This window comes from Nocardia sp. MH4, assembly GCF_019266065.1.
Classification (GTDB): Bacteria; Actinomycetota; Actinomycetes; order Mycobacteriales; family Mycobacteriaceae; genus Nocardia; species Nocardia canadensis.
On record NZ_LPNR01000118.1, the window covers coordinates 3,085 to 107,613 of the forward strand.

A 104,529-nucleotide genomic window follows, 5' to 3' on the forward strand; every position below is an offset into this window, starting at 1 on the left:
CTGCCACGGGCGCCCCGGCGAACGGTCCCGCGGTGATCTCGGCGTAGACCTCCGAAGAGCTGCGGATCCGCGGCAGCAGCGACATCGGGATGTCGAACTCGGCGCAGATCGCCGAATCCCATTGCAGCGTACGCAGATCCATCAGCATGGTGCGCGAGGCATTGGTGACGTCGGTGAGGTGCTCGCCGGTCAGCTTCCACAGCACCCAGCTGTCCATGGTGCCGAAACAGAGATCACCGGCCTCGGCGCGGGCGCGGACACCGGCGACGTTGTCGAGGATCCAGCGCAGCTTCGGACCGGCGAAATAGGTCGACAGCGGCAGGCCGGTGCGTTCGGCGTAGCGCTGCGGGCCCTGATCACCGGCGAGTTCGGCGCACAGCTGATCGGTGCGGGTGTCCTGCCAGACGATGGCGTTGTAGACCGGTGCGCCGGTGGCGCGATCCCAGACGACGGTGGTCTCGCGCTGGTTGGTGATGCCGATGGCGGCCAGGTCACCGGCCGAGCAGCCGGCGTTGCCCAGCGCCGCGCCGAGCACCCATTCGGTATTGCGCCACACCTCCGCCGGATCGTGTTCGACCCACCCCGGCTTCGGGAAGATCTGGCGATGCTCCCGCTGCGCGGTCCCGACGATCCGACCCTGCCGGTCGAAGACGATGCAGCGACTCGAAGTCGTGCCCTGATCGATGGCGGCCACATAGCGACGCATTGATGCAGGCTACCGAACCTCGGACCGGCGACGCTGCCGCTTCGTCGCGAAGACACCGCCGCGCGCTCCCGGCTGTTTTCCGCGCCGAATTCGCTGCCACACCCCCGCGGTGAACGTCCCGCGCGCCGCGAAGGCACTACGTTTAGCCTGTACGCAGCGGCGCCGGGACCGTGCACGGCGTCGACCCACTGTCGGGAGATTCCGACCGTCCTCGGTCGGCGGCGAGGAGTCGAGCATGTCGCAGACACCGGAGTTTCCGTTCCTGCGCCCGGGCGAACTGGTCGCGGGCGGTCAGCGGCTCGGACCCGGTCAGCTCGGCCCCGACCAGCGTCGCGCCGCCTGGGAACGACTCGGCAAGGACCAGTTCGACGTGCTGGTCGTCGGCGGCGGCGTGGTCGGCGCCGGTATCGCGCTCGACGCCGCGACCCGTGGCCTGTCGGTCGCGCTCGTCGAGGCCCGCGATCTGGCCTCGGGGACGTCGAGCCGGTCGTCGAAGATGTTCCACGGCGGCCTGCGCTATCTCGAACAGCTCGAGTTCGGTCTGGTCCGGGAGGCGCTGAAGGAACGCGAGCTGGCGCTGTCGACCCTGGCGCCGCATCTGGTGAAGCCGCTGCGGTTCCTGTACCCGCTGACCCGCCGGGTGTGGGAGCGGCCGTACGTGGCCGCGGGCCTGACCCTCTACGACACCATGGGCGGCGCCAAATCGGTTCCGGGACAGCGTCACCTGACCAGGCACGGCGCGATGCGGCTGGCTCCGGGATTGCGCCGGGACGCGCTGATCGGCGGTGTCACCTACTACGACACCGTCGTCGACGATGCCAGGCACACCATGACCGTGGCCCGCACCGCCGCCCACTACGGCGCGGTCATCCGCACCTCCACCCAGGTCGTCGGATTCCTGCGGGAGGCCGACCGGGTCGTCGGGGTGAAGCTGCGCGACACCGAGGACGGGCGCACCGGGGAGGCGCGCGCGAACGTGGTGATCAACGCGACCGGCGTGTGGACCGACGAGGTGCAGGGCCTGTCGCGGCAACGCGGCCGATTCCATGTGCGCGCGTCCAAGGGCGTGCACATCGTGGTGCCGCGCGACCGCATCGTCAGCGACGCCGCGATCATCCTGCGCACCACCACCTCGGTGCTGTTCGTCATCCCGTGGGGCGCGCACTGGATCGTCGGCACCACCGACACCGACTGGAAACTCGACCTCGCCCACCCCGCCGCCACCAAGGCCGATATCGACTATCTGCTCGACCGGGTGAACGAGGTGCTGGTGACCCCGCTCACCCACGCCGACATCGACGGCGTCTACGCGGGCCTGCGGCCGCTGCTGGCCGGGGAGAGCGACGAGACCTCCAAACTGTCGCGCGAACACGCGGTGGCCCGCGTCGCGCCCGGCCTGGTGAGCATCGCCGGCGGCAAGTACACCACCTACCGGGTGATGGCCGCCGACGCGATGGACGAAGCGGCGCAAGACATTCCGGCCCGGGTGTCGCCGTCGATCACCGAGAAGGTCGCGCTGATCGGGGCCGACGGCTACTTCGCATTGGTGAACCAGACCGTGCAGCTGGCCGAGCACTACGGCGTGCACCCGTACCGGATGACGCACCTGCTCGACCGTTACGGCTCGGTGGTCGACGAGGTGCTGTCCCTGGCGGCGGGCAGACCCGAACTGCTGCAACCGATCACCGACGCGCCCGCCTACCTCCAGGTCGAGGCGGTGTACGCGGCCGCCGCCGAGGGCGCGCTGCATCTCGACGACATCCTGGCCCGTCGCACCCGCATCTCGATCGAGTACGCCGATCGCGGCGCGCACTGCGCCGAGCAGGTCGCGCACCTGGTCGCGCCCGTAGTGGGCTGGGACGCCGACGATATCGACCGCGAGGTGACCATGTATCAGGCGCGGGTGCGGGCCGAGATCGAATCACAGACCCAGCCCGACGACATCTCCGCCGACGCGCTGCGGGCGGCGGCGCCGGAACCGCGCCCGCAGCTGCTCGAGCCGGTACCGCAGGAGCGGTGACCGCTAGACGGTGGCCTTCTGCAACGCGCGCAGTTCGACCGCGTTGTGCGCGCAGAACACCTCGACGTCGTCGCCGTGCCCACGCAGCAGTTCGCGCAGCCGCTCCTGATTGTCGATCCGGTCGGACCCGACGGTCTGCACCAGGCGCTCGAACAGCGCGGCGCCGGGTGGCTGGTGCGGGTGCTCGAGATCGAGCTGACCGGGATGGAAGTACGCGTCACCGACCGCGAACTTCCAGCCGACGCCGGTGTCGATCGCGATGCCCGCGTGGCCGCGGGTGTGCCCGGCCAGCGGGATGATGAGCAGTTCGGCCGGCAGGCCGCGCAATTGGCGCACCGCGCCGAAGCCGAACCACGGCTCACCGAGTTCGTCGTAGCTCGCCCAGCGCGGCTTGTGCTCGAATTGCGCCGTGCGATAACGGAATTTCTCGCGCGGACCGAAATGGCCCTCGAGCGCGCGCAGTTCCTCGCCGTAGACGTGCACGGTGGCCTGGGGGAATTCGGCGAGACCGCCCGCGTGGTCGAGATCGAGGTGGGTGAGCACGATGTCGGTGACGTCCTCGCGGCGGAAGCCCAATGCCTCGATCCGGCGCGCGATGGTGCCCTCGAGCTCGAGGACGGGACGGGTCAGCCGGATGAAGCGGCGGCCGAGCCAGGCGTCGGGACGGCGCACCGCGCCTTCGCCGATGCCGGTCTCGATCAGTACCAGCCGGTCGTCGAGTTCGACGAGGACGCAGTGGCAGACCATTTCGGCTCGGCGGGCGAGGCCGCCGACGCCGTCGAGCAGACGGCCGCCGAAAGGACGCATGGTGCCGCCGTCGAGGTGGTGCAGACGCATCAGGAGAGCTCCTGTTCGAGGGTGGCGCGCAGGTGGTCGGCCACCGCGCGCAGAGGGGTGAGGTCACGTCGGGTGCGGGCGAGCAGGAGTGCGCCTTCGAGCATGGCCAGGGCCACCGTGGACAGCTGGTCGGCGCGGTCGTCGGGAATTCCCTTGGCGCGCAGGAACTCGTCGATGGCGGTGCGCCAGGAGTCGAAGCCGGTGACGCAGGCTTCGCGGATCGGTTCGCTGTCGACGCCCGCGTCGAGGGCGATGGTGGCGATCGGGCAACCGCGCTGGAAGTCCGAGTCGGTCAGCATCGTGGCGAGGGCGGCGAAGACGCCGTCGATATCGCCGGCCGCGAGCGCGTCGGTGAGCAGCGTCCGCAGCGTGTCGGACGACTGGGCGATGGCCTCGGCGGCGAGCTGTTCCTTGCCGCCGGGGAAGTGGAAGTAGAACGAGCCCTTGGGCGCGCCGCCCGCGCTGACCAGCTGATTGACACCGGTGGCGTGGTAGCCCTGGGTGTGGAACAGGTCGGCGGCGGCGTCGAGGAAACGCTGCCGGGAGTCCGTGCGTGGGGTCACCGGCTCAGCGTAGCTCGAGTATGACGACCGGTCTAGTTAGTTGGTTCGGGTTGGCAGCGAGGACAGAAGTAGATGCCGCGTTCACGCCGGGTGATGCGATCGGCGGGGTCGTCCTCGCCGAGCAGCCGCGAAACGATCGCGGTGCCGCAGCGCGGGCAGGGGCGGCGGGTGCGTCCGTAGGCCATCGCGCGCCAGGGCGGCTGGTGCGCGGCCTTGCCGAGCACGCGGTGGGACTCGTCGACCAGGGCGGGCAGGTCGCCGATGTCACCGACCGGGGTCGCGGGGTGAACGCGGCGCAGGAAGCAGATCTCGCTGCGGTAGATGTTGCCGATGCCCGCCAGGTTGCGCTGATCGAGCAGGGCCAGGCCGATGGGGCGGCGGGGATACTCGCTGATCCTGCGCAGGGCCTCGGCGGCGTCCCAGTTCGGGCCGAGCAGGTCGGGACCTAGGTGATCGATGACGGTGTGTTCCTCGGCCCGCGGCAGCACCTGTACCTTGCCGAGTTCGAAGCCGACCGCCTCGAACTCGTCGTTGGCCAGCACCAGCCGGGCGGTGACCGGCGGTTTCGTCCAGCGCTGGCCGTGGTGGAAGATCCGCCAGACACCCTCCATCTTCAGATGGGTGTGGATGCTCACGCGGTCGGTGCGGATGAACAGGTGCTTGCCGTAGCTGCCGACCTCGGTGACCAGGTCGCCGACCAGGTCGACCGTCGCGTATCGGGGCACCCGGAAGTCGCTGCGGGTGAGGGTGCGCCCGGCCAGCGCGGTCCGCAGGCGCTCGGCGGCGCGGAAGACGGTATCGCCCTCGGGCATCCGGCTACACCTGCCTGCGCAGCCGCAGGCCGCGCGGGGTCATCGAGAACCCGGACTCGACCAGGACATCGGCGAAGGTGTTGCCGTGCACGGTCTCTCCGTTGATCTTGTCGATCACCAGGCCGTCGACCCGGCGATCGTGCACCAGCCCGGCCAGCGCGGTCGCGGCCAGCCGCCGCAGTCCGGGGTCCTCGGTGAAGCTGAGCAGGGTCTTGCCGCCGCGCTCCACGTACAGCACCAGCTCGCCGCCGACCAGCACCACCAGGGCGCCCGCCTTGCGGCCGGGCCGGTGGCCGCCCTCGGCGTCGCCCTTCGGCCACGGCAGCGCGGCGCCGTACGGGTTGGCCGGATCGCAGGAGGCCAGGGCCACCGCGACGCCGGGCTGGGTGGCGGTGCGGTCGGTGTCGAAGGAGCGCAGCCGGTCGACGGTGTCGGTGGTGGAGAACTGCGCGCCGCCGAGCGTGTCGACGAAATAGCCACGGCGGCAACGACCGCGGTCCTCGAACTCGGTGAGCACTCGATACATCAGCGCGAAACCGCCGGGCACGCCCTCGTTCTGGACCGACCCCCGGGTCAGCACGCCGTAGCGTTCGAGGAGTTGATCGGCGGTGGCGTGGGCGCGCAAGGTGTTGTCCTGCACCCGTTCCGGCAGGATCGACCAGCGCCCGGCCAGGGTCGGCGGACCGCTGCGGGTCGGCATCGCCGGGCGCGGCAGGTAGGCGCGGCCGCGGGGAGCCCGGCGCGGGGTGCGATGGGCGGTGGTGCTGCGCGCGGTGCCGGAGAGCAGAGCGCGCACGGGGGCGAAGGTGTCGCCGGAGACGTAACCGGCCCACACCAGCTGCCACAGCGCCTCGCCGACGGCCTTGTCGTCGAGCAGGCCGGTGGCGTCGGAGAGCTGGCGGAAGAAGTAGGCGCCGCCGCCGTGCAGGGTGGGCGGTAGGCGGCGCGGGGAGTCCGGGCTCGCGGGCACGGCGGCCGGATCGCCTGCGTCCGCGCGGGGCGTGCGGTCGCCATGGGTGGTGAGGTGGGCGGTGGGCGGATCGGTCGGCCCGGCACCGGATCCGGCGGGCCCGGAGGCCGCCGGTGCGTTCAGGTCGACCGTGGGTGGTTGCGCGGCGCGCGGTGGCCACGGCTCCAGCGGTGCGCCCAACGCCGCCAGGAGGCCGAGCTGGAGGTCGGTGGGATCGATGTCGTCGGGCGGCGGCAGGGTGAACGGGGCCTGGTCGGCCAGGTGCAGCGCGATCCAGCCGTCGCGGGCGGTGATCGCGCCGTGCCCGGACCAGATCACCTCCCCGCTGGCCATCAACTCGTCCAGCATGGCGGGGGAGTAGTCGCGCACGCGCATCGGCAGAATCAGCGATTCCCAGGCCGACGCCGGAATCGGCACGCCCGCGAGCTGTTCCACCACCGTGGCGACCCCGTCGATTCCGCGCAGCTCACCGGAACCGACGTGCTGCCAGGCAGGGAGGAAGCGGCCGAGCGCGGTGGTCGACACCGGCTCGACTTCGTGCCGTGCGGCAGCCAGCGAGCGGCGGCGCAACCGGCGCAGCACCTGCGCGTCGCACCATTCGGTGCCTGCCGTCGCGGGTGTGAATTCGCCCTCCACCACCCGTTTCTCGGCCAGCAACCGATGCAGCGCGGTGGCCGCGACCGCCGAGCCGAGGCCGAAGCGCGCCGCGACATCGGCGGTGCTGAACGGTGCGTGGGTGCGGGCGTAGCGGCCGACCAGGTCGCCGAGCGGGTCCGGGACGGGTTCGATGAACGCGGCGGGCACCCCGATCGGCAGCGGCACCCCGAGCGCGTCACGCAGGCGGGCGGCGTCCTCGATCGCCACCCACCAGGTGCGGCCCGCGAAGGAAACCTCCAGCGCGCGATGGGCGTGCCGGAGTTCCGCGAACCAGGTCGGCGCGTCGGAGTCGGCGAGCACGTCGGTGTGCGCGGCGGCCGAGTCAGCGGCCTCGGCGATCGGCAAGGCGAGGTCCGCGGCCGCATCGGGCCGGCCTGCCTCGACGGACGGGCTTTCGAGCGCGGAAGCTGGTGTGTCACCGCGCCGCACGCAGCGGGCGGCGGCTTCGGCGGGGGTGAGCGGGCCGAGCAGGCGCAGCAGGTCGGCCAGGCCCTCGGCGTCCCGGGCCCAGCGTTCGGGGGTGAGCCGCTGGAGTTCGCGTTCGGTGAGGGTGATGACGGCGGGGTCGAGCAGTTCGCGCAGTTCGACGCGGCCGAGGAGTTCGGCCAGCAGGCTCGAGTCCAGTGCCAGGGCGGCGGCGCGGCGCTCGGCGAGCGGGCTGTCGCCGTCGTAGAGGAACTGGCCGATGTAGGAGAACAGCAGGGCGTTGGCGAACGGGGACGGGCTGGCGGTCTCGACATCGATCAGCCGCACCTCGCGGCGGGCGAGCTTGGTCAGCAGCTCGCGCAGGGACGGCAGGTCGTAGACATCGCGCAGGCATTCGCGCACGGTTTCCAGCAGGATCGGGAAATCCGGGAATTTGCGTGCCACATCCAGCAATTGGGCCGAGCGCTGCCGCTGCTGCCACAGCGGTGCGCGCTTGCCCGGGTCGCGGCGCGGCAGCAGCAGCGCCCTGGCCGCGCACTCGCGGAAGCGGGAGGCGAACAGCGCGGAGCCGCCGACTTGCTCGGTGACGATGTCGTCGATCTCGTCAGGTTCGAAGGCGAACAGTTCGGCGCCGGGCGGGTCGTCGGTGGTGTCGGGCAGGCGCACCACGATGCCGTCGTCGGACGCGGTCGGCGCCGCGTCGATGCCGAAGCGTTCCTGGAGCCGGGCCCCGACGGCCAGTGCCCACGGTGCGTGCACCGGGGTGCCGTAGGGGGAGTGCAAGACCAGTCGCCAGTCCCCGAGCTCGTCGCGGAAGCGCTCCACGATCAGGGTGCGGTCGGTGGGGAGCTGGCCGGTGGCGGCGCGCTGCTCCTCGAGCAGGCCGACCATGTTCGCCGTCGCGTTCTGGTCCAGGCCCGCGGTGCGGACCAGCTGTTCCAGCCGGGCGGAGGCGGCGTCGGGGGTCTGCGCGCGCTTCGTCGAACGCGCGCGGGCGGACTTCTGCACGCCGCCGTTCGCCGCGGGCTCGGCGAGCGCGGAGGACGACATCGAATTGTCCTGTGACGCAGCAGATCCGGGCGGCCGGATGCCCATGTCCGCGACGATCCGGGACAGGTCGTCGGCCGACACCTGACCCGCCGTCCGCACGAATTCGCCCAGGGCGGTGCCCAATTCGGCCGGACGACCCAAACTGTCGCCGTGCCAGAACGGCAGCCGGCCGGGCAGTCCGAAGGCGGGCGAGACCAGCACCCGGTCGAAGGTGATCTCCTCGATCCGCCAGCTGGTCGCGCCGAGCGCGAAGACGTCGCCCACGCGCGACTCGTAGACCATCTCCTCGTCGAGTTCGCCCACCCGGGAAGCCTTCTCGCCCACCATGAACACCGCGAACATGCCGCGATCGGGGATGGCGCCGCCGGAGGTGACGGCGAGGCGTTGCGCGCCGGGACGGCCGGTGAGGGTGCCCGCGTCGCGGTCCCAGACCACGCGCGGTCGCAGTTCGGCGAACTCGTCGGACGGGTAGCGGCCCGCCAGCAGGTCGAGCACGGATTCGTAGGCCGAGCGGGGCAGGTTCGCGTAACTGCCGGTGGCGCGGACGATATCGAACCAGCCGTCGACATCGATCGGTTCGAGCGCGCAGGCGGCCACCGTCTGCTGGGCCAGGATATCGAGTGGATGCGCGGGGATCTGCAGCATCTCGATCTCACCGGCCAGCATCCGCTGGGCCGCGACGGTGCAGTGGATGACATCGGTGCGGTGCTTCGGGAACAGCACGCCGCGCGAGACCTCGCCGACCTGGTGCCCGGCGCGGCCCACTCGCTGCAGCCCGCTGGCCACCGACGGCGGCGCCTCCACCTGCACCACCAGATCGACCGCGCCCATGTCGATGCCGAGCTCGAGGCTGCTGGTGGCCACCACGCAGCGCAGTCGGCCGCTCTTGAGGTCGTCCTCGATGAGCGCGCGCTGCTCCTTGCTGACCGAGCCGTGGTGGGCCCTGGCCAGCAGCTGGTCGGCGCCGTGGATCACCTCGGTGGACGGGCCGAGCTGGGCGGGTGGCGCGTGCTCGGTGTCCACCGGCTCGCCCAGCCGGGCCGCGTAGGCCTCGTTGAGCCGCGCGGTCAGCCGTTCGGCGAGCCTGCGCGAGTTCGCGAACACGATCGAGGACCGGTGCTCGAGCACCAGGTCGACAATGGCCTCGTCGACGTGCGGCCAGATCGACCCCGGCTGCTCGGAATCGCCCGGATCGGTCATGTCGGCCACCGGGACGCGCACCGACAGGTCGAAGGTCTTCGGCGCGGGCGGGCGCACGATGGTGATCGGCGCCGAGCCCACCAGGAATCGGCCGACCTCCTCGGGCGGGCGCACCGTCGCCGACAGGCCGATCCGCTGGGCCGGCCGCTCGGTCAGCTGATCCAGCCGGGCCAGCGACAGGGCCAGGTGCGCGCCGCGCTTGGTGCCCGCGATGGCGTGCACCTCGTCGACGATCACCGTGCCGACCTGGGCCAGGCTCTCCCTGGCCGCCGAGGTGAGCAGCAGGAACAGCGACTCCGGCGTGGTGATGAGGATGTCGGGCGGCGTCCGCTGCATCGCCCGCCGCTGCGCAGGCGTGGTGTCGCCGGAGCGCACCCCCACCGAGATCTCCGGCGGGTCCAGCCCCAGTCGCTTCGCGGTCTGCGTGACCCCCACCAGTGGCGCCCGCAGATTCCGCTCGACATCCACCGCCAGCGCCTTGAGCGGCGAGACGTACAGCACCGACGTCCCGCGCGGCGTCCCCGGTTCCGGTGCGGGCCGGGTCGCCAGCCGATCGATGGCCCACAGGAACGCGGACAGCGTCTTCCCCGACCCGGTGGGCGCGACGACCAGCGTGTGCTCCCCGTCGGCGATCGCCTGCCACGCCCCGAGCTGGGCCGACGTGGGCCCGGCGAAGGCCCCGTCGAACCACTGCGCGGTAGCGGGCGAGAACCGATCCATAGCGTTCAGTGTGCACCGCCCCACCGACAAGCCCCTGGACGCTAGCAGCGCGGTCACGTTTGCCGTCTGTAGCCGACGGGATTACCGTTCCCCGGGGATGGACGGGTGACCGGAACCCGTCACCGGGGACATTCGACGGAGGATTCGATGGCTGGGGGCGATCCTTCGACGGTTTCGGTCGAGCCCGAAGAAGTCAGAGCGCTGGGGCGGGTGGCCTATCAGGTGGCGCAGGAATGCCAGGCCGGGTACGCCTCGTTGGTGACCGATTTGCGGGCCACGATCGAGACCTGGACCGGGAACAACGCCGGTGTGTTCACCGCGGGGTGGGAGGAGTTCCATCTCGGTGCCGATCAGGTGTGGGACGCGTTGTTCGAACTGGCCGAGAAGCTGGGGATCACCGCGGAAACCCTCGCGCAGGTCGACGAGTCCAATGCCGCGGCGACCTACACGCTGAATCTGTGAGTGCGGAGCCGACCTCTGATGACGACTGAACCTCCCGCGTTCTCGGTCGATCTCGACCAGCTCGAACAGTTGACCGCGCGGATGCGTGGGTACATGTCCGCTGTCGCCGATGTGCTGACCGCGCTCGATGCCAAGGCCAAGGAGGTCGAGGGCGTGTGGTCCGGTGCGGCGGCCACGGCCTACAGCGAGGCGCATACGGAGTGGCGGGCCGGGGTCACCGATATGCAGGAGGGCCTGGCGGCGTTGGAAGCGGCGGCGAAGACCGCACACCAGAGCTATACCGACGCGGCGTCGGCGACGTTGAAGATCCTGGGCGTATGACGCCGACGGTCACCAAGCTCGACGTCGATCCCAAGGTCTACTACCAGGCTGCCACCAATTGCTTCGATGCCGCCGCGTCTCTGTTCGACAGCTTCACCTACGTTTTCGGTGAGCTCAACGGCTACGGGATGATGGCGGGCCGCGACGAAGACGGCCGAGCGTGGGCGGCGTCCTACGACCAGTCCGCGCGGGATGCCGTCGCGTTCTACGGGCAGACGTATTCGACCTTGCGTGCCTACGGCACGGCGCTCAACGACATCGGTTTCGAACACGCGAAGTCCGACGCCGCGATCAAGGGCACAGAACAACCGACGAGGCCCGCAGATTCGGCGTCGACCGCCACGTTCGGGCCCTACGCGCTGCCCGCGTCGGCGGCGGGCGGGACACCGCAGGGTCTGGCGCAGACGGCCATCGACGTTCTCGATGCGATCAACTGTCCACTTCCGGACGGTAATACCGACACGCTCACCAAAGCGGCGGAGGCGTGGGACCGGCTCGGCACGATCTACCAGAACACGAACGCCAAGGACAAGATCACGATCGCCGCCGGGCTGTTCGACGGGGTCACCTCCACCGACGCGATGCAGGTCCGGGAAGACCTGAAGAAGATCGAGAAATCGATCGGGGCGTTGCTCACCACGTGCACGCAGATCAGTACGTCGTGTCTCGACTACCGAGGCGCGATCCAGGAACTTCGCGAGGAGATCAAGGGGTTCATCGAGGCGATCATCACCGACGCCGCCATCGACGCTGCCGTCACGGTGATCGCCACCTGCCTGACCGGCGTCGGCGGCCTGATCGCCGGCGCCAAGGCGGTGGAGTCGGCTCGTCGATGGTCGGTGACGATCAAAGCCGCGGTGACGGCATGGCGAGCCCGCAAAGCGTTGCAGCTGAAAGGTCTGGCCGACGATGCCGCGGCCGCCATGTCGAAGGCCAAACAGGAGATCACCGAACTCTTCGAACGGTTGCGAGGCAAGGGTGACGGGGTCACGACACCGAAGGCGGCAAGCCTGAGCGACGATGATCGCCGCGCACTGCTCCAGGGCCCGAGTGACCTTCGGGGCCGATCGCTGACCGATATCCTGCGCTCCGGGGAAACACCGACCGCCGACCAGCAGCGCCAGATCGACGCGCTCAACGAGGCGCTCGGAAAGATGCCCGCCCACGAGGGCCTGGTCAGCCGGCATACCAACCTGACCCCCGAACAGCTTGCCCGGTACCAACAGGACCAGCCCGTCACCGAGCTGGGATTCACTTCGGCCAGTACCAATCCGAAGGGCGTCAACGAACTCACCGTGCAGAACTCGGAGGTCGAGTTCCAGATCGTCAGCAAGACCGGCCGCGACTACAGCGAGTACGGGACGCCCGACGAGGTGCTGTTCGCGTCCGGGACCAACTTCTTCGTCCACAGCAAGACGGTCGACCCGGCGACCGGCCGGATACTCATCAAGATGACGGAAATGTAGGAGGACCCCGATGCCCGAGAAGTTCGGCGGCAAGATCTTCTATTCGGCGGAGGAAGCCGAGCGACTGGGGTTGCGACCGTCCGCGGAGGACATCGCGCGCAGCGAGCGCATGTTCGCCGAGTTCGAGGAGCAGCGGCGACTGCTCGGTCCGGCGCCCGCGGGCACCAGCCCCGGGTTCGGCGGCCGGTTCTCCGATGATCTGGGCGGCACCGAGTTCGAGGGCTGGACACGTCATCCCAGCACCGGTGCGTGGCTCGACAAGGAAGGTCGACCGGCCTACGACGACGACGGCCGAAGGATCGACTACGACGGATAGACCCTGCTGCGGACCGGCTCCGGAAGTTGGCCGATGACCTGCGTCACACTGCCGAGTGAGCCGACGCTACGCTGGGCTCTCGTGCAAACGGTGCTCAGAGTCGACCTCGTCGGTCACGGCCTGACCGAGGCGGTACGGAAGGCGCGATTTCCTGTCGACGAACCACTCGACGAGTCGGGGCGGGGTGCGCTGCGGGCGTACTCGGTGCCCGAGGGTGCGCAGGTGCGGACCGGGCCGGAACGGCGGGCTCGGGAGACGGCCGAGACGCTCGGGGTGGTCGGGGAACTGGACGCGCGATTGCGGGATCTCGACGCGGGGTCGTGGCGTGGGACCGAGATGAGCTCGCTGGCCCAGGATCAGCTGTTCGCCTGGCTCACCGATCCCGAATTCCGCGGGCACGGCGGCGAGTCGGTGACCGACCTGGTCGACCGGGTGCGGTTCTGGCTGGCCGAGATCGCCTCGGCGGGGCGCGACACGGTGGCGGTGACCCATCCGGCGGTGGTCAGAGCGGTGCTGCTGGTAGTGCTCGACTCGCCGCCGAAATCGTTCTGGCGCATGGATGTTCCGCCCGCGAGCGTGACCCGGCTGCACTACCGCGGCAACTGGACGCTGCGCCTGGGCGGTTCCTAGCAGCGACGAACCCCCCGGACTCGCGGTCGATTCCGGGGGTCGTCGGTGGCCGTGGTCAGGTGTGGGCGGCGCCGTCGATGCGGATTTCGGTACCGCTGATGAAACGGCCGTCGTCGGAGACGAGCATGGCGATGACGCCGGCGACATTCTCGGGACCGGCCAGCTCCGCCGGGTTGTCCTGCGGGACAACGGCGACCAGGCGGCTGAACAGCGACCAGTCGGAATCCTGGGGCAGGTAGCCGGGGGTGGCGTCGGTGAGGCCGGACTTGATGCCGCCGGGGGCGACGCTGACCGCGCGCAGGCCCTGCTTGGCGTACTCGAGGGCCAGCACATGGGTGAGCGATTGGATGCCGCCCTTGCTGGCGGAATAGGCGGCCATGTACGGATGGGCGAAGGTCGCCGACGTGGAGCTGAAGTTCACGATCGTGCTGCTGGGGTTGGCGAGCAGGGCGGGCAGGGCCTCGCGGATCACCAGGAACGTGCCGGTGAGGTTGACGTTGATGATCTGGTTCCAGAGATCCAGGGACGTCTCGTGGGTATGGGCGGCGCGCAGAATGCCCGCGGCGTTGACGAGGGCGTCCAGGCCGCCGAGTGACGCCACGGCGCTGCGGACCCCGGCGATGACGTCGGACTCGTCGCCGATGTTCATCTCCAGCGTGGTGAACCGCGCATCGGTGCCCGCCTCGGCGGCGCGGGCCCGGGTCGCCCGCAGGCCTTCGGCGTTGACGTCGGCGCCGACGACGACCGCGCCTTCGGACAGCAGGCGGAGGGCGGTGGCCTGGCCGATGCCGGATCCGGCTCCGGTGACCAGGATGCGGCGCTGTTCGAGACGGTTCATGTGATTCTTCCTCGTCGTTGAGAGTGTTTCTGACACGATATGCCATAAATGGCAGGACGTGCAGAGAATCTTGGCGAGGTGGGTATAGTGCGGCCGTGACCAGGCAACCGAAGCGCGCGGCGCCCAGCCCTGGGCGGCCGGCGCTCAGCGAGATCCGCCGTGCGGCCACCCGCAAGGAGGTGGCCATGGTCGCCGCTCGGCTCTTTGCCGAAAACGGGTATTCCGCGACGACTGTCGAGGACATCGCCGCGTCCGCGGGGATGGGGTTGCGGACCTTCTATCGGTACTTCGCAGGCAAGGAAGACGTCGTCGCCCCACTGCTGGCCATCGGCACCCAGGCCTGGGCGGACGAACTCGCCGCTTGTCCGCCGGAGCTCCCGCTGCGCGAGGCGCTGAGTCGCTCCTACCGCACCGCGACCGCCGCCACCCTGGCCGACGGCGGCATCGCCGGCGAGCTCCTGCATCCCCTGCTTCGCGCTGTCACCGAACTGCCCGCCCTGCGGGCGACCTGGCTGCGTGTCCAGCAGGATTGCGAACTCAGCCTGATTCCCATCATCGCGGCGCGCACCGGCCGCTCGCCCGACGACCTGGATGTCGCGCTCGCCGCCGCCATGGCCAACGCGGCGGTGCGGCTGGGTACCGAAAGATGGGCCGCCGAAGCGGAATCCGACTCGGCCGCCGTTGTCGTCGACGCCTGCCTGGCCCGCCTCGCCGCGCACACACTCCTGTAGCCGGGATCGCGGGGCCGTCGAATCGGTGCCGGAAAACGACGAAAGCCCCGGAGTCGAAACTCCAGGGCTTTCGTCTAGTAGCGGGAACAGGATTTGAACCTGCGACCTCTGGGTTATGAGCCCAGCGAGCTACCGAGCTGCTCCATCCCGCGTCGTAAATACCACTGTACACGGCGCGGCACGGAAGACGAAATCGGTTCCTGATCAGCCGAAATGTATGCCCTGGGCCAGCGGCAGCTCGGCGGAGTAGTTGATGGTGTTGGTGGCCCTGCGCATGTAGGCCTTCCACGAGTCGGAGCCGGATTCGCGACCGCCGCCGGTGTTCTTCTCGCCGCCGAACGCGCCGCCGATCTCCGCGCCCGAGGTGCCGATGTTGACATTGGCGATGCCGCAGTCCGATCCGGCGAGGAACCGCTCGGCCTCGCGCTGGTCGAGGGTGAAGATCGACGAGGAAAGACCCTGTGGCACAGCGTTGTTGAGGGCGATGGCGTCGTCGATCGCGTCGTAGACGAGCACGTAGAGGATCGGCGCGAAGGTCTCCTCGCGCACCAGCTCGGTCTGCGCGGGCATGCGCACGATGGCGGGGCGCACGTAGTAGGCGTCCGGGCCGACGAGGTCGATTCGCTCACCGCCGCAAACGATCTCGCCGCCGGTGTCCTCGGCCTGCAGCAGTGCCTTCTGCATCGAGATGAAGGCGCGCTCGTTGATCAGCGGGCCGACCAGCACGCCGTCGTCGAGCGGATTGCCCACGGGCAGTTGGCGATACGCGGCGACGAGCCGCTCGACGAGCTGATCGGCGATGGATCGGTGCACGATCAGCCTGCGCAGCGTGGTGCAGCGCTGCCCCGCCGTGCCCGCCGCGGAGAAGACGATGCCGCGCACCGCCAGCTCCAGATCCGCGCTCGGCGCGACGATCGCGGCGTTGTTGCCGCCCAGCTCCAGCAGACAGCGGCCGAACCGGGCGGCCACGCGCGGGGCGACGGCGGCGCCCATCCGCACCGAACCGGTGGCGCTGAGCAGCGCGACCCTCGGGTCGTCGACCAGTGCCTCGCCGACCGCCGCGTCGCCCTGGATCAGCTGGTGCGCCGCGGGATCGGCGCCGACGTCGACGGCGGCGCGGCGCAGCAGGGTGTGACAGGCCAGTGCGGTCAGCGGGGTGGTCTCCGAGGGCTTCCACACCACGGTGTCCCCGCAGACCAGCGCGATCGCGGTGTTCCACGCCCACACCGCGACCGGGAAGTTGAACGCCGAGATCACCCCGACGACGCCGAGCGGATGCCAGGTCTCCATGAGCCGGTGCCCGGGCCGCTCGGAAGGCATCGTGGCGCCGTAGAGCTGGCGGGACAGCCCGATCGCGAACTCGCAGACGTCGATCATCTCCTGCACTTCGCCCAGGGCCTCGGGGCCGATCTTGCCCGCCTCCAGCGTGACCAGCTCGGCCAGCTCGCCCTGGTGGGCGACCAGCAGCTCGGCCAGCCGGCGCACCAGCCCTGCGCGCACCGGCGCGGGCACGGTGCGCCAGCTCAGGAACGCGGTGGCGGCCCGCTCGATCGCGGCGTCGACGTCGTCGGTGGTGTCGGTGGTGACCGGCGGCAGGGCGCCACCGGAGATGGGGGTGCGGGCGAGCAGGTCACCGGACTCGGGGAGCTCGGCGCCGAGTCCGTGCAGCAGCGCCCTGGCTCGCAGCGCCAGCTGCTCGGAGAAGTGCTCGGTCACGCTGTGGGTCATCGCTGCTCACCTTCTGCTGTTTGGTACGGCTCACGGAAAAGTTCGGTGGAATTCGGTGGGGGAACAGAAAGAAGTTTTCCCCGCGCGACCCCCGTGCTGCGTTAGCCTTCGCTGATGGCGGATACACCGGCTAGACCCCAGCTCGACGACATCGACCGACTATTGATCAAAGAACTGATGAGCGATGGTCGCGCCACGTTGTCGAACCTGGCGGAGAAGGCCAGCCTCTCGGTCTCGGCAGTGCAGTCGCGGGTGCGCAGGCTCGAAGCGCGTGGAGTGATCCGCGGGTACGCGGCGCATGTCGATCCCGAAGCGCTCGGGCACCTGTTGTCGGCGTTCGTCGCGATCACTCCTCTCGACCCGTCCCAGCCCGATGACGCGCCCGCATTGTTGCAACACATCCCCGGCATCGAGGCGTGCCACTCGGTGGCGGGCGAAGAGAGCTACGTCCTGCTGGTTCGGGTCGCCTCCCCGCGGCACCTGGAACAGCTGCTGCAGGAGATCAGAGCCACCGCCAATGTGCGGACGCGCAGCACCATCATCCTGCAGACATTCTACGACAGGTAACGATTCTTCGTAATTGTTCCGCGATTCCGTAGAGGTTCCGTAAATATTTGCGTACCCTCGGCGTTGTGACCATCGAACTGGAGCGCCCCGGCGCGGCGGTCACCCCCGCCAACCGGGTCCACGAAATCCTGTCCTCGCACATCCTCGCGGACGGCTTCGAGCTTGTGCTCGACCTGCACAAGTCGCACGGCCGGACACTGATCGACGAACGTGACGGCACCGCCTACCTCGACATGTTCGGCTTCTTCGCCTCCAACGCGCTCGGGATGAACCATCCGGCGCTGGCGGGCGACGAACGCTTCCGCGCCGAGCTGGCCACCGCCGCGCTGAACAAACCGAGCAACTCCGACATCTACACCGTCGAGATGGCCCGCTTCGTCGAGGCCTTCGTCCGCGTCGTCGGCGACCCCCGCCTCCCGCATCTGTTCTTCGTCGACGGCGGTGCGCTGGCGGTGGAGAACGCGCTCAAGGTCGCGTTCGACTGGAAGAGCAGGCACAACGAATCGCACGGTCGTCCACCGGAACTCGGCACCCAGGTGCTGCACCTGACCGGGGCGTTCCACGGCCGCAGCGGCTACACGATGTCGCTGACCAACACCGACCCGGTCAAGACCGCGCGGTTCCCGAAGTTCGCCTGGCCGCGCATCGAGACCCCGCACACGTTCGCGGGCCCGGACATCGCCGCGCTGGAGGCCCGCGCCATCGCGCAGGCCGCGCAGGCCTTCGCCGACCATCCGCACGACATCGCCTGCTTCATCGCCGAGCCCATCCAGGGCGAGGGCGGCGACCGGCACCTGCGGCCGCAGTTCCTCGGCGCGATGCAGCGCCTGTGTCACGACAACGACGCGCTGTTCGTCCTCGACGAGGTGCAGACCGGCGTCGGGATGACCGGAACCACCTGGGCCTACCAGCAATTGGGTGTCGAGCCCGATGTGGTCGCGTTCGGCAAGAAGACCCAGGTCTGCGGCATCATGGCCGGCGGACGCGTCGACGAGGTGCCCGACAACGTCTTCCAGGTGAGCTCGCGGCTGAACTCCACCTGGGGCGGCAACCTCACCGACATGGTGCGCACCCGGCGCATTCTCGAAGTGCTGGAACAGGATCGGCTGATCGCGAAGTCGGTGCCGCTGGGCGCCTACCTGCTCGACCAGCTCGGCCAGCTCGCCGCCGCGCACCCGGACAAGGTGAGCGAACCCCGCGGGCGCGGTCTGATGTGCGCGGTCACGCTGGCCACCCCGGACCTGCGGGACCGGGTGGTGACGGCGCTGCGGGAGCGTCAGCACGTGCTGCTGCTCGGCACCGGGACCAGTGGCCTCCGTTTCCGGCCGCCGCTGACGGTCACCGAGGAAGAGCTGGAGCGGGCGGTCGATGCCTTGGACGCGGTGCTGACGCGAGAGCGCCTGTAGCGCAACAGGTGCCGCTCATGGCCTTGCGGCGCGTGTCCATCGACGCGCCGGGGCTGTGAGCGGCGCGCTGTCCGAATTGCTGGATTTTCGCTGGTGCTGCTTCTAGGCTTCGCACCCATGTCACTCGGAAGTCACCCTGACATGGAACGGTGCAGCGCGTGAACCGCCTCACCGAGCGAATCGGACAAATTGCTGTCACCTTGCTGCTCGCCGTCACGGCGGGCTGTTCGAACAGTGAGGCCGTGACGGTCGAGACGCCGACCGCGCCGCCCGCCTCGACGACCTCGCCGACCGCGATGCCGCCCCACATGACCGATCTGCTGCCCGGCATGCCGCCGCCGCTGTCGCCCACCGACATCTACGCCGCCAACCGGGAACTGAGTCCGTCGGTCGCCGATCACCGGCCGCTGGTCTACGTGCCCAACAGTAAGTCCGACACCGTGACGGTGATCGACCAGAACACCTTCCAGGTGCTCGGCACCTTCTCCTCCGGCGGCACCGAGCCACAGCACGTGGTGCCGTCCTACGACTTGCAGACCCTCTACGCCACCAACGATCTGCCGATCGGCGGCGGCAGCCTGCTGCCCATCGACCCGCGCACCGGAGCGCCCGCGGGCCCGGCGTTCCCGGTCCGCGACCCGTACAACATGTATTACACGCCCGATGGCGAGTTCGCCCTGGTCGTCGCCGAAGCGGACAAGTCGCTGGACTTCTACGACCCGGTGACCTGGCAGAAGCTGCACGCGCTCGCGGTGCCCGAGTGCGCCGGGGTCGATCACATGGACTTCACCGCCGACGGCCGCTTCGCCGTGGCCAGCTGCGAATTCATCGGGCGGATGGCCGTTTTCGACGTCGCGCGGCGCACGCTGATCAAGATGATCGACCTGCCGGGCGGGCGCGGTGGCATGCCCCAGGACGTGAAGCTCTCGCCCGACGGGCACGTCTTCTTCGTCGCCGACATGATGGCCGACGGCATCTACACCATCGACGCGCACACCTTCGACAACACCGGGTTCATCCCCACCGGCAAAGGGACGCACGGGCTCTACGTCACCCGCGACTCCACCCAGATGCTGATCACCAACCGGCACGAGGGCAGCATCTCGGTGTGGGATTTCGCCGCGGGCGGGTTGGTGCACAAGTGGTTCATCCCCGGCGGTGGCAGTCCCGACATGGGCAACATCTCCGCCGACGGGCGGGTGTTCTGGGTGTCGGGGCGGCACAACAACGAGGTGTACGCCGTCGACATCGTGAACTGGAACCTGCTGGCGCGCATCCCCGTCGGCCACGGGCCACACGGGTTGACGGTGTGGCCGCAGCCAGGGCGCTACTCCACCGGGCACACGGGGGTCATGCGGTAGATCGCACGGTCGAGGCGACAACGGCGCGGTCGGTCGATCCGCGGGCCGCGTCGGTTCGGGTCACCGACGCGGCGTGGGCCGGCCGATTCCGTCAGGCGGGGACGGCGGTCAGTCCCAATGCGCCCGCGACGAACCGGTGGACCGACGCGAGACCCGCCGCCAGCGCCTCGTCCTCGCCGGGACGGGCCCAGCCGGTGACGGTGGCGGTGTCGTCGGGGCCCGGCGTCACGCCGATCTCGGCGACCAGCTCGGCGGTCGTCGGGACGCAGACGGCCCAGGAGAAGTGGGATTCGTCGGCCCACTGCGCGGCGCGGGTGGCCACATAGCCGGGATCGGTGATGCCGCCGTCGGCCAGCGCGGGGCGGTCGTCGATGCGCTCGTCGGCCCGCAGGGCACGCAGGTACCAGGCGCCCGCGTTGATCTCGATCGGTTCCACGTCCGCAGTGTAGGGGGAGCGCGGGTGCGCTCATGCGGTCAGGCCGGGCGGGGCTGGGCGCCGAGCACCGCGTGGACGGCGGCGCGGCCGATGTCGAGGGCCCGGGTGAGCAGATCGGTGTCGCGAGCCGCGCTGTCGACGGCGGGGGCGTCGGCGGGCGGGTGCACCTGCAGGACGCGCTCGCCCAGGGCGGCGAGGAAGTCGTCCTCGACCGCCTGCTGACCGGGGCGCTGGGACCACGCGCGGAAGGCGCCGGGGGCGATGGCGCGCATGTAGCCGCCGCCGACGACGCGGTGCAGCAGGGGCGCGGGCGGGCGGACCTCGTCGCAGCGGCGGGTGCGCAGCACCAGGGCATGGGTGGTGCCCGCGGCGACGGCGGTGCGGATCGGGACCGTCTCGGAGAGGCCGCCGTCGAAGTAGCTGCGGCCGCCGAGGTCGACCGGGGGACCTGCCAGCAGGGGCAAGCCCGCGGAGGCCCGTAGCGCGGTCATCAGGGTGGTTTTATCGACGATGTGAGGTCCCAGGTCCACCGACTGGCCGGTGCGGACATCGGTGGCGATGGGGTGGAACGTGGTGGGGTTGGCCAGGATCGCCGGGAAGTCCATCGGCTCGATGCCGTCGTAGACCTGGTGCACCAGGTAGCGCAGATCGAAGACCGGACGACCGCGCAGGATGCGGACCGGGTCGACCACGCGGCGCATGATCGTCGCGTCGGTCCAGGACCGCATGCCCGTCGCCGCGCGTCCGCACAGCAGCCACGCGCCGTTGATCGCGCCCGCCGACGTGCCGTACACGGCGTCGAACACCGCGGACAGGCCGAGTTCCTCGAGTGCCTGCACCATGCCGCTGGAGTAGACCCCGCGGCTGCCGCCACCCTCGATCACCAGCGCGAGGCGATGGCCGTCGGCTCGGCTTCCGGCTTGCCTGCGGGACTCGATCACCTCGGTGACCGTGGCCGGACCCGGCGTTGCCGAGGAGTCCTGATCGGTGCGCGCACTGCTGGTCACCCGATCCACGATACGACAGGTGCCCGGGGTGCGGCCCGGCCCGAAGCCCGATCTTCGCCGCCCGTTCACCCGGACCGCGGTGATCGTTCCCGCGGTGTCGGAAACGACGACGGGCGCCGGTCGCGATCGACCGGCGCCCGTCTACGACGTGGGAGCTACTTGATCTCCGCCAGGACGGTGCCCTGGGTGATCGCCGCGCCCGCCTCGACGGCGAGGCCGGTGACGACACCCGCCTTGTGCGCGTTGACCGGGTTCTCCATCTTCATGGCCTCGAGCACCACGATCAGGTCGCCCGCCTCGACGGTCTGGCCCTCTTCGACCGCGACCTTGACGACGGTGCCCTGCATGGGCGCGGTGACCGCGTCACCGGAGGCCGCACCGGCACCCGCGCCGCCACGCTTGCGCGCCTTCGGCTTCTTGCGGATGACACCGACACCGTTACCGGCCGAACCGGCGGCGCCACCACCGAGGGTGAACTGCCCGGGCAGCGACACCTCGACGCGACGGCCACCGACCTCGACGACGACCTTCTGCCGGGGCAGATCCTCGTCCTCGTCGTCGGCGGGAGCACCGGCCGTGTACGGCTCGACGGTGTTCTTCCACTCGGTTTCGATCCACTTGGTGTAGACGTCGAACTTCTCGCCGTCACCGATGAACGCCGGGTCCTCGACGATCGCGCGGTGGAACGGGATGACCGTCGCCAGGCCGTCGACCTCGAACTCGGCCAGCGCGCGGCGGGCACGCTGCAGCGCCTGGTCGCGGTTCTCGCCGGTGACGATCAGCTTGGCCAGCATGGAGTCGAACTGACCGCCGATGACGCTGCCGGCGACGACGCCGGAGTCGACGCGCACACCGGGGCCGGTGGGCTCGCGGTAGACGTTGACCGGGCCGGGGGCGGGCAGGAAGCCGCGACCGGCGTCCTCACCGTTGATCCGGAACTCGAAGGAGTGGCCGCGCGGGGTGGGGTCTTCCTTGATCGACAGTTCCTCGCCGTTGGCGATGGCGAACTGCTGACGCACGAGGTCGATGCCCGCGGTCTCCTCGGTGACCGGGTGCTCGACCTGCAGGCGGGTGTTCACCTCGAGGAAGGACACGGTCTCGCCTTGCACCAGGTACTCCACGGTGCCCGCGCCGTAGTAGCCCGCCTCGCGGCAGATGCGCTTGGCCGAGTCGTGGATCTTGGCGCGGACGTCGTCGGACAGGAACGGCGCGGGCGCCTCCTCGACGAGCTTCTGGAACCGGCGCTGCAGCGAGCAGTCGCGGGTACCGGCGACGACGACGTTGCCGTGCTGGTCGGCGATGACCTGGGCCTCGACGTGGCGGGCCTTGTCCAGGTACTGCTCGACGAAGCACTCGCCGCGACCGAAGGCGGCGATGGCCTCACGGGTCGCCGACTCGAACAGCTCGGGGATCTCCTCGATGGTGTGGGCGACCTTCATGCCGCGGCCACCGCCACCGAAGGCGGCCTTGATGGCCACCGGGACGCCGTACTCCTTGGCGAACGCGACGACCTCGTCGGCGTTCTTGACCGGGTCCTTGGTGCCCGCGGCCATCGGCGCCTTGGCGCGCTCGGCGATGTGGCGCGCGGTGACCTTGTCGCCCAGGTCGCGGATGGACTGCGGCGAGGGGCCGATCCAGATGAGCCCGGCGTCGAGGACGGCCTGGGCGAAGTCGGCGTTCTCGGAGAGGAAGCCGTAACCCGGGTGGATCGCGTCGGCGCCGGACTTGGCGGCGGCGTCGAGGATCTTGTCGAACACGAGGTACGACTCGGCCGAGGTCTGACCGCCGAGGGCGAACGCCTCGTCGGCGAGCTTCACGAAGGGAGCGTCGGCATCGGGCTCGGCGTACACCGCGACGCTGGTGATCCCCGCGTCCTTGGCAGCCCGGATCACGCGGACCGCGATCTCGCCGCGGTTAGCTACGAGTACCTTCGTGATCCGTGCGCTGGCATGGCTGGGCACTGAGCCTCCTGTGTGCAATCTTTGGTCGCTTCGGGGGACGGGTCGCCGTATAGGCCCCGTGCCCGGTATCGACAACTTTCGTCTCGGGCGAGTGTAGGCAGTCTGCCAATTGGGCCCGAACTCGGCTAGCCCTACTGTCGAGTAGGTCGCAGGTCACAGTACTCGGCACGCTGTGATGTGAATACGTTTCAATTGATCCCGGTCGCGTGGCCCGGGTCGGTGCCCCGGCTGATCGGCAGCCGTACCGAGTTGCCCCACTCGATCCAGGAACCGTCGTAATTGCGCACCGACCTGCGGCCGAGCAGGAAGGTCAGGACGAACCAGGTGTGGCTGGAACGCTCGCCGACCCGGCTGTAGACGACCAGATCCTCGGTGGGCAGCGCCCCGTAGACCGTGTCCAGCTCGGCCCTGGACCGGAATCGGCCGTCGGTGGTGCAGGCCTGCGTCCACGGGATGTTCACCGCGGTCGGCACGTGGCCGCCGCGCAGCGTCGCGTACTCCTGGTCGAGCGGCTTGTCCTCGACCTCCCCGGAGTACTCCTGGGCCGAACGCACGTCGACCAGCGGGCTGCCCAGACGGGTCAGCACCTCGTCGCGGAAGGCGCGGGCGGTGGTGTCGTCGCGCTCGACGTGGGGGTAGTCGGTGGGGGTGGGGGAGGGCAGGTCGAAGGTGGTGTCGCGTTCCTCGGAGATCCAGGCGTCGCGGCCGCCGTCGAGCAGGCGCACGTCCTCGTGGCCGAACAGGGTGAAGATCCAGGCGGTGTGCGCGGCCTGGGCGTTGTCGCGGTCGCCGTAGATCACCACGGTGTCCTCGCGCCGGATGCCCTTGGCCCGCATCAGCTCGGTGAACCGGGCGCCGTCGACGTAATCGCGGGTCACCGGGTCGCTCAGGTCACCACGCCAATCGATTTTGACCGCGCCGGGCACATGGCCGATGTCGTAGAGGAGGATGTCATCGTTCGACTCGATGATCTTCAAACCGGGTACGCCGATGTTTGCGGACAGCCATTCTGTGGTTACCAATCGGTGCGGGACTGCGTAGGAACCGAAGGCGGGGTGCGGATCCGGGGCGACGGGCACGGTGTGGTCCTTCACGCGAGAGTATGGGCGGATGCGACAGTGTGATGGGGTCGCAGCCGATGGTATGTCTGTGTTGGCACATCACGAATCGACACAATGGTCGAATAAAGCGCAGAGCCGTCCGATAAAGTCTCTGGAGAGGAGGGGTGAGCTATGTCCGATTCTTGGCCGCGACGGCGACTGCTCGCGATCCTACGTGGCGCCACCGAGCCCCTCGACGCCCAGGAACTGGCCAGGATCACCGGACAGCATGTCACCACGGTCCGATTCCATCTCGATGTGCTCACCCGCGAATCCCTCGTCCGGCAGTTCCAGCAGCCGCCCCGCGGTCGCGGCCGTCCCCGGATCGGCTACCGCGCCGTGCAGCGCTCGGTCGGCTATCAGGAACTCGCCCAGGTCCTCGCCGATCATCTGGGACCCGATCCGGTCACCCGCTCGGCCGCCGCGGTCGCCGCGGGCCGCGCCTGGGGCGCCCGGATGGACATCGGCACCCACCCGGTGGAAACCCTCGCCGACGCCAGGGACATCACCATGTCGCTGATGTCGGAACTCGGCTTCGCGCCGGAGAAGGACCCGGTCGGCGAGACGCCCGAGCACGTCCAGATCAATCTCACCGCCTGCCCGCTGCGGGAACTGGCCCGCTCGCACGCCGAAGTGGTGTGCGGGGTGCACATGGGGCTCATGCGCGAGGTGCTGGAACGCAACGGCGCGCGCGGTCGTGTCGACGTGCAGCTGCACCCGTTCGTCGAGCCGGAGCTGTGTACGGCCCGGCTGGAACTCACCCTGGGCGCGGAGAACTCCGCACCGGTGACGGCCGGACCGGCCGCGAGCGGGGAGAAGCCGGTGATCGCGCCGTCAGGCCCGCGCGTCCCGCCACAGCTGCGTGACACCGACGCCGACGTCTTCGAGCAGCCTGCGCAACAGCGGTAGCCCGATCCCGATGACGCTGGACGGGTCGCCCTCGATCCGGTCCACGAACCAGCCGCCCAGCCCGTCGAGGGTGAACGCGCCCGCGACCTGCAGCGGTTCGCCCGAGGCGATATAGGCGTCGAGCTCGTCGGGGGCCGGCTTCGCGAAATGCACCGTAGTGCTGCTGCACTCCGCCGATTCGGCGACGACCGCGCCGTCGCGCAGCCGCAGCACACAGTGCCCGGTGATCAGATCGGCGCTGCGACCGGCCATTCCGGCCCAGCGGGCACGCGCCACCTCGGGCGTGTGCGGTTTGCCTTGCAGCTGCCCGTCGACGAGCAGCATCGAATCGCAGCCGACGACGACACAGTCGGCGGCGAGTTCGGGAATCGACGCGGCGACGTCGACCGCCTTGGCGCGGGCCAGGGCGACGACGACGTCGTGCGAGGAGGTGTCAGGGGGGAGCGCGGCCGACACCGCGTCCTCGTCCACGCCCGAGACGCGCACGACGGGATCGATGCCCGCCGTGCGCAGGATCCCGAGACGGGCGGGGGACGCGGAGGCCAGAACCAGCCGGGTCACCCGCGTCAGCGCAGGTGCGACAGCAGCGGGTACGCGTACGGCGAAAACGGGGACGTGCCCCGGTGCATCAGCGTCGCCCTGCCCCAGTTGTCGTTCGGGCCGGTCGGGCCGGTGGCGGGGGCGCTCGCGGCGGCCGCGCTCAGCACGGCGACCAGCGCCGCGATGTCCTCATCGGTCGGCGAGCCCTTGACGATGCGGAACATCGGCTCCCCGAGGCTCTCCGCGGGCTCGACGGCAACCGCGCTAGCGGACGGCTCGACCTCGTCGACGAGTGGTTCGACGGCGAGCTCCAGCTCGGCGGCGGTCAACACGTCTTCTTCTGCCACAGTTGTCACAGTGCCAGATCCTTCCTGCCTCGTCCGGGAGATCTGCCCCGGTGGCGAAGCTGTGGTACTCCGATGTCCTACAGCGCGGTTGACGCGATCATTCCCGGTAGGGACGCGACGATCAACAGTTGCGTCATAGCAACAAGTGTGCGCGGCCTACCGGGGATATCGCGCTTTCACAGCGGAATGTTGCCGTGTTTCTTCGGCGGCAGGGTCACCATCTTGCGCTCGAGCAGTCGCAGCGCCGACACGATCTGGCCGCGGGTGTGCGAGGGCGGGATGACCGCGTCGACATAACCGCGCTCGGCCGCGACGTACGGGTTCACGAGGGTGTCCTCGTACTCGTTCTGCAGCTCGAGGCGCAGAGCGTCCACGTCGGCGCCGTTCTTGGCGGCCTCCTGCAGCTGCTTGCGGTAGACGAACCCGACGGCGCCGGAAGCACCCATCACGGCGATCTGCGCGGTCGGCCACGCCAGGTTCACATCGGCGCCCATGTGCTTGGAACCCATGACGTCGTAGGCGCCGCCGTAGGCCTTGCGAGTGATGATCGTGATCTTGCCCACAGTGGCCTCGCCGTAGGCATAGAGCAGCTTCGCGCCGCGGCGGATGATGCCGTTGTATTCCTGGCCGGTGCCGGGCAGGAAGCCGGGAACGTCGACCAGGGTGATGATCGGGATGTTGAAGGCGTCACAGGTGCGCACGAAGCGCGCGGCCTTCTCCGAGGCGTCGATGTCGAGGCAGCCGGCGAACTGGGTCGGCTGGTTGGCGACGATGCCGACGCTGCGGCCGTCGACGCGACCGAAACCGCAGATGATGTTCATCGCGCGCTCGGCCTGGACCTCGAGGAACTCGTCGTCGTCGAGCAGCCGGGTGATGACCTCGTGCATGTCGTACGGCTGGTTCGGCGAGTCCGGGATGATCGTGTCGAGCTCGAGGTCCTCGTCGGTGAGCGATTCCTCGATCGCGCCGTTGATCGGGTCGGTCGGCGCGTGCCGGGGCGCCTCGGCACGGTTGTTGCTCGGCAGGTAGCTGAGCAGGTCCTTGACGTAGTCCAGGGCGTCCTGCTCGCCGGAGGCCACGTAGTGGGCCACGCCGGACTTGGTCATGTGGGTGTGCGCGCCACCCAGGTCCTCCATGGTGACCTCTTCACCGGTGACGGTCTTGATCACGTCGGGACCGGTGACGAACATCTGCGAGGTCTGGTCGACCATCACCACGAAGTCGGTGAGCGCGGGGGAGTACACGTGGCCACCGGCCGCGGCGCCCATGATCAGCGAGATCTGCGGGATCACGCCGGAGGCCTGCACGTTGCGGTGGAAGATCTCGCCGTAGAGGCCCAGGGAGACGACGCCCTCCTGGATGCGCGCGCCGGCGCCCTCGTTGATGCCGACCAGCGGACGGCCGGTCTTGATGGCCAGGTCCATGACCTTGACGATCTTCTCGCCGTAGACCTCGCCGAGCGAGCCACCGAACACGGTGACGTCCTGCGAGAACAGGCACACGTCGCGGCCGTCGATGGTGCCGTAACCGGTCACCACGCCGTCGCCGAGCGGACGGTTGTTCTCCAGGCCGAAATTCACGCTGCGGTGCTTGGCGAGGGCGTCGAGTTCGACGAAGGAGCCCTCGTCGACCAGGGCCAGGATGCGCTCGCGCGCGGTCATCTTGCCCTTGGCGTGCACCTTGTCGACCGCGGCCTCACCCATCGGGTGTTGCGCTTCTTCCAGCCGATTCCGCAGGTCAGCCAGCTTCCCGGCGGTCGTGTGGATATCGGGGGTGCCCGCCGAATCCGATGCGGGCTGCTGCTGGACACTCGTCATGGGTTGCGAGTGTAACCAGTGACACCACGTCGCACTACGGCAGTCTCGCCTACCGGCCAGTACAGAAACCCCAGCTAGGCGCGGCCACAAAGTTGCCCCCATCCGGGCGAGTAGCGTTCCCGGAATGAACAGGGCACCGATCGATGCGCCTCGTCTGCGCAGCTCCCTCGCCACTCCGGCACCGACGTTCTACGACCGGATCGACGTGGTCGAATCGACCGGTTCGACCAATGCCGACCTGGTGGCCAGGGCCGCGGATCCGTCCGCCGACCGGCAGGCGCTGCTGGCCGAGGAGCAGGTGCGGGGCCGCGGCAGGCACGCCCGCGCCTGGGTGAGCCCGCCGCGCGCGCAGATCTCGCTGTCGATCCTGGTCCGCCTGCCCGGGATCGACCCCGGCGCGCTGGGCTGGCTGCCCCTGCTGACCGGGATCGCGGTCGTCGACGCGGTGCGCGGCACGGCCGGGGTCGCGCCGGAACTGAAGTGGCCCAACGACGTCCTGCTCGACGGCCGCAAGCTCTCCGGCATCCTGGCCGAGGTGGCGGCGACCGGCATCGCGCCCGCCGTGGTGGTCGGCATCGGTCTCAATGTCGACCTCGACGAGGCGGAACTGCCGGTCCCGCACGCGACGTCGCTCGCGCTGGCCGGCGCGCGCGACCTGGACCGGACCGCGCTGGTCGCGGCGATTCTCACCGAGTTCGCCCGCCGGTTCACCGCGTGGGAGCGGGCGGGCTGGGCCGTCGAGGAGCTCGCCGCCGCCTATCGCGAGCGCTGCGCCACCCTCGGCATCGAGGTGCGGGCCGAACTGCCGGGCGGCCGGGTCGTCACCGGCGTCGCGACCGGCATCGACGACACCGGCCGGCTGCTGATCGGCGACGAGGCGGTCTCCGCCGGCGACGTGAGCCACCTGCGCGGCCAGTACTGACGCGAGCGGTCCCGGTGCCCCGGGACCGCTCGGCACCGGGTCAGCGCGCCGCGACGGCGTTGCGCTCGGCCACTTCGCGCTCGCGCGCCAGCAGCCGGTCGCGCTGCTCCTCGAAGCGCAGCACGTCCTTTTCCAGCTTGTCGACGAACTGCGCCAGGTCGTCGCGCGCCGCCTCGCCGGCCGCGCCGAAGTCGGTGCGGTCGAAGATGTTCCACTGCTTGAGCACCGGCAGCACCACCTCGTCGAGGTGCTGGCGCAGGTCGTAGATGCCGTGCTTGGCCATCAGCACGCCGTTGCGCCGCCAGTTCGGCATGCCCGCGCCGGGCATCTGGAAGTTGGTGAGCACCTTGGTGATCGCGGGCATCGCCTGGTCGGGGACCAGGTCCAGCGCCGCGCCGCAGAGGTTGCGGTAGAAGATCATGTGCAGGTTCTCGTCGGTGGCGACGCGGGCCAGCATGCGGTCGGCGACCGGATCGTCACAGACGCGGCCGGTATTGCGGTGGCTGACCCGAGTAGCCAGCTCCTGGAACGTCACGTACGCGACGTTGACCAGGAATCCGCCCCAGTTGGCCGGCGCGTGCGCGCCCTGGGTCATGTGGATCATCCTGGCCTCTTCCAGGGCGACCGGGTCGACGCCACGGGTGACGACCAGATAGTCGCGGATCACGATGCCGTGCCGGTTCTCCTCGGCGGTCCAGCGACCGACCCAGGTGCCCCAGGCGCCGTCCTGGGAGAAGTTCTCGGCGATTTCCCGGTGGTAGGACGGGAGATTGTCCTCGGTGAGCAGATTGGTGATCATCGCCGCCTTGGCGACCTCGGAGAGCCTGGATTGTTCCGGCTCCCAATCGATTCCGCCCATCGCGGCGAAATTGCGGCCTTCGTCCCACGGGACGTAGTCGTGCGGATTCCAGTCCTTGGCGATCGAGAGGTGCCGATTGAGATTCTGTTCGGCCACCGGTTCCAGGGCCGTCAGGATTTCGAGCTGAGTCAGAGCTTTGGTCACGCGTGCCTCCACTGTCGGGTGTCGAGCAAGCAGATATGGGCAAAACCTGGCATCTAGCGTGGAAACCACAGTATCGCCTCGGCCGTGGCATCGGGAAATGCACCGTCCCAACGGGGTATCGTTCGGCCATGGGGTACCCGGAGGACGTTCTCGCGCCCGACGAACAGCTGATCCTGCACCGCCATCCGCACTGGAAGATGCTGGTGTGGCCGGTCGTCACACTCATCGCCGGGACCGCCGTGGCGGGCTTCCTCGGCGGCCTCGCCTGGCGCAACACCGAGGGGCACGTGCGCACGGTGCTGCTGCTGCTCATCGGGCTGATCTGGCTCGGGCTCATCCTGTGGCGCTGCGTCGGCAAGGTGATCGCCTGGAAGTCCACCCATTTCATCATCACCGACCGGCGGGTGCTGGTGCGTCAGGGCGTGCTCACCCACACCGGCATCGACATCCCGCTCAGCCGCATCTCCAGCGTGCAGTTCCAGCATGGGGTGTTCGACCGGATGCTGGGCACCGGCACGCTGATCATCGGCTCGTCGTCGGAGGAGCCGCTCGAATACGACGACATCCCGCAGGTCCAGCAGGTGCACGCGCTGCTCTACCACGAGGTGTTCGAGGCGGGCAGCGCTCGCCGGGACCAGACCTGGGGCGGTTATCGGTGAGCTCCCGGCCCACCCCGACCGGTATCCGTAATCTGAGCACATGACCGCCGTACTGCTCGCCGAAGACGACGAGGCGATCGCCGCGCCGCTGTCGCGCGCTCTCGGCCGCGAGGGCTACACCGTCACCGTCGAACGGTTCGGTCCCGCGGTGCTGCGCCGCGCGCTCGAGGGCGACCACGATCTGCTGATCCTCGATCTCGGCCTGCCCGGCATGGACGGGCTGGAGGTGTGCAGGCAGGTCAGGGCCAGCGGCGCCGATCTGGCGGTGCTGATGCTCACCGCCCGCACCGACGAGGTCGACTTCGTCGTCGGGCTGGACGCGGGCGCCGACGACTACGTCGGCAAGCCGTTCCGGCTGGCCGAGCTGCTGGCCCGGGTGCGCGCGCTGCTGCGGCGCAGCGGCATCGGCGACGACGCGGTGGAGGTCGGCGGGATCCGGCTCGAACCGGCCGCGCGCCGGGTGCTGGTCAACGGCGCCGAGGTGAACCTGGCCAACAAGGAGTACGAACTGCTCAAGGTGCTCATCGACCGGGCCGGTCAGGTGGTGCCGCGCGAGACCATCCTGCGCGAGGTCTGGGGCGACGCGGACCTGCGCGGTTCCAAGACCCTGGACATGCACATGTCCTGGTTGCGCCGCAAGATCGGCGACGAGGGGCCGATGGCGGAGCGGCGCATCGTCACGGTGCGCGGGGTCGGTTTCCGGCTCAACACCGACGGGCCGTCGAGCCAGGGCCGAGGCTGATCAGGGCAGTGCGCCGCCGCATCCTGCGCTCGATCCTGACCGTGCTGACCATCACCACGGTGGTGCTCGGCGTACCGCTGATCTACACCGCGTGGCTGTGGGTCGAGGACATCACCCGCAACGATCTGCAGAGCCGCCTGGAACGCGTCGCCGCCGAGGTGATCGCCCAGGAGCGCGGCGACGGCACCGTGCACGACGGTCTGGATGTGCGCGCGATGCGGGCGCTGGTGCCCGAGGGCGGCAAGCTGACGATCGTCTATCCGGCGCCGCACGACAACGCCGCGCGCACCGACATCGGCGTCGACCACGTCGACGATCCCCTCGTCGAATCGCTGTCCATGGGCACCTCCGGTTCGCTGCGGCTCGAGGTGCCCGCCGGGCCCATGCACGCCCGGCAGGAGCAGGCGGTGGCCGCGGTCGCGCTGGCCGTGCTCGCCTCGCTCGGTGCCGCGTTCTCCGTCGCGGTGGTGACCGCGCGCCGGGTCGCCGACCCGCTGCGGGACGTGGCCGCCCGCGCCGCCCGCCTGGCCATGGGCGACTTCCGGCCCGACCCGCGCAGGCACGGCATCGCCGAACTGGACCGCGTCTCCGACGTGCTCGATTCGGCGACGGTCGAGATCGCGGGCAGGCTGCAACGCGAACACGCGCTGGTCGCCGACGTCTCCCATCAGCTGCGCAGCCGGCTGACCGCCGTGCGCCTGCGCCTGGACGAGCTGTCCACCCACGCCGACCCCGAGGTGGTGCACGAGGCCGAGGAGGCGATGGCGCAGGTCGACCGGCTCACCGACGCCATCGACGACCTGGTGCGGGCCTCGCGCGACGAGGACGCCGCCGACCGCGATCCGGTCCCGGTGATGGCCGAGCTGCGCGGTGTCATGGCCGAATGGGCGCACCCGTTCACCGAGGAGGGGCGCGAACTGCGGCTGATCGGTGACGAGTCGCTGCGTGCCCCGATCACCGGTTCCCGGCTGCGCGAGGCCGTCGCGGTGCTGGTCGACAACGCCCTGATGCACGGCGGCGGCACCTGCACGGTGTCGGTGCGCACGGTGCCGACGATGAGTTCGCGCGATCCGCTGATCTGTGTGGAGGTGGCCGACGAGGGCGAGGGCGTGCGCGACGAGCTCGCGCCGCACATCTTCGATCGGGGTTTCTCGGCCGGTGGTTCGACCGGTGTCGGCCTGGCCCTGGCGCGTGCGCTGGTGGAGGCCGACGGTGGCAGGCTGGAGCTGCAGCGTCGCCGTCCCGCGCTGTTCGCGGTGTTCCTCGGCTCGAAGGTCAACCGGTCGCCGAACGCGACCCTCACCGAGCCGCGCTGACTCAGCTCCGGCCGAGCGGTTCCTGTTCCTCTTCGATGAGTTCCTCGAGCTCGGCGACGATCTCGTTCATCTCGTCCGGGAACACCCAGCGGCGCATCGCCCAGAACCGGAACGCCATCTGCAGCAGGTTGCCGATGATGAACGCGCTGACGAAGTCGGCGATGTTCTCGACCAGGAAGCTCACATCGGGCTGGCGCAGATCGAGGACGTAGCTCGAGATCCACAGTGGAATGTTGCTCAGGATGACGCCGATGCCGCTGACACCGAAGAACAGCAACGCCTCGTGATGTTTCTCTCGGCCGCCGCGATTCTTGAACGACCATTCCCGGTTGAGAATGTAGGACGCGATCACCGCGACGACCCCGGAAATGATCTTGGCGGTGACCGGTTTGTCGGCCAGCACCGTCCATTTCAGGAGGTAGAACAGGCCGCTGTCGATCACGAACGTCGTGGCACCGACGATGGCGAACTTGATCAGCTCTTTATGCCGGAACGCTAGCTCGCGCAGGCGCGGGGGAAGGACGCTGACCACGTCGTCGACGATTGACACGAGTTCCGAGTGTACCGGTAGCAAAGATTCGCATTCGACATGACAACATTGCACGACGTGAGTGCACGTTCGTTCGATCCGTCTGCCATGCCCACCGTCACGATGGTCGGTGGTGGCCAGCTCGCGCGCATGACGCACCAGGCCGCGGTCGCCCTCGGCCAGCGTCTGCGGGTGCTCGCGGAGCGCCCCGAGGACCCCGCCGCGCAGGTGACCCCCGATGTCGTCCTCGGCAGCCACGACGATCTGTCCGCCCTGCGCAAGGCCGCGGTCGGGTCGCACGCGCTGACCTTCGATCACGAGCACGTGCCGACGGCACACCTCGAGATCCTGGTCGCCGAGGGCGTCAATGTGGCCCCGCCGCCGCAGGCGCTGATCTTCGCGCAGGACAAGCTCGCCATGCGGACCAAGCTGTCCGCGCTCGGCCTGCCGGTGCCCGCGTTCGTGGAGGTCACCGCGCCCGCCGACGCGATCGCCTTCGGTGACGAGCACGGCTGGCCCTTCGTCCTCAAGGCCGTGCGCGGCGGCTACGACGGCCGCGGCGTGTGGATGCCCGCCGACGCCGCCGAGGCCGAGCGGCTGGTCACCGACCAGCTCGCGCACGGCGTGCAGCTGCTCGCCGAGGCGAAGGTCGACCTCAAGCGCGAGCTGTCGGCGATGGTCGCGCGTTCGCCGTTCGGTCAGGCGGCGACCTGGCCGGTGGTGGAGACCGTGCAGCGCAACGGGCAGTGCGCGGTGGTCATCGCGCCCGCGCCGGAGCTGGCCGAGGAGACGGCCGCCAGGGCCGAGACGATGGCGCTGGAGCTGGCCGCCGGGCTGGGTGTGGTCGGGGTGATGGCGGTCGAGCTGTTCGAGACCCACGACGGCGAGATCCTGGTCAACGAGCTCGCCATGCGCCCGCACAACTCCGGTCACTGGGGCATGGACGGCGCCTGCACCGGCCAGTTCGAGCAGCATTTGCGCGCGGTGCTGGACTACCCGCTCGGCGACACCACCCCGCTCGCCCCGGTGACGGTGATGGCCAACATCCTCGGCGCCCCCGCGGCGCCCGAGATGTCGATGGACGAGCGCCTGCACCACCTGTTCGCCCGTCTGCCCGAGGCCAAGGTCCACCTCTACGGCAAGGGCGAACGCCCCGACCGCAAGATCGGCCACGTCAACATTCTCGGCGAGAATGTCGACGAGGTCCGCGAGAAAGCCGAACGCGCCGCCCACTGGATGTCGCACGCGGTCTGGACCGACGGCTGGGACCCCCACGCCGAATCCTGAAACACTCCACGGCATCCGCGACCACACGCCGAACCCGAACCACCCCAACGGCATTCGTGATCCCTACGTTCTCGGCCGCCTCGCCTCCGAGGGGCGAGACGTAACGCCGAAGGCGAAGTATCGCCCCTCGGAGGCGAGGTCACGAGGCCGAAAACCGCGGCGCCAGCCGCCGACAACACAGGAGCGCACGTGAGCAACATCGGTCCCCAGGTCGGCCTGATCATGGGCAGCGATTCCGACTGGCCGACGATGGAGGCCGCCGCCGAGGCGCTGGCCGAGTTCGGCATCCGTTTCGAGGTCGGCGTGGTCTCCGCGCACCGCACCCCGCAGCGCATGCTCGACTACGCGCGCGACGCCGCGGGCCGTGGTCTGCAGGTGATCATCGCCGGCGCGGGCGGGGCCGCCCACCTGCCGGGCATGGTCGCCTCGGCCACCGCGCTGCCGGTGATCGGCGTGCCGGTCCCGTTGAAGTACCTCGACGGCATGGACTCGCTGCTGTCGATCGTCCAGATGCCCGCGGGTGTCCCGGTCGCCACCGTCTCCATCGGCGGCGCCCGCAACGCCGGCCTGCTGGCCGTACGCATCCTGGCCGCCCACGACCCCGCCCTGCGCACCCGCATGGAGCAGTTCCAGGCCGGCCTCGAGCAGATGGTCCTGGACAAGGACGAGGCCCTGCGCACCAAGCTCCTGGGCTAGATCCCGGTCGGGACCCGTCGTGGCCGGTGACTACGGTGGTCGGGTGGCACACGACGATGCGGCGCAGTTCCGGCTCACGGTGGTGGATCAGGCGTTGCGGTTGTTCGCCGAGCGGGGGTACGAGGCGACGACGGTGGACGAGATCGCGGTGGCGGCGGGGATCTCGCGGCGGACCTTCTTCCGGCAGTTCCGGTCCAAGGAGGACGTGATCTTCGCCGATCACGAGTTCCAGCTGGCCCTGGCCGAGGACTCGTTGCGGCGGGCCACGGGTGATCCGTGGGATGCGGTGTGTGAGGCCGTGATCGGGGTGTTCGAGCGGTTCACCCAGTGGCGTGACATCGCCGCGCGCCGGTATCAGGTGGTGCGGCGGGTGCCCGCGCTGCGCGAGCGCGAGATCGTGACGGTGTTCCGGTACGAGCGCCTGTTCACCGATTTCCTGCGCGAGCAACTGCCCGACGAGCCGGACCTGGTCCGGGTCCAGTTCACCGCCGCGGTGACCGCGACGCACAACTATCTGCTGCGCCGGATGGTGCGCGGCGAGTCCGCGGCCGCCGTCGCCGATCTGCGCACCGAACTGGCCCTGATCCCGCGCGGCAGGCCGGCGCCGACCCCGCGCGAGGAGCTGGTCCTCGCGGTCTTCCCCCGGGACATGCCGCCGCGCAAGGTCGCCGACCTGATCACCGCCCAGCTCGGTAACCTGTGAGCGCCGCTTCGGCGGCGCGAAGGATCGGTGACACTGAGTGCCACTGGCATATCCCCATGTAGGGGTAGAGTGCCGGGCGTATAATCGAGCCGAATTGGCACTGGGTGCCGATGTAGGACGCGCTGTTGACCGCAGCGATCACCACCACGACCAGGAGAGTGCCCGATGGCGGGAAACCCGGATTTCAACCTGTTCCAGCTCGAGGACTTCCACGATGAGCTCCGTGGCGCCATCCGTGGCCTCGCCGAGAGGGAGATCGCTCCGTACGCCAAGGACGTCGACGGCAACGCCCGCTTCCCCGAGGAGGCGCTGACCGCCCTCAACGCCGCCGGCTTCAATGCCGTGCACGTGCCCGAGGCCTACGGCGGCCAGGGCGCCGACTCGGTCGCCACCTGTATCGTGATCGAGGAAGTCGCCCGCGTCTGCGGCTCGTCCTCGCTGATCCCCGCCGTCAACAAGCTCGGCACCATGGGCCTGATCCTCAACGGCTCCGAGGAGCTGAAGCAGAAGGTCCTCGGCGACCTGGTGAACGGCAAGATGGCCTCCTACGCGCTGTCCGAGCGTGAGGCAGGCTCCGACGCCGCCTCCATGCGCACCCGCGCCAAGGCCGACGGCGACGACTGGATCATCAACGGCTCCAAGTGCTGGATCACCAACGGTGGCAAGTCCGAGTGGTACACCGTGATGGCCGTGACCGACGCCGAGAAGGGCGCCAACGGCATCTCCTCGTTCATGGTCCACAAGGACGACGAGGGCTTCGTCGTCGGCCCGCTCGAGCACAAGCTGGGCATCAAGGGCTCGCCCACCGCCGAGCTGTACTTCGAGAACTGCCGCGTCCCCGGCGACCGCATCGTCGGCGAGCCCGGCACCGGCTTCAAGACCGCGCTGCAGACCCTCGACCACACCCGCCCGACCATCGGCGCGCAGGCCGTCGGCCTGGCCCAGGGCGCCCTGGACGCCGCGATCGCCTACACCAAGGATCGCAAGCAGTTCGGCAAGGCCATCGCCGACTTCCAGAACACCCAGTTCATGCTGGCCGACATGGCGATGAAGGTCGAGGCGGCCCGCCTCATGGTCTACACCTCCGCGGCCCGCGCCGAGCGTGGCGAGAAGAACCTCGGCTTCATCTCCGCCGCCGCCAAGTGCTTCGCCTCCGACGTGGCCATGGAGGTCACCACCAACGCCGTCCAGCTCTTCGGCGGCGCCGGCTACACCACCGACTTCCCGGTCGAGCGCATGATGCGCGACGCCAAGATCACCCAGATCTACGAGGGCACCAACCAGATCCAGCGTCTGGTGATGTCGCGCCAGATCCTGCGCTGATCGCGGCGCGACAAGCGCGAATCCGTGGCCCCCGGCGAACTCGCCGGGGGCCACGGCTGTTTCGCGGGCGATCCCGCGGCGTTATCTCGATAGTCGCCGCGTAGGGGGCGATTGATGATCGAATTGTGGCTGTTTATTAACAGGAGAAGCGACCGAGAAATTTTCTCGACACCAGAGGGTTATTTATTCGTGCCCTGGGCGCGAATCGTTTCGCCGCCTCCGTGCAATATACCAAGACAGGTGGGATCCAACTGAGCCGTCGGGGTCGTCGAATGTGGCCGATGTCGAATCCTCCTGAGTAGAAAAGGGCTTTGAGCTGGCCCTTTGTCCTTCTATAGCAGGAGTCGGCAACATGGTGCATAGCGCTGGAGTCGTCAATGGGCCGGGCTGCCTCGAATATTCGAGTGGCCCGCTACTCGCGTGCACGGCGATGCTTCGGAGAATGCTCGACCTCGTGATATGGCGAGGTGAATCATGACCGAGGTAATTTTCGGATCCCGCTCGGGAATGAGCTGGTACCCCCTGTCGACTGCCACGGAGAGCTCGCGTTTCACGCAGGCCACCCTGGACGGGGTCCGCGCCTGGGCACGCGACCATCTGACCCAGCCGCTCGGCGAGATCGGGCGCGACGGTCCGGTCTGCCCGTACGTCGGCCCGGCGATGCGACGCGACCTGATCTGGGTCGGCCGGGTCGCGGGCGCGCGACCGTGGCCCGCCTACGTGCGGCTGGTGTTGTCCGACGCGCTGGAACTGTTCCCGAAGCTGCCGCCGGACGTCGGTGGCGCCGCCGTGCTGCGCTGCCTGGTGACCGCGATGCCCGAGCTGCACGACTACACCCTCATCGACGACCTGCACGACCAGCTCAAATCGGAATTCGTCGAACGCGGTCTCATGCTCGGGCAGTTCTACCCCGGCTGCACCCAGCCGGGACTGTGGAACCGGGAGTACCACCCGCTCGACTCGCCGATTCCGATGCTGGTGGTGCGCACGATGATGGCCACCGACTTCCCGTTCCTGATCGCGCGGCCGGAGTGGATGTCGGCCTACGTCAAGAAGTTCGCGCCCGGCCTACCCGCGCATGTGCGCCGGGTCGTGGTGGGCAGGCTCATCGCGAACGCGAGTACCGAGGTACCCGCGTACTACGACGAGGAACTGCACGGGATCAGTGCGGGGAGCGCCGGGCGATGACCCGCGAACTGTCCACCGCGCCGGCGCCGGATCCGGCAGCGGTCGAGGAGTTTCCGCTCTCGCCCGCCCAGTTGGGCATGTGGTACGCCCAGCAGCTCGACCCGGCGGTGCCGCTGTACGAGGCGCAGTACATCGACATGCGCGGCCCCCTCGACGTCGACCTCCTGATCGCGGTATCGCAGCAGGTGAGCCGGGAGTTCGAGTCCGGGCTGTTGCGGCTGGTCGACACCGACGAGGGCCCGCGTCAGATCGTCGACCGGCGGATCGATCTGACGATGGCCGTCCTGGACTTCAGCGACGCCACCGATCCCGAGGCCGAGGCGATCCGGTGGATGCGCGCCGATGTCGCGGCGCCGATCGATCTGCTCGGCGACCGGCTGGTCATGTCGGCCCTGCTCCGCGTCGCACCGCAGCGGGTGCTGTGGTATTCGCGCGCCCACCACATCGTCATCGACGGTTTCGCGTCGGCGTCGGCGCTGTACCGGGTCGCCGAGCTCTACAACGCGGCCCTGGCCGGGCAGCCGCCGAAGCCCAGCGTCGCGGCGGGCCTGCGCGCGGTGCACGAGGCGCAGCTGCGCTATCTCGACAGCACCCGCTGCGCCGCCGACGCCGCGTACTGGGAGCAGCGGATCGCCGAGATGCCGCGTCGGTGCAGTCTGGTCGACGCCCCCGCGCCCGCCCACGCCCTCGGCCGCCAGCACCGCGCCGAACTCTCGCCCGCGGCGAAGGCGCGCCTGGACGCGGCGGCCGCCCGCTACGGCGTCGGCACGGCCGGGCTGGTGATGACCGCGCTCGCCGTCTACTACGCGCAGGCCACCGGCACCGAGGACGTCGTACTGAGCCTGCCGGTGTCCGGCCGCACCACCGCCATGCTGCGCCGTTCCGGCGGCATGCTCGCCAATGTGGTGCCGCTGCGGGTGCCGGTCCGCGCGCACAGCACCGTCGCCGAGCTGGTCGAGGTCATCCGGGTCGAGGTCTCGGGCGCACTGCGGCATCAGCAGTTCCGGCACGAGGAGATCCGCCAACATGACGGGGGCGCCGAGGGCGGACGCGGGTTCGTCGGCCCGGTCGTGAACATCATGCTGTTCCCGACCGAGGTCGACTTCACCGACGTCGAGACGAGCCTGCACGTGCTGACCTCGGGCCCGATCGAGGACCTGTTCGTCAACTTCTACCAGCACGGCGCGAACAGCCCCGTCCACGTGGACTTCACCGCCAACCCCGATCTCTACGACGCCGAAACCCTGGCCCGCCACCACGATCGGTTCCTCGCGCTGTTCGCCGCGATCATCGACGCCGATCCGGCCACCGAGGTGCGCGCGCTCGACTACTTCCTGCCCGACGAGCGGCCGCTGCGCGCCGGGTTGCGCGGTGCCCCCGCCCCCGCGCCCCGGCTGCTCGGGGATGTGCTCGACGAGGGGATGATCACGGCGGGTCCGGCGGCGACGGCGGTGGTCGCCGGCGATTGCGTTCTCGATTACGGTGCGCTGGATCGGCTTTCGGCCCGGTTGGCCCATCGACTGGTCGCGGCCGGTGCGGGTCCGGAGGCGGCCGTCCTGGTCGCGCTGCCGCGCTCGGTGGAGTCGGTGGTGGCGTTCTGGGGCGTGGCGCGTTCGGGTGCGGCGTATGTGCCGGTCGGCGTGCAGAATCCGGCGCCGCGCCTGGCGGTCATGGCGGCGGAATGCGGTGCACGGCTGGGTGTTACGACGTCGGACCGGCGCGCGGACCTGCCCGACACGGTGACCTGGATCGCCGTCGACGAGCTCGGCGAGGACTACCCGTGCACCGAGCCGTTGCCCCGGGCCCGCATCGACAACCCCGCCTACATCGTGTTCACTTCGGGCTCCACCGGTACGCCCAAGGGCGTCGTGGTCACCCATGCGGGCATCGCCGGACTGGCCGATGCCGTCCGCGACGCCTACGGCGCGGACCGTGACTCCCGTGTATTGCACTGTCTCAACCCGAGTTTCGACGCGTCCCTGCTCGAGCTGCTGGTCGCCTTCACCGTGGGGGCGACCCTGGTGATCACCGACGCGGCCGCGGGCGCCGAACTGGCTGCCGCGATCCACGAGGCGGCGATCACGCACCTGTGCTCCACGCCCGCCGTGCTGTCGTCGCTGCCGCCCGACGCGCTCGACGGCGTGCGCGCGGTGTCCACCGGCGGGGAGACATGCCCACCCGAGGTGGTGGCGCGTTTCGGCACCGGCCGCGCGCTGATCAATTCCTACGGACCGTCGGAAACCACGGTGGCGGCGACCTTCACCGCGCCGCTGGCGCCCGATCGGCCCACGGGTATCGGGTCACCCGTGCCGGGTGTCACGCTGCATGTCCTCGATCACCTGCTGCGCCCGGTGCCCGCCGGGACGCCCGGCGAGCTGTTCATCGCGGGCCCGGGGCTGGCGCGGGGCTACGCCGGTCGTGCGGGCGTGACCGCCCAGCGGATGGTGGCCGATCCGTTCGGCGCGCCGGGTGCCCGCATGTACCGCTCCGGTGACCTGGTCCGGTGGCGTGCCGTCGACGGCACCTTCGTCCTGGACTATCTGGGCCGCACCGATTTCCAGGTGAAGCTGCGCGGGATGCGGGTGGAACCGGGGGAGATCGACGCCGTGCTGGCGACCTGCCCCGGAGTCGACTTCGCGGTGACGGTGGTGCGGGCCGGTGCCTCGGGGCGGGACATGCTCGCGTCGTATGTGGTTCCGGTGCACGGGACGACGGAGCTCGACGGCGCGGCGCTGCGCGAGTTCTGCCTGCACCGGCTGCCCGGACACCTGGTGCCGAGTTCGGTCACGGTGCTCACCTCGCTGCCGCTGACCGGCAACGGCAAGGTCGACCGGCGCGCGCTGCCCGAACCCGCGGTGGCGCCTTCGGCACCGGCCGCGGCGGGACCGGAGCGGGCGCTGTGCGCGCTGTTCGCCGAGGTGCTCGGGGTCCCCGAGGTGGGGGCGCGGGCGTCGTTCTTCGCGCTCGGTGGGGACTCGATCCTGTCGATCCAGCTGGTGTCGCGGGGCCGCGCCGCCGATCTGGTCTTCTCGGCGCGCGATGTGTTCGAGCATCCGACCCCGGCCGAGCTGGCCGCCGTCGTGGCGGTGCCGGGGGAGCGCACGGTGCTGCGTGAATTGCCCGGTGGCGGTGTGGGTTCGGTGCGGCGGACGCCGATCGTGGACTGGCTGCTGACCCGGCCGGGCTGGCAGCGGTTCGCCCAGACCATGGTGCTGGCGCTGCCCGCGGACATCGATCGTGCCCGGCTGGTGCGCACGCTGCAAGCCGTCGTCGACCGGCACGACATGCTGCGTGTTCGCGTCGTCGACGGCGATCGGCTCGAGGTCGCCTCGCCCCGCACGATCGACGTGTCCACCCTCGTCGACCACCGCCCGCGCGCCCGGATCGCCCGCGCGGACATCGCGGCGGCCACGGCGGCGGCAGTGGATCGGCTCGACCCCACCGGGGGCGGTGTGCTCGCCGCCGGGTGGCTCGATCCGGGCGGTCCCGGTGGGCGGTTGGTCCTGGCCGTACACCACCTGGCCGTCGACGCGGTGTCCTGGCGCATCCTGATCGCCGATCTGGTCGCCGCGTGGACCGCGGTCGAGGTGGGCGCTCCGGTGCAGCTGCCGCCGGTCGGCACCTCCGTGCGAACCTGGGCGCAGGCACTCGACTGCCTGGCCGACGCCGCGGAATGGACCGACCAGCTGGACTACTGGCGCGCCGTCCTCGACACTCCCGAACCGCGCCTGGGCGAGCGCGCCCTCGACCCGGCCCGCGACGTCGGCGCGCGACTCGACCGCATCGAGATCGTGATCCCGACCGCGACCGTCGCCCCGCTGGTCGAGCACCTGCCGACGGCGCTGCGCTGCGGTCTGGAGGAAGCCCTGCTGGCCGCCCTGGTCGCGGCCGTGCGCGAGCACCGTGGCGAGCCAGGTCCGGCGCTGCTCATGCTGGAACGGCACGGCCGCGACGAGACCGTCGTGCCCGGGGCGGATCTGTCGCGCACGGTCGGCTGGTTCACCAGTCAGTTCCCGATCGCGCTCGACCTCGGCGCCGATACCGAACCGCTGGCCTGGGTGGCCGCCGTGAAGGAGCAGTCGCGTGCGGTGCCGCGTGGCGGGTTCGGGTTCGGCCTGCTGCGGCATCTGTGGCCCGCCGGTGCCGACAGTCTGCGAGCGGCGGGGAGTCCGCAGATCGGGTTCAACTATCTGGGCCAGATCTCCGGTGCCGACACCGAAATACCTTGGCTCCCGGTCGATGTGGCCGATCAGCTCGGCGGGGCCGGTGACGGCGAACTGCCCGCGTCCACGGTGCTCTCGATCGACGCGGCGACCCTGAACAGCACGGAAGATCTTGTGGTGCGGGCGGTCTGGCGGTTCCCCGCCGAGGTCATCGCCCGCGAGACGGTGGAGCGGATCGCCCGCCATTGGGTGTCGGCGCTGGCTGCGATCGCCCGAGCCGTGGTCGCGCCGGGCGCGGGCGGACTGACACCGTCGGATCTGCCGCTGGTGCGGGTCACCGGCGGTGAGCTCGACCGGTGGCGGCGCCGCTACGACGGCATCGCGGACGTCTGGCCGTTGTCGCCGTTGCAGCAGGGCCTGCTGTTCCACACCCGGCTGGCCGCCGGACACACCGACAAGTACGTCGTGCAATCGGAGTTCGCGCTGGCGGGCCCGGTGGACCTGGAGCGGCTCCGGTGCGCGGCCACGGCCCTCGTGCATCGGCACGCCGCGCTGCGCACCGCGTTCGTCACCACGGCGAACGGGGTGGTGCAGGTGGTGCTCGACGAGGTCGACGTGCCGTGGCGGGTACTCGACGCCGACCCGGCCGACCGCGCGGCGCTCGCTGCGGCCGAACTCGCCCGTCCCTTCGATCCCGAACAGCCACCGCTGCTGCGGTTCCTGTGCCTGCGCTGCGGACCCGACGACATGCGCCTGATCGTCACCAACCACCACCTCGTCCTCGACGGCTGGTCGATGCCGCTGCTGCTGGGTGATCTGCTCGCTCTCTACGACGGCACCGCGCCCCTGGACGAACCGGTGCCTTACCAGCGCTATCTGGAGTGGCTGGACCGTCAGGACCGGGTCGCCGCGCGGGCCGCGTGGTCGGACGCGCTCGCCGGACTCGCAGGCCCGACCCTCGTCACCGCGGCGCGCGCCCCACGGACGCACGGCACCGAACCGGCCGACCTGCGCCGGGAGGTGCCGCTGTCGGCGGACGCCGCCGCGCTCGCCCGGCACCGCGCGGCGGGTATCACCCCGAACACGGTGGTGCAGACGGCCTGGGCGGTGCTGCTGGCGGAACTGACCGGGCACACCGACGTGGTGTTCGGGGCCACCGTGTCCGGTCGCCCACCCGAGCTGCCCGGTGCCGATCGGATCGTCGGCATGCTGGTGAACACGATTCCGGTGCGGGTCGGCCTGCGCCCGGACGAGCCGGTCGGCGCGCTGCTGGCGCGCGTCCAGCGCGAGCAGGGCGCACTCCTCGACCGGCACATCGTGGGACTCGCCGAGATCCAGTCCGCGGCCGGGCTCGGCCCGCTGTTCGACACCGGCATGGTCTTCGAGTCCTACCCGATGGACGCCGAGGCCCTGCGCGCGGCCTCGGCGCAGGCGCGTTTGCGCGTCACCGACTTCCACGGCCGCGACGGCACCCACTACCCGCTGTGCCTGGCCGCCCACGACCGGGCCGGCCTGCGCCTCTCCCTCACCTGCTCGGACCGGTACTTCGACGACGCCGAGGCCACCGCGCTCGCGGATCGCCTGTCCCGCATCCTCACCTGCCTCGCCGACCCGGCCACCCCGGTCGCCGCCGTGCGCGGCCTCGCGGGCGCCGAGGTCCTGCGCACCCGGCCACAGCCGATCCAGCTGCTGCCGGAACTGCTGGCCGCCGGAGTGTCCGCAGGGCAGACCGCCGTCATCGGATCGTCTGTCGCGCAGGCGATTCAAGCGGGCGGACCTGGGCCCGTGAAAGTCGGCGCGTCCGACGAGCTCGAGCCGGACGATATTTCCGGGCGCGAATCCGCCGGCGGTGCGACTGCCGAGCCGGAGCCGGAGCCGGAGCAGGTGCTGGAGCGGGGGCTGGGGCCGGTGCAAGTGCCGGTGCCGGTGCCAGGGTTGGAGCCGGAGCAGGTGCCGGTGCAGGGACCGGAGTCAGGGCCGGTGCCGGGGCTAGAACTCGGCGCGAGGGCGGCGGTGGTCGAGCTCGGGTACGCCGCGCTCGACGAGCAGTCGAATCGCTTGGCGCGCACCCTGATCGCCGACGGTGCCGGGCCCGAGGGCGCGGTGCTGGTCGCAATGCCTCGGTCACCGGAGTGGTTGGTGGCCGTTTGGGCGGTCGCCAAGTCGGGTGCGGCGTTCGTGCCCGTCGACGTCGACCACCCGGTCGACCGGATCGCCGCCGTCGCCCACGGCAGCGGCGCCCGGCTCGGCATCACCGTCGCCGCGCACCGGAAGACATTGCCGGACACAGTGTCCTGGCTGGTGCTCGACGACGACCCGGTCGCCACCCGTGTGGCCGCACGCCCGGCCGACCCGGTGACCGACGCCGACCGGACCCGCCCGCTGCATGCCGGGCACCCCGCCTACCTGATCTACACCTCCGGCTCGACGGGCACACCCAAGGGCGTCGCGGTCACCCACGCGGGACTCAGCGGGCTCGTCGCCGGCGTCGCCGCGCGGCTGCGTCCCGGCCCACGCGACCGCTTCCTGCTGTGTATGAATCCCGCCTTCGACGCCTCGATCCTGGTGTGGCTGAGCTGCTGTCACGCCGGCGCCACACTCGTCGTCGCCACGTCGACGGCCACGGCGGGCGACGAGCTCGCCCGCGTGATCACCGATCATCGGGTGACCCACCTGATCGCACCGCCCGCCGTCCTCACCACGCTGCCCACCGCGGCCGTCGCCGGGGTCCGCGCGATCGTGACCGGCGGCGAGCCCTGCCCGCCCGAACTCGTCGCGCGCCTGGGCACGGGCCGGACGATGCTGAACTCCTACGGCCCCGCCGAGTCGACGGTGGCGGTGACCCTGAGCGCGCCGCTGACCCCGGACGACGCGGGCGACCTCGGCACCCCGCTCCCCGGGTGCGGCCTCGCGGTGCTCGACAGCTGGCTGCGGCCGGTGCCGCGAGGCGCGGTCGGCGAGCTGTACCTGATCGGTCCGGGCCTGGCCCGCGGCTATACCGGCGCCGCCGCGCGCACCGCGGAGCGCTTCGTCGCCAACCCGTTCGGTACCCCCGGCGAGCGGATGTATCGCACCGGCGACTTGGTGCGCCGGACCTCGTCCACCGGGCTGAACTATGTGGGCCGCAACGACTCCCAGGTGCAGTTGCACGGCATCCGGGTAGAGCCGGGCGAAGTGGACGCCGCGCTGCTGGCCGCGCCCGGCGTCGCGCTCGCCGTGACGGTCCCGCGTCCCGGGCCGACCGGTGACCAGACGCTGGCCTCGTATGTCGCGCCGGTCGCCGGGGCCGAGCCGAGCCCGACGGCGCTGCGCGAGTTCCTGGTACGGCGGCTGCCCCGGCACCTGGTGCCCGCAACGGTCACGCTCCTGGACGCGCTGCCGGTCACCGGCAACGGCAAGGTCGACCTGCGCGCGCTCCCGGAACCCCAGCACACCAGCGCGCCGTACGTCGCCCCGGTCGGCGCCGAGCGGCTGGTCGCGCAGGCCTACGCCGCCGTCCTCGACCACCCGGAGGTCGGCGCCGACGACGACTTCTTCGCCCTCGGCGGCGACTCGCTGTCCGCGACGCGCGTCGCCGCCCGCCTCGGCGCGGAGCTGGGCGTACAGGTCCCGCTGCGGCTGCTGTTCGAGGCGCCGACCGTGCACGGGCTCGCGGCCCGGCTGGGCGGTGCGGCCGCGCTGCCCGCCGGGGTACTCGGCGGGCCGAGCACGGGGCCACGCCCCGACCGGATCCCGCTCGCGCCCGCGCAGCGGCGGATGTGGTTCGTCAACCAGTACGACCCGGCCTCCGGCGCCTACAACATCCCGGTGGTGCTGCGGCTGACCGGACGGCTCGACCTCGCCGCGCTGCGGGCGGCCCTGCTCGACGTGGTCGAGCGGCACGAGGCGCTGCGCACCGTGTACCCCGGCCACGATGGCATCGGCTACCAGGTGGTCGTGGCGCCGGACGACCTCGCCGACCGGATCGAGGTCACCGACATCGACCCCACCCGCCTGGCGGCCGCCGTCCTCGCCTGTGTCACCGAGGGTTTCGATGTCGCCGCCGCGGTTCCCTTGCGGCTGCGGCTGTTCCGCGTCGGTCCCCAGGAACACGTGCTGGCCGTGGTGGTGCACCACATCAGCGCCGACGGCTCCTCGATGGGGCCGCTCGCGCGCGACGTGATGACCGCCTACGCCGCCCGCGCCGCCGGGTCGTCTCCCGCGTGGCGGGCGCCGGCGGTGCAGTTCGCGGACTACACCCTGTGGCAGCGTGATCGGCTCGGCAGCCCCGACGATCCCGAGGCGCTGTCGGCGCGGCAGCTGGCCTATTGGACCGACACCTTGGCGGGACTCCCGGACCGGCTGGAACTGCCCGCCGATCGTCCCCGCCCACCGGTCGCGTCCCTGCGCGCGGGCACCGTCGCCCGCACCGTGGATCCGGAGCTGCGAGCCGGGCTGGAACGTCTCGCCGCCGCCCGCCGGTGCTCGCTGTTCATGGTCCTGCACAGCGCCCTGGCGGTGCTGTTCGCCCGCCTCGGGGGCACCACCGACATCGCGTTGGGCACGCCCGTCGCGGGTCGCGGGGTGGCCGAACTCGACGAAGTGGTAGGCATGTTCGTCAATACGGTGGTGCTGCGCACCGAGGTGCCCGCCGCGCTGCCGTTCACCGACCTGCTCGACCGGGTCCGCCGTACCGACCTCGATGCCTTCGCCCACGCCGACGTCCCCTTCGAGAACCTCGTCGACCTGCTCGAACCCACCCGCTCGGCGGCCCGCCATCCGCTGATCCAGGCCATGTTGATCTTCCAGAACCTGGGCCGCGCCGAGTTCGCGCTACCCGGTCTGGGCGTCGAGGCACTCGAACTGGACCAGCAGAGCCTGCGCTTCGATCTCAGCGTCACCGTCGGTGACGACGGCGCCGAGGGATTGGCGGTCCGCCTGGGCTACGCGACCGACCTGTTCGACCCGAGCACCGCCGCCCGCTTCGCCGACCGCTGGCTGCGCATCCTGCGCGCCGTCGTCGCGAATCCCGCCGTGCCGGTGGGCGATATCGGCCTGCTCGATGCCCGCGAGCGCACGATCCTGCCCGGTGCCGCACTGCCTGCCGTCGTCGCCCCCGCCGTCCTGCCCGATCTGCTCGCCGCCGCCGTCACCACGAACCCGGACGGTGTCGCCGTCATCGACGGGCCGACCCACCTCACCTACCGTGACCTGGACGAGCGCTCGAACCGCTTGGCCCGCACCCTGATCCGCTGCGGCGCGGGTCCCGAGACCCCCGTGGTCATCGCCGTCCGCCGCAGCGCCGCCTCGGTCACCGCCGTCTGGGCCGTCGCCAAGACCGGCGCGCCCTTCGTCCCGGTCGACCCCGCCTATCCCGCCGACCGCATCGCCCAGATCGTCACCGACTCCGGCGCCCACCTCGGCATCACCACCCGCGACGCCACCGCCGTCGATCCGTGGCTCGACGCTCGGACGGCAGCGGGCAGGGCTCCCGGATCGGTGGTGCCGGGCGCGGACGCGATCCCCGCGTTGCGGTGGCTGTTCCTGGACGACCAGGTCGCGGGGGACCTCACCGTGTCGGCCGCGCCGATCGACCCCGCCGAACGCCTGGCACCCCCGCGACCGGCGCACGCCGCCTACCTCATCTTCACCTCCGGATCGACCGGCAGGCCGAAGGGCGTCGTGGTCACCCACGCCGGGCTGGCGAATCTGGTCGCCGCGCAGCGGGAACGGATGAGTATCACCAGCGACTCGCGCGTACTGCACGTGGCCTCGCCGGGTTTCGACGCCGCCGTGCTGGAACTGCTGCTGGCCACGGGCGCGGGCGCCGCCCTGGTGGTCGCGGGGCCGACCGCGTACGGCGGGGCCGAGCTCGGCGAGCTGCTCGCCGGGGAACGGGTCACCCATATCGCGCTCACCCCCTCGGCGCTGAGCTCGGTGGACACCGTCGACTACGAGCACCTGCGGGCCATCGTCACCGGCGGCGAACCGTGCCCGCCGGAGCTGGTGCAGCGGTGGGCGGCGCCGGGGCGGGTGCATTTCAACGACTACGGGCCGACCGAGGCCACCATCTGGGCAACCGGCGCGGGCCCGCTGCTGCCCGGCGGCGAGATCACCATCGGCACACCGATTCCGGGCCTGGCCGCGCTGGTGCTCGACGAGCGGCTGCACCCGGTGCCCGATGGCGTCACCGGCGAGCTGTATCTGGCCGGGCCCGCGCTCGCCCGCGGCTACCAGGGCCGCGCCGATCTCACCGCCGCTCGTTTCGTCGCCGACCCGTTCGGCGGCCCGGGCGAACGGATGTATCGCACCGGTGATCTCGTGCGCCGCCGCGCCGGCGCGCTGGACTACCGCGGCCGTGGCGACCTCCAGGTGAAACTGCGCGGCCTGCGCATCGAACTGGGTGAGATCGAATCGGCGCTCATCGCGGACCCGGCGGTGCGGCAGGCCGCCGTCGCCGTGTACACCGACCCCGCCGTCGGCGAACTGCTCGTGGCCTACCCGGTGCCCGAACAGCCGGGAACGCTCGACGTCGACGCGGTGAAAGCGGCGCTGGCGCTGCATCTTCCGTCGTACATGGTGCCCTCGGCCTTCGTCGTCCTCGACGCGCTGCCGCGCACCGCCAACGGCAAGCTCGACCGGCGCGCGTTGCCCGCTCCCGACCTCAGATCCGGCCGGTTCCGGGCTCCGGTCACCGCGGCCGAGCGGGCGGTGGCCGACACCTTCGCCGACCTGCTCGGCGTGCCGAAGGTCGGCCTGGACGACGACTTCTTCGCCCTCGGCGGCAACTCGCTGATCGCGACCAGGATCGCGGCCCGGCTCGGCGCGGCCCTCGATACCCGCGTTCCGGTGCGCACCGTCTTCGACGCGCCGACCGTCGCCGAGCTGGCCGCCGCTATCCGCGCCGACGCGCGCCCGCCGGGCCCGCGTCCGGGCCCACGGCCGCGCTCCGACCGGATTCCGCTCTCGGCCGCGCAGCGGCGGATGTGGTTCCTCAACCGCTACGACCCGGATTCGCCCGCCCAGAACGTGCCGATCGCCGTCGAGGTGGACGGCGAGATCGACCCGGTGGTGTTGCGCGCCGCGGTCGCCGACGTCGCGGCCCGGCATGAATCGCTGCGCACCGTATACCCCGTCGCCGCCGACGGTGACCCGTACCAGGATGTGCGCGCCGACGCCCGGGTGCCGGTGCGGGTGTCGGCGATCGAGCCGGACGGTATCCGGGCGGCGGTGGCGGGTGAGATCGCCCGGGGCTTCGACCTCACCACCGAAGTGCCGGTGCGGGTTGGCCTGTTCCGGATCGCCGCGCAGCGGTCGGTCCTGGCGGTCACCATGCACCACATCGCTTCCGACGGCTGGTCGCTGGCACCGCTGACCCGCGACGTCGCGATCGCCTACGCGGCGCGCCGCGCGGGCACCGCCCCGGCGTGGGCGCCGCTGCCGCTGCAGTACCCCGACTACGCGCTGTGGCAGCACGAAGTGCTCGGCGACGCGGACGATCCCGGCAGCGTGGCGTATCAGCAGCTGGCGTACTGGCGCGACCGCCTCGCGGGACTGCCCGAGGTCTCGGCGCTGCCCAGCGACCATCCGCGCCCGGCGATCCTCACCCACCGGGCGGGACTGGTCGAATTCGAGATCGACGCGACCGTCCAGATCCGGCTGCGCGAACTGGCCCGCTGGCACGGCGTCAGCGTGTTCATGGTGGCGCACGCGGCGCTGGCGGTCCTGCTGGCGCGGCTGTCCGGGACCGAGGAGGTGGCGATCGGTTCGGTCATCGCGGGCCGTGGCGCCGGTGAACTCGACGATCTCATCGGCATGTTCGTCAACACCCTGGTCCTGCGCAGCCGGGTGCGGTCCGCGGACACCTTCGAGGCGCTGCTCGCCGCGACCAAGGACGGCGACCTGGACGCCTTCGGCAATGCCGATGTCCCCTTCGAACAGCTCGTGGAAGTGCTGGCCCCCACCAGGTCCACCGCGCACCACCCGCTGTTCCAGGTGCTGCTGGTCTTCCAGAACTTCGATCGGGAGTCGTTCGATCTGCCCGATCTGCACGTCCGGCCGATCGAGATGCCGCCGGTCGGCGCGAAATTCGACCTGGAGTGGATGCTGGCCGAGGAGTTCGGTCCCGACGGCGCGCCCGCGGGCATGTCGGGCACCCTGACCTTCGCCCGCGACCTGTTCGAGGAATCGACCGCGGCGACCATCGCGCATCGCTTCGTCGACGTGCTCGACGCGGTCACCGCCGATCCCGGCCTGCTGGTCGGCGCGCTCGATGTCACCGCGCCACCCGGCACCGTCGTGCACGCGCTCGCGCCCGCGCCCGCGCACCGCGTCGACCTGCCGTACCGGCCGCCGGTGACGCCGACCGAGCACGCCGTGGTCACCGCGTTCGAGACGGTGCTCGATGTCGACCGGGTCGGCCTGGACGACAACTTCTTCGAGCTGGGCGGCACCTCCATGGTCGCCATCCGGTTGGTCGCGCAGGTGCGCGAGCTGCTCGACTTCCCGATGCCGGTGCAGTGGATGTTCGGCGACCCGTCGCCGGGCGCGCTCGCCGAGCGGATCGCCGTGTCCGGGGACACCCCCGTCGATCCGGCCCTGCGGACGCTGCTGCCGCTGCGTTCCGGCGGCACCGGCCCGGCCCTGTTCTGCGTGCATCCGGCGATCGGCGTCGCCTGGTGCTACGCGGGGCTGTCCGCTCAGCTCGACCCCGGCTATCCGGTCTACGGCCTGCAATCACCCGGGATCGCGGCCGAACGACCCGACCGGCCGCTGCGCGAGCGGGTCGCGCACTACGCCGACGAGATCCAGGCGACCCAGCCCGACGGACCGTACCGGCTGCTCGGCTACTCCGCGGGCGGCCCGATCGCCCACGCGCTCGCGGTGGAACTCCAGCGCCGGGGCGCCCAGGTCGACGCGCTGATCATCCTGGACGGTCGGGCCGACGTCGACCCGGCCAGCGCCGCGGACATGCCGCCGATGCAGGCCCTACTCGCCGAGTTCGGCGGCCTCGATCCGGCCCGGCTCGGCGGCGGCGACCAGGCCGAACAGGCCGCCCGACTACTACGCGCCGGCGCTGCCGCCGACGCCGTCGATCGAATCGCGCCGACAGCGTCGTCGGCCGATTCCGCGGGGTATCGGGGTACTGCCGCACCGCTGCCCGGCGCCGACAACGAGGTCGGCGCCGGCCCCGGCAACCCGGCCGCCGGACTCCTCGACACCATCAGCGCGGCAGACCTGCGCCGGCTCTACGCCGACTACCAGCAGATCGTCCGCGAAGCCGCCGGCTACGCGCCGGGCGTGTTCGACGGCGACCTGCTGTTCTTCAGCAGCACCAGCGCCCGTCCCGGCTACGCGCCCAACGCCGACACCTGGCGCCCCTACATCAGCGGCGAGATCATCGACCATCAGACCGGGCACGAGCACAACCGGCTCACCGGCCCCGAGGCGCTCGCCGTGATCGGCCCGATCCTGGCGGGCTACCTGCGGCGCTAGGCGACCAGGTCGGCGTACTCGCGGTGCTCGGCGATGTACTTCTCCACGTACCAGCAGGTGGGGATGACCTGGTAGCCGGCGGCGCGGGAATCGTCGAGGCCGAACTTCACCACGTCGGCGGCCACGCCGCGGCCCCGGTACTCCGGGAAGGTCATGGTGTGGTGGAAATCGCGGACCTTGGGGTCGTCCCGTTCGGCGTAGTCGGCGTATCCCGCGAGGACGTCGTCGTGATAGATCTCGTAGCGGGTATCGGCGACGTTGTGCTCGAGCCTGGTGGTCATACCGGATGCTAACCCGGTGCCGGGACGGGTTGTTCCGCTAGAGCACCGCACCGGGGTTGAGGATGCCCTCGGGGTCGAGCGCGTCCTTGATCCGGCGGGTCAGCGCCATCACCTCGGGACCCACCTGATCCGGCAGCCACGCCTTCTTCAATCGGCCGACGCCGTGCTCGCCGGTGATGGTGCCGCCCAGCGCGATGGCGAGGTCCATGATCTCGCCGAAGGCGCGGTGCGCGCGGGCGGTGTTGTCTGGGTCGGTGGGGTCGTGCACGATCAGCGGGTGGGTGTTGCCGTCGCCCGCGTGCGCGATGACCGAGACCAGCACGTCGTTGCGTTCCCCGATGGCGGTGATCCCGGTGATCAGATCACCCAGCCGGGGCAGCGGGACGCCGACGTCCTCGAGCAGCAGCGGTCCGATCCGCTCCACAGCGGGGATCGCGAATCGCCTTGCGGCGGTGAAGGCTTCGCCCTCGGCGGGATCCTCGGTATCGAAAACCTCGGTCGCCCCGGCCTTCTCGCACAGCGACACCATCAACCGCGCTTCGTGCGCGGCGAATTCGCCCGGCGCGTCGGACCGGGCGACCAGCAGCGCGGCGGCGGTGCGGTCCAGCCCCATCCGCATCTCGTCCTCGACGGCGTTGATCGCAACGGTGTCCATGAACTCGAGCATCGCCGGGCGCAGCGTCGAGGTGATGGCCAGGATCGCGTCGGTGGCGGCGGTGAGCGAGCCGAAACTCGCGACGACGGTCGCCTGCGGCGGCTGGGCGGGCAGCAGGCGCAGGGTCAGTTCGGTGATCACCCCGAGCGTGCCCTCGCTGCCGACGAACAGCTTGGTCAGCGACAGTCCGGCCGAGTCCTTCAGCCGCGGTCCGCCCAGCCGCACGGCGGTCCCGTCGGCCAGCACCACCTCCATGCCGAGCACGTAGTCGGTGGTGACGCCGTACTTCACGCAGCACAGCCCGCCCGCGTTGGTCGCCGCGTTGCCGCCGATGGAGCACATCTCGAACGAGGACGGATCGGGCGGATACCACAGGCCTTCCGCCGCGACGGCCCGCTTGACCTCGGCGTTGAGCAGCCCGGGCCCGACGACGGCGGTCCGGGTGACCGCGTCGACGCTGATCGCGCGCATCAGCTCGGTGCTGAGCACGATCCCGCCGTCCACCGCGGTCGCGCCACCGGACAACCCCGACCCGGCCCCGCGCGGCACGACGGGCACCCGCCCCGCGTGCGCCCACCGCAGCGTGGCCACCACGTCGGCGGTGTCGCGCGCCCGCACCACCGCCAGCGGCGTGCCCGCGTCCGGATCGCGCGCCCAGTCCTGCCGGTACCCCGCCAGCAGATCGGGATCGAGGACCACAGCCCCCTCGGACACCGCGGAAATCAACGACTCGAGGTCAACCCTGCTCTCGTCCACCTACTCAAATTAACCCGCGACGACCACCCCGCGTCGGTACTCCGGCCGGACTCGTGAGCAGCGCTGACCCGCCGTGGGAGCGAGCTGGTCACCTGACCGACGTGATGTGCGCCCGACCAAGTGAATTTGCGCATGATTGTGATCCGGCGCGCCCGGTTGGTGTATACGGCGTCCAACCCGTCACAATGCCCATAGCGGGTGTGTCCGTCGGCGATCGGCCGTCGCGCACCCGGCGTGTTTCGCATTCCGCTCTACGGTGCGCTCGCTCGCGCATCGCACACACCGACGCGCCGCGTCGCACCGTACTCGCCGGGAGGGGCCGGAAGATGAAGGAACCGCAGGACCGCAACGAGTTGGTCGGCGCGCTGCTCGCCGCCGAGTTTGCCGATGCCGGGATCGACCCCGATGCCATGCGCCGGGTGCGCGACGGCGAACACGAGGAGTGGCTGTCCGCGCTGGAGGCCACCGGCATGTTCGGCATCCGCGCGCTGGCCGAGATCGCCGGTGAATGGTCCGCCGAACCGCGCCTGCTGCGGGACGCGCTGCTCGCCGAGGCCGACGAGTTCACCCGGCGCCGCTGCCTGGCCGCCTGGACCGCGCTCGGCCGCCCGGTCGTCGAGCAGCCGACCGCGCACGCGGTGGCCGTCGCCGTCCCGCACTGAGGCGGCGCACGCGCCCGTTTGCCGACTGCTCATCTCGGCGTCATCTCGCGCTGGCAGGCTGACGGCGTGGAGCAGCACGCGAGTGTCACCGACTCGATCGCCGACCGGTTCACCCGCTGGTGCGAGGCCGTCGTCGCCCGCCTGCCGTTCGGGCTGGACCGGATCGTGCCCGCGACGCTGCTCGGCTTCGGCCTGATCAACAGTTTCACCTTCGGTGTCGACCTGCTGCTGCTCACGCTGCTGCACACCGGGCTCGGGGTGCCGGTACCGGTGTCGATCACGCTGGCCTATGTCGCCGCCTTCGGCCTGGCCTTCCTGCTCAACCGCTCCTTCAACTTCCACTCGCACGCGCCGATGGGCACGCAGGCCGTGGTGTACGCGGCGGTGGTGCTGGTGAACTATCTGGCCTTCATCCTCGGGGTCGGCTCCGGTCTGGTAGCGCTGGGCATGGAGTATCACCTCGCGCGGCTGGCCGCCGGGGCCTGCGAGGCCGTCTACATGTACTCCGCGATGCGCTGGATCGTGTTCCGGCGCAAGCGATCAGCGGATCCGGTCGGCGCCGGGCGCTGAACCGCCGCGCAGCACCTCGGTACGGTCGCCGTCGACCAGGACGACGTCGTCGTCGGTGAGGGCCCAGTGCGGGGTGCCCTCGGCGCGATAGCGGGCCAGCAGCTTCGCGGACTCGCCGTCGGGGTCGGTGGGGGAGTCGAGATGAACCACGAGCGGCCGGTCCACCACACCCAGTCCGTCCCATCGTGATTCGACGCCGGTGGCCGGACGCACCTCGGCGGGGTCGTCCATCGTCTCCAGGCCGTGCAGGTCGGGGGCGAGCAGGCAGGCGCCCGCGCTGTAGCCCGCGTAGACCAGCGCGTCCTCGGCGAGCAGCGCGGGCAGCACGGAATCGGCTCCGCTGCGGGCGAATTGGGCCCGCAGGACGAAGGTGTTCCCGCCGCGCACCCACACCATGGCGAACGCGCGCAGACGCCGCTCCAGTTCACCCGGCGCGCCGAGGTGGTCGCGCAGGTCGACCACTTCCGGCGCGTACCCGTGCTGCCGCAGCGGGGTCAGGTCACTGGCCACCGCCGACGACCACGCGGCAGGCCACGCGTCACAGGCGTTGGGGATCACCGCGACTCGGCCGCCCGGCGCGCCGACGAGCCCGGCGAGCCGGTCGGCGAAGGCGCCGAACCGATACGACGCCAGGAACAACCGCATCAGATGGTGAAGGCCAGGTTCTGCACGAGGCGCTCGCCGAGGGCCCTGTCACCGGTCACGGTGACCTCGTCACGGTGCGCGTCGGCGGTGGTCCGCCCGCCGCGCAAGCGCGCGAAGAGCCCGGAATCCATGCTGATCACGGCGTTCGGTTCGGCGTCGGCGGCGTCGAGCACCGCGCCGCGGCCGTCGAGCACCCCGAGGTGGATCTGCCGGGTGACCGGGCCGGTGAGGTCGAAGGTCAGGCGCGCGCCGTCGGGCGCCTTGGCCCCCTTCACCACGGCCCGGCCCAGCCCGATGGTGAGTTCGGCGAAGGCGGTCTCGGCGCGCGCGCCGCCCTCGGACACCGGGCGGCCGATGCCGTCGGCGAGGTCGAGTTCGTGCATCCAGCAGTCGAACAGGCGCACCCGCATGAACCGCCCGTAGGGCACCTGCCCGACCGGCGACACGGTCGGTGTCTGCCAGGCCTGCTCGTCCATCGCGGCCAGGGCGGCTCGCCGGCGATCGGTGACCTCGTCGAACAGCGCGAGCAGCCGCTTGCCGGACAGCGGGCGTAGTCGGTCGATCCAGATCTCGTTGAGCACCGCGACCTCGTTGCGCACGTGCGGCAGGGTCCGCACGTCGGTCTTGGGCCGCAGCGGGTCGTGCGGGGGCGGGGTCTCGCCGAGCAACCACGACTCGGTGCCGATCACATGCGCGACCACGTCGAACAGCGTCCAGCCCGGCAGCGGCGACGGCTTGCGCCACGCCTTCTCGTCGAGGTCGGCCACCAGGATGCCGATGGCCTCCCACTGCTGGGCGAGCAGGTCGGTCAGCTGCTCGCGGTCGGGCGTGCCCTCGGTCATCCCTGTGCTCCTTCAGCGTCGAGCGCCGTGAGTCCGGCGCGGATCGCGGCCGCGGTCGAGTTCGGTTCGTGGGGGCGGCGCAGCAGGAAGCCCTTGGCGAAGCTGAGCTTGTCCCCGTGTCTACGCGGCACCACGTGCAGGTGCACATGGCCGACGGTCTGGAAGGCCGCGATTCCGTCGTTGAGGATGAGATTGGCGCCGTCGCTGCTCAAGTCGCTACGGCGCAGGGCGCGCGCGAGCCGGTGCCCGGTGCGGAAGAGTGTCGCGCCCAGATCGGGGGCGAGATCGTCGAGCTCGGTGGCGTGCTGCTTGGGAACGACCAGGGTGTGCCCGCGGGTGATCGGCCTGATGTCGAGGAACGCGCACACCGCGTCGTCCTCGTAGACCTTGGTCGCGGGCGCGGCACCCGCCACGATCCGACAGAAGACGCAGTCGTTCACAGCGACGACCCTACGGTGTGGCGTGGGTCGCGCAACAGTCCGAACCCCGCACCGACATGACGCGCGTCACGTATGTCGAGTAACCGGTCGGCTGACCAGCATTCGGACGTGGAAGTAAGTAGCCCACCTTCATGTGCGGTCTTGTCCGGCCCTACCTGCGGCGACGAATGTGATCATGGCCGCGGGGCCGCGGCCGCCGTGCGGAAAGGTCGTCAACTTGGCGAAACGGGTCGGGTCTGTCCTATTTCCCAGTGGATGGTCCAGCCCGCCGATGTGACGGGCATCTCGGCTAGGCTCACCGCGAGCCGAGTACAGTAGCGAGGATTTCAGCCGAACCTACTCGCAAGTAACGTCGGCTGACCCGTTGTTCCCCGGCTCGAAGCCAGCACAAGAAGGAAGTCTGACTAGTGGAGACAACGCAAAACGTGGGCGAGGGTTCGCCGCGCGGCGCGCGTGTCGGAGTCGTTCGCGAGTCCGGCCCGGGTGAGCGGCGGGTCGCATTGGTGCCCAAGATCATCCCCGCCCTGTCCAAGCAGGGTGTCGAGGTGGTCGTGGAAGCCGGTGCCGGCCTCGGCGCCCTCATCCCCGACGAAGCCTTTGTCGAGGCGGGCGCGACCATCGGTGATCCGTGGTCGGCCGAGGTCGTGGTCAAGGTCGCCCCGCCCAGCGATGCCGAGGTGGCCAAGCTGTCCTCCGGACAGACTCTGATCGGGTTCCTCACGCCCCGCAACGCCGAGAACCAGATCGGCGCGCTGCGCTCCGCCGGTGTGCAGGCCTTCGCGGTCGAGGCGATTCCGCGTATCTCGCGCGCGCAGGTGATGGACGCGCTGTCCTCGCAGGCCAACGTCGCCGGATACAAGGCCGTGCTGCTCGCCGCCTCGGAGTCCACCCGCTTCTTCCCGATGCTGACCACCGCCGCGGGCACCGTGAAGCCGGCCACCGTGCTGGTGCTCGGTGTCGGTGTCGCCGGTCTGCAGGCGCTGGCCACGGCCAAGCGCCTCGGCGGCCGCACCACCGGCTACGACGTGCGTCCCGAGGTCGCCGACCAGGTGCGCTCGGTCGGCGCCCAGTGGCTCGACCTGGGCATCGACGCCGCCGGTGAGGGTGGCTACGCCCGCGAACTCACCGACGACGAGAAGGCCCAGCAGCAGAAGGCCCTCGAAGACGCCATCAAGGGCTTCGACGTGGTCATCACCACCGCGCTGGTGCCGGGTCGTCCCGCGCCGCGCCTGGTCACCGCCGCCGCCGTGGAGGGCATGAAGCCCGGCAGCGTGATCGTCGACCTGGCCGGGGAGACCGGCGGCAACTGCGAGCTCACCGAGCCCGGACAGACCGTGGTCAAGCACGAGGTGACCATCGCCTCGCCGCTGAACCTGCCCGCCACCATGCCCGAGCACGCCAGCGAGCTGTACTCCAAGAACATCGCGGCCCTGCTGGAGCTGATGCTGGTCGACGGCAAGCTCGCGCCCGATTTCGAGGACCAGGTGCTGGCCGATTCCTGTGTCACCCGTGAGGTGGAAGCCTGATGTACACCGAACTTCTCGCCAATATCGCGATCCTGGTCCTGTCCGGATTCGTCGGCTTCGCCGTCATCTCCAAGGTCCCCAACACCCTGCACACCCCGCTGATGTCGGGCACCAACGCCATCCACGGCATCGTGGTGCTCGGTGCGCTGGTGACGCTGGGCAACGTGAAGGACCCGTCCCTGCTGGTCCAGATCATCCTGTTCGTCGCCGTGGTGTTCGGAACGCTGAACGTCATCGGTGGCTTCGTGGTCACCGACCGCATGCTCGGCATGTTCAAGGGTAAGAAGAAGGCGGCCGAGTGATGCACGCAGTCGACAACATGACCTACCTGGTCAACGGCCTCTACATCGTGGCCTTCTCCATGTTCATCTACGGCCTGATGGGCCTGACCGGTCCGAAGACCGCGGTGCGCGGCAACCAGATCGCCGCGGTCGGCATGGCCATCGCCGTGATCGCCACGCTGATCTCGGTGCGCCACGCGGACCTGATCAACTGGATCCTGATCGGCGCGGGCCTGGTCGTCGGTGTGGCACTGGGTGTTCCGCCCGCCGTGCGCACCAAGATGACCGAGATGCCGCAGCTGGTCGCCGCGTTCAACGGTGTCGGTGGTGGCACGGTCGCGCTCATCGCGTGGGCCGAGTTCATCGACAGCTCGGGCTTCTCGGCGCTGCACGACGAGCCGAACATCCACATCATCATCGGCTCGCTGTTCGCCGCGGTGATCGGTTCGGTCTCGTTCTGGGGCTCGATCATCGCCTTCGCCAAGCTGCAGGAGATCCTGTCCGGCAAGCCGATCAGCGTCGGCCGCCTGCAGCAGCCGCTGAACCTGCTGCTGCTCGTCGGCGCGATCGTGTGCGCCGTGGTCATCGGCCTCGGCGCCGACAACGGCGGCGTCTCGCAGCTGTGGATGATCGGCCTGCTGGTGCTGGCCGGTGTGCTCGGCCTGATGGTCGTGCTGCCGATCGGTGGCGCGGACATGCCGGTCGTCATCTCGCTGCTCAACGCCCTGACCGGGCTGTCGGCCGCGGCCGCGGGCCTGGCGCTGAACAACACCGCGATGATCGTCGCGGGCATGATCGTCGGCGCGTCCGGCACCATCCTGACCAACCTCATGGCCAAGGCCATGAACCGCTCCATCCCGGCCATCGTCGCCGGTGGTTTCGGTGGCGGCGGCGGTGCGGCCGGTGGCGGCGCCGGTGGCGAGAACAAGCAGGCCAAGGCCACCTCGGCCGCCGACGCCGCGATCCAGATGGCCTACGCCAACCAGGTCATCGTGGTGCCCGGCTACGGTATGGCCGTCGCCCAGGCCCAGCACGCGGTCAAGGAGATGGCCTCGCTGCTCGAGGGCAAGGGTGTCGAGGTCAAGTACGCGATCCACCCGGTCGCCGGTCGCATGCCCGGGCACATGAACGTGCTGCTGGCCGAGGCCGAGGTCTCCTACGACGCGATGAAGGAAATGGACGACATCAACGGCGAATTCGGCCGTACCGATGTGGTCCTGGTCATCGGCGCCAACGATGTCACCAACCCGGCCGCCCGCGAGGACAAGTCCAGCCCGATCTACGGCATGCCGGTCCTCAACGTCGACCAGGCCAAGAGCGTCATCGTGCTCAAGCGCTCGATGAACTCCGGCTTCGCCGGCATCGACAATCCGCTGTTCTACGCCGATCACACCTCCATGCTGTTCGGCGACGCCAAGAAGTCCGTCGGTGCGGTCACCGAGGAACTCAAGGCGCTGTAAGTCGCCACGTCCCGGGGCCCTTGCCGTTCATCGCGAACGGCAAGGGCCCCTTGCGTTGTCGGCTCAGAACAGCCGGTTGTACTTGCGGGTCCCCGGGAGATCCGGATAGGGGCAATCGGCGGAACCGGTGCGCAGGGTCGCGGTGGCGTCATCGGGGGCGATCCACTGGAGCTTGCCGCTGTCCAGCCAGGGTCTCAGATCGAAGTCCTTGCTGTTGGAGCCCCAGTTGTCGTCCCAGGCGGCGTACCGGCCCGGAGCCCGAACGACGTCGTAATGGTCACTGCCCCACACCGGTTCGAGCGCGATGCCGCGCGGCCGGTACACGGAGCAGTGGTAGGTGATCGGCCAGCCGGTGTGCGGACCGACCCGCAGCTGGGTGATCACGGCGCGTATCTCGGGATGGCCGAGTACCTGGGGATACACATAGGGCACGTCGGGGCCTACGCGGCGGGCGAACGGCGCGGGCGCGGGCGGGCCGTCGAGCCGCATCGCACCGGCCATCAACAACCAGGTGTGCGGTACGGGGTCCAAGCGGCGAACCGGGTTGGACGACATCCAGAACCACCCGTCGACATCGACGATGTCGAGCGGCCAGTACACCAGCTGTCCGGTGAACGCGCACCGCGAGACCACGATGTCGGGCAGCAGTTCCTGGTACCGGGCGTGGAGCGCGGAGAAACGCTGGTAGGCCGCCCAGCCGTCGTCGGTGGCGCCCAGCTCCTGGTAGCGGGCGGTGAAGTGATTGCCTTCCGCGAGCAGAGCCGAACGCTCGGTGACGAACGGCTCCACTCCGACGATCTTGCGCACCGTTGACCCCCCACTCCCACGCGACTGTCGCGGAACCGACTGTGCCACAGCCGGAATCCTCGGCCAACCCGTCCGTGCGTGGTGCGGTGCCGCCGAAACGCGGCCACCCCGCCCGCTGGAGGTCCGGCGGACGGGGTGATCGGGACGGCGTCGGTGCCCGAGGACTACTTCTTGAAGCGCTCGGCCAGCAGATCGAGGGTCGCCATGGCCTGCCGGTAGTCCGGCCGCTTGCTGGCGGCGGGCAGCTCGTAGACCTGGCCCCGCTGGAAGGCGGGCAGCATGGCCAGCGCCGGGTCCTGCTTCAGCTGGGCGATGTCGCGGCCGCCGTCGAGCTTGATCACGAACAGCACCGGAGCGTCGACGACGGTGCTCAGCAGTTCGGGGCTGAAGGTGACCCAGTCACCGGCCTCGGCCTTGGTCGGGTTGCCCGCCTTCGCTTCGATCTTGTCGTCGACGGTGAAGCCGACCCCGGACAGCAGCGTGGCCAGCGGGGTGTTGGGGGCGAGCAGGATGGGCTTGCCATCGGACTGGGACTGCATCACCGCCGTCGCGCCCTGCGGCAGCCGCACGGCGGATTTCACCTCGTCGACCCGCGTGTTGTAGGCGGTGATCATGCCGTCGACCTTCTCGGGGCGGTTGACGAAGTCGGCCACCGCCTTCAGCTGGTCCTGCCAGTTGGCGAGGTTGGACGCCACCAGCGCGGTGGGCGCGACCGCGGCCAGCTTGTCGTAGTTCTTGATCGTCTGCTGACCCGGCCAGCCCGGTCCGCCGCCGATGATCAGGTCGGGCTGCTGGGCGGCGATGAACTCCAGGTTCAGGTCGTCGCCGGAGGGCACCGCCACGGTGCCCTGTGCCTCGGCGTCGGCGGCCCAGGCGGCGGGGAACTCGCCGGGCTGCAGCGTGACACCCAGAATCCGTGGATCCGCGGCCTTCACCTTGGCGTCGAGGTCGAACAGGTACCCGGCGAGCGCGCCGTTGAGGACCACGATGCGCTGCGGGTCGGCGGGCACGGTGACCGGGCCCTTGGCGGTTTCCACCTGGCGAGTGCCGGACTCGGCCGCCTGCTCGGAGGTGGAGCTGCCGCAGCCCACGGCCGTCGCGGTCACCGCGACGATCAGGAGGGCGACGGCGGCACGCATGCGTGCCGTCATTCGGTGCGCTGACATGGAGTGATTTCCTTCTTTCTATCCAGGTGGAAGGTCAGGTGCGGATCGCGGGATCCACGTCGAGCAGCGCGGCGACCTCGGTCCAGCCGGTCGGCATCGCGATCTCGTTGTGTGTGTAGGGAAGTCGCCGGACCACCAGGTGCGCGCCCGCGGCCTGCCACCCGGTGAGCTGGGCGTGCACGCGTTCGGGTTCCAGGCCGTTGTCCGCGCAGTACAGGGCCATCGGGCCGCGATAGCGCGGTGACGCGGACTCGGTGACCATGCGCAGCAGCTCGGTCGCCGCGTTGCGCACCACTTCCGCCAATTCCGGTGCGTACTCCGCGATTTCGGGCAGCAGCGCGTCCATGCCGGAGGGGTCGGCCAGGGTCGCGGCGGCCCGATCGGTCAGGTTCGACAGCGGATGCGAGTCCAGCAGACCAACGAAGCCGACCTGCTCGCCCTCGTCCTCCAGAATGGCCGCCATCGCGTGGGCCAGGTTGCCGCCCAGTGAGTAGCCGAGCAGGTGGTACGGGCCTCGCGGCTGGATGCGGCGCACGGCGTCGAGGTAGAACCGGGCCAGATCGTCGAGCGTGGGCGTCCGCCTGTTCGGCTCGGTGAGCTGGGGCATCTGCACACCGATGATCGGCCGGTCGGCCCGCAGCAGCCGGGCCAGCGGCGCGTACTTCCAGGCGGTGCCGCCGATTTGGTGGATGCAGAACAGCGGTGGGGCCGATCCCTCGGCGCGCAGCTCCAGCACCGGATCGAGGCGGCTGCCCAGACTGGCGAGACCGTTCGCCGGTCGCGCCGCGGTGGGATCGACCGCGCCGATCCGGGCCGCGAGCGCACGTGGTGTGGGAGCGCTGAAGACGTCGTCGAGGACGGCGGGCAGGTCGGCCCGGGTCAACCGGCCGATCAGCCGCACCGCGAGCAGCGAGTGCCCGCCCTGATCGAAGAAGTCGTCGTCCGCGCCGACCTCGTCGATCGACAGGACCGCGGCCATGGCCTGACGGATCGCGTCGAGCAGGCCGGGTTCGGTCGGCGCCGGTGTGGTCGCCGTGGCGGGTGTGTGCGCGGGGGCCGCCCCGGGCCGGACGGATTCCGGCGCGGGCAGTTCCTGCCGGGCGATCTTCTCGGTCGCGGTGCGCGGGATGTGATCGAGCACCAGGAAGGCGGCGGGAATCATGTACGCGGGCAGCGCTGTTCGCAGCTGCTCGCGCACCGCGTCGGTGTCGAGCACGGTCCCGGACTCGGCGATGAGGTAGGCGACCAGGCGCTGGTCACCCGGGGTGTCCTCGCGCAGCAGCACCACCGCGTGGGCCACTCCGGCACAGGTGAGCAGGGCGGATTCGATATCGCCCAGTTCGACGCGCTGGCCGCGCAACTTCACCTGGCTGTCGGTGCGGCCGACGTACTCGAGCTCACCGCGCGGGTTCCTTCGCACGAGATCGCCGGTGCGGTACATCCTTTCGCCCGTCCCGTACGGGTCGGCCACGAAGGCGGCCGCGCTCAGGTCGGGACGGGCCAGGTAGCCGCGCGCCAGCCGGACGCCGGTCAGGTAGAGCTCGCCGACGGTTCCCTCGGGTACCGGCCGCAGCCGGTCGTCGAGGATGCGGATCGGATCGGCGGGCGCGCCGACCGGCACCGAGGTCGTGTCGGCGTCGACGGTCTGGTGGAAGGTGAAGCCGATCGCGGCCTCGGTGGGACCGTAGAAGTTGTACACGGCGGTGCCGGTCAGCGCGCGCATGCGCTGCGCGGTCGCGGGCGGCAGCACCTCACCGCCGGTGAGGACACAGCGCAGGTCCGTGCAGCCCGAGAGGTCGGCCTCCTCGGCGAGCACGGTCAGCAGGGAGGTCGTCATCCACATCGCGGTCACGCGCTCGGTGCTCATGAGCCGCGCCTGGTAGTAGGGATCGCTGTGCCCGCCCGGCCGGGCCAGCACGATCCGCGCGCCGACGCACAGCGGCAGGAACATCTCCAGGAGCGAGGCGTCGAAGATCGGCGGCGTGCGGTAGAGCATGGTGTCGCCCGGCCCGAACCGGCGTTCGCGGTGCAGCCACTCGAAGGTGGAGATGATCGAGGCGTGCGAGAGGCTCACGCCCTTGGGCACCCCGGTGGAGCCGGAGGTGAACAGCAGGCAGGCGGTGTTGGCCGGGCGCAGCGGCGCGCGCCGGTCGGCGTCGGTGAGCGCCGCGTCGGCGAATCCGCTGCTGTCGGCCTGGTCCAGCGAGCGCAGCACCATGGCGGGCGCGGCCGTGGCGAGGATCTGCTCGACGCGCTGTGCGGGCTGTTCCGGGTCCACCGGCAGGTACACGCCACCGGCCCGGCAGATCGCGTGCGCCGTGACGACCGAATCGATGGAGCGTGGCATGGCGACGGCGACCACGGTCTCGGGACCGACGCCGCGCGAGACGAGCCACCGGGCAAGACGATTCACCCTGGCATCGAATTCGCCGTAGTCGAGGGTGACGTCCTGCGCGGTGATCGCGGGGGCCGCCGGATCGACGGGCGTGCCCCAGACGGCGAGCGTGTCGCCGTGGGGGACCGGCTGTTCGCCGGTGGGCTGTGCGACGGCGGCGGTCGATGCCGTCGCGACCGGCACGGGTGTGAGCGGTGCGAGGAACATCGCGGGACGCAGGTCCGTGTCGGCGATGACCGCGGTCAGGATCTCGGTGATCCGCTCGGCGATCCGGGCGAGCGTGCTGTCGTGGACGGCGGCGCGGTCGTACCAGATCACCAGCGTCAGCTGATCGCCCGGCGGGGCGATCAAGGTCAGCGGATAGTGCGTGTTGCCGTGATTGTGGAATTCGCCGCGGCGCAGCTCGTGCGACTCCGGCTGCCCGGCACCGGAATCCGGGAAGTTCTCGAAGGCGACCAGGGTGTCGAACAATGTCCCGAGGCCCGCGATCCGTTCGATCTCCGCCAGGCCCGCGTAGTCGAATTCCTGCATGGCGAACTGGTTGTCCTGGAGCTCGGCCAGCTGCGCGAGCAGCGCGCGCTCGGGGTCCACGGCGCAGCGCACCGGCACGGTGTTGGCGAACAGGCCGACGATGCCGGCCACGCCGGGCAGTTCGGCGGGTCTGCCGGAGACGGTCGCGCCGAACACGACGTCGGCGCGTCCGGTGAGCGCGGCCAGGATCAGTGCCCAGGTGCCCTGGACCAGGGTGTTCATCGTCAGGCCGCGGCGGCGGCCCAGCTCGGCCAGTGCCGTGGACAGCGATGCGGGCAGCGGCACCTGCCACTGCCGGAACTCGCGTGCGCGGCCGGTGTCGGTGCGCACCAGCGTGGGTCCGGCGAGTCCGGCCAGCCGCGCCGACCAGGCCGCGCGGACCGCCGCGCGGTCGCGGGTGCCGAGCCAGGCCAGGTAGTCGCGGTAGGAGGCGGGTGCGGGCAGGTCGTCGCCGTGGTAGGCGGCGAGCACCTCGCGCAGGACGATCGGGGTGGACCAGCCGTCGATCACCAGATGATGGGTGTTGAGGACCAGCCGGTGCGCGTCACCGGGCATCCGGATCAGCGTGGCGCGCAACATCGGCGACCGGTCCACCGGGAAGCGGTGCCGGGTCGCTTCGGCTTCCAGCCGGTCGGCGGCGGCTCGCGCCGTGGGCAGCGGCAACCGGGACAGATCGATCTCCCGCCACGGCATGCCCACCGCACGCGGGACGGCCTGCACGGGCTGGTCCAAGCCCGCGTAGTGAAAGGCGGCGGCCATGGTGGGATGGCGGCCGACGACGGTGTCGAACGCGGCCGACAGCCGTGCGCCGTCCAGCGGACCGTGCAGGTCGACGCGGGCGCTCAGCGCGTAGACGTCGTCGGCTCCGTCGCGAATCGCGTGGAACAGCAGCCCTTCCTGCAAGGGGGACAGCGGCAGCAGTTCGGCCAGCGGACCGTGCGCGGTCTCGAGCGCATCGATCGTCTGCTGGGTGACGGCGAGGCCGGGGGCGTCCGACGGCGTGAGCCCGCCGGGGAACAGCACCGCGTGCGCGGCGAACGCCGCCAGCGCGCGGTCGAAGTGCCGCTGGATGTCGGCGACCTGATCCGCGCCGAGAATTCGGCTCGCCGCGGTCCACTCCACCGCCAGCCGGGCGCCACCCGGCTGCGCGGCGGGGGGTTCGTGTACGAAGACGTTGAGCGAAAGTACTTCCGTGAGCGCCTTTTCCGGCGGTTCCGTCACCGCGAACGCGTCCTGGTCGGGCAGCCGCCAGCCTGCGGTGCCCCCGCCCCCGAAGCGCCCGAGATAGTTCAGCAGCACCTCGGGTGCGCGCCGCCCGGCGAGTCGCGGCACGGTCTCCGGGTCGAGCCAGCGCAGCACGCCGTAGCCCACACCGTTGCCGGGGACGGCCCGCTTGGCCTCTTTGACCGCGCGCAGCAGCCGTCCGGCCGCCGCGCCGCCTGCCAGGGCGTCGGCCAGCCCGTCCGGGTCGTCGATCCCGGTGGCGGGTGTCCACACCGGGAACTCGGTGGTGAACCAGCCGATGGTGCCGGCGACATCGGTATCGGCACGCGGGGCTTCGCGCCCGTGTCCCTCGACCGTGACGGGCCTGCCGGACTCGAGCGCTTCGCCTCGCTCGTGCCGCCGGGCGTTGAGTGCCAGCACGAGCGCGGCGAGCAGCACGTCGTCGGTCTTGGCCCGATAGGCGCTGGGCAGCGTGGTCAGCAGCGCCTCGGAGACCTCGGCAGCGGCGAAAGTTCTCGTCCGCTGGGCGCTCTCGACGCGGTCCACCGTGTGGTCGAGCGCGCGTTCGCCCAATGTCGCGACGGTGTCGTCACCGAGCGCGCGCTCCCAGTGCGCCAGTTCCGGGCGGTGCGCGCCCACGGCGCCGGACTCGGCGAGCAATGTGGCGTAGCGCCGCCACGAACTGCCCTTCGCCGACATCCGCGCCGGACGGTCCTCGCGCGCCGCCGCACACGCCTCGTACAGTTCGGGCACCAGAATGCGCCACGAAACCCCGTCCACCACCAGGTGGTTGGCGACCAGTACCAGCCGGTCGGCGGTTCCCGGCGCGGTGCGCACCACCGCGGCGCGGATCTCGACACCGGCGGCGGGATCGAGTTCCTCCGACAGTGTGGTCGCCACCGACTCGACCAGCGCGTCCACGTCGCTGCGCGGTGTCGCGGCCTTCGCGCCTGCGGGGTGGAGCCGGTCATAGAACAGCTCGCTGACCAGATCCGATGCGCGGACAGTGCCGACACCGGCGACCTCGAGCCGGTCCGATTCGCCGAGGATCAGGCGTAGGGCGTCGTGGCGGTCGAGCAGGGCCTGGAGGCCGGCGGTCAGGTGGTCGAGGGTGAGGTCCTCGAGCAGAGTCAGGGCGGTCCACTGGGCGTAGCCGGCCACCGCGGCGCGATCGGGGTTCGCCGCGAGCAGCGCGGCCACCACAGGGGTGATCGGAACGGGGCCGGTCGCCTCGTCCGGGACCGAGGCGTCGGCGTGCTGGTCGCTCACCTGGGCCGTGGCGGCGATCGTGGCCAGATCACGCTGGGCCAGCAGTGTTTTCGGCGGGACTGCCCAGCCGAGGGCGCGCAGCCGACTGCTCACGCCGATCGCGGTGATGCTGTCGCCGCCGAGCCCGAAGAAGTCGTCGGTGGCGTTGACCTGGGCCATGCCGAGCACCTCGGCCACCGCGCCGCACAGCGCCCGCTCCTGCTCGGTGCGGGCCGGCCGCCCGGTGGAGGTCAACTGGGGCGCGGGCAGCGCCGCGCGATCGAGCTTGCCGTTCACGGTGGTGGGCAGGGCGTCGAGCACCACGAGCGCCGAGGGCACCAGATGGTCGGGGACCAGGGTGGTGAGCCGGTGCCGCAGCTGATCGCCGTCGAGCGCGCGCCCGGCCTCGGGGACCAGGTAGCCCACCAGCCGCGTGCTGTCGCCGGACGTGCGCACGGTGGCGGCCGCGGCGGCCACGCCGGGCAGCGCGCCGAGCGCGGCCTCGACCTCGCCCAGTTCCACGCGGTAGCCACGGACCTTGATCTGCGCGTCGGCACGGCCGAGATAGTCGTAGCCGCGGCCGGGGAGCCAGCGCGCCCGGTCGCCGGTGCGGTACATGCGCTCGCCGGTCACGAACGGATCGGCGACGAACCGCTCCGCCGTCACCTCGACCCGGCCGAGATAGCCGCGCGCCAATTGCGGCCCCGCCACATACAACTCGCCGATCTCGCCGTCGGGGACCAGGTGCAGCGCACCGTCGAGCAGATAGGCGCGGGTGCCGTCGAGCGGCCCGCCGACATGCGGCAGCGCGCCGGTCACCGGGGCACTGAGCGCGTCGACCGTGGCCTCGGTCGGCCCGTACATGTTGCGGGCGGCCACCCCCGAGGCGACGATGACCGACCACAGCGCGGGCGGGGTCGCCTCGCCGCCGAGCAGCAGCAGCCCGGGACGGTGCGCGCCGGCGAGCAGCCCGTTGTCGATCAGGGCGGTCGCCATCGACGGGGTGGTGTCGACGACGTCGATGCGATCGGTGCCGAACGCGGCGACCTGCGCGGCCGCGTCCTTCTGGATCTCGGTGTCGTACAGGTGCACTCGGTGTCCGCACCACAGCCACAACAGCTGGTCCAGCGCCGCGTCGAAGGCGAACGAGTAGGTGTGCGCGACGTGCAGCCGGCGCCCGCCCGCGCGTTGGGCGGCCTCGGCGTAGACGGTCGACCGATGGTGGTGCAGCAGCTGGGCCATCGCACCGCAGGAGGTCTGCACGCCCTTGGGCTTGCCGGTGGACCCCGAGGTGTACACGACGTAGGCCAGATGCGCGGGCGAGCGCGGCGCGGCGAGCTCCGCGGTGGTCAGCGGACCGTCGGCGAGCCCGGCGACGGCCTCGCGAATGCCGCTGTCCGAGAGCTGGATCAGACCACACACGGCGTCGTGGGTCGCTCGTTCGGCCGATGCCGCGTCGGTGATCGGGAGCGGGGCGTCGGACCGATCGGCGAACACCGTCGTCGCGACCGCGTCGTCGGTCAGGATCAGCACCGGCGCGGCGTCGTCGACGATGTCGGCGAGGCGCTGCGCGGGGTGCCCGATGTCGAGGACCAGGTAGGCCGCGCCCGCGTGCCGGACCGCGAGCAGCGCGACGACCAGGTCCACGGTGCGCGGGAGCGCGATCCCGACGATGTCCTCGGGGCCGACGCCGAGGCTGCGCAGGTATCGGGCCAGCCGGTGCACGCGGGCGCCCAGGTCGGCGGCGGTGAGCCGGTGGGCGCCGGCGACGAGCACGATGTCGTCTCCGCGTGCCGCGACCATGCTGTCGAAGACCTCCACCGCGTCCACCGCGCGGCCGGGCAGCGCGGCGCCGGCACGCTCGACAGCGATGCCGTCGCTGATCTCGTTCCGGTACAGGGTGATCGCGCCGATCGGGGTGTCCGCTCCGTCGACCAGTGCGGTGATCAGCGTGACCAGCGCGGCCATCCGCCGCCGGGCCGTGGTGGCGTCGAGCGAGCGGGCGTCGACCTCGAAGCCGAGCTGGATCCGGTCCTCCGACAGCGGGGTGACGGTCAGGCCCAGGTCCTCCGGCGGGCCTCCGGCGACATTGCGCAAGGTGCCGGTGGCGCCGTCGAAGTCGAGCGCGAAGTCGAACGCCTTGAGGTTGATGCCGATGCCGTGCAGCAGCGCGCCGGTCTGGGCGCCGCCGAATTCGCGAGCCAGGTCCTCACCGCGGAACCGCTGGTGCGCGCGCATCTCCCGCAGCGCGTCGGCCACCCGCTTGCCCAGGTCGCCTAGGCGATCCTGGCTGGATACCGCGATCCGCAGCGGCAGTACGTTGACCGCCATGGACGGGGTGGTGAGGGCGTTCTTGCCGACCCGCGCCATCACCGGCAGGGCGATGACGACATCGGTCTCGCCGAGCAGCCGGTGCACGAACCCGACGTAGCCGGCGACGAGCACATCGGCCCAGGTGATACCGGCGGCGGTGGCCGCCTCCTTGATGCGGGCCACCAGGTCGGCGTCGAGGACGGCGCGGGCCTGGTGGGTCCGCTCGACCACGCCCTCGGGCGCGCGGCCGCGACCGTCCAGCGGCGGCAGCGGGGTCAGCCGGTCGCGCCAGTAGTCGCGATCGTGCTGATGTGCCTGGCTCGCCCGGTATTCCAGGTCCTCGGCCACCAGCGTCTCGATCGAGCCCCACCGCAGGCGCGGCACGTCACCGCCGCGACGCAGCGCGGTGTAGTGGGCGGCGACCCGGCGCGAGACCATGGCCGCGCTGTAGCCGTCGATGATCAGGTGGTGGTAGAGCTGGATGCACCACACCTCGGTGTCGGTGAGGCGCAGCAGCGTGTAGGTGTAGAGCTGCCGGTCGACCATGGCGCGGCAATAGGTGGCGGAGCGTTCGCGTTCGGCCGCGACCAGCCGGTGCGCGGCCGCGATCGGGTCGGCCTCGCCACGCAGGTCGACGAGTGGACGCAGTTCGGGTTCGTGCTCGGTGATCCGCTGGCGCGGGCCGTCCGGGGTGTCGGCGAATCGCAGTCGCATGGTGTCGGTTTCGGCGATGGTGCGGCGAATCGCGGTGTCCAGCGCAGCGACATCGAGTGGCTCGGGTCCGGCGATCTCGAGTACCTCGCCGACCAGGTAGCTGAGCGAGTCGGGATCCAGGCGCTGGGCGTTCCAGATGCCCAGTTGCGCTCCGGTGAGCGGTAATCCGGGAGTTTCGGCGCTTACGTCGTCCCGTTCCACCGAGCTCACAACGACTCCTTCATCAACGTTCTCGACCCCCGCGCGCAGGTGGTCCCGGCCGGCGAAGAGCGCAGCGGGACGCGGCGAAGGTAGGTTAGCCTAAGTTTATTTCGAATGGCGGAATGTGGCCCGCGTCACCGCATCCGGCGCGGTACCGATGACGCGGGGCCTGGTCAGGCGTCTGCTTCGATCCGGGCCGGATCGAGGTGACGCAGCAGCTCCGCGGTGCCGGTGACCGCCCCGCATCGCCGCGCGACGTAGTTGAGCGCCATCACGTGCTCGTCGCGGCTGAAGTCCGCGGTCGCGTCGTGGACGAGGAACGGGCGCACGTCGCTCATGAAGGCCTCGGCGGCACTGAGCATGCAGCCCATGTGGGTGTAGACGCCGGTGACCAGGAGCTGATCGCGCTGGTAGTAGCCGAGCAGCTCGCGCAGGTCGGTGCGCTGGAACGCCGAATACCGCCACTTGGTCACCTGGATGTCCTGCGGTTCCGGGGCGATGGCATTGATGACGTGGGTGTCGGCCCCCTCGGCCATGCCGCTGCCCCAGAAGTCGGCGAGGATGCCACGCCGGGAGGGATGCTGGTTGCCGGGTTGCATCGTGTAGATCACCGGGATGCCCAGCTCGTGGCAACGGTCGCGCAGCAGGGCGATGTTGGCGATCAGGGTGCGGGCGGGATCGCGGTGCACGTCGTAGGCGTCGAGGAAATACTGCTGCATGTCGTGGATCAGCAGCGCGCAGCGCCCGGGCTCGGCGGTCCAGTCGACCTGGCCGGCGGGGACCTCGTCGGCGCCCGGCATCGGATAGGGCGCGATCGGGGGGATAGGCATAGCGGTCTCTCGTTCGGGGGAAGTCGGCCTCAGCCGACGGTGACGGGCAGATCCGCGATACCGAGCGGACCGAGGATGCGCTGGAACTTGCCGGTGGTCTCGGCCAGTTCGGCGGCCGGATCGGATTCGGCGACGATGCCGCCGCCCGCGTGCGCGAGCAGCGTGGTGCCGTCGGCGGACAGCTCGGCGCAGCGGATGCTCACCATCCACTCACCGTTGCCGTCGGCATCGCACCAGCCGACCGCGCCCGCGTAGAAGCCACGCTCGCCCTCGAGTTCGGCGATGAGCCGCGCGGCCGCGCCGGTGGGCGTGCCGCAGATCGCGGGGGTGGGGTGCAGGGCCGCCGCCAGCTCGAGCGCGGAGGGACCGGCCGGCGGGACCGTCGCCGAGATCGGCGTACCGAGGTGCCACATGGCGGGGGTCTGGGTGAGTTCCGGTGCGGGCGTGCGCACTTCGGCGCAGCGGTCGCTGAGCACGGCCGAGACCTGATCGACGACGTAGCGGTGCTCGGTGTGGTCCTTGGCCGAGGCCAGCAGCGCGTCGGCGGCGGCCCGATCGGCCGCGGCGTCGTCGGCCACCCGGCGCGCGGAACCGGCCAGCGGATGACTCAGCACCTGGTGGCCGCTGCGGCGGGCCAGGATCTCCGGGCTGGAACCGACGAGATGGCGGCCGAGATAGCGGCCGCCGGCGGCGGAGAGGTCGACCAGGAAGCCGTTGGACTGCGGATCCGAGCCCACCATCAGGTCCAGGATGTCGTGCGGGCGGACGGGTCGCGCCGACACCGCGCGAATAGCCCTGGCCAGCACCACCTTCCGGATCGGATGTGCCGGATCGCCGAGGAGCTCGACGGCGCGGGCGACCCGCCGCTGATGTTCCTCCGGATCGGGCACTGCGGCATCGATCTCGAAGTGGGGGACCGAGGTGCGCGGGTCCGGCGTGTGCGGTGCCTCGACGACGCGCACCGACTCCGGCGCCCACAGCGCCGTGGGTGCGCCGGGGGTGAACGGCAGGGCGCCCACGATATGGCTGATCCGCCCACTGCGCAGGGCGGTGACCGCGTCGTGCGCCGAACGGAAGATCGTCGCGCCCCCGGACGCGGACACGGTCCGCCGTGGACGGGACAGCACGAAAGCGGGGTCTGAACTGTCGGTACTGATGGTGATCACCCTTTCGGTCACATGTCGAGCGTTGCGCCACCGTCGACCCGCAGGTCGTGCATGGTGATGTGGCGGGCGCCCTCGGACGCCAGGAAGTGGACGGTTTCGGCGATATCCGCGGGAGCGGCGATGCGGCGCAACGGGATACCCAGCCGGTAGACGGTCGGGTCGCCGTCGAGCAGCGCGGTCTCGGCGGCCGCGTCGATCCGATCGCCGCCGAACATCTCGCGCAGCATGGCGGTGTCGGTGGAGCCGGGGGAGACGAGATTGACCCGCACGCCCAGCGGGGCGACCTGGAGGGCCAGGGCTTTCGTGTAGGCCGTCGCGGCGGCCTTCGCCGCGCCGTAGGCGGCCATGTTCACCCGGGGCATGGCGGCGGCGTTGGAGGAGACCACGACGATCGAGCCGCGCCCGGCCGCGACCATCTCGGTGGCGGCGCGCTGGGTGACCAGCATGGTGGCGGTGGCGTTGACGGTCAGGCAGCGGGTCCACTCGGCGGCGTCGAGTTCGAGCGCGTTGCCGCCGACCATGACTCCCGCCGCGTGCACGACCACGTCGGCGGGCCCGTGCGCGGCGCCGAATCGGTCGAACGCGGTCCGCACGGCCTCGGCATCGCAGACATCGACTTCGACGCCGTGCACGGATTCGGCCGCGTCCCAAGCTTTGTCACGCCCACCCGCGACGGCGCGGTCGACGGCGCGCTGGGCGAGGTCGGCGGCGACGGCGTGCACCGCGCTCTCGCGGTCCCACAGCGACAGCACTCGCGCCTCGGCGGCGAACCTGGCGGCGATCGCGGCGCCGATCCCCCCGGCCGCGCCGGTCACGACAACGGTCTGCCCCGTGGAATAGCCCTTAGACATGAGGTTAGCCTAACCTGAATCGGACGCCGGATGGTTACCTTCCCTCAGAACATCCGACGGGCAGTTCCGCAGATCCGCTGGAAAGAGGTGCTCGACTTGACCGCTCCCGTACTCCCCGGATTCACTCCGTGGCCGCCTGAACAGGCGCAACGCTATCGAGAGCAGAACCTTTGGGCCGGTGAGACATTCGGCGATCTGCTCGCCGCACGCGCGGCCGCGACCCCCGACCGGATCGCCGTCGTCGACGCCGCGAACCGCTGGACCTACGCCGAGCTCGCGCACCGCGCGGGCGCCCTGGCGACCGGTTTGGCCCGCCTCGGGCTGACGCCGGGCGACCGGGTGCTGGTCCAGCTGCCCAACCGCGCCGAATTCGTCGAGGTGATCTTCGCGCTGTTCGAACTGGGCGCGCTGCCGGTGTTCTGTCTGCCCGCCCATCGCGGCGCCGAACTGGTGCCGATCGCCAGGGCGGCGCGGGCGCGCGCCATGATCACCTGCGCGACCCACCAGCGCTTCGACTACGCGGCGCTGGCGGAGTCGGTGCGCGCGGAGGTGCCGAGCCTGCGGCACGTGCTGCTCGTACGCGACGAAACCGGGCCGGTGCGGGGCGAGGGTGTCCACGATCTCGCCGACTTCCGCGACACGCCCACCGAATTGCCGCGCGTCTCGGCGAGTTCGGTTGCGTTCCTGCAACTCTCCGGCGGCAGCACCGGGATTTCGAAGCTCATCGCCCGCACCCACGACGACTACCTCTACAGCGTCCGGCGCAGCGCCGAGATCTGCGAACTCGACAGCGACACGGTCTATCTCGCCACTCTGCCGGTGGCACACAACTTCCCGATGAGCTCGCCGGGCATTCTCGGGGCGCTGTGGGCGGGCGGCACCGTCGCGATGACACCGGACCCCACCCCGGCGACGGCGTTCCCGCTGATCGAGCGGTTCGGCGTCACCATCACCGGCCTGGTCCCGCCGCTGGCCCGGCTGTGGACCGAGCGCGCCGAGGCGGGCGATACGCCGGATCTGTCCAGCCTGCGGGTACTCCAGGTGGGCGGCGCCCGCTGTCAGGAGGAATTGGCCCGCCGGATCGGGCCCGCGCTCGGCGTCACCCTGCAGCAGGTGTTCGGGATGGCCGAGGGCCTGGTCTGCTACACCCGGCTCGACGATCCGATCGAGGTGGTGGTGAGCACCCAGGGGCGGCCGATGTCGGAGTTCGATCGGATCGCGGTCGTCGACGACGACGGCGCCGAGGTGGCGCCGGGCGCCCAAGGCAATCTGATCACCCAGGGCCCGTACACGATTCGCGGCTACTACGACAATCCCGAGGCCGACGCGCGCAGCTTCACCGCCGAGGGCTGGTATCGCACCGGCGATATCGTCTCGGTGCGGCCCGACGGCAATCTGGTGGTCGCGGGCCGCGCCGGTGACTGGGTGAACCGCGGCGGGGAGAAGGTGTCGGCGGAGGAACTCGAGGCGCACCTGCTCGAGCACCCCGACGTGCGCGAGGCGGTGATCGTCGGTACGCCCGATCCCGTTCTCGGCCAGCGCATCTGCGCGTTCGTCCAGCCCGTCGACCCGGCACGGCGGCTCACTCTCACCTCGGTGCGCTCGTTCGTGCGGGGTCGCGGGGTCGCGGCCTGGAAGATGCCCGACGCGGTGGTCGTGGTCGACCGGTTCCCCGAGACGGGCGTCGGCAAGACCAGCCGCAAGGAGCTGCGGCGATTGCTGGCCGACGGCGCGCACGGGAACTGAACCGGCCCGGGGTGGCGTGCCCGACACGCCACCCCTCGGCTCAGGCCAGCAGTTCGATCCAGGACCCGAGGACGGGATCGCCCGCGAGCGTGGGGAAGTCGATCTCCGCATGTCCAGCCGACCGCCATTTCTCCACCAGCGCCATGATGCGCACCGAATCGAGCCCGGCATCGAGCAGATCGGTCTCCGTGGTCAGCTCGGCGGGCTCGATACCCAGCGCGGTGGCCACGTCACCGATCACCTGTTCGTCGGTCATGTCTCATTCCTCTCGATCGAAGTCAGCGACGCCGCGCTTCCAGTACCCGGCGATGAGCGAGTCCTTGGGGCCGATGCCCAGGTCGTCGCGGACGATCTTGCGGACTCCGCGCAGGCAGCCCGCCTCACCGGCCACCCACGCGAAGACGCGGTGCCCGGCGGGGACTTCCACGCCGCGCACGGCCTGCTCGAGCAGGTCGCCGGTGCCCGGCTCGCGCTCACCTCGATGCAGCCACCGCACCGCGACGCCGTCGGGGCCGTCGAGCGGGATCTGTTCCTCGGGCCCGGCCACCTCGATCAGCGCCCAGCCGGTGGTCTCGCGCGGCATGCGCTCGAGCAGGCGGGCGATGGCGGGTAGCGCGGTGATGTCACCGACGAGCAGATAGTCGTCATAGGTCTGCGGAATGACGACGCCACCGGGCGGGCCCGCGATGTACACCTTGGTCCCCGGGGTGACCGAGCCCGCCCAGTCGGAGGCGAGGCCACCGGGATGGATGACGAAATCGATGTCGAGTTCGTTGTCTTCGACGCTGTGGCGGCGCACCGTGTACTCCCGCGAGACCGGTCGCGGGTTACCCCACTCGAGCATCGTGCCCTCGAGCTTGGGCAGCCGGAGCACGCCGTCCGCGCCCGGGAAGATCAGCCGCACATGCTCATCGGGGACATAGCTGTGGAACGTCGCGATGTCCGGGCCGCCGAAGGTGATCCGCCGCAGTGCCGCGCCGAGGGGAACGACCCGCACCACCTCGACTTCCTGCAGGCCGATCGGGTACGGCACCTTGGCGTAGTGCTCACCGGCGAGCACCTCGGCGATGTTGTCGGCGTAGGCACTGCGATCCTTCACCCTTGTTCCTTTCTGTACAGCGGCCCGGCGCCGAGCGCCATCAGGCCGGTGAGTATCAGGACGACGACGCCGTAGAGCACGAGCGCCCGTCCGGGAGCGAACATCTGGCCCGCGACACCGGCCACCATCGAGCCGACCGCGGTACCGGCGACCGACTGGACCATCAGCAGGCCCGACATCCGCCCCCGCAGGTGATCGGGCGTGGCCTGCTGCAGCATGGCGTAGCGCAGCACCATGTTCACGGCTCTGGCCAGGCCGAACCCGGCGAGACCGAGGAACACCAGCGCCGCGTGCGACCACAGCCCGGCCGCGATGACGCCGACCGGCATCAGCGCCAGCGAGATCAGCAGGGCCCGGCCGGTATGGACGCGGCTCATCCAGCCGCTGCTGAGCGTGCCGAGCACCGCACCGGCTCCCGGCGCCGCGTAGAGCAGGCCGAGAGTGCCGGCGCCCGCGTCGAGTTCGACATCGGCGAAGGCGGGCAGCAGCACCAGCGGTCCGCTGACGAGCATCCCGATCAGCCCGGTCAGCAGGATGAGCCGGATGGATTCGTGGCGCGCGGCGAAGGCGATGCCCGCCGCGAGCTCGCGCACCGGGTTCTGCAGGTCGCGTTGCGGTGGCGGGGAGGGTCCGATCGCGGTGATCAGCCCGACGGTCGCGGTGGTCGCCAGGGCGCAGAGGAAATAGGCCGTGGCCACACCGGCTTTCGCGACGAGCAGTCCGGCGACCGCCGGGGTGAGCATCGTGCCGAGGTCGGTGGTCAGCGAGACCAGCGCGCCCGCGGCCGCCACCTTCTCCCGGCCCACCAGCACCGGAACCATGGCCATCAGCGCCGAACCGCTCACCCCGCCGGCGAGGCCGTCGACGACGGCGGCGAGATAGATCGCGGGCAGCATCGGATCCGGCAGCACGGCGTTCACCCCGAGCAGCAGGAAGCCGATCCCCGCGGCGCTGCGCGACCATTGGATCACCGTGCGGCGGTCGTAACGGTCGGCGACCACGCCGCCGGCGAGACTGCCGAGGAACAGGGCCGCCGCGGTCGTGGTGGCGACCCCGGCGACCTGCACGCTCGAGCCGGTCAGCTGATAGACCTGCAACGGCAGGGCCACCATCAGCAGCCCGATGCCCAGCACCGACACCAGCCGCGCCGCGAACGCGCACCGGAACGGGCGCGAGGCCCGCAGCGGGCTGAGGTCGATGAGCAGGCCGCCGGCGGCGCTCATGGGCGGCGATCCGTCCGGGGCGATTCGACCGGGCTCACTTGAAGCGCTCCACGAGCAGATCGAGGGTGGTCATGACCGTGCGGTAGTCCGGCCGCGAGCTGGTCGCGGGGAGCTCGAACACGGTGCCCGCCTTGAACGCGGGCAGTGTCGCGTACATCGGATCGGCGCGCAGTTCCTCGAGCGAACGGCCACCGGCGAGCGGGATGGTGAACAGCACCGGCGCATCGATCACGGTGTTGAGCAGTTCGGGGCTGAAGCTGATGAAATCGGCGCTCTGCTCCTTGGCCGGATTGCCCGCCTTGTCCTCGAGCCGCGTGTCCAGCGTGAACCCGACCTCCGAGAGCAGGGTCGGCAGCGCGGCGGTCGGCACGAACAGGGTCGGCTTCTGGCTCTTGATCGACTGCATGACCACGGTCGCGCCGGCCGGCGCCTTGATCTTGCTCTTGGCCTCGGCCAGCTTGGCCTGGTAGTTCGCGATCAGGGTGTCGACCTTGCCCGGCTTGTTCACCGTCGCCGCGATGAACCGCAGCTGGTCCTGCCAGTAGGTGGTCTCGGTCGGCATCAGCACGGTCGGCGCGATGGCGCTGAGCTGGTCGTAGGCGTTCACCGACTGCTGGCCCGGGAAGCCCTGGCCGCCGCCGATGATCAGATCGGGACGCTGCGCGGCGATGAACTCCAGGTTGATGTTCTCACCGGACGGAACCGGCTGGGTGCCTTGCTTCTTCGCGTCCTCGGCCCAGCCGGTCGGGAACTCGCCCGGCTTGTTGGGCACGCCGAGCAGGCGCGGGTCCGCCGCGACGACCGTGGCCTCGAGATCGTAGAGGTAGCCGGCCAGGTTGCCGTTGAGCACCACGATGCGCTGCGGATCGGCGGGAACCTTGATGGGCCCCTTCGCGGACGGCACTTCGCGCGGGCCCGAGTCGGTGGACTCCGAGGTCGAGGTGCCGCACGCGGTGAGCGCCGCGACCAGGGCGAGAACGAGCAGGGCGAGGGCGGCGCGGAGGCGGCCCGATGATCGGTTGCTGAACATGGACGGGGATTTCCTCATTTCTGTCGAACGGCTGCTACTGCGGGTCGGCCCGTGCGTCACTGGACCTGGGCCGCGTTCGTCGCCAGCGGAATCACCAGTGGCGTCCCGGTTTCCGGGTCGTCGACGATCCGGCAGCGCAGCGAGAAGACCTCGTGGACGAGGTCGGCGGTGACGATCTGGGCAGGCGCGCCGGTGGCGACGATCCGCCCGTCCCGCATGGCGATCAGGTGATCGGCGTAGCGGAAGGCGTGGTTCAGGTCGTGCAGGACGGCGACGACCGTGCGGCCCGACTCGCGGTTCAGCGTTCGGCACAGGTCGAGCAGCTGGATCTGGTAGGCGATGTCGAGATAGGTCGTCGGCTCGTCGAGCAGGATGATCGGGGTGTCCTGGGCGAGCACCATGGCGATCCAGACGCGTTGGCGCTGACCGCCCGACAGCTCTTCGACCGGCCGCGCCGACAGCTCGGTGACGCCGGTGGCCGCCATCGCGGCCGCCACGGCCTGCTCGTCGGCCGTGGACCACTGCCGCAGCAGGGTCTGGTGGGGATAGCGGCCGCGCGCGACGAGATCGGCGACCCGGATGCCGTCCGGCGCGGTGGAGGTCTGCGGCAGCAGGCCGATCTGCCTGGCCACCTCCTTCGCGGGCGGCGCGGTGATCGGCTTGCCATCGAGCAACACGGTGCCGGTCTCGGGGGTGAGCAGGCGGGCCAGGGCCCGCAGCAGTGTCGATTTGCCGCAGGCGTTGGGGCCGATGATCACGGTGAACTCGCCGTCGGGGATGTCCACGGAGAGCTGGTCGCTGATCGTGGTGCCCTGGTAGCCGAGGCGGACCCGGTCGGCGCGCAGCCGTGAGGCGTGAGAGTCGGTCATGTCGCTTTCCCTAGTTCCGTCGCGCTTCGGCGACGAGCAGATACGCCAGGTAGAGGCCGCCGATCGAGGCGGTGACGATGCCGACCGGCACGGTGGTCGGCGCGAACGCGTGCTGGGCGATCCAGTCGCAGGTGGCCAGCAGCGTCGCGCCCATCACCGCCGCGGGCACCAGCGCGATCGACGGTGTGCGGGTGAGCCTGCGCGCCAGATGCGGTGCGGCGAGCGCGACGAAGGCGATCGGGCCTGCCACCGCCGTGGCCACCGAGGTGAACGCGACGCTGAGCGCGATCAGCCAGCCGGTCGCCCTGCTGACGTTCAGGCCGAACGCGCGCGCGGTGTCGTCACCGAGCTCGAGGATCCGCAGCCGCGGCGCCGCGGGGATCAGTGTCAGCGCCGGCACCGCCAGGATGATCAGGGTCGGTGCGACCTGCGGCCAGGACAGGCCGTTGAGCGAGCCGGCGCCCCAGGCCGCCGCCGACATCGCCGCGTCCAGGTCGGCGCGCAGGATCAGCCAGGTGTTGATCGAGGCCAGCATGGCACTGACGCCGATGCCGACGATGATCATCCGGAAGCCGGTCACGTTGTGCCGGAAGGCGAGCAGGCGGATCACCAGCGCGGCGCCGAGGCCGCCGATGATCGCGCCCGCCGCGGTCTGGAAGTGCCCGCCGCCCAGGGTCAGGATGGCGATCAGCGCGCCGGTGTAGGCGCCGGTGTTGAACCCGATGATGTCGGGGCTGCCCAGCGGATTCCTGGTCACCGACTGCAGGATCGCCCCGCTCACGCCGAGCGCGGCGCCCAGCGCCAGGGCCAGCAGGATGCGCGGCAACCGCCAGTCCCACACCACCAGCCGGTCGAACCGCTCGTCGCCGACGAACAGCGCGCGCAGCACCCGGGCCGGCGGGATCAGGTAGTCGCCGCTGCCCAGCGCGAGCACGGCGGTCGCGAGGGCGATCACCAGCAGCACCGCGCACACCACCACGGTGCGCACGCCGATCCTGGCGGTGAAACCCAGCCGGCGGGTCCGGATCACCAGCATCGCCCGGCCGAAATCGATTCCCGAACTCATGCGGCGGCACCTACCTTCGCGCCGCGGGCCAGCCAGATCAGCACCGGTGCGCCGAGGAACGCGGTGATCAGGCCGGCGGGGACCTCGTCGGGGCGGATGATGACGCGGCCCAGCACATCCGCGGTGATCACCAGGATCGGCGCCAGCACCAGCGAGTAGGCGAAGGTCCAGCGCTGATCGGGGCCGACCAGCCACCGGGCGATATGCGGGACCGCCAGGCCGACGAAGGCGACCGGGCCCACCGCGGCGGTCGCGGTGCCGCACAACAGGACCAGCGCCAGGGCGGTGCACAGCCGGGTGCGGGTGACGTGCACACCCAGCGATCGCGCCAGGTCGTCGCCGAGGGCCACCGCGTTGAGCGAGCGGGCGCACAGCGCCGCGATCAGCAGCCCGACCACGATGAACGGGGTCGCGCCCGTGACGATCTCGAAGCCGCGTCCGGCCAGCGAGCCGGAGTCCCAGCGACGCATCTCGTCGAAGGCCTTGGGGTCGAGCAGCATCAGGCCGCGGGTGAGTCCGCTGAGCACCGCGGTCGCGGCCACGCCCGCCAGGGTCAGCCGCACCGGATCGGTCCCGGTTCGCCCGGCGGTGCCGAGCCGGTACACGACGACGGAAACCAGTGCGGCGCCCGCGAATCCGAACCAGACGTAGGAGGTGATATCGCTCACGCCGAGGAGTCCGACCGCGATGGTGATCGCGAACGCCGCGCCCGCGTTGACGCCGAGCAGGCCCGGATCGGCCAGCGGATTGCGGGTCAGACCCTGCATCAAGCAGCCCGCGACACCGAGCGCGAGCCCGGCCAGCAGGCCGAGCAGCGTGCGGGGGACCCGGTACTCCATGACGGTCACGTGGTCGGGTGTGGTGCTCGTCCCCGTCAGCGCCAGCCAGACCTCGCCGACCGGAATCGATTTCGTGCCGACGAGCAGGCTGAGTACGCAGGCCGCGACCAGCACGGTTACCGCCAGCAACCACCCGCACCACCGCGGACTCTTCATCAGGGGTTCTCTCTCGCTGCGAACACTGTCTCGAAGGGAGGTTAGCCTAAGCAAGGTCTTGATAGGTGAGGCTTACCTAGCTATGGTCTCGGTTCGTTCGGTCCGCAGTTTGTGCGCCGCGCAGTTCACCACGAGGAACACGAAAGGTTCACCCCCGTGAAAATCACCAAGTTCGCCCTGCTGGCCTCCACCGTCAGCGTTGCCCTCGGCATCGCGGCAGGCACCAGCCACGCAGCCCCCGCCGCGGACCCGAGCGCGCCGATCAACTACACCGCCACCACCACCGAGACCAGCACGGTCATCGGGACCGACTCGGGCTCGCTGGTGGTCGAGGACGGCGTGTTCAAGATCAAGGCGGCCGACGGCACCACCGTCGCCGGCAACGAACTGTCCTTCCGTGTCGACGAATTCGTGTTCCCGATCGCCGCCGACATCTCCGGCCGCACCGCGACCCTGACCCCGCAGTTCGACCTCGCGCACGCCACCTACAAGCCGGTCGCGCTGCCGTACGAGGACAAGGCGCCGTGGAAGAACGAGTACGACCGTGAGCAGGCCGCCTGGAGCCGTCTGGGCAGCACCATCTCCCTGGGCGCCAGCATCGCGACCCTGGTCGGCGGCCTCGGCGGCGGCGCGGTCGGCTGCGTGCTCGGCGGCATCGCGGGCGCCACCATCGCCTCGGCCACCATCGTCGGCATGTTCGGCCCGTTCATCCCCGCCGCGGCCGTCGGCTGCGTCGCGGGCATCATGGCCATCGGCGCCCTGGGCACCCTCGCCGGCCAGATCTTCATCACCGCCCCCGTCGCGATCATGGCCGCGGTCCAGTACTTCACCACCATCAACTCCCCGATGCCGAACAACCCCGCGCCCGCCAAGTAGGTCGCCCCAGAACACTCGTGGAGGGGACAACTCGACGAGCTGACGAATCCCGCCCGACTGCGATCGTGCGGGATCTCGTCGTCTCCCGAGCTGTCGTGCCGGGCCCCGAAAACCGCTCGTCGTCGTTGGTTCTGGTCGGGCATCATGCTGGTATGCGCGACCGGCCTGCCCCCGATCCCGGCGAGATCCCGTCGCCGGGACTGGTTGCCGCGTGGGTGGCGCTGGGCACGGTGCCGGCCGAACGGGTCCCGCTCTGGGCGGCGTACTGGCTGGTGGACGGTCATGACGGCGCGGCGCTGCGGGACCTGGCCGGGCTGGGCGACACGGAGTTCCACGAGATCCACGACGTGCTGCCCGCGGCGCTGGCCGACTGCGCCACAGTCGTCCCCGAATCGGCGGTGGCCGCGGCCCAGGTGGCGTTCACCGATCTCGCGCGGATGTGCGCCGTCCACCGCGCCACCGAATCCTGGGTACTGAACAAGGTGTGCGAGATCGTCGTCCGGTCCGACTACGACGCCGGTGTCACCGAACTCCCGCTCGGCCGGATCTACGATCTCGACGACGAGTGGGCGGCGGGCTGGGGTCGAACGCGTGCCGAACTCACACAGAAGATCCGGGACGCGTGCCGAGATCAACTCACCATGAGCCGCGCCGCGACCGGTCGCTGATCCAGCTTCCCCGACGAGCGGCTCGCGCATCAGCGGCCGGTGGCAGAATCGTGCGATGACAGCCGACCGGGCCGACCTGCACCGCGAACTCTCGGCCTTTCTGGCTTCCCGCAACGACATCGAGCTGGCCGCGCTCGTGGACGAGGGGCGCGCTGTGGCCCGAGCTTCAACGCATGGCGGGAACTCGCCGCGAATGTCCTTGTCACCGAGGCGGTTCTAGCTGGGGATGCTCGATTGTTCCCGCTGCTCTATCACTGGCGGGTGCTGCCCGGCCGGGCGCCGATCGCGGCCGAACACACCGATATCGACACGGTCGTCGCCGCGCAGGGTGATTCGCCCGCGGTACGGGTCCGTCTCGAGGCGCTGGCTGCCGCGACGGCGAGCCTCGTGCTGTTCTGTGAATACCTTCCGTACGGGATTGCGGACTGGCTGCGGGAGGACCCGGTGGGCAAGGCCGTGGTCGTCGAGCGGCAGATGTCGGAGATCGTGGGATTCCTCGGCGATCGGGAATTACTGCATATGGACGGGCATTTCGGCAATCTGCGCAGCGACGGGGAGCGGATCTATCTCACCGACTTCGGGCTGGCCACCTCGCCGCGCTTCGACTTGTCGGACGCCGAGCGTGAATTCGTCGCACGTCACGTGACGCATGACGCCGACTATCTCGCCATGCGACTGGTCAACTGGGTGGTGACCGATATCTGCGGAATATCGACGCCGGCCGGGAGTGCTCCCGTCGCCCGCAACGAGTACGTACTCCGATGCGCGGCGGGGCATATCCCCGACGACGTGGCACCGGTCGTAGCCGCGATCCTGACTCGCCACGCACCCGCCGCGGCGACGCTGAACGCCTTCTACTGGAAACTGTTCGCAGGCGAGGTCCACGCGGAATACCCCGGCACAGCGAGAGCGGCCGATTCCCAGGTCGGTCGTCGGCACGGGCCGCCAGGGGGCTAGCTCGGGTCGGCGTCCGGGGTGGGCGTTGCGTCGTTCGGGGCCGGAAGGTGACGGAGCAGAACCAGCACCAGGACCGTGGCGACCGCGGTGAGGCCGATGGCGACCAGTGAATTCACCTGGAGGGCATGGGTGTAGGCCTGGCGGGCGAGAGTGGCGAGTTCGGCGCCGAGGGTTTCCGGGAGCATGGCGGCGACGTGGAGAGCTCCGGCCAGGGTGTCCTCGGCGGCGTGGGTGACCTCGGTGGGCAGCCCGGCGGGCAGGCTCTCGGTCATCCGGCCGCGGTAGACCGCGGTTCCGATGCTGCCGATCACGGCGACACCGAGCGCGGCGGACAGTTCCTGGCCGGTCTCGGAGATCGCGGACGCGGCGCCGGCGCGGGCCGGGTCGACGGCGCCGACGATCAGGTCCAGGCCGAGCACGAACATCGGACTCAGGCCGAGGGAGAACACGACCATGCCGGTGACGATCAGCGCGAGGTCGTCGGCGCCGGAGAGCTGGGTGAAGATCGCGTACCCGGCCATGGCGATCACCAGCCCGCCCGCCATCAGATAGGCGGGCCGCACCCGTGGTGCGAGGGCGCTCACCGCCCCGGCCGCCACGACCATCGCCGCGGCCTGCGGCACCGTCCACAGCCCGGCTTCGAAGGCCGACAGCCCGAGTACCAGTTGCAGGTACTGCGACAGCAGCAGGAACAGTCCGCCCATGGCGAGCATGGCGACCATCAGCGCGACGAGCGAACCGCTGAATCGCACATTGCCGAACAGCCGCAGGTCGATGAGCGGATCGGTGAGCCGCCGCTGCCGCAGGACGAACACCGTGCCCAGCACCAGTCCGGTCCCCAGCACCGCGATCGCGTCGACCGCCCAGCCGTCCTTGGCCAGTTCCTTGATGCCGTAGATGACGGCCATCACCGACAGCAGCGACAACACCGCGCTCAGCACATCGAGCCTGCCCGGATTCGGGTCCTTGTACTCGGGCAACAGGATCGGCCCGGCCACCAGCAGCAGCACCATCGCGGGCACCGCGACCAGGAACACCGAGCCCCACCAGAAGTTCTCCAGCATCGCCCCGCCGACCAGCGGGCCGATCACCATGCCGATCATGAAGCTGGTCATCCACACGCTGATCGCGGTGGTGCGCTGGCGGTCGTCGTGGAACATGTTGCGGATCAGCGCCAGCGTCGACGGCATCAGGGTCGCGCCCGCGATGCCGAGCAGCGCCCGCGTGCCGATCAGCATGTTCGCGCTGGTGGAGTACGCGGCGACGATCGAGGCGACGCCGAACGCGAGCGCGCCGATCATCAGCAGCCGGCGCCTGCCGATCCGGTCACCGACGGTGCCCATGGTGATGAGGAATCCGGCGACCAGGAAGCCGTAGATGTCGAGGATCCACAGCAGCTGGGAGCTGCTCGGTTGCAGCGCCTCGCTGATCTGCGGGATGGCGAGGTAGAGGACGCTCAGATCCATCGAGATCAACAGCGTCGGCAGGGCGAGTACCGCCAGTCCGATCCACTCCCTGAGCCCGGCCGTCGTGGTGGGTTCGCCTGCGGCCTGCTCGCTCTGCGTGGACGTCACGGCACCGACGTTACCGACGAATCGACCGCATGTGCCAGGCGTTTTTCGGCGCCGCGGCCAGTCCGCCCGCCGAGAAGTCATTGGACATTGCCGGGCCGGTGCCGCGAGGATGGGCGCGGTGTCCACACGTAATGAACAGCTCAGGCTCGTCGATCCGCCGCGTCAGCCGGAGGATCCGGGCGAGCGGTTTCCGTGGTCGGCGGCCATCGACTCCACCTACTCGACCCGCGACGCCATCGACGCGCTGGCGCTCGCGCCGTTCCTGCGCGGTGACCAGTCCTTCGCCCGGCAGGCGCACCTGGATCGGGTGCGCCCCGACGCGCCCCTGCGCCCGGCCGACTCCCGGATCGTGCGCTCGGTGGCCGACGACGACAGCAGCGCGTTGCTGGTCGAAGGCGACGGCTGGTCGCTGCGGGCGGTGCGCTGGGCGGGCGGGTCGGCCACGGTCGAGGTGACCGCGGTCAGCGACGAACTCGCCGTCGCCGTGCTGGCCGGGGCCACGGCCGACGCCGTGCAGCCGCCGGGTGCCGGCGCCACCGTGGAAATGGGCTTCTGGCACATGGATGTCCGGCGGCCGCTGCGCAGGCGCCGCCAGATCAGCGCGCCCGCCTGGGCGGAGATCCGCGGCAACTACGCCGCGCCGGTCTCGGCGAGCATGGATCGGTTGATGGCGCTCGAGGTCGCCGAGATCAGAGGCAGGCTGGTGCTGCTGCACGGCGAACCGGGCACCGGCAAGACCACCGCGTTGCGCGCGCTCGCGCGGGCGTGGTCGTCGTGGTGTCAGGTCGACTGTGTCGTCGACCCCGAGGAACTGTTCAGCAATCCCGGCTATCTCATGGAAGTGGCGGCGGGCGCCGACGGCGACGACGGCAGCCGCTGGCGCCTGCTGGTGCTCGAGGACTGCGACGAACTCATCCGCGGCGAAGCGAAAGAGGCCGCGGGACAGAAACTGTCGCGCCTGCTCAACCTCACCGACGGCATGCTCGGGCAGGGCCGCAACGTGCTGATCGCGGTCACCACCAACGAGGACCTGTCCCGCCTGCATCCCGCGGTGGTGCGCCCCGGCCGCTGCCTGGCCCAGATCGAGGTCGGTCGCCTGTCGCCCACCGAGGCCCGCGACTGGCTCACCGCGCAGGACTGTCCGCCGGGCGAGCCGATCGGTTGCGAGGGCGCGACCCTCGCGGAGCTGGTCGCCCGCCGCGACGGCGAGATCCAGATCCAGTCCGTCACCCCGGACGCGACCGAGGTCGGCATGTACCTGTGACGCTCACGCGGGCGTGTGGGCCCTGATCAGTTCGGTGAGGTGGCGGCCGACGCGATCCAGCGGCTCGGTGCTGTGCTTGGCCAGCGACATCACCACCGCGCCCTCGATCGAGGCGATGACCGTGGTCGCCAGGGATCGGGCGGTGTCGGGGGCGATGTTCTCCGCGCGCAGCCGCGTCTCCAGGGCATGTTCCCAGTTCCCGAAGGCCTCGCCCGCGGCGTCGGCCGCCGACGCGGATTCCGAGCGGCCGAGGGCGGCCGCGACGATCGGGCAGCCCGCCAGGAAATCGCTGGACTCGACGACGTGCTTCCACGCGTCGGCGAAGGAGGCGATGGTCGTCTCCGGCTTCGCGTCGGCGCCGAACGTCTCGATGAGCGTCGTCATCGCCCGCCCGGCGACCCGGGTGGCCTCGGTGATCAGCTCGGATTTGCCGCCGGGGAAGTTCAGGTAGATCGTCCGGCGGGAGAGCCCGCTGTGGTCGAGCAGTTGCGCGACTCCGGTCCCGGTCACGCCGTTGCGGCGGACCAGGTCGATCGCGCTCTGCACGAGTCCGTCGCGCGCTGCCATCGGCGTCCTTTCGGTCGGTTCGATTGAAGTATACCGATCGGTGTACTACCGTTCGGGCAAGTACACCGATCGGTGTAGCGCGCGATCCGTGGAGGAGTCGACGATGACAGCCCTGAGTGACCCGCTCGCCCTGCCGTGCGGCCAGGTGCTCGGCAACCGGCTGATGAAGGCCGCCCTGAGCGAGGGTCTCGGCACCCCGGCGGCGGGACCGGACGAACGCCTCGACCGGCTGTACCGCCGCTGGGGAACCGGCGGCTTCGGCCTGGTGGTGACCGGCAATGTCATGGTCGATCGCGACCATCTCGGCGAACCGGGCAATGTCGTCGTCGAGGACGAGCGCCATCTCGACGATCTGCGCCGCTGGTCGGCCCACGCGACCGGGGCGGGCGCCCGTATCTGGATGCAGATCAATCATCCCGGGCGCCAGGCGAATCCGCTGATGACCAAGGTCCAGCCGGTGGCGCCGTCGGCGATCGGCCTCGGCCTGCCCGGCATCCCCGCGCCGCGCGCGCTCACCGACCCCGAGATCGTCGAGATCGTGCACCGCTTCGCCACCACCGCGCGGATCGCCGAGCGGGCGGGTTTCGACGGCGTGCAGATCCACGGCGCGCACGGATACCTCGTCTCCCAGTTCCTCTCGCCGCTGGCCAATCAGCGCGAGGACCGCTGGGGCGGCGACCCCGAGCGGCGGGCGCGGTTCGTGCTCGAGGTGGTCCGCGCGATCAGGGCCGAGGTGTCCTCGACGTTCGCGGTCGCGATCAAGCTCAACTCCGCCGACTTCCAGCGCGGTGGTTTCACCGAGGACGAGTCGCGCGCGGTGGTGCGGCGCCTGGCCGACGAGCGTCTCGACCTGATCGAGATCAGCGGCGGCAGTTACGAATCGCCGGCCATGATGGGCAGGCCGGTGGCCCGGTCGGCGAGCACGGCGGCGCGCGAGGCGTACTTCCTCGAGTACGCGCGGTCGGTACGGGCGGTCGCGGGCTCGGTGCCGCTGGCCGTCACCGGCGGATTCCGGTCCCGTCCGGCCATGCTCGACGCGGTCGAGTCGGGGGAGTGCGATGTGGTCGGCCTCGGGCGTCCCACCGCCGTCGATCCCGGCGCGGCCGCGCAGATCCTGCATCAGCGCACCGAGCGCCTGCATTCGCCCAGCATCACGCTCGGCCTGCCCGCGCGGGTGGCGACGCTGCCCAATGTCAAGAGTCTCGAAGGCGCCCTCGACCTGCAGTGGCACACCGACCAGCTGCATCGTCTCGGCGCGGGCGCCGACCCTGATCCCGACCGCGCGCCGTGGCTCACGGCGGCGGCCATGCTCAAACACCATGGTGTCGACGCGTTCCGGAGCAGAAGGAGTTCTACCGTGACCCGGCCGGCGAAGGACCCGGCTCTGCGCAAGTTCGAGTTCGAACGCGCGGTGGGGCGCTATCTCGCCAACCCGACCGTCCGCGCTCTGAGCCGCATCGGCATCCGCACTTCGTTCGCGACCGAACTGGAGACGACCGGCCGCAAGTCCGGGCAGGCCAGGGTGGTCCCGGTGTCGGTGTCGTTCGACGACACCGGCGCGTGGGTGATCAGCCAGCACGGGACCAGGTCGGGCTGGGCAGCCAATATCGGGGCCGAGCCGAAAGTTCGCGTCCGCCAGGGTGATCGGTGGCGGACCGGGGTCGCGGAATTGCGTCCGGCCGACGACGTCGTCGCGCGGGCGCGTAGCTTCGCGCCCAACCCGGTCTTCGCCGGGCTGACGGCGGCGACCTTCCGCGCGTTGCAGAGCACGCCGATCTCGGTCCGGATCACCTTCACCGACTGACGACCTCGGCCCGCGCGGCACAGGCCAGAGTGAGCACGAGCGGCACGGCCAGCGCCGCGGTGAGCGGGACGAGGGCGGTCAGCCAGCCGATCATGGCCGGCCCGGCCAGCAGCCCGAGATAGCCGATGGTGAACACCCGGGACATGTCGGTCGCGGCGGTCGTGCCACCCAGATTGCCCGCCGCGGTGAAGATCTGGGGCACTCCACCGGCCAGCCCCAGGCCGCACATCGCCCAGCCCGCCAAGGTCAGCGGCAACCACGGCGACGCGATGACCACCGCGAAACCGGCCGCGGCCAGCAGGCTGCCGTAGCGCACGATGGCGACCGGACCGATCGCGCCGCTGACCCGGTCGGCCAGGAACCGGCCCAGCGTCATGGTCGCGGAGAAGGCGCCGAACGCCAGGGCGGCATCGGATTCGGAGACGCCCAGGTGTTCGCGCGCCTGGAGCGCGCTCCAATCGCCCGCGACGCCTTCGGCGAGCAGCAGGACGAAGGCGATGACACCGAGGGAGAGCACTTTTCGGGTGCGCACTCGGGCGCGCTGTTCTGTCGTCGGCCCGGTGGACGGGTCCGACGCCGCGATCGTCGATCGGGTGGCATCGGTGGCGCCCGGTTCGGCGCCCACCGGCGGGGCGAGTTCCGGGCGCCCGTCGCGGGTCATCGCCTCGGCCGGGTACGCGCGGTCGGGCTCACCCGCGTCCGCCTCGGGCGTCCGACCGGGGTCGTCGTAGTGCTCCGGTCGTGAATCGGCGTCGGACCGGTGGTGCGGAATCAGGTGTGGCACGAGCATGGCGGTGACAGCCAGTCCAGCGATCCCCGCGAGGGTCAGCGTCAACTGCGGTGACCAGCCGAGGCGCTGGGTGGCGGCGCCGACCAGCGCGCCCGCGAACCCGCCGCCGGAGAACATGGCGTGGAACGCCGACATGATCGGCCGGTGATAGGCCCGCTCGACGTGCACCGCCTGGGTGTTCATCGAGACATCGAGCGCGCCGTTGCCGAGTCCGAAACAGGCCAGCGCGATCGCCAGCGTCACCGGGCCCGTGGCCAGCGCGGGACCGAGCACCGTCACCGAGACGGTGGTCGCGGCCACCGCGACGAGTGTGCGGCTGCCGAATCGGTCGGCGGCCGGGCCCGCGAGCCGCATCCCCACGATCGCGGCCCCGGCCAGCAGCAGGACGAACATCCCGAGCAACGAGGCCGACACCCCGGTCCGATCGGTGATCGCCGGAATGTGCACCACCCACATGGCCAGCAGGAACCCGTTCAGTGTGAACACGGAGAACACGGCGGCCCTGGCGAACCGGAGCTCGCGGTCGATCGTCGCTGGAGTCACCGATTCGACGGTACCCGCGCCCGCTGCCGGACGCGGGCAGACCGAGCCGACCACGCGCTGCCGGTCCGGGCGCGCAGCCCGTGGGCAGCCGGCTCACTCCTGGGGCGTCCAGATTCCAGTGGCCGCGGTCTCCTTGGCGTATTCGCTGAAATCCCGCGGCGCGCGGCCGAGCGCGCGCTCGACGCCGTCGGCGGTGGCGGAGTTGCGGCCGTCGAGGATGGTGCCGAACAGGTAGTCGAGCAGGCTGATCACATCGTCGGGGACCTGGTATTCGGCCAGTGTCGCAACGAATTCCGGGCGCGAGGCTGGGATGAACGCGATCTCGCGGCCGCTGGCCGCGGCGATCTCGCCCACGGCCTCGGCGAAGGTCAGGGCCCGCGCCCCGGTGATCTCGTAGATCTCGCCCGCGTGCCGGGCATCGGTGAGCGCGGCCACGGCGACCTCGGCGATGTCGTCGGCGTGCGCGAACGGTTCGGGCACATCGCCGTTGGGCAGGGCGACCGCGCCGGCGAGCACGTCGGGCAGGAAGGCGCCCTCGCTGAAGTTCTCCGCGAAGAAGGCGGAGCGGACCACGGTCCAGGCCAGGCCCGAATTCTCCACGATCACTTCGCATTCGCGCGCTTCGGGCTCGCCGCGACCGGACAACAGGACCACCGAGGTCACCCCGGCCGCCTTCGCGGCGGCGGTGAACGCGTGGATGACATCCGGTGCGCCGGGGACGGCGAGATCGGGCTGGTAGGACAGGTAGACCGAGTCGACCCCGGCCAGGGCCGGGCCCCAGGTGGCCCGGTCGGTCCAGTCGAACGGGATCGGGGCGGTACGCGAGCCGAGCCGGACCGGGTGGCCCGCGGCCGCCAGGCGCGCCGCGACACGGCTGCCGGTCTTGCCGGTGCCGCCGGTGACGAGGAAAAGCTGCTGGTGAGAAGCGGTGTTTGTCATGAGATAAGTACATCGGTCCTGGGCCGCGGGCAACATCGTCGTACCGCTCGCGAACATGCGCGGTCGTCTACTGTGGACGACGTGGATGCGTTGGCCGGACTGCTCGAAGGGCCGCGTGCTCGCGGTGCGTTCCTGATGTGCTCGCTGCTGAACCCGCCGTGGTCACTGCGGATCCAGGACGGCGCGCCGTTGACGGTGCTCGCGATGATCCGGGGAAACGCCTGGGTCGGTACCGATTCCCAGCCGCCGCGGCAGCTCCGCGCCGGTGATGTCGCGATCTTCCGTGGGCCGCACCCGTATACGGTGGCCGACGATCCGGCGACCGAACCGCAGATCATCATCCAGCCGGGTCAGGTCACCACCACAGCCGATGGTGAGATCCTGTGCGAGACACTGAGTCTCGGGGTACGACAGTGGGGCACCGACGCCGACGGCGAGACGCTGATGGTGACCGGCACCTACGAATCGGCGGGTGCGGTGAGCAGGCGGCTGCTGCGGGCGCTGCCGCAGGTCGCGGTGCTGCCGCGTGGTGATCTCGACACCCGGCTGCTCGATCTGCTCGTCGACGAGGCCACCAAGGACCTGCCTGCCCAGACCGCCGTGCTGGACCGCCTGCTCGACCTGCTGCTCATCGCCGCCCTGCGCGCGTGGTTCGCCCGCGACGACGCCCCCGCCTGGTATCACGCCTACAGCGATCCGCTGGTCGGCAAGGCCCTGCGCCTGCTCCAGCACAACCCGGCCCACCCGTGGACGGTGGTCGCGCTGGCCGAGGCGGTCGGGATGTCGCGGGCCGCGCTGGCCCGGCGGTTCACCGAGTTGGTCGGCGAGCCACCGATGACGTTCCTGACCGAATGGCGGCTGTCACTGGCCGCCGATCTGCTGGCCGAGTCCGACTCGACGGTGGAAGCCATCGCCCACCAGGTCGGCTACGGCAGCGCCTTCGCGCTCAGCACCGCGTTCAAGCGGCACTTCGGGGTGAGTCCGCGCGACCACCGGCAGGGAAACACGGCCGCGCTGTCGTCGTCCGCATGAGCGGTCGGTTCCCGGCGGCGATCGCGGAACGTGGCCACGCCGGGCCGCAGGCCCATGCTGCATGATGACAGCGTGAGCTATCCCGTCCTGTGGCCGATGCCGACTCGCTGGGCCGACAACGACCAGTACGGCCACGTGAACAACGTGACCTACTACTCCTACTTCGACACCGCGGTGAACGCCTGGCTGATGCGCGCCACCGGCACGGATATCACCGCGCTGCCCGCGCTCGGCGTCGTCGCCCAGACCTCGTGCCGGTTCCACGGTTCGGTGAGCTTCCCCGACCAGTTGCAGGTCGGCCTGCGCATCGCCCGCCTCGGCACCTCGAGCATCACCTACGACCTGGCGATCTTCAAGGAGACCGAGGCGGGACTCGAACTGGCCGCGACGGGCGATTTCGTGCACGTCTATGTCGACGCCGACACCCGCAAACCGGTGGCGATCCCGGAGGTCGTCCGGACCGCCGCGGCCGAACTCGTCACCGAGTAGCCGAACTCAGGAGGCGATGACGCCGACCTCCGGCCATTCGCTCGCACGGCGGGCGCGCAGGATGATCTGGCCCGCCGGGCTGTAGCCGGGCGGGCCGGGTAGCGCCGAGAAGGTGGTCTTATCGATCACCAGCGCGGAATCGAGCTGGTCACGGCTGGGGCCGAAATGGTATTCGACCTCGGTGGTTTCGTCGCGAACCTTCTTGAAATACACCAGTGTTGCCATCGCCGGATCTCCGCGTAGACCTGCGCCGGTCAGCGGATCGTGACCGGCGGCTACCGACCATCGTGGCAGGGATCGAGCGATCGCGCGGCTACCTCGGGCGAATTGTTCCGAGCGAGTTGCGCGCTCACCCGCGCAGCATCGTCTGGAATCGGCGCATGCCGGAAATCCACCGGTCGTAGTCGGAGCCCTTGTTGCGGTACATCTGCAGGACCTCCTGGTGCGGCAGGATCAGGAAGTGCTCGGCGGCCATCGCCTCGATCACCGTCTCGGCGACCTCCTCGGTCGAGAGCACCGCGCCCGCCGTCGTCACGGCCTTGATCGCCAGCGCGGCCGCCTCCGGTGCGTCGGGGATCAGGTCGCCGCTGAGCAGCCGGGTATCGACGCCCATCGGGCACAGGCAGCTCACCCGGACGCCCTGGTCGCCGTAGGTGACCGAGAGCCATTCGGCGAAGCCGACCGCCGCGTGCTTGGTCACCGAATAGGGCGCCGAGCCGATCTGGGTGAGCAGCCCGGCCGCCGACGCGGTCGAGACGAAGTACCCGCCGCCGCGCTCGACCCAGCCGGGTACGAGCAGCCGCGCGGCGCGCACATGCGCCATCACGTTCACCTCGAGTGCCGCCGACCACTGGTCCTCGGTGCTCTCCAGACCGGGTCCGCCGCCGATGCCCGCGTTCGCGAAGAACAGATCGACCGGACCGAACGAGCCTTCCGCCGCCGCGATGAGCTCGGCGATCACCTGCTCGTCGGCCACGTCACCGCCGACCGCGACGGCGTTCTCGCCCAGCTCATTTGCTACTTTCGCCGCGGTGTCCGCGTCGATGTCGGCGACGACGACCCGCGCGCCGCCCGCGACGAGCCGATGCGCGAGCGCGGCGCCGATGCCGCCGCCCGCGCCCGTGACGATGCCGACCTTGCCTGCAATCTCCATGACCGCACCCTAACGGCGGCCGTCACCGCTCGGCGGGGAATTCCGCCACCACGGTGTACAGCGCGGGGTGCGCGGTGGCATAACTCGGCGCGGCCGAGAGCCGCCGCTGGAATTCGGGGTTCGCGCCCGCGGCGCGCCAGGCCTGCTCCCCGTCCCAATGCGCGATATCTACCAGTGGGAAGCGGACGCCGGGGTCGATGGCTCGGTGCAGGCGATGGTCCCGGAAACCGGGCGCGCGCGACATCAGGCCGGCGCGAGTGTGCCAGTGCCCGATGAACTCGTCGATCCGCGCCACGAGCAGATCGAAGGCGTTGACGAAGACGATGCCCGCACCGGTCGCCGGCGCCTCGGCGGTGTACTGGGCGGCCACGCCGTAGCTGCCGGTCGCCGCCTCGACCGGCGCCGTGAACAGGGGCGTGGTGCTGTCGACGTCGACGACGCCGACCGAGATCAGCTGATGCGCGGTGCCGCGCTCGATCGCCCGGAGCAGGACGGCGGTAGCCACGCCCGGCACGAGATCGGGCCGCCACGCGGGCCGCAGGGCGTCGACTCGCGCGGCCGAGGTCTCGACGATGCTGATCTCGATCATGGTGCCCACCTGAGGAATTCGGCCCGTTTCCGACGCGGTGCCGCTGCGTCGAGGATAGGCCGAGTCGCCGCGTCGTGCCCGCCGTCAGGTGGTGACCGCCGCCGCGGGCTGCGGTGCCTGCGCCACCGGTTCGGCCGGGGCGATCGCGGCGCGGGCCATGGTGCCGAGGCGGGTGTGGTTGAAGACCAGGTTCAGCAGGAACGCGGCGCCGGCGCCCAGCGTGACGCCGCTGTCGAGCAGGATCTGCGCCGAGGTCGGGAACTTGGTGAACATGCCGCTGGTCAGCTCGGGCAGCAGGCCGATGCCGATCGCGGTCGCGGCGATGGTGGCGTTGACCCGGTCGAGCAGGTCGGCCTGGCGCAGCGTGTTGACGCCGACCACCGCGACCGTCGCGAACAGCACCAGCCCGACCCCGCCGACCACCGGCTTCGGGATCGCCGCGACGACCTCGCCGATCCGTGGCACCAGCCCCAGGACCACCAGGATCGCGCCGCTCACCGCGGTCACGTACCGGCTGTAGATCCGCGTCGCCGCGACCGCGCCGACGTTCTGGTTGAAGATCGTGTCGACGAACGCGGTGAAGACCCCGCCCAGCACGCCCGAGAGGCCGTCACCGACCAGGCCGCGGGCCAGATCGCCCTTGCCGACGGGCTTGCCGGTGATCTCGCTGATCGCGAGCATGCTCGCGGTCGACTCGGCGAACACCACGGCCATCACGATGCTCATCGCCACCACCGCGGTCACCGGGAACTGCGGTGCGCCGAAGTGGAAGGGCTGCGGGATCCCGACCCAGTCGGCGGTGCCGATGCCCGCGGTGCTCACCAGGCCCATCGGCAGCGCGATCGCGATCCCGGCGACCAGCGCGATGAGCACGCCCAGTTGCGACCACACCCCGCGGCCGAGGCAGACGAACCCGACCGCGATCAGCACCACGACCGCGGCCAGCCCGATGTTCGACGGCGCGGCGAAGCTCGGCGACTTCGGGTCGGTGCCGATGATCAGGCCCCCGGCGACCCCGATCAGCGACACCCCGACCACCGTCAGCACGGTTCCGGTGACCAGCGGTGGGAACAAGCGCACGACCCGGGCGAACGGCCAGGCCAGCGCGATGCCGACGACACCGCCGATCAGCATCGACCCGTAGACGGCGTCCAGGCCGTACTCCTTGGCGATCAGGATCATCGGATTCAAGCCGACGAAGGTCGCGCCACACACGATCGGCAGGCGCGCGCCCGCCAGCTTGCCAACGCCGAGGCTCTGCACCAGCGTGATGATCCCGGCGACCAGCAGATCGGCGCTGATCAGCAGTCCGATGGTCGACCGGTCGAGCCCAGCGGCCGCGCCGAACACCAGCGGCACGGTGATACATCCGGTGTACATGATCAAGACGTGCTGGATGCCGAACACCAGCTGCCGCGCGAACGGCAGCCGGGTGTCGACGGGATGTAACTCATTCATGCACCTGTTTGTAGCCCGCCATTTTTACCGCCGATGCGCGTCGTGTTTCGGCGGTGTGACGGGTCGGGTATATCGCTCAGACGCGGCTGAGCAGCGTCAACGGGTCCTCGAGGAAGCCCGCGGTGGTCGCGAGGAAGCGGGCGCCGAGCTCGCCGTCGACCATCCGGTGATCGAAGCTCAGACCCAGCGTGGTCACCCAGCGCACGGCCAGTTCGTCGCGGAACACCCACGGCCGCTTGCGGATCGATCCGAGGCACAGGATCGCGGCCTCGCCCGGATTCACCAGCGGCACCCCGGTGTCCACGCCGAACACCCCGACATTGGTGATGGTGAAGGTGCCGCCGCGCAGATCGGCGGGCGTGGCGTTGCCCGATCGGGCCGTCTCGGCCGACCAGCTGATCTCCCGGCACAGTTCACGCAGGCTCAGCGACTGCGCCTCCTTGAGATTCGGCACCAGCAGCCCGCGCTCGGCGGCCACCGCGATCCCCAGGTTCACGTAGTGCTTGGTGACGATCTCCTGGTTCTGCTCGTCCCAGGCGGCATTGATTCCCGGATACTCCGCGATCGCCGCCAGTGCGGCCTTGGCCACCAGGGCCAGCGGAGTGAGGGTGAGTCCCTCGAACGATGTCGTCGTGCGCAGGTGATCGAGCAGTTCCATCGTGGCGGTGCAGTCGACGGTGACGAAGGTGCTGGCCTGCGGGATCGTGCGGGAGCTGGCCTGCATCGCCGCGGCGGTGCGCTTGCGGATGCCGGTGACGGGGGTGCGGTGCTCGCGGGCGGTCGGCTCGATCAGCCCGCCGTCGGCGTCGCCGGAGTGCCCGTCGACCGGCGCGGGCGCGGTCTCACCCGCGCGCGCCGGTGTCCTCGGTGCCGTCACCGGGACGGCCGAGCGCACGTCCTCCACGGTGACCGCGCCCTCCGGCCCCGAGCCTGCGACGAACCACAGATCGATGCCGAGTTCCTTGGCCAGCTTGCGCGCCGCGGGCGTGGCCGCCGCGCGATGAGTGCTCGGCGTGCTCGACGCCATCGCGGCCGCCGGGGTGGATCTGCGCCTGCGCGATGTGGATTCGGCCTCCGGGCCGTAGCCGACCAGCACGTCGTTGCGGGTGACGTGGTCGGCGGTCGGCGGCGCGGTGACCTCGAGATCGTTGCGCACCCGGATCAGCGGCGCACCGACCGGAACGGTGTCGCCCGGCTGGGCCAGCAGCTCCACGACCACCCCGGAGAACGGCGACGGCAGCGCGACGACGGCCTTGGCGGTCTCGACCTCCGCGATGGTCTGGTTCAGTTCCACCGTGTCGCCGACCGCGACGGCCCAGGACACCAGGTCACCGTCGGCGAGGCCCTCGCCCAGATCGGGTAGGCGGAATTCGAGAACATGACCGTCGTCGGCGGCTTGTTCCGGCACTGCGGCACCTTTCATCACGCGGCTAGACAGCGATCGACCGCCGCCAGAATGCGGTCGGGGTCGGGCAGGTGGTGCTTTTCGAGCTTAGCCGGGGGGTAGGGGATGTCGTAGCCACCGACGCGCAGCACCGGCGCCTCGAGGTGATAGAAGCAGCGTTCGGTGATCCTGGCCGCGATCTCGGCGCCGAGCCCGGCGAAGACCGGCGCCTCGTGCACGACGATCAACCGGCCGGTCTTGTCGACCGATTCGGCGATCGTGTCGACGTCGATCGGCGAGAGACTGCGCAGATCGATCACCTCCAGCGAATGTCCTTCCTCGGCCGCGATCTTCGCCGCAGTGAGCGCGGTGGCGACGGTGCCGCCGTAGGCGACCACGGTCGCGTCCGCGCCGCGGGTGCACACCCTGGCCTTGTGCAGCGGCAGATCCGGTTCGCCGTCGAAATCTACGTCGGATTTGTCCCAATAGCGACGTTTCGGTTCGAAGAACACCACCGGATCGTCCAGCGCGATGGCCTGGCGGATCATCGAATACGCGTCCGCGGGGGTGCTCGGCGAGACGACCCGCAGGCCCGCGGTATGCGCGAAATACACCTCCGGCGACTCCGAATGGTGCTCGACCGCACCGATGCCGCCACCGAACGGAATGCGAATCGTCAACGGCGCCTTCACCTTGCCGCCGGTGCGGTAGTGGATCTTGGCGACCTGGGAGACGATCTGGTCGAAGGCGGGATAGACGAAACCGTCGAACTGGATCTCCACCACCGGGCGGTAGCCGCGCAAGGCCATTCCGAAAGCCGTGCCGACGATGCCGGATTCGGCCAGCGGAGTGTCGATCACGCGGTTGTCGCCGAAGTCCTTCTGCAAGGTGTCGGTCACCCGGAACACGCCACCGAGCCTGCCGATGTCCTCGCCGAGCAGGACCACCTTGGCGTCGTCTTCCATGGCGCGGCGCAGGCCGGTGTTGAGGGCGGCGGCGAAGGTGGTGATCATGACTGGGCTCCTTCGGCGAGGTAGGCCGAGAGCTGCTGTGCCTCTTCGGTGATCAGGGGGTGCTCGGTCGCGTAGACGTGGTCGAACATGCGCTCGGGGTCGGGATCGGGCATCTCCAGCGTCGCGGTGCGCACACGGCGGGCGACGTCGTCGGCGGTGGCGGCCACCTGGCGGGCGAACTCCGGGTCGAGGTGGCCCTCGCGGTCGAGCAGCAGGCGGATGCGCTCGATCGGGTCGCGGTGTTCCCAGTACTCGGTGTCGGCGGCGGTGCGGTAGCGCGACGGGTCGTCGGCGGTGGTGTGCGGGCCCATCCGGTAGGTCATCGCCTCGATGAAGGTGGGGCCGCCGCCGGTGCGGGCCCGCTCCACCGCCTGGCGGGTGACGGCGAGGACCGCCAGCACATCGTTGCCGTCGACCTGCACGCCCGGGATGCCGTAGCCGTCGGCCCGGCGCACCAGCGGCACGTGGCTCTGCACCGTCACCGGTTCGCTGATCGCCCACTGGTTGTTCTGGCAGAAGAAGACCACCGGCGCGCTCCAGGTCGCGGCGAAGCCGAGCGCTTCGGCGATGTCGCCCTGGCTGGTCGCGCCGTCACCGAAGTAGGCGATGGTGGCGATGTCGGCGCCGTCGAGGTGGGCGGCGTAGGCGTAGCCGGTGGCGTGCAGCCCCTGGGAGCCGACGACGATGTTGGCGTTGGTCATGTTGACCGTGTCCGGGTCCCAGCAGTGATGGGCGACGCCGCGCCACAGGGTGGTCAGCTGTTCGGGCGCGACACCGCGGACGTAGGCCACCGCGGTCTCGCGGTAGGAGCAGAACACGTAGTCGTCGGGGTGCAGGGCATGCGCCGAGCCCACCTGGGCGGCCTCCTGGCCGAGCAGCGGGGGCCACAGGCCGAGCTGTCCCTGGCGTTGCAGGGCGGTAGCCTCGACGTCGATCCGGCGGGTCACGACCAGGTCCTCGTAGAGCTGCCGCAACCGTCCGGCATCGATGTCGGCGACCAGCGCGGCGTGTTCGCGATCGAACACGCGCCTGCCGTCCGGCTGAACCAACTGGACCGGGTAGGTCTGCTTCTCCGACATCGAGATCGCCTCCTCACCACCGCGCCTTGTGGGCCGATGCAAGTACGACAATCGCTGAGTGCGATGTGTATCACTCAGCATCCACGATAAAGCCGACTGCGCAAGCGACCGACACGGCAATGAGCAGAATGCATGGTCTGGACCCGTCGCGCGCTGTCATACTGCGTCGTATGACAAGTCGCGAACCCGACGCCGTGACACTGGACGCCACCGACGCGCGGCTGCTGCGCGAGCTGATCGCCAATCCCCGGGCCACCGGCGTCGAGCTGGCCGCCCGCCTCGGCTTGTCCCGCAATACCGTCCAGGCCCGGCTGGCCCGCTGGGACAACGGCGGCGTGCTGGGCAGCTTCGAGCGACGCGTCGAGCCCCGCGCTCTCGGCTACCCGCTGGCGGCCTTCGTCGCGGTGGTCGTCGACCAGCATCAACTCGACTCCGTCGTCGACGAACTCGCCGACGTCCCCGAGGTCACCGAGGTCTGCGGCATGACCGGCTCCACCGACCTCACCGTCCGTATCGTCGCCCGCGACGCCGACGACCTCTACCGCATCGCCGGCCGGATCCTCAAGATCCCCGGCGTGGAACGCACCAACATGGCCCTGGTGATGCGCGAACTCGTCGGCCCCCGCACCGCCCCCCTCCTCGACCGCCTCGCCGGGCCGAACTGAGAGCCGTCGGCGGTGCGCCGCCCTGTGCCGATCGTGTTGCCCAGCGCGGTGTCGGCCCTACGTGCCGGACGGCAGGAAGCGGCGGACGAGGAGACCGGCCAGGAGGGCCCAGAAGGCTCCGCCGATGCCGAAGAAAGTGGTGCCGGAGGCGGCTACCAGGAAGGTGACCAGGCCGGACATGCGGTGGTCGGGGTCGGTGAGGGCGCCGGTGAGGGCGGCGGCGAGGGTAGCGAGCAGCGCCAGGCCCGCCACGGTTTCCAGGGTGCCTGCCGGGGCGGCGGCGATCAGGGTGACCAGGGCGGCCGAGGCGAGGCCGAGGATCAGGTAGGCGGCGCCCGCGGTGGCGGCGGCGATCCAGCGGCGTTTCGGGTCGGGGCTCGCGGCGGGGGCGGCGGACAGCGCGGCGCTGATGGCGGCGAGGTTGATCGCGTGGCCGCCCGCGGCGGCGCCGGCGATGGTGCCGATGCCCGTGACGAGCATCGACGCGCGCCAGGGCACCTGGTAGTCGAACGAGCGCATCACCGCGACGCCGGGAATGTTCTGCGAGGCCATCGTGACGATGTAGAGCGGCACCGCGATGCCGACGATCGCCTGCCAATGCCAGTGCGGCGCCGTCCATTCCACGGTCGGGACCATCGCGGCGAGATCGAGGTGCCGGTCGCGGACCGCGATGTCGACGCCGGTGCCGATCGCCGCGGTGGCGAAGGCCACCAGCACCGCCCACTTCGGCGCGTACCGCTGCAGCACCAGCCACACCAGGATGACCGGCACGACCACGGCGGGGGAGGTGTGCAGCGCCTTGACCGGCGCCAAGCACAGCGGGACGAGTACTCCGGCGAGCATCGCCTGCGCGATCGGCACCGGGATCGCCGCCACCAGCGACCCGAGCCGCTGCCACAGCCCGGTGATGACGATGAGCACGCCGGTCACCGCGAACGCCGCGACCGCGCCGGGCCAGCCGCCGGCCACCAGCCCGGTGCTCGCCAGCAGCGCCGCGCCCGGCGTCGACCAGGCCAGCGTGATCGGGATCCGGTACCGGAAACTGAGCAGCAGAATGCCGATGCCCTGCGTGAAGCACAGGATCATCAGCCCGGATGCCGCCTGCGCCGGGCTCGCGCCCACCGCCCGCAAACCGCTGAGCACCACCGCGAACGAACTGGTGAACCCGACCAGTGCGGTGATCGCGCCCGCGCCGAGCGGTTGCGCGATTCCGGCCCGAGGTTCGGTGACCTCATCGGGCGTGGTGGTGACCTGCGACATTGTCCCGATATTGCCGGTCGGTGCTGCCGCTGTCGCCTGCCAGTACCGGGAAAGTGGCCTGATCTGCGGTCGGCGCCGGGCAGTCCAGTTCGTGCCGGCAGGCGGTCGAGGATGGACCATGTCGGCGCGTCGCCGCAGTCGGTTCACCCGGCCGGTGGCCGGATTCGTCGGTCGAGCCGAGGTCGCGGCCATGTTCGGCACCGGTGAACCGCCCGCTCTGCGTAGGGTGGCGACGGGGGATTCGCAGGTACGACCGTGGTGAGGAGTGGCAGTGGGCGCGGTATTGATCTCCCCGGAGGAGCTCCGGGAAGAGCTGGCGGACAACAACATCCACCTGCTCGATGTGCGGTGGGCGCTCGGTGATCCGAACGGCCCGCAGCATTATCTCGACGGGCACATCCCGGGCGCGGTCTTCGTCGACCTGGAGACCGAACTCGCCGCCGCGCCCTCGCCCGCGCGCGGCCGTCACCCGCTCCCCGATCCGGGCACCTTCGAAAAGTGCGCGCGCAGTTGGGGACTGGGCGACGGTGAACCGGTGGTGGTCTACGACGCGACCGGCGGCATGGCCGCGGCCAGGGCCTGGTGGCTGCTGCGCTGGGCCGGGGTCGCCGACGTCCGCATCCTCGACGGCGGCCTGCCCGCCTGGACCGCCGCCGACGGCGAGCTCGCCACCGGCGCCGAGCCGGACCCGGCCACCGGTGACCTGGTGGTCCGTCCCGGTGCTCTGCCGGTGATCGACGCCGACGCCGCGGCGGGCTGGTCCGGCGTGCTCCTCGATGCCCGCGCGGGCGAACGCTATCGCGGTGAGGTGGAGCCGGTCGATCCGCAGGCCGGGCACATCCCCGGCGCGGTGAGCGCCCCGACCGCCGACAACCTCGACGACACCGGACGTTTCCACCCCGCCGACACCCTGCGCGCCCGCTTCGCCGCGTTCGGGGACGGCCCGGTCGCCGTGTACTGCGGCTCCGGCGTCACCGCCGCGCACCAGATCGCGGCCCTCGCCGTGGCGGGCATCCCGGCCGCGCTGTATCCGGGCTCCTGGTCGCAATGGTCCAACGACCCGAAGCGCCCGGTCGCGACGGGAGCCTAGGCCAGGCCGGAAGGTCGAGCGGGCGCCTCGCGCGCCGCGCTCGCGGACCCGCGCTCGCCGGCGCACCGGTGGACGGCTGATCGCGGCAGTCGCCGTCACCGGGGCTCAGGGGCAGCCGCGGGCGATGTCGTGGAGGGCGGCGTTGTCGGCGGCGGTGATCGGGAGGTCGTAGTCGACGGCGACCGTGAGGTACTTCGCGGCGTAGAAGCAGTGGTTGGCGCGGGCCGGGGGGAGCCAGTCGGCCGGGGTGTCGTCGCCCTTGGACTGGTTGGTGGTGGCCCCGGTGGCCAGCAGGTTCACCGACAGGTCGTTGGCGAAGCGCAGGCGCTGGGCGGGCGGCCAGCCGGCCGCGCCCATGTCCCAGGCGGCGGCCAGCGGGTAGACATGGTCGATCTGCACCCGGCCGCCGTCGGACTTGCGGAAGGTGATGTCGGCGCCGGTGTAGGGGTCGGTGAGCACGCCCTCGACGACGACGCAGCGGCCGCGCAGCACCACCTCGCGCAGCTGTCCGGCGAGGACGTTGTTGCGCGTATCGCAGCCGTCGTGGCCGCCCGGTGCGTCGGTGTCGTCGGACCAGGCGGTGCCGAACACGCACGCCTGGCCCGCCTTGCAGCCGCGTTCGTAGCCGCCGGGACGGGGGCGGGCCGCGATCACCCGCACCCGCTCGAGCAGCGCGGTCACCTCGGCACGCGTCGGACTCCCGGGTGCCGGGGTGACCGGTTCATCCGGGGTGAGAACGCCACAGCCCGCGACCGCGAGCACCATCACCAGCAGCCGCGCCCATGTCCACATACCTGCAGGTTGTAGCCGGAGGCACCGACAACAACCCGCGCGGGCTCACAACCAGGCGCGGGCGAGGATGTCGTCGGCGGCTACTTCGCTGGAGTTCGGCGGGAATCGCGTCGCCGCGATCGAGGACACGTGTGTGCCGTCGTGGCCGACCAGCCAGGATCCGCCACGGTCCTCGCATTCGGCGATCTTGGCGAACACGGTCAACAGGAAGGTGATCGACTCGCGCGGATCGGCCGTGTGGGCCAGACGCTGGGATTCGCCAGGTCTGGACAGGTCGAGCCACACCCCGGATTGGCCGTCCAGGCGCATGCCGACGATCTTTCCGGTGTCGATGAAAGTGAATTTGCGCCGTTCCCACGGGGTTGTCGGGGTATAGCTCTGCTCGAGAACCTGGAGCAGAATCGTCATCACTGCCCTCCGCACGCATACAAGGGGTTCATCGGCCGAGCCGGAGCGAGCCCGGTTCGCCTGGGTCGTTATGTAGTTGTCGCCGGTGGATGGTCCGGCCCGTGACCAGGGGATATCCAAGTATGTTCCGGGATCGGCGAGAAATCCAGGGGGAGGAGCCGCCGCGCCGGTTGTCGGTGCCGACTGCTTGGATGGAACCCATGCTGCACGGTCTGTGGTCCCCCGGGTCGGGCCTGCTGCTGTGGCACGACGGGGCGCCGGTGGCCGTCGGCTCGGTGCTGGGCGACATCCTCGAACGCGCCAGGTTCCGGCATCGCGCCGAGGTGCTCGTCGTCGATGCCGCGGGACGGCCCGATACCGCCGAGGTGCGCGCCCACGCGCTCGCGCCGCCCACGGCGGCCGTCGTGCTGCGCAGCAGACTCGGGCGCGAGCACATCGCCGGCGATCTGCGGTTCCTCGGGCATGTCGCCCGTGGCGTCGAACGATGGGTGCGGGCGGGCCGGGTGGTGCCGCAGGTCGAGCGGGCCGACGGCCAGTGGTGGGTGCGCTGGCGGCTGGTCGGCGGGCAGCGGCAGCGGGCGTGGCTGGCCGAGCTGGCCGCCGCGATGCCCGCCGCGCTGCGCGTGGCCGGGTC

General features: G+C 70.7%; 83 protein-coding genes, 1 tRNA gene and 1 pseudogene. 36 read left to right on the top strand and 49 right to left on the bottom strand.

The window, feature by feature from the left end:
* On the bottom strand, positions 1-706 hold a 706-nt coding region (locus ATM97_RS34590), incomplete at its 3' end, for an FGGY family carbohydrate kinase (protein WP_374104905.1).
* A 235-nt stretch (positions 707-941) separates the two neighbouring features.
* On the opposite strand from ATM97_RS34590, the gene glpD reads away from it, so the two are divergent.
* Positions 942-2,726 carry a glycerol-3-phosphate dehydrogenase gene (gene glpD, locus ATM97_RS26410; RefSeq protein WP_255588468.1) on the top strand — a complete coding sequence of 595 codons (1,785 nt, stop codon included), beginning with the start codon at positions 942-944 and terminating at the stop codon, positions 2,724-2,726.
* Positions 2,727-2,729: 3 nt separating this feature from the next.
* Here glpD and ATM97_RS26415 read toward each other — a convergent pair whose 3' ends face one another.
* Genes ATM97_RS26415 through ATM97_RS26430 form a run of 4 tightly spaced genes read right to left on the bottom strand, consistent with a single transcriptional unit; the run spans position 2,730 to position 9,961 of the window.
* A complete protein-coding gene (locus tag ATM97_RS26415; protein WP_218720899.1) occupies positions 2,730-3,563 on the bottom strand; it encodes an MBL fold metallo-hydrolase in 834 nt (277 codons plus the stop codon).
* Positions 3,563-4,126: a TetR/AcrR family transcriptional regulator gene (locus ATM97_RS26420; RefSeq protein WP_218720900.1), complete on the bottom strand. Its 564-nt coding sequence runs from the start codon at positions 4,124-4,126 to the stop codon at positions 3,563-3,565. The genes ATM97_RS26415 and ATM97_RS26420 overlap by 1 nt, the downstream gene beginning before the upstream one ends.
* 32 nt (positions 4,127-4,158) lie before the next feature.
* Positions 4,159-4,938, bottom strand: coding sequence for a DNA-formamidopyrimidine glycosylase family protein (locus tag ATM97_RS26425; protein ID WP_218720901.1), 780 nt, complete (start codon positions 4,936-4,938; stop codon positions 4,159-4,161).
* A 4-nt stretch (positions 4,939-4,942) separates the two neighbouring features.
* Positions 4,943-9,961 carry a DEAD/DEAH box helicase gene (locus ATM97_RS26430; protein WP_218720902.1) on the bottom strand — a complete coding sequence of 1,673 codons (5,019 nt, stop codon included), beginning with the start codon at positions 9,959-9,961 and terminating at the stop codon, positions 4,943-4,945.
* Positions 9,962-10,108: 147 nt separating this feature from the next.
* On the opposite strand from ATM97_RS26430, the gene ATM97_RS26435 reads away from it, so the two are divergent.
* The 4 genes from ATM97_RS26435 (at position 10,109) to ATM97_RS26450 (ending at position 13,156) form a co-directional block, all read left to right on the top strand.
* Positions 10,109-10,423, top strand: coding sequence for a WXG100 family type VII secretion target (locus ATM97_RS26435; RefSeq protein ID WP_218720903.1), 315 nt, complete (start codon positions 10,109-10,111; stop codon positions 10,421-10,423).
* Positions 10,424-10,441: 18 nt separating this feature from the next.
* The gene (locus ATM97_RS26440; protein WP_218720904.1) at positions 10,442-10,744 is read left to right on the top strand and encodes a WXG100 family type VII secretion target; all 303 of its coding nucleotides are present in this window, start codon (positions 10,442-10,444) and stop codon (positions 10,742-10,744) included.
* 1,476 nt (positions 10,745-12,220) lie between these two features.
* Positions 12,221-12,526 (top strand): hypothetical protein, encoded by a 306-nt coding sequence (locus tag ATM97_RS26445; protein ID WP_218720905.1) that lies wholly within the window; start codon positions 12,221-12,223, stop codon positions 12,524-12,526.
* A gap of 90 nt (positions 12,527-12,616) precedes the next feature.
* A complete protein-coding gene (locus ATM97_RS26450; RefSeq protein WP_374104906.1) occupies positions 12,617-13,156 on the top strand; it encodes a histidine phosphatase family protein in 540 nt (179 codons plus the stop codon).
* A 55-nt stretch (positions 13,157-13,211) separates the two neighbouring features.
* Here ATM97_RS26450 and ATM97_RS26455 read toward each other — a convergent pair whose 3' ends face one another.
* Positions 13,212-13,994 (bottom strand): SDR family NAD(P)-dependent oxidoreductase, encoded by a 783-nt coding sequence (locus tag ATM97_RS26455; protein WP_218720907.1) that lies wholly within the window; start codon positions 13,992-13,994, stop codon positions 13,212-13,214.
* A 95-nt stretch (positions 13,995-14,089) separates the two neighbouring features.
* On the opposite strand from ATM97_RS26455, the gene ATM97_RS26460 reads away from it, so the two are divergent.
* The gene (locus ATM97_RS26460; RefSeq protein ID WP_218720908.1) at positions 14,090-14,725 is read left to right on the top strand and encodes a TetR family transcriptional regulator; all 636 of its coding nucleotides are present in this window, start codon (positions 14,090-14,092) and stop codon (positions 14,723-14,725) included.
* Positions 14,726-14,803: 78 nt separating this feature from the next.
* On the opposite strand, the gene ATM97_RS26465 is transcribed toward ATM97_RS26460, so the two are convergent.
* Both ATM97_RS26465 and ATM97_RS26470 read right to left on the bottom strand, forming a co-directional pair.
* Positions 14,804-14,877: transfer RNA gene (locus ATM97_RS26465), tRNA-Met, on the bottom strand.
* Positions 14,878-14,929: 52 nt separating this feature from the next.
* Positions 14,930-16,453, bottom strand: coding sequence for an aldehyde dehydrogenase family protein (locus ATM97_RS26470; protein WP_218720909.1), 1,524 nt, complete (start codon positions 16,451-16,453; stop codon positions 14,930-14,932).
* Positions 16,454-16,567: 114 nt separating this feature from the next.
* Between ATM97_RS26470 and ATM97_RS26475 the strand changes: the two genes are divergently transcribed.
* The 3 genes from ATM97_RS26475 (at position 16,568) to ATM97_RS26485 (ending at position 19,787) form a co-directional block, all read left to right on the top strand.
* A complete protein-coding gene (locus tag ATM97_RS26475) occupies positions 16,568-17,020 on the top strand; it encodes an Lrp/AsnC family transcriptional regulator (RefSeq protein ID WP_071926582.1) in 453 nt (150 codons plus the stop codon).
* Between the two features lie 65 nt (positions 17,021-17,085).
* Positions 17,086-18,426: an L-lysine 6-transaminase gene (gene lat, locus ATM97_RS26480; protein ID WP_218720910.1), complete on the top strand. Its 1,341-nt coding sequence runs from the start codon at positions 17,086-17,088 to the stop codon at positions 18,424-18,426.
* A gap of 242 nt (positions 18,427-18,668) precedes the next feature.
* The gene (locus ATM97_RS26485) at positions 18,669-19,787 is read left to right on the top strand and encodes a YncE family protein (RefSeq protein WP_308248628.1); all 1,119 of its coding nucleotides are present in this window, start codon (positions 18,669-18,671) and stop codon (positions 19,785-19,787) included.
* 91 nt (positions 19,788-19,878) lie between these two features.
* Here ATM97_RS26485 and ATM97_RS26490 read toward each other — a convergent pair whose 3' ends face one another.
* The 4 genes from ATM97_RS26490 to ATM97_RS26505 all read right to left on the bottom strand — a co-directional run bounded on the left by ATM97_RS26490 (position 19,879) and on the right by ATM97_RS26505 (position 24,270).
* Entirely contained in the window at positions 19,879-20,223 is a 345-nt protein-coding gene (locus ATM97_RS26490; protein WP_218720911.1) for a hypothetical protein, read from the bottom strand.
* Between the two features lie 38 nt (positions 20,224-20,261).
* A complete protein-coding gene (locus tag ATM97_RS26495) occupies positions 20,262-21,230 on the bottom strand; it encodes a patatin family protein (protein ID WP_218720912.1) in 969 nt (322 codons plus the stop codon).
* A 155-nt stretch (positions 21,231-21,385) separates the two neighbouring features.
* Entirely contained in the window at positions 21,386-23,191 is a 1,806-nt protein-coding gene (locus ATM97_RS26500; protein WP_218720913.1) for an acetyl/propionyl/methylcrotonyl-CoA carboxylase subunit alpha, read from the bottom strand.
* A gap of 188 nt (positions 23,192-23,379) precedes the next feature.
* Complete coding sequence (locus ATM97_RS26505; RefSeq protein ID WP_218720914.1) at positions 23,380-24,270, bottom strand: sulfurtransferase; 891 nt, start codon at positions 24,268-24,270, stop codon at positions 23,380-23,382.
* A 153-nt stretch (positions 24,271-24,423) separates the two neighbouring features.
* On the opposite strand from ATM97_RS26505, the gene ATM97_RS26510 reads away from it, so the two are divergent.
* Positions 24,424-25,200: a metalloregulator ArsR/SmtB family transcription factor gene (locus ATM97_RS26510; protein ID WP_218720915.1), complete on the top strand. Its 777-nt coding sequence runs from the start codon at positions 24,424-24,426 to the stop codon at positions 25,198-25,200.
* Here the strand turns inward: ATM97_RS26510 and ATM97_RS26515 are convergent.
* The 3 genes from ATM97_RS26515 to ATM97_RS26525 all read right to left on the bottom strand — a co-directional run bounded on the left by ATM97_RS26515 (position 25,126) and on the right by ATM97_RS26525 (position 27,904).
* The gene (locus tag ATM97_RS26515; RefSeq protein ID WP_218720916.1) at positions 25,126-25,761 is read right to left on the bottom strand and encodes a nucleoside triphosphate pyrophosphatase; all 636 of its coding nucleotides are present in this window, start codon (positions 25,759-25,761) and stop codon (positions 25,126-25,128) included. The two genes, ATM97_RS26510 and ATM97_RS26515, sit on opposite strands and share 75 nt — an antisense overlap.
* A gap of 5 nt (positions 25,762-25,766) precedes the next feature.
* A complete protein-coding gene (locus ATM97_RS26520) occupies positions 25,767-26,096 on the bottom strand; it encodes an acyl-CoA carboxylase subunit epsilon (protein WP_218720917.1) in 330 nt (109 codons plus the stop codon).
* 167 nt (positions 26,097-26,263) lie between these two features.
* Positions 26,264-27,904, bottom strand: coding sequence for an acyl-CoA carboxylase subunit beta (locus ATM97_RS26525; protein ID WP_218720918.1), 1,641 nt, complete (start codon positions 27,902-27,904; stop codon positions 26,264-26,266).
* Positions 27,905-28,028: 124 nt separating this feature from the next.
* On the opposite strand from ATM97_RS26525, the gene ATM97_RS26530 reads away from it, so the two are divergent.
* Entirely contained in the window at positions 28,029-28,826 is a 798-nt protein-coding gene (locus ATM97_RS26530) for a biotin--[acetyl-CoA-carboxylase] ligase (RefSeq protein ID WP_218720919.1), read from the top strand.
* 40 nt (positions 28,827-28,866) lie between these two features.
* Here the strand turns inward: ATM97_RS26530 and ATM97_RS26535 are convergent, their stop codons facing one another.
* Positions 28,867-29,829: an acyl-ACP desaturase gene (locus tag ATM97_RS26535; protein WP_218720920.1), complete on the bottom strand. Its 963-nt coding sequence runs from the start codon at positions 29,827-29,829 to the stop codon at positions 28,867-28,869.
* 128 nt (positions 29,830-29,957) lie between these two features.
* Here ATM97_RS26535 and ATM97_RS26540 point away from each other — a divergent pair, with 128 nt between their 5' ends.
* The 3 genes from ATM97_RS26540 to ATM97_RS26550 are packed head-to-tail and all read left to right on the top strand — an operon-like array spanning position 29,958 to position 32,546.
* Positions 29,958-30,488 carry a PH domain-containing protein gene (locus ATM97_RS26540; RefSeq protein WP_218720921.1) on the top strand — a complete coding sequence of 177 codons (531 nt, stop codon included), beginning with the start codon at positions 29,958-29,960 and terminating at the stop codon, positions 30,486-30,488.
* A 40-nt stretch (positions 30,489-30,528) separates the two neighbouring features.
* Positions 30,529-31,230: a response regulator transcription factor gene (locus ATM97_RS26545; RefSeq protein WP_218720922.1), complete on the top strand. Its 702-nt coding sequence runs from the start codon at positions 30,529-30,531 to the stop codon at positions 31,228-31,230.
* An 8-nt stretch (positions 31,231-31,238) separates the two neighbouring features.
* Complete coding sequence (locus ATM97_RS26550; RefSeq protein ID WP_218720923.1) at positions 31,239-32,546, top strand: HAMP domain-containing sensor histidine kinase; 1,308 nt, start codon at positions 31,239-31,241, stop codon at positions 32,544-32,546.
* Position 32,547: 1 nt separating this feature from the next.
* Here ATM97_RS26550 and ATM97_RS26555 read toward each other — a convergent pair whose 3' ends face one another.
* Positions 32,548-33,096, bottom strand: a complete 549-nt coding sequence (locus ATM97_RS26555) for a GtrA family protein (protein ID WP_218720924.1) — start codon at positions 33,094-33,096, stop codon at positions 32,548-32,550.
* Between the two features lie 39 nt (positions 33,097-33,135).
* On the opposite strand from ATM97_RS26555, the gene ATM97_RS26560 reads away from it, so the two are divergent.
* The 6 genes from ATM97_RS26560 (at position 33,136) to ATM97_RS26585 (ending at position 51,909) form a co-directional block, all read left to right on the top strand.
* Positions 33,136-34,362 carry a 5-(carboxyamino)imidazole ribonucleotide synthase gene (locus ATM97_RS26560; RefSeq protein WP_218720925.1) on the top strand — a complete coding sequence of 409 codons (1,227 nt, stop codon included), beginning with the start codon at positions 33,136-33,138 and terminating at the stop codon, positions 34,360-34,362.
* Between the two features lie 189 nt (positions 34,363-34,551).
* Positions 34,552-35,058, top strand: coding sequence for a 5-(carboxyamino)imidazole ribonucleotide mutase (gene purE, locus ATM97_RS26565; protein ID WP_308248629.1), 507 nt, complete (start codon positions 34,552-34,554; stop codon positions 35,056-35,058).
* Between the two features lie 43 nt (positions 35,059-35,101).
* Positions 35,102-35,761 (top strand): TetR family transcriptional regulator, encoded by a 660-nt coding sequence (locus ATM97_RS26570; RefSeq protein ID WP_218720926.1) that lies wholly within the window; start codon positions 35,102-35,104, stop codon positions 35,759-35,761.
* Between the two features lie 165 nt (positions 35,762-35,926).
* A complete protein-coding gene (locus ATM97_RS26575; protein ID WP_218720927.1) occupies positions 35,927-37,084 on the top strand; it encodes an acyl-CoA dehydrogenase in 1,158 nt (385 codons plus the stop codon).
* A gap of 474 nt (positions 37,085-37,558) precedes the next feature.
* On the top strand, positions 37,559-38,272 hold the full coding sequence (locus ATM97_RS26580) for a DUF6875 domain-containing protein (protein ID WP_255588469.1): 714 nt from the start codon (positions 37,559-37,561) through the stop codon (positions 38,270-38,272).
* A complete protein-coding gene (locus tag ATM97_RS26585; protein ID WP_218720928.1) occupies positions 38,269-51,909 on the top strand; it encodes a non-ribosomal peptide synthetase in 13,641 nt (4,546 codons plus the stop codon). Before ATM97_RS26580 ends, ATM97_RS26585 begins: the two co-directional genes overlap by 4 nt.
* Here ATM97_RS26585 and ATM97_RS26590 read toward each other — a convergent pair.
* Entirely contained in the window at positions 51,906-52,190 is a 285-nt protein-coding gene (locus ATM97_RS26590) for a GNAT family N-acetyltransferase (RefSeq protein ID WP_218720929.1), read from the bottom strand. The two genes, ATM97_RS26585 and ATM97_RS26590, sit on opposite strands and share 4 nt — an antisense overlap.
* 37 nt (positions 52,191-52,227) lie before the next feature.
* The gene (locus ATM97_RS26595) at positions 52,228-53,559 is read right to left on the bottom strand and encodes an FAD-binding oxidoreductase (protein ID WP_374104907.1); all 1,332 of its coding nucleotides are present in this window, start codon (positions 53,557-53,559) and stop codon (positions 52,228-52,230) included.
* Between the two features lie 368 nt (positions 53,560-53,927).
* Here ATM97_RS26595 and ATM97_RS26600 point away from each other — a divergent pair, with 368 nt between their 5' ends.
* Positions 53,928-54,263 carry a hypothetical protein gene (locus tag ATM97_RS26600; RefSeq protein WP_218720931.1) on the top strand — a complete coding sequence of 112 codons (336 nt, stop codon included), beginning with the start codon at positions 53,928-53,930 and terminating at the stop codon, positions 54,261-54,263.
* Between the two features lie 66 nt (positions 54,264-54,329).
* The gene (locus ATM97_RS26605) at positions 54,330-54,833 is read left to right on the top strand and encodes a GtrA family protein (protein WP_218720932.1); all 504 of its coding nucleotides are present in this window, start codon (positions 54,330-54,332) and stop codon (positions 54,831-54,833) included.
* Here ATM97_RS26605 and ATM97_RS26610 read toward each other — a convergent pair.
* From ATM97_RS26610 to ATM97_RS26620, 3 genes are read right to left on the bottom strand one after another with little or no spacing between them, the layout of a single operon-like run.
* Complete coding sequence (locus ATM97_RS26610; RefSeq protein WP_218720933.1) at positions 54,804-55,478, bottom strand: Type 1 glutamine amidotransferase-like domain-containing protein; 675 nt, start codon at positions 55,476-55,478, stop codon at positions 54,804-54,806. The two genes, ATM97_RS26605 and ATM97_RS26610, sit on opposite strands and share 30 nt — an antisense overlap.
* A complete protein-coding gene (locus ATM97_RS26615) occupies positions 55,478-56,320 on the bottom strand; it encodes a maleylpyruvate isomerase family mycothiol-dependent enzyme (RefSeq protein ID WP_218720934.1) in 843 nt (280 codons plus the stop codon). The genes ATM97_RS26610 and ATM97_RS26615 overlap by 1 nt, the downstream gene beginning before the upstream one ends.
* On the bottom strand, positions 56,317-56,760 hold the full coding sequence (locus ATM97_RS26620; protein WP_218720935.1) for an HIT family protein: 444 nt from the start codon (positions 56,758-56,760) through the stop codon (positions 56,317-56,319). The genes ATM97_RS26615 and ATM97_RS26620 overlap by 4 nt, the downstream gene beginning before the upstream one ends.
* A 407-nt stretch (positions 56,761-57,167) precedes the next feature.
* On the opposite strand from ATM97_RS26620, the gene ATM97_RS26625 reads away from it, so the two are divergent.
* Genes ATM97_RS26625 through ATM97_RS26635 form a run of 3 tightly spaced genes read left to right on the top strand, consistent with a single transcriptional unit; the run spans position 57,168 to position 60,027 of the window.
* A complete protein-coding gene (locus tag ATM97_RS26625; RefSeq protein ID WP_218720936.1) occupies positions 57,168-58,286 on the top strand; it encodes a Re/Si-specific NAD(P)(+) transhydrogenase subunit alpha in 1,119 nt (372 codons plus the stop codon).
* The gene (locus ATM97_RS26630) at positions 58,286-58,588 is read left to right on the top strand and encodes an NAD(P) transhydrogenase subunit alpha (RefSeq protein ID WP_019045334.1); all 303 of its coding nucleotides are present in this window, start codon (positions 58,286-58,288) and stop codon (positions 58,586-58,588) included. Before ATM97_RS26625 ends, ATM97_RS26630 begins: the two co-directional genes overlap by 1 nt.
* Before the next feature lie 17 nt (positions 58,589-58,605).
* On the top strand, positions 58,606-60,027 hold the full coding sequence (locus ATM97_RS26635; RefSeq protein WP_218720975.1) for an NAD(P)(+) transhydrogenase (Re/Si-specific) subunit beta: 1,422 nt from the start codon (positions 58,606-58,608) through the stop codon (positions 60,025-60,027).
* A 63-nt stretch (positions 60,028-60,090) separates the two neighbouring features.
* Here the strand turns inward: ATM97_RS26635 and ATM97_RS26640 are convergent, their stop codons facing one another.
* The 6 genes from ATM97_RS26640 to ATM97_RS26665 form a co-directional block, all read right to left on the bottom strand.
* On the bottom strand, positions 60,091-60,834 hold the full coding sequence (locus ATM97_RS26640) for a hypothetical protein (protein WP_218720937.1): 744 nt from the start codon (positions 60,832-60,834) through the stop codon (positions 60,091-60,093).
* Positions 60,835-60,998: 164 nt separating this feature from the next.
* Positions 60,999-62,000, bottom strand: coding sequence for an ABC transporter substrate-binding protein (locus ATM97_RS26645; protein WP_255588470.1), 1,002 nt, complete (start codon positions 61,998-62,000; stop codon positions 60,999-61,001).
* Positions 62,001-62,034: 34 nt separating this feature from the next.
* Complete coding sequence (locus ATM97_RS26650; RefSeq protein WP_218720938.1) at positions 62,035-70,635, bottom strand: non-ribosomal peptide synthetase; 8,601 nt, start codon at positions 70,633-70,635, stop codon at positions 62,035-62,037.
* Between the two features lie 164 nt (positions 70,636-70,799).
* On the bottom strand, positions 70,800-71,456 hold the full coding sequence (locus ATM97_RS26655; protein ID WP_218720939.1) for an isochorismatase family protein: 657 nt from the start codon (positions 71,454-71,456) through the stop codon (positions 70,800-70,802).
* A gap of 29 nt (positions 71,457-71,485) precedes the next feature.
* Positions 71,486-72,634, bottom strand: a complete 1,149-nt coding sequence (locus ATM97_RS26660; protein ID WP_218720940.1) for an isochorismate synthase MenF — start codon at positions 72,632-72,634, stop codon at positions 71,486-71,488.
* The gene (locus ATM97_RS26665) at positions 72,631-73,473 is read right to left on the bottom strand and encodes an SDR family NAD(P)-dependent oxidoreductase (RefSeq protein WP_218720941.1); all 843 of its coding nucleotides are present in this window, start codon (positions 73,471-73,473) and stop codon (positions 72,631-72,633) included. Before ATM97_RS26665 ends, ATM97_RS26660 begins: the two co-directional genes overlap by 4 nt.
* An 87-nt stretch (positions 73,474-73,560) precedes the next feature.
* Here ATM97_RS26665 and ATM97_RS26670 point away from each other — a divergent pair, with 87 nt between their 5' ends.
* Positions 73,561-75,219: an AMP-binding protein gene (locus ATM97_RS26670; RefSeq protein WP_308248632.1), complete on the top strand. Its 1,659-nt coding sequence runs from the start codon at positions 73,561-73,563 to the stop codon at positions 75,217-75,219.
* Between the two features lie 40 nt (positions 75,220-75,259).
* Here ATM97_RS26670 and ATM97_RS26675 read toward each other — a convergent pair whose 3' ends face one another.
* The 7 genes from ATM97_RS26675 to ATM97_RS26705 are packed head-to-tail and all read right to left on the bottom strand — an operon-like array spanning position 75,260 to position 81,474.
* Positions 75,260-75,475 carry a phosphopantetheine-binding protein gene (locus ATM97_RS26675; protein WP_218720943.1) on the bottom strand — a complete coding sequence of 72 codons (216 nt, stop codon included), beginning with the start codon at positions 75,473-75,475 and terminating at the stop codon, positions 75,260-75,262.
* 3 nt (positions 75,476-75,478) lie between these two features.
* Positions 75,479-76,318, bottom strand: coding sequence for a siderophore-interacting protein (locus ATM97_RS26680; protein WP_218720944.1), 840 nt, complete (start codon positions 76,316-76,318; stop codon positions 75,479-75,481).
* Positions 76,315-77,541: an enterobactin transporter EntS gene (gene entS, locus ATM97_RS26685; RefSeq protein WP_218720945.1), complete on the bottom strand. Its 1,227-nt coding sequence runs from the start codon at positions 77,539-77,541 to the stop codon at positions 76,315-76,317. Before entS ends, ATM97_RS26680 begins: the two co-directional genes overlap by 4 nt.
* A 34-nt stretch (positions 77,542-77,575) precedes the next feature.
* Positions 77,576-78,571: an ABC transporter substrate-binding protein gene (locus ATM97_RS26690; protein ID WP_218720946.1), complete on the bottom strand. Its 996-nt coding sequence runs from the start codon at positions 78,569-78,571 to the stop codon at positions 77,576-77,578.
* Between the two features lie 56 nt (positions 78,572-78,627).
* Positions 78,628-79,440: an ABC transporter ATP-binding protein gene (locus tag ATM97_RS26695; protein ID WP_218720947.1), complete on the bottom strand. Its 813-nt coding sequence runs from the start codon at positions 79,438-79,440 to the stop codon at positions 78,628-78,630.
* A 10-nt stretch (positions 79,441-79,450) separates the two neighbouring features.
* On the bottom strand, positions 79,451-80,506 hold the full coding sequence (locus tag ATM97_RS26700; protein ID WP_218720948.1) for an iron chelate uptake ABC transporter family permease subunit: 1,056 nt from the start codon (positions 80,504-80,506) through the stop codon (positions 79,451-79,453).
* The gene (locus tag ATM97_RS26705) at positions 80,503-81,474 is read right to left on the bottom strand and encodes an iron chelate uptake ABC transporter family permease subunit (RefSeq protein ID WP_255588472.1); all 972 of its coding nucleotides are present in this window, start codon (positions 81,472-81,474) and stop codon (positions 80,503-80,505) included. Before ATM97_RS26705 ends, ATM97_RS26700 begins: the two co-directional genes overlap by 4 nt.
* A 183-nt stretch (positions 81,475-81,657) precedes the next feature.
* On the opposite strand from ATM97_RS26705, the gene ATM97_RS26710 reads away from it, so the two are divergent.
* The 3 genes from ATM97_RS26710 to ATM97_RS26720 all read left to right on the top strand — a co-directional run bounded on the left by ATM97_RS26710 (position 81,658) and on the right by ATM97_RS26720 (position 84,002).
* Positions 81,658-82,377, top strand: a complete 720-nt coding sequence (locus ATM97_RS26710) for a hypothetical protein (RefSeq protein ID WP_218720950.1) — start codon at positions 81,658-81,660, stop codon at positions 82,375-82,377.
* A gap of 152 nt (positions 82,378-82,529) precedes the next feature.
* Positions 82,530-83,045 (top strand): hypothetical protein, encoded by a 516-nt coding sequence (locus ATM97_RS26715; protein WP_218720951.1) that lies wholly within the window; start codon positions 82,530-82,532, stop codon positions 83,043-83,045.
* 234 nt (positions 83,046-83,279) lie between these two features.
* Positions 83,280-84,002, top strand: coding sequence for a serine/threonine protein phosphatase (locus tag ATM97_RS26720; RefSeq protein ID WP_255588473.1), 723 nt, complete (start codon positions 83,280-83,282; stop codon positions 84,000-84,002).
* Here the strand turns inward: ATM97_RS26720 and ATM97_RS26725 are convergent.
* Positions 83,999-85,576, bottom strand: a complete 1,578-nt coding sequence (locus ATM97_RS26725) for an MFS transporter (protein ID WP_218720952.1) — start codon at positions 85,574-85,576, stop codon at positions 83,999-84,001. The genes ATM97_RS26720 and ATM97_RS26725 overlap by 4 nt on opposite strands.
* Before the next feature lie 109 nt (positions 85,577-85,685).
* Here ATM97_RS26725 and ATM97_RS26730 point away from each other — a divergent pair, with 109 nt between their 5' ends.
* Positions 85,686-86,840, top strand: a complete 1,155-nt coding sequence (locus tag ATM97_RS26730) for a DUF5925 domain-containing protein (protein ID WP_218720953.1) — start codon at positions 85,686-85,688, stop codon at positions 86,838-86,840.
* 3 nt (positions 86,841-86,843) lie between these two features.
* On the opposite strand, the gene ATM97_RS26735 is transcribed toward ATM97_RS26730, so the two are convergent.
* A complete protein-coding gene (locus ATM97_RS26735) occupies positions 86,844-87,407 on the bottom strand; it encodes a TetR/AcrR family transcriptional regulator (protein WP_218720954.1) in 564 nt (187 codons plus the stop codon).
* 103 nt (positions 87,408-87,510) lie between these two features.
* Here ATM97_RS26735 and ATM97_RS26740 point away from each other — a divergent pair, with 103 nt between their 5' ends.
* Positions 87,511-89,211 carry a nitroreductase family deazaflavin-dependent oxidoreductase gene (locus ATM97_RS26740; RefSeq protein ID WP_218720955.1) on the top strand — a complete coding sequence of 567 codons (1,701 nt, stop codon included), beginning with the start codon at positions 87,511-87,513 and terminating at the stop codon, positions 89,209-89,211.
* Here the strand turns inward: ATM97_RS26740 and ATM97_RS26745 are convergent.
* Both ATM97_RS26745 and ATM97_RS26750 read right to left on the bottom strand, forming a co-directional pair.
* Positions 89,201-90,544, bottom strand: a complete 1,344-nt coding sequence (locus ATM97_RS26745; protein ID WP_308248630.1) for an MFS transporter — start codon at positions 90,542-90,544, stop codon at positions 89,201-89,203. The two genes, ATM97_RS26740 and ATM97_RS26745, sit on opposite strands and share 11 nt — an antisense overlap.
* A gap of 93 nt (positions 90,545-90,637) precedes the next feature.
* Positions 90,638-91,483, bottom strand: a complete 846-nt coding sequence (locus ATM97_RS26750) for an NAD(P)H-binding protein (protein ID WP_218720957.1) — start codon at positions 91,481-91,483, stop codon at positions 90,638-90,640.
* A gap of 81 nt (positions 91,484-91,564) precedes the next feature.
* Between ATM97_RS26750 and ATM97_RS26755 the strand changes: the two genes are divergently transcribed.
* Together ATM97_RS26755 and ATM97_RS26760 are read left to right on the top strand one after the other, a co-directional pair.
* Complete coding sequence (locus tag ATM97_RS26755) at positions 91,565-92,515, top strand: AraC family transcriptional regulator (RefSeq protein WP_218720958.1); 951 nt, start codon at positions 91,565-91,567, stop codon at positions 92,513-92,515.
* A 54-nt stretch (positions 92,516-92,569) separates the two neighbouring features.
* On the top strand, positions 92,570-93,004 hold the full coding sequence (locus ATM97_RS26760) for a thioesterase family protein (RefSeq protein WP_218720959.1): 435 nt from the start codon (positions 92,570-92,572) through the stop codon (positions 93,002-93,004).
* Between the two features lie 6 nt (positions 93,005-93,010).
* Here the strand turns inward: ATM97_RS26760 and ATM97_RS26765 are convergent, their stop codons facing one another.
* From ATM97_RS26765 to pdhA, 7 genes are all read right to left on the bottom strand, one after another.
* A complete protein-coding gene (locus tag ATM97_RS26765) occupies positions 93,011-93,229 on the bottom strand; it encodes a hypothetical protein (protein ID WP_218720960.1) in 219 nt (72 codons plus the stop codon).
* A 124-nt stretch (positions 93,230-93,353) separates the two neighbouring features.
* A complete protein-coding gene (locus ATM97_RS26770; protein WP_218720961.1) occupies positions 93,354-94,157 on the bottom strand; it encodes an SDR family oxidoreductase in 804 nt (267 codons plus the stop codon).
* Positions 94,158-94,179: 22 nt separating this feature from the next.
* Positions 94,180-94,746: an antibiotic biosynthesis monooxygenase gene (locus tag ATM97_RS26775; protein WP_218720962.1), complete on the bottom strand. Its 567-nt coding sequence runs from the start codon at positions 94,744-94,746 to the stop codon at positions 94,180-94,182.
* An 84-nt stretch (positions 94,747-94,830) separates the two neighbouring features.
* Positions 94,831-96,204, bottom strand: a complete 1,374-nt coding sequence (locus ATM97_RS26780; RefSeq protein ID WP_218720963.1) for a uracil-xanthine permease family protein — start codon at positions 96,202-96,204, stop codon at positions 94,831-94,833.
* Between the two features lie 76 nt (positions 96,205-96,280).
* On the bottom strand, positions 96,281-97,612 hold the full coding sequence (locus ATM97_RS26785; RefSeq protein WP_308248631.1) for a dihydrolipoamide acetyltransferase family protein: 1,332 nt from the start codon (positions 97,610-97,612) through the stop codon (positions 96,281-96,283).
* A gap of 14 nt (positions 97,613-97,626) precedes the next feature.
* Positions 97,627-98,601 (bottom strand): alpha-ketoacid dehydrogenase subunit beta, encoded by a 975-nt coding sequence (locus ATM97_RS26790; RefSeq protein ID WP_218720965.1) that lies wholly within the window; start codon positions 98,599-98,601, stop codon positions 97,627-97,629.
* Positions 98,598-99,680: a pyruvate dehydrogenase (acetyl-transferring) E1 component subunit alpha gene (pdhA, locus tag ATM97_RS26795; protein WP_218720966.1), complete on the bottom strand. Its 1,083-nt coding sequence runs from the start codon at positions 99,678-99,680 to the stop codon at positions 98,598-98,600. The genes ATM97_RS26790 and pdhA overlap by 4 nt, the downstream gene beginning before the upstream one ends.
* Positions 99,681-99,850: 170 nt before the next feature.
* Between pdhA and ATM97_RS26800 the strand changes: the two genes are divergently transcribed.
* Complete coding sequence (locus tag ATM97_RS26800; RefSeq protein ID WP_218720967.1) at positions 99,851-100,345, top strand: Lrp/AsnC family transcriptional regulator; 495 nt, start codon at positions 99,851-99,853, stop codon at positions 100,343-100,345.
* A gap of 57 nt (positions 100,346-100,402) precedes the next feature.
* Here the strand turns inward: ATM97_RS26800 and ATM97_RS26805 are convergent, their stop codons facing one another.
* On the bottom strand, positions 100,403-101,605 hold the full coding sequence (locus ATM97_RS26805) for a benzoate/H(+) symporter BenE family transporter (RefSeq protein ID WP_218720968.1): 1,203 nt from the start codon (positions 101,603-101,605) through the stop codon (positions 100,403-100,405).
* A gap of 271 nt (positions 101,606-101,876) precedes the next feature.
* On the opposite strand from ATM97_RS26805, the gene ATM97_RS26810 reads away from it, so the two are divergent.
* On the top strand, positions 101,877-102,695 hold the full coding sequence (locus tag ATM97_RS26810; RefSeq protein ID WP_374104908.1) for a sulfurtransferase: 819 nt from the start codon (positions 101,877-101,879) through the stop codon (positions 102,693-102,695).
* A 105-nt stretch (positions 102,696-102,800) separates the two neighbouring features.
* On the opposite strand, the gene ATM97_RS26815 is transcribed toward ATM97_RS26810, so the two are convergent.
* Both ATM97_RS26815 and ATM97_RS26820 read right to left on the bottom strand, forming a co-directional pair.
* Positions 102,801-103,487, bottom strand: coding sequence for an HNH endonuclease family protein (locus tag ATM97_RS26815; RefSeq protein ID WP_218720969.1), 687 nt, complete (start codon positions 103,485-103,487; stop codon positions 102,801-102,803).
* Between the two features lie 45 nt (positions 103,488-103,532).
* The gene (locus ATM97_RS26820) at positions 103,533-103,895 is read right to left on the bottom strand and encodes a hypothetical protein (protein ID WP_218720970.1); all 363 of its coding nucleotides are present in this window, start codon (positions 103,893-103,895) and stop codon (positions 103,533-103,535) included.
* A 200-nt stretch (positions 103,896-104,095) separates the two neighbouring features.
* Between ATM97_RS26820 and ATM97_RS26825 the strand changes: the two are divergent.
* Positions 104,096-104,529 (top strand): annotated as a pseudogene (locus ATM97_RS26825) (ATP-dependent helicase); the annotation flags it as partial.

Bases quoted from the DNA above. Each gene is read 5' to 3' on its own strand.
- glpD (WP_255588468.1), top strand. From the start codon at position 942: ATGTCGCAGACACCGGAGTTTCCGTTCCTGCGCCCGGGCGAACTGGTC.
- ATM97_RS26415 (WP_218720899.1), bottom strand. From the start codon at position 3,563: ATGCGTCTGCACCACCTCGACGGCGGCACCATGCGTCCTTTCGGCGGC.
- ATM97_RS26425 (WP_218720901.1), bottom strand. From the start codon at position 4,938: ATGCCCGAGGGCGATACCGTCTTCCGCGCCGCCGAGCGCCTGCGGACC.
- ATM97_RS26430 (WP_218720902.1), bottom strand. From the start codon at position 9,961: ATGGATCGGTTCTCGCCCGCTACCGCGCAGTGGTTCGACGGGGCCTTC.
- ATM97_RS26435 (WP_218720903.1), top strand. From the start codon at position 10,109: ATGGCTGGGGGCGATCCTTCGACGGTTTCGGTCGAGCCCGAAGAAGTC.
- ATM97_RS26440 (WP_218720904.1), top strand. From the start codon at position 10,442: ATGACGACTGAACCTCCCGCGTTCTCGGTCGATCTCGACCAGCTCGAA.
- ATM97_RS26445 (WP_218720905.1), top strand. From the start codon at position 12,221: ATGCCCGAGAAGTTCGGCGGCAAGATCTTCTATTCGGCGGAGGAAGCC.
- ATM97_RS26455 (WP_218720907.1), bottom strand. From the start codon at position 13,994: ATGAACCGTCTCGAACAGCGCCGCATCCTGGTCACCGGAGCCGGATCC.
- ATM97_RS26470 (WP_218720909.1), bottom strand. From the start codon at position 16,453: ATGACCCACAGCGTGACCGAGCACTTCTCCGAGCAGCTGGCGCTGCGA.
- ATM97_RS26475 (WP_071926582.1), top strand. From the start codon at position 16,568: ATGGCGGATACACCGGCTAGACCCCAGCTCGACGACATCGACCGACTA.
- ATM97_RS26510 (WP_218720915.1), top strand. From the start codon at position 24,424: ATGTCCGATTCTTGGCCGCGACGGCGACTGCTCGCGATCCTACGTGGC.
- ATM97_RS26525 (WP_218720918.1), bottom strand. From the start codon at position 27,904: ATGACGAGTGTCCAGCAGCAGCCCGCATCGGATTCGGCGGGCACCCCC.
- ATM97_RS26530 (WP_218720919.1), top strand. From the start codon at position 28,029: ATGAACAGGGCACCGATCGATGCGCCTCGTCTGCGCAGCTCCCTCGCC.
- ATM97_RS26540 (WP_218720921.1), top strand. From the start codon at position 29,958: ATGGGGTACCCGGAGGACGTTCTCGCGCCCGACGAACAGCTGATCCTG.
- ATM97_RS26545 (WP_218720922.1), top strand. From the start codon at position 30,529: ATGACCGCCGTACTGCTCGCCGAAGACGACGAGGCGATCGCCGCGCCG.
- ATM97_RS26560 (WP_218720925.1), top strand. From the start codon at position 33,136: ATGACAACATTGCACGACGTGAGTGCACGTTCGTTCGATCCGTCTGCC.
- ATM97_RS26575 (WP_218720927.1), top strand. From the start codon at position 35,927: ATGGCGGGAAACCCGGATTTCAACCTGTTCCAGCTCGAGGACTTCCAC.
- ATM97_RS26580 (WP_255588469.1), top strand. From the start codon at position 37,559: ATGACCGAGGTAATTTTCGGATCCCGCTCGGGAATGAGCTGGTACCCC.
- ATM97_RS26585 (WP_218720928.1), top strand. From the start codon at position 38,269: ATGACCCGCGAACTGTCCACCGCGCCGGCGCCGGATCCGGCAGCGGTC.
- ATM97_RS26590 (WP_218720929.1), bottom strand. From the start codon at position 52,190: ATGACCACCAGGCTCGAGCACAACGTCGCCGATACCCGCTACGAGATC.
- ATM97_RS26600 (WP_218720931.1), top strand. From the start codon at position 53,928: ATGAAGGAACCGCAGGACCGCAACGAGTTGGTCGGCGCGCTGCTCGCC.
- ATM97_RS26610 (WP_218720933.1), bottom strand. From the start codon at position 55,478: ATGCGGTTGTTCCTGGCGTCGTATCGGTTCGGCGCCTTCGCCGACCGG.
- ATM97_RS26615 (WP_218720934.1), bottom strand. From the start codon at position 56,320: ATGACCGAGGGCACGCCCGACCGCGAGCAGCTGACCGACCTGCTCGCC.
- ATM97_RS26630 (WP_019045334.1), top strand. From the start codon at position 58,286: ATGTACACCGAACTTCTCGCCAATATCGCGATCCTGGTCCTGTCCGGA.
- ATM97_RS26635 (WP_218720975.1), top strand. From the start codon at position 58,606: ATGACCTACCTGGTCAACGGCCTCTACATCGTGGCCTTCTCCATGTTC.
- ATM97_RS26645 (WP_255588470.1), bottom strand. From the start codon at position 62,000: ATGTCAGCGCACCGAATGACGGCACGCATGCGTGCCGCCGTCGCCCTC.
- ATM97_RS26655 (WP_218720939.1), bottom strand. From the start codon at position 71,456: ATGCCTATCCCCCCGATCGCGCCCTATCCGATGCCGGGCGCCGACGAG.
- ATM97_RS26665 (WP_218720941.1), bottom strand. From the start codon at position 73,473: ATGTCTAAGGGCTATTCCACGGGGCAGACCGTTGTCGTGACCGGCGCG.
- ATM97_RS26675 (WP_218720943.1), bottom strand. From the start codon at position 75,475: ATGACCGACGAACAGGTGATCGGTGACGTGGCCACCGCGCTGGGTATC.
- entS (WP_218720945.1), bottom strand. From the start codon at position 77,541: ATGAGCGCCGCCGGCGGCCTGCTCATCGACCTCAGCCCGCTGCGGGCC.
- ATM97_RS26690 (WP_218720946.1), bottom strand. From the start codon at position 78,571: ATGTTCAGCAACCGATCATCGGGCCGCCTCCGCGCCGCCCTCGCCCTG.
- ATM97_RS26695 (WP_218720947.1), bottom strand. From the start codon at position 79,440: ATGACCGACTCTCACGCCTCACGGCTGCGCGCCGACCGGGTCCGCCTC.
- ATM97_RS26700 (WP_218720948.1), bottom strand. From the start codon at position 80,506: ATGAGTTCGGGAATCGATTTCGGCCGGGCGATGCTGGTGATCCGGACC.
- ATM97_RS26715 (WP_218720951.1), top strand. From the start codon at position 82,530: ATGCGCGACCGGCCTGCCCCCGATCCCGGCGAGATCCCGTCGCCGGGA.
- ATM97_RS26730 (WP_218720953.1), top strand. From the start codon at position 85,686: ATGGGCGCGGTGTCCACACGTAATGAACAGCTCAGGCTCGTCGATCCG.
- ATM97_RS26735 (WP_218720954.1), bottom strand. From the start codon at position 87,407: ATGGCAGCGCGCGACGGACTCGTGCAGAGCGCGATCGACCTGGTCCGC.
- ATM97_RS26740 (WP_218720955.1), top strand. From the start codon at position 87,511: ATGACAGCCCTGAGTGACCCGCTCGCCCTGCCGTGCGGCCAGGTGCTC.
- ATM97_RS26750 (WP_218720957.1), bottom strand. From the start codon at position 91,483: ATGACAAACACCGCTTCTCACCAGCAGCTTTTCCTCGTCACCGGCGGC.
- ATM97_RS26760 (WP_218720959.1), top strand. From the start codon at position 92,570: ATGCTGCATGATGACAGCGTGAGCTATCCCGTCCTGTGGCCGATGCCG.
- ATM97_RS26765 (WP_218720960.1), bottom strand. From the start codon at position 93,229: ATGGCAACACTGGTGTATTTCAAGAAGGTTCGCGACGAAACCACCGAG.
- ATM97_RS26770 (WP_218720961.1), bottom strand. From the start codon at position 94,157: ATGGAGATTGCAGGCAAGGTCGGCATCGTCACGGGCGCGGGCGGCGGC.
- ATM97_RS26775 (WP_218720962.1), bottom strand. From the start codon at position 94,746: ATGATCGAGATCAGCATCGTCGAGACCTCGGCCGCGCGAGTCGACGCC.
- ATM97_RS26780 (WP_218720963.1), bottom strand. From the start codon at position 96,204: ATGAATGAGTTACATCCCGTCGACACCCGGCTGCCGTTCGCGCGGCAG.
- ATM97_RS26790 (WP_218720965.1), bottom strand. From the start codon at position 98,601: ATGATCACCACCTTCGCCGCCGCCCTCAACACCGGCCTGCGCCGCGCC.
- pdhA (WP_218720966.1), bottom strand. From the start codon at position 99,680: ATGTCGGAGAAGCAGACCTACCCGGTCCAGTTGGTTCAGCCGGACGGC.
- ATM97_RS26800 (WP_218720967.1), top strand. From the start codon at position 99,851: ATGACAAGTCGCGAACCCGACGCCGTGACACTGGACGCCACCGACGCG.
- ATM97_RS26805 (WP_218720968.1), bottom strand. From the start codon at position 101,605: ATGTCGCAGGTCACCACCACGCCCGATGAGGTCACCGAACCTCGGGCC.
- ATM97_RS26815 (WP_218720969.1), bottom strand. From the start codon at position 103,487: ATGTGGACATGGGCGCGGCTGCTGGTGATGGTGCTCGCGGTCGCGGGC.
- ATM97_RS26820 (WP_218720970.1), bottom strand. From the start codon at position 103,895: ATGACGATTCTGCTCCAGGTTCTCGAGCAGAGCTATACCCCGACAACC.